Source organism: Mesorhizobium sp. CNPSo 4670 (genome assembly GCF_057784235.1).
Genome location: NZ_JBWJFQ010000014.1, coordinates 55,518 through 162,610 on the forward strand (window position 1 = coordinate 55,518; position 107,093 = coordinate 162,610).

At 61.7% G+C, this 107,093-nt stretch carries 124 protein-coding genes and 2 tRNA genes (1 of these 126 only partly in view); 76 read left to right on the forward strand and 50 right to left on the reverse strand.

What is annotated here, in order from left to right; genetic code table 11:
* The 3 genes in view from AC0ZT5_RS22130 to lptF are tightly spaced (each overlapping or abutting the next) and all read right to left on the reverse strand, a layout consistent with a single transcriptional unit that may run on beyond the window.
* Nucleotides 1-1,052, reverse strand: the 5' end (the start) of a protein-coding gene (locus tag AC0ZT5_RS22130; RefSeq protein ID WP_488498164.1) for an LPS-assembly protein LptD. Its footprint begins 1,384 nt before the window's first position; 1,052 of the gene's 2,436 nt are visible here — the first part of the coding sequence; it begins with the start codon at nucleotides 1,050-1,052; its stop codon lies off the left edge, out of view.
* Nucleotides 1,052-2,137 (reverse strand): LPS export ABC transporter permease LptG, encoded by a 1,086-nt coding sequence (gene lptG / locus AC0ZT5_RS22135; RefSeq protein WP_477287417.1) that lies wholly within the window; start codon nucleotides 2,135-2,137, stop codon nucleotides 1,052-1,054. Before lptG ends, AC0ZT5_RS22130 begins: the two co-directional genes overlap by 1 nt.
* Nucleotides 2,134-3,336, reverse strand: coding sequence for an LPS export ABC transporter permease LptF (gene lptF, locus AC0ZT5_RS22140; protein ID WP_488498165.1), 1,203 nt, complete (start codon nucleotides 3,334-3,336; stop codon nucleotides 2,134-2,136). The genes lptG and lptF overlap by 4 nt, the downstream gene beginning before the upstream one ends.
* Between lptF and AC0ZT5_RS22145 the strand changes: the two genes are divergently transcribed.
* Genes AC0ZT5_RS22145 through AC0ZT5_RS22155 form a run of 3 tightly spaced genes read left to right on the forward strand, consistent with a single transcriptional unit; the run spans nucleotide 3,326 to nucleotide 5,656 of the window.
* Nucleotides 3,326-3,688 carry a hypothetical protein gene (locus tag AC0ZT5_RS22145; protein ID WP_477287261.1) on the forward strand — a complete coding sequence of 121 codons (363 nt, stop codon included), beginning with the start codon at nucleotides 3,326-3,328 and terminating at the stop codon, nucleotides 3,686-3,688. The genes lptF and AC0ZT5_RS22145 overlap by 11 nt on opposite strands.
* Nucleotides 3,688-5,178 carry a leucyl aminopeptidase gene (locus AC0ZT5_RS22150; protein WP_488498166.1) on the forward strand — a complete coding sequence of 497 codons (1,491 nt, stop codon included), beginning with the start codon at nucleotides 3,688-3,690 and terminating at the stop codon, nucleotides 5,176-5,178. The genes AC0ZT5_RS22145 and AC0ZT5_RS22150 overlap by 1 nt, the downstream gene beginning before the upstream one ends.
* A gap of 28 nt (nucleotides 5,179-5,206) precedes the next feature.
* A complete protein-coding gene (locus AC0ZT5_RS22155; RefSeq protein ID WP_488498167.1) occupies nucleotides 5,207-5,656 on the forward strand; it encodes a DNA polymerase III subunit chi in 450 nt (149 codons plus the stop codon).
* A gap of 28 nt (nucleotides 5,657-5,684) precedes the next feature.
* Here AC0ZT5_RS22155 and AC0ZT5_RS22160 read toward each other — a convergent pair whose 3' ends face one another.
* Both AC0ZT5_RS22160 and AC0ZT5_RS22165 read right to left on the reverse strand, forming a co-directional pair.
* On the reverse strand, nucleotides 5,685-6,203 hold the full coding sequence (locus tag AC0ZT5_RS22160) for a DUF995 domain-containing protein (RefSeq protein WP_488498168.1): 519 nt from the start codon (nucleotides 6,201-6,203) through the stop codon (nucleotides 5,685-5,687).
* A 60-nt stretch (nucleotides 6,204-6,263) separates the two neighbouring features.
* Nucleotides 6,264-7,187: a glycoside hydrolase family 26 protein gene (locus AC0ZT5_RS22165; RefSeq protein WP_488498169.1), complete on the reverse strand. Its 924-nt coding sequence runs from the start codon at nucleotides 7,185-7,187 to the stop codon at nucleotides 6,264-6,266.
* A gap of 621 nt (nucleotides 7,188-7,808) precedes the next feature.
* On the opposite strand from AC0ZT5_RS22165, the gene AC0ZT5_RS22170 reads away from it, so the two are divergent.
* The 3 genes from AC0ZT5_RS22170 (at nucleotide 7,809) to AC0ZT5_RS22180 (ending at nucleotide 11,118) form a co-directional block, all read left to right on the forward strand.
* Nucleotides 7,809-9,686: a glycosyltransferase family 2 protein gene (locus AC0ZT5_RS22170; protein WP_488498170.1), complete on the forward strand. Its 1,878-nt coding sequence runs from the start codon at nucleotides 7,809-7,811 to the stop codon at nucleotides 9,684-9,686.
* Between the two features lie 16 nt (nucleotides 9,687-9,702).
* Entirely contained in the window at nucleotides 9,703-10,314 is a 612-nt protein-coding gene (locus AC0ZT5_RS22175; RefSeq protein ID WP_488498171.1) for a DUF995 domain-containing protein, read from the forward strand.
* Nucleotides 10,315-10,707: 393 nt separating this feature from the next.
* The gene (locus AC0ZT5_RS22180) at nucleotides 10,708-11,118 is read left to right on the forward strand and encodes a hypothetical protein (protein ID WP_488498172.1); all 411 of its coding nucleotides are present in this window, start codon (nucleotides 10,708-10,710) and stop codon (nucleotides 11,116-11,118) included.
* Here AC0ZT5_RS22180 and galE read toward each other — a convergent pair.
* From galE to AC0ZT5_RS22195, 3 genes are all read right to left on the reverse strand, one after another.
* The gene (gene galE / locus AC0ZT5_RS22185; protein ID WP_488498173.1) at nucleotides 11,072-12,151 is read right to left on the reverse strand and encodes a UDP-glucose 4-epimerase GalE; all 1,080 of its coding nucleotides are present in this window, start codon (nucleotides 12,149-12,151) and stop codon (nucleotides 11,072-11,074) included. The two genes, AC0ZT5_RS22180 and galE, sit on opposite strands and share 47 nt — an antisense overlap.
* Entirely contained in the window at nucleotides 12,148-13,188 is a 1,041-nt protein-coding gene (locus AC0ZT5_RS22190) for a UDP-glucuronic acid decarboxylase family protein (protein WP_488498174.1), read from the reverse strand. The genes galE and AC0ZT5_RS22190 overlap by 4 nt, the downstream gene beginning before the upstream one ends.
* A 1,093-nt stretch (nucleotides 13,189-14,281) precedes the next feature.
* Nucleotides 14,282-14,752 carry a carboxymuconolactone decarboxylase family protein gene (locus AC0ZT5_RS22195; RefSeq protein WP_488498175.1) on the reverse strand — a complete coding sequence of 157 codons (471 nt, stop codon included), beginning with the start codon at nucleotides 14,750-14,752 and terminating at the stop codon, nucleotides 14,282-14,284.
* An 85-nt stretch (nucleotides 14,753-14,837) separates the two neighbouring features.
* Here AC0ZT5_RS22195 and AC0ZT5_RS22200 point away from each other — a divergent pair, with 85 nt between their 5' ends.
* The 7 genes from AC0ZT5_RS22200 to AC0ZT5_RS22230 all read left to right on the forward strand — a co-directional run bounded on the left by AC0ZT5_RS22200 (nucleotide 14,838) and on the right by AC0ZT5_RS22230 (nucleotide 19,997).
* A complete protein-coding gene (locus AC0ZT5_RS22200) occupies nucleotides 14,838-15,497 on the forward strand; it encodes a TetR/AcrR family transcriptional regulator (RefSeq protein WP_488498176.1) in 660 nt (219 codons plus the stop codon).
* 37 nt (nucleotides 15,498-15,534) lie between these two features.
* Nucleotides 15,535-16,146 carry a hypothetical protein gene (locus tag AC0ZT5_RS22205; protein WP_488498177.1) on the forward strand — a complete coding sequence of 204 codons (612 nt, stop codon included), beginning with the start codon at nucleotides 15,535-15,537 and terminating at the stop codon, nucleotides 16,144-16,146.
* The gene (locus AC0ZT5_RS22210; protein WP_488498178.1) at nucleotides 16,143-16,991 is read left to right on the forward strand and encodes a 23S rRNA (adenine(2030)-N(6))-methyltransferase RlmJ; all 849 of its coding nucleotides are present in this window, start codon (nucleotides 16,143-16,145) and stop codon (nucleotides 16,989-16,991) included. The genes AC0ZT5_RS22205 and AC0ZT5_RS22210 overlap by 4 nt, the downstream gene beginning before the upstream one ends.
* Before the next feature lie 186 nt (nucleotides 16,992-17,177).
* Nucleotides 17,178-17,630 (forward strand): hypothetical protein, encoded by a 453-nt coding sequence (locus tag AC0ZT5_RS22215; RefSeq protein WP_488498179.1) that lies wholly within the window; start codon nucleotides 17,178-17,180, stop codon nucleotides 17,628-17,630.
* Nucleotides 17,631-17,867: 237 nt separating this feature from the next.
* Nucleotides 17,868-18,449, forward strand: a complete 582-nt coding sequence (locus AC0ZT5_RS22220) for a TetR/AcrR family transcriptional regulator (RefSeq protein WP_488498180.1) — start codon at nucleotides 17,868-17,870, stop codon at nucleotides 18,447-18,449.
* Complete coding sequence (locus AC0ZT5_RS22225) at nucleotides 18,446-19,279, forward strand: EamA family transporter (RefSeq protein WP_488498181.1); 834 nt, start codon at nucleotides 18,446-18,448, stop codon at nucleotides 19,277-19,279. The genes AC0ZT5_RS22220 and AC0ZT5_RS22225 overlap by 4 nt, the downstream gene beginning before the upstream one ends.
* Before the next feature lie 103 nt (nucleotides 19,280-19,382).
* The gene (locus tag AC0ZT5_RS22230) at nucleotides 19,383-19,997 is read left to right on the forward strand and encodes a LysE family translocator (RefSeq protein WP_488498182.1); all 615 of its coding nucleotides are present in this window, start codon (nucleotides 19,383-19,385) and stop codon (nucleotides 19,995-19,997) included.
* 85 nt (nucleotides 19,998-20,082) lie between these two features.
* Here the strand turns inward: AC0ZT5_RS22230 and AC0ZT5_RS22235 are convergent, their stop codons facing one another.
* On the reverse strand, nucleotides 20,083-20,394 hold the full coding sequence (locus AC0ZT5_RS22235) for a transcriptional regulator (protein ID WP_488498183.1): 312 nt from the start codon (nucleotides 20,392-20,394) through the stop codon (nucleotides 20,083-20,085).
* A gap of 141 nt (nucleotides 20,395-20,535) precedes the next feature.
* Nucleotides 20,536-20,850: a hypothetical protein gene (locus AC0ZT5_RS22240; RefSeq protein ID WP_488498184.1), complete on the reverse strand. Its 315-nt coding sequence runs from the start codon at nucleotides 20,848-20,850 to the stop codon at nucleotides 20,536-20,538.
* 180 nt (nucleotides 20,851-21,030) lie between these two features.
* Between AC0ZT5_RS22240 and AC0ZT5_RS22245 the strand changes: the two genes are divergently transcribed.
* Complete coding sequence (locus AC0ZT5_RS22245) at nucleotides 21,031-21,426, forward strand: hypothetical protein (RefSeq protein ID WP_379106335.1); 396 nt, start codon at nucleotides 21,031-21,033, stop codon at nucleotides 21,424-21,426.
* Between the two features lie 446 nt (nucleotides 21,427-21,872).
* On the forward strand, nucleotides 21,873-22,469 hold the full coding sequence (locus tag AC0ZT5_RS22250; protein ID WP_488498185.1) for a glutathione S-transferase family protein: 597 nt from the start codon (nucleotides 21,873-21,875) through the stop codon (nucleotides 22,467-22,469).
* A gap of 94 nt (nucleotides 22,470-22,563) precedes the next feature.
* Here the strand turns inward: AC0ZT5_RS22250 and AC0ZT5_RS22255 are convergent, their stop codons facing one another.
* The gene (locus AC0ZT5_RS22255) at nucleotides 22,564-23,220 is read right to left on the reverse strand and encodes an outer membrane protein (protein ID WP_477287221.1); all 657 of its coding nucleotides are present in this window, start codon (nucleotides 23,218-23,220) and stop codon (nucleotides 22,564-22,566) included.
* A gap of 413 nt (nucleotides 23,221-23,633) precedes the next feature.
* Here AC0ZT5_RS22255 and AC0ZT5_RS22260 point away from each other — a divergent pair, with 413 nt between their 5' ends.
* The 6 genes from AC0ZT5_RS22260 to AC0ZT5_RS22285 all read left to right on the forward strand — a co-directional run bounded on the left by AC0ZT5_RS22260 (nucleotide 23,634) and on the right by AC0ZT5_RS22285 (nucleotide 28,766).
* A complete protein-coding gene (locus tag AC0ZT5_RS22260; protein WP_488498186.1) occupies nucleotides 23,634-24,398 on the forward strand; it encodes an SDR family oxidoreductase in 765 nt (254 codons plus the stop codon).
* On the forward strand, nucleotides 24,395-26,470 hold the full coding sequence (gene uvrC, locus AC0ZT5_RS22265) for an excinuclease ABC subunit UvrC (RefSeq protein ID WP_488498187.1): 2,076 nt from the start codon (nucleotides 24,395-24,397) through the stop codon (nucleotides 26,468-26,470). Before AC0ZT5_RS22260 ends, uvrC begins: the two co-directional genes overlap by 4 nt.
* A gap of 100 nt (nucleotides 26,471-26,570) precedes the next feature.
* Nucleotides 26,571-27,167: a CDP-diacylglycerol--glycerol-3-phosphate 3-phosphatidyltransferase gene (pgsA, locus tag AC0ZT5_RS22270; protein WP_354459578.1), complete on the forward strand. Its 597-nt coding sequence runs from the start codon at nucleotides 26,571-26,573 to the stop codon at nucleotides 27,165-27,167.
* 1 nt (nucleotide 27,168) lies between these two features.
* Entirely contained in the window at nucleotides 27,169-27,426 is a 258-nt protein-coding gene (gene moaD / locus AC0ZT5_RS22275) for a molybdopterin converting factor subunit 1 (protein ID WP_488498188.1), read from the forward strand.
* A gap of 3 nt (nucleotides 27,427-27,429) precedes the next feature.
* The gene (locus AC0ZT5_RS22280; protein WP_488498189.1) at nucleotides 27,430-27,906 is read left to right on the forward strand and encodes a molybdenum cofactor biosynthesis protein MoaE; all 477 of its coding nucleotides are present in this window, start codon (nucleotides 27,430-27,432) and stop codon (nucleotides 27,904-27,906) included.
* 95 nt (nucleotides 27,907-28,001) lie between these two features.
* Nucleotides 28,002-28,766 carry a YbaY family lipoprotein gene (locus AC0ZT5_RS22285; protein WP_488498190.1) on the forward strand — a complete coding sequence of 255 codons (765 nt, stop codon included), beginning with the start codon at nucleotides 28,002-28,004 and terminating at the stop codon, nucleotides 28,764-28,766.
* A 110-nt stretch (nucleotides 28,767-28,876) separates the two neighbouring features.
* Here AC0ZT5_RS22285 and ndk read toward each other — a convergent pair whose 3' ends face one another.
* Nucleotides 28,877-29,299 carry a nucleoside-diphosphate kinase gene (ndk, locus tag AC0ZT5_RS22290; RefSeq protein ID WP_027048827.1) on the reverse strand — a complete coding sequence of 141 codons (423 nt, stop codon included), beginning with the start codon at nucleotides 29,297-29,299 and terminating at the stop codon, nucleotides 28,877-28,879.
* Nucleotides 29,300-29,606: 307 nt separating this feature from the next.
* Between ndk and AC0ZT5_RS22295 the strand changes: the two genes are divergently transcribed.
* Nucleotides 29,607-29,891, forward strand: coding sequence for a DUF2934 domain-containing protein (locus AC0ZT5_RS22295; protein WP_488498191.1), 285 nt, complete (start codon nucleotides 29,607-29,609; stop codon nucleotides 29,889-29,891).
* An 83-nt stretch (nucleotides 29,892-29,974) separates the two neighbouring features.
* On the opposite strand, the gene AC0ZT5_RS22300 is transcribed toward AC0ZT5_RS22295, so the two are convergent.
* Entirely contained in the window at nucleotides 29,975-30,664 is a 690-nt protein-coding gene (locus tag AC0ZT5_RS22300) for a glutathione S-transferase family protein (RefSeq protein ID WP_488498192.1), read from the reverse strand.
* Nucleotides 30,665-30,723: 59 nt separating this feature from the next.
* Between AC0ZT5_RS22300 and AC0ZT5_RS22305 the strand changes: the two genes are divergently transcribed.
* Nucleotides 30,724-31,236: a DinB family protein gene (locus AC0ZT5_RS22305; protein ID WP_488498193.1), complete on the forward strand. Its 513-nt coding sequence runs from the start codon at nucleotides 30,724-30,726 to the stop codon at nucleotides 31,234-31,236.
* A 24-nt stretch (nucleotides 31,237-31,260) separates the two neighbouring features.
* Here AC0ZT5_RS22305 and AC0ZT5_RS22310 read toward each other — a convergent pair whose 3' ends face one another.
* A complete protein-coding gene (locus AC0ZT5_RS22310; protein ID WP_488498194.1) occupies nucleotides 31,261-32,202 on the reverse strand; it encodes a LysR substrate-binding domain-containing protein in 942 nt (313 codons plus the stop codon).
* A 110-nt stretch (nucleotides 32,203-32,312) separates the two neighbouring features.
* Between AC0ZT5_RS22310 and AC0ZT5_RS22315 the strand changes: the two genes are divergently transcribed.
* The 6 genes from AC0ZT5_RS22315 to AC0ZT5_RS22340 all read left to right on the forward strand — a co-directional run bounded on the left by AC0ZT5_RS22315 (nucleotide 32,313) and on the right by AC0ZT5_RS22340 (nucleotide 39,289).
* Nucleotides 32,313-33,146 (forward strand): hypothetical protein, encoded by an 834-nt coding sequence (locus AC0ZT5_RS22315; protein WP_457151393.1) that lies wholly within the window; start codon nucleotides 32,313-32,315, stop codon nucleotides 33,144-33,146.
* Between the two features lie 45 nt (nucleotides 33,147-33,191).
* Nucleotides 33,192-34,118: a DMT family transporter gene (locus AC0ZT5_RS22320; protein WP_488498195.1), complete on the forward strand. Its 927-nt coding sequence runs from the start codon at nucleotides 33,192-33,194 to the stop codon at nucleotides 34,116-34,118.
* Nucleotides 34,111-34,314: a hypothetical protein gene (locus AC0ZT5_RS22325; protein WP_095086282.1), complete on the forward strand. Its 204-nt coding sequence runs from the start codon at nucleotides 34,111-34,113 to the stop codon at nucleotides 34,312-34,314. The genes AC0ZT5_RS22320 and AC0ZT5_RS22325 overlap by 8 nt, the downstream gene beginning before the upstream one ends.
* A gap of 161 nt (nucleotides 34,315-34,475) precedes the next feature.
* Nucleotides 34,476-34,925: a Ros/MucR family transcriptional regulator gene (locus AC0ZT5_RS22330; RefSeq protein WP_488498196.1), complete on the forward strand. Its 450-nt coding sequence runs from the start codon at nucleotides 34,476-34,478 to the stop codon at nucleotides 34,923-34,925.
* A 134-nt stretch (nucleotides 34,926-35,059) separates the two neighbouring features.
* On the forward strand, nucleotides 35,060-36,937 hold the full coding sequence (locus AC0ZT5_RS22335; protein WP_488498197.1) for an ABC-F family ATP-binding cassette domain-containing protein: 1,878 nt from the start codon (nucleotides 35,060-35,062) through the stop codon (nucleotides 36,935-36,937).
* A 243-nt stretch (nucleotides 36,938-37,180) separates the two neighbouring features.
* Nucleotides 37,181-39,289: a molybdopterin-containing oxidoreductase family protein gene (locus tag AC0ZT5_RS22340; RefSeq protein WP_488498198.1), complete on the forward strand. Its 2,109-nt coding sequence runs from the start codon at nucleotides 37,181-37,183 to the stop codon at nucleotides 39,287-39,289.
* 31 nt (nucleotides 39,290-39,320) lie between these two features.
* On the opposite strand, the gene AC0ZT5_RS22345 is transcribed toward AC0ZT5_RS22340, so the two are convergent.
* Both AC0ZT5_RS22345 and AC0ZT5_RS22350 read right to left on the reverse strand, forming a co-directional pair.
* Nucleotides 39,321-40,463 (reverse strand): flavin-containing monooxygenase, encoded by a 1,143-nt coding sequence (locus tag AC0ZT5_RS22345; protein WP_488498199.1) that lies wholly within the window; start codon nucleotides 40,461-40,463, stop codon nucleotides 39,321-39,323.
* Nucleotides 40,464-40,538: 75 nt separating this feature from the next.
* Nucleotides 40,539-41,018: an Lrp/AsnC family transcriptional regulator gene (locus tag AC0ZT5_RS22350; RefSeq protein WP_488498200.1), complete on the reverse strand. Its 480-nt coding sequence runs from the start codon at nucleotides 41,016-41,018 to the stop codon at nucleotides 40,539-40,541.
* A gap of 103 nt (nucleotides 41,019-41,121) precedes the next feature.
* Between AC0ZT5_RS22350 and AC0ZT5_RS22355 the strand changes: the two genes are divergently transcribed.
* The 10 genes from AC0ZT5_RS22355 to AC0ZT5_RS22400 all read left to right on the forward strand — a co-directional run bounded on the left by AC0ZT5_RS22355 (nucleotide 41,122) and on the right by AC0ZT5_RS22400 (nucleotide 52,146).
* Nucleotides 41,122-42,330, forward strand: a complete 1,209-nt coding sequence (locus AC0ZT5_RS22355; RefSeq protein ID WP_488498201.1) for a diaminopropionate ammonia-lyase — start codon at nucleotides 41,122-41,124, stop codon at nucleotides 42,328-42,330.
* Nucleotides 42,327-43,553, forward strand: a complete 1,227-nt coding sequence (locus AC0ZT5_RS22360) for an allantoate amidohydrolase (protein ID WP_488498202.1) — start codon at nucleotides 42,327-42,329, stop codon at nucleotides 43,551-43,553. Before AC0ZT5_RS22355 ends, AC0ZT5_RS22360 begins: the two co-directional genes overlap by 4 nt.
* An 18-nt stretch (nucleotides 43,554-43,571) precedes the next feature.
* Nucleotides 43,572-44,744 (forward strand): M20 aminoacylase family protein, encoded by a 1,173-nt coding sequence (locus AC0ZT5_RS22365; protein ID WP_488498203.1) that lies wholly within the window; start codon nucleotides 43,572-43,574, stop codon nucleotides 44,742-44,744.
* A gap of 107 nt (nucleotides 44,745-44,851) precedes the next feature.
* Nucleotides 44,852-45,649 carry an agmatinase family protein gene (locus AC0ZT5_RS22370; protein WP_488498204.1) on the forward strand — a complete coding sequence of 266 codons (798 nt, stop codon included), beginning with the start codon at nucleotides 44,852-44,854 and terminating at the stop codon, nucleotides 45,647-45,649.
* A 273-nt stretch (nucleotides 45,650-45,922) separates the two neighbouring features.
* A complete protein-coding gene (locus AC0ZT5_RS22375; protein ID WP_477397155.1) occupies nucleotides 45,923-46,096 on the forward strand; it encodes a hypothetical protein in 174 nt (57 codons plus the stop codon).
* An 85-nt stretch (nucleotides 46,097-46,181) separates the two neighbouring features.
* Entirely contained in the window at nucleotides 46,182-48,275 is a 2,094-nt protein-coding gene (locus AC0ZT5_RS22380) for an ATP-dependent helicase (protein ID WP_488498205.1), read from the forward strand.
* Nucleotides 48,276-48,290: 15 nt separating this feature from the next.
* Nucleotides 48,291-49,100: a 4-hydroxy-tetrahydrodipicolinate reductase gene (gene dapB / locus AC0ZT5_RS22385; protein WP_488498206.1), complete on the forward strand. Its 810-nt coding sequence runs from the start codon at nucleotides 48,291-48,293 to the stop codon at nucleotides 49,098-49,100.
* Between the two features lie 283 nt (nucleotides 49,101-49,383).
* Complete coding sequence (locus AC0ZT5_RS22390) at nucleotides 49,384-50,340, forward strand: ABC transporter substrate-binding protein (protein WP_425492188.1); 957 nt, start codon at nucleotides 49,384-49,386, stop codon at nucleotides 50,338-50,340.
* Between the two features lie 106 nt (nucleotides 50,341-50,446).
* Nucleotides 50,447-51,256, forward strand: coding sequence for an ABC transporter ATP-binding protein (locus AC0ZT5_RS22395; RefSeq protein ID WP_184872219.1), 810 nt, complete (start codon nucleotides 50,447-50,449; stop codon nucleotides 51,254-51,256).
* Nucleotides 51,257-51,267: 11 nt separating this feature from the next.
* Nucleotides 51,268-52,146, forward strand: a complete 879-nt coding sequence (locus AC0ZT5_RS22400; protein ID WP_488498207.1) for an ABC transporter permease — start codon at nucleotides 51,268-51,270, stop codon at nucleotides 52,144-52,146.
* Between the two features lie 13 nt (nucleotides 52,147-52,159).
* Here the strand turns inward: AC0ZT5_RS22400 and AC0ZT5_RS22405 are convergent, their stop codons facing one another.
* Nucleotides 52,160-53,518, reverse strand: coding sequence for a sensor histidine kinase (locus AC0ZT5_RS22405; protein ID WP_477287170.1), 1,359 nt, complete (start codon nucleotides 53,516-53,518; stop codon nucleotides 52,160-52,162).
* On the reverse strand, nucleotides 53,508-54,176 hold the full coding sequence (locus tag AC0ZT5_RS22410; RefSeq protein WP_184871099.1) for a response regulator: 669 nt from the start codon (nucleotides 54,174-54,176) through the stop codon (nucleotides 53,508-53,510). Before AC0ZT5_RS22410 ends, AC0ZT5_RS22405 begins: the two co-directional genes overlap by 11 nt.
* 537 nt (nucleotides 54,177-54,713) lie before the next feature.
* On the opposite strand from AC0ZT5_RS22410, the gene AC0ZT5_RS22415 reads away from it, so the two are divergent.
* From AC0ZT5_RS22415 to AC0ZT5_RS22425, 3 genes are all read left to right on the forward strand, one after another.
* Entirely contained in the window at nucleotides 54,714-54,947 is a 234-nt protein-coding gene (locus AC0ZT5_RS22415) for a DUF680 domain-containing protein (protein WP_488498208.1), read from the forward strand.
* Nucleotides 54,948-55,001: 54 nt separating this feature from the next.
* The gene (locus tag AC0ZT5_RS22420; RefSeq protein ID WP_488498209.1) at nucleotides 55,002-55,229 is read left to right on the forward strand and encodes a DUF680 domain-containing protein; all 228 of its coding nucleotides are present in this window, start codon (nucleotides 55,002-55,004) and stop codon (nucleotides 55,227-55,229) included.
* A gap of 325 nt (nucleotides 55,230-55,554) precedes the next feature.
* Entirely contained in the window at nucleotides 55,555-55,794 is a 240-nt protein-coding gene (locus AC0ZT5_RS22425) for a DUF680 domain-containing protein (protein WP_488498210.1), read from the forward strand.
* A 49-nt stretch (nucleotides 55,795-55,843) separates the two neighbouring features.
* On the opposite strand, the gene AC0ZT5_RS22430 is transcribed toward AC0ZT5_RS22425, so the two are convergent.
* The 5 genes from AC0ZT5_RS22430 to purM all read right to left on the reverse strand — a co-directional run bounded on the left by AC0ZT5_RS22430 (nucleotide 55,844) and on the right by purM (nucleotide 59,108).
* A complete protein-coding gene (locus tag AC0ZT5_RS22430; RefSeq protein WP_488498211.1) occupies nucleotides 55,844-56,353 on the reverse strand; it encodes a SixA phosphatase family protein in 510 nt (169 codons plus the stop codon).
* A gap of 353 nt (nucleotides 56,354-56,706) precedes the next feature.
* Nucleotides 56,707-57,000 carry a type II toxin-antitoxin system RelE/ParE family toxin gene (locus AC0ZT5_RS22435; RefSeq protein ID WP_488498212.1) on the reverse strand — a complete coding sequence of 98 codons (294 nt, stop codon included), beginning with the start codon at nucleotides 56,998-57,000 and terminating at the stop codon, nucleotides 56,707-56,709.
* A 4-nt stretch (nucleotides 57,001-57,004) separates the two neighbouring features.
* Complete coding sequence (locus AC0ZT5_RS22440) at nucleotides 57,005-57,280, reverse strand: type II toxin-antitoxin system ParD family antitoxin (RefSeq protein ID WP_488498213.1); 276 nt, start codon at nucleotides 57,278-57,280, stop codon at nucleotides 57,005-57,007.
* A 53-nt stretch (nucleotides 57,281-57,333) separates the two neighbouring features.
* Nucleotides 57,334-58,047 carry a phosphoribosylglycinamide formyltransferase gene (gene purN / locus AC0ZT5_RS22445; protein WP_477287153.1) on the reverse strand — a complete coding sequence of 238 codons (714 nt, stop codon included), beginning with the start codon at nucleotides 58,045-58,047 and terminating at the stop codon, nucleotides 57,334-57,336.
* Entirely contained in the window at nucleotides 58,044-59,108 is a 1,065-nt protein-coding gene (purM, locus tag AC0ZT5_RS22450) for a phosphoribosylformylglycinamidine cyclo-ligase (RefSeq protein ID WP_488498214.1), read from the reverse strand. Before purM ends, purN begins: the two co-directional genes overlap by 4 nt.
* Nucleotides 59,109-59,388: 280 nt before the next feature.
* On the opposite strand from purM, the gene AC0ZT5_RS22455 reads away from it, so the two are divergent.
* The 4 genes from AC0ZT5_RS22455 to hdaA all read left to right on the forward strand — a co-directional run bounded on the left by AC0ZT5_RS22455 (nucleotide 59,389) and on the right by hdaA (nucleotide 62,999).
* Complete coding sequence (locus tag AC0ZT5_RS22455) at nucleotides 59,389-60,378, forward strand: methyltransferase (RefSeq protein WP_488498215.1); 990 nt, start codon at nucleotides 59,389-59,391, stop codon at nucleotides 60,376-60,378.
* Nucleotides 60,379-60,512: 134 nt separating this feature from the next.
* Nucleotides 60,513-61,070 carry a CDP-alcohol phosphatidyltransferase family protein gene (locus AC0ZT5_RS22460; RefSeq protein ID WP_488498290.1) on the forward strand — a complete coding sequence of 186 codons (558 nt, stop codon included), beginning with the start codon at nucleotides 60,513-60,515 and terminating at the stop codon, nucleotides 61,068-61,070.
* The gene (locus AC0ZT5_RS22465; protein WP_488498216.1) at nucleotides 61,042-62,247 is read left to right on the forward strand and encodes an AI-2E family transporter; all 1,206 of its coding nucleotides are present in this window, start codon (nucleotides 61,042-61,044) and stop codon (nucleotides 62,245-62,247) included. Before AC0ZT5_RS22460 ends, AC0ZT5_RS22465 begins: the two co-directional genes overlap by 29 nt.
* Before the next feature lie 47 nt (nucleotides 62,248-62,294).
* Nucleotides 62,295-62,999, forward strand: a complete 705-nt coding sequence (hdaA, locus tag AC0ZT5_RS22470) for a DnaA regulatory inactivator HdaA (protein ID WP_488498217.1) — start codon at nucleotides 62,295-62,297, stop codon at nucleotides 62,997-62,999.
* Between the two features lie 91 nt (nucleotides 63,000-63,090).
* On the opposite strand, the gene AC0ZT5_RS22475 is transcribed toward hdaA, so the two are convergent.
* From AC0ZT5_RS22475 to AC0ZT5_RS22525, 11 genes are all read right to left on the reverse strand, one after another.
* A tRNA-Pro gene (locus tag AC0ZT5_RS22475) sits at nucleotides 63,091-63,167 on the reverse strand.
* Nucleotides 63,168-63,289: 122 nt separating this feature from the next.
* Complete coding sequence (locus AC0ZT5_RS22480; protein ID WP_488498218.1) at nucleotides 63,290-64,084, reverse strand: tyrosine-type recombinase/integrase; 795 nt, start codon at nucleotides 64,082-64,084, stop codon at nucleotides 63,290-63,292.
* Nucleotides 64,085-64,230: 146 nt separating this feature from the next.
* Nucleotides 64,231-64,545 carry a helix-turn-helix domain-containing protein gene (locus AC0ZT5_RS22485; protein WP_488498219.1) on the reverse strand — a complete coding sequence of 105 codons (315 nt, stop codon included), beginning with the start codon at nucleotides 64,543-64,545 and terminating at the stop codon, nucleotides 64,231-64,233.
* Between the two features lies 1 nt (nucleotide 64,546).
* Nucleotides 64,547-64,831, reverse strand: a complete 285-nt coding sequence (locus AC0ZT5_RS22490; protein ID WP_488498220.1) for a hypothetical protein — start codon at nucleotides 64,829-64,831, stop codon at nucleotides 64,547-64,549.
* Complete coding sequence (locus tag AC0ZT5_RS22495) at nucleotides 64,828-65,238, reverse strand: hypothetical protein (protein WP_488498221.1); 411 nt, start codon at nucleotides 65,236-65,238, stop codon at nucleotides 64,828-64,830. The genes AC0ZT5_RS22490 and AC0ZT5_RS22495 overlap by 4 nt, the downstream gene beginning before the upstream one ends.
* Nucleotides 65,235-66,146, reverse strand: a complete 912-nt coding sequence (locus tag AC0ZT5_RS22500; protein WP_488498222.1) for a Lar family restriction alleviation protein — start codon at nucleotides 66,144-66,146, stop codon at nucleotides 65,235-65,237. The genes AC0ZT5_RS22495 and AC0ZT5_RS22500 overlap by 4 nt, the downstream gene beginning before the upstream one ends.
* Nucleotides 66,143-66,508, reverse strand: coding sequence for a nuclease domain-containing protein (locus tag AC0ZT5_RS22505; protein WP_488498223.1), 366 nt, complete (start codon nucleotides 66,506-66,508; stop codon nucleotides 66,143-66,145). The genes AC0ZT5_RS22500 and AC0ZT5_RS22505 overlap by 4 nt, the downstream gene beginning before the upstream one ends.
* Nucleotides 66,508-66,696, reverse strand: a complete 189-nt coding sequence (locus tag AC0ZT5_RS22510; protein ID WP_488498224.1) for a hypothetical protein — start codon at nucleotides 66,694-66,696, stop codon at nucleotides 66,508-66,510. Before AC0ZT5_RS22510 ends, AC0ZT5_RS22505 begins: the two co-directional genes overlap by 1 nt.
* The gene (locus AC0ZT5_RS22515) at nucleotides 66,693-67,121 is read right to left on the reverse strand and encodes a hypothetical protein (protein ID WP_488498291.1); all 429 of its coding nucleotides are present in this window, start codon (nucleotides 67,119-67,121) and stop codon (nucleotides 66,693-66,695) included. Before AC0ZT5_RS22515 ends, AC0ZT5_RS22510 begins: the two co-directional genes overlap by 4 nt.
* An 87-nt stretch (nucleotides 67,122-67,208) precedes the next feature.
* The gene (locus tag AC0ZT5_RS22520) at nucleotides 67,209-67,505 is read right to left on the reverse strand and encodes a hypothetical protein (protein WP_488498225.1); all 297 of its coding nucleotides are present in this window, start codon (nucleotides 67,503-67,505) and stop codon (nucleotides 67,209-67,211) included.
* Between the two features lies 1 nt (nucleotide 67,506).
* Complete coding sequence (locus AC0ZT5_RS22525; RefSeq protein ID WP_488498226.1) at nucleotides 67,507-68,343, reverse strand: hypothetical protein; 837 nt, start codon at nucleotides 68,341-68,343, stop codon at nucleotides 67,507-67,509.
* Between the two features lie 149 nt (nucleotides 68,344-68,492).
* On the opposite strand from AC0ZT5_RS22525, the gene AC0ZT5_RS22530 reads away from it, so the two are divergent.
* On the forward strand, nucleotides 68,493-69,299 hold the full coding sequence (locus tag AC0ZT5_RS22530; RefSeq protein ID WP_488498227.1) for a hypothetical protein: 807 nt from the start codon (nucleotides 68,493-68,495) through the stop codon (nucleotides 69,297-69,299).
* Nucleotides 69,296-70,468 carry a sialate O-acetylesterase gene (locus tag AC0ZT5_RS22535; protein ID WP_488498228.1) on the forward strand — a complete coding sequence of 391 codons (1,173 nt, stop codon included), beginning with the start codon at nucleotides 69,296-69,298 and terminating at the stop codon, nucleotides 70,466-70,468. Before AC0ZT5_RS22530 ends, AC0ZT5_RS22535 begins: the two co-directional genes overlap by 4 nt.
* 213 nt (nucleotides 70,469-70,681) lie before the next feature.
* Here the strand turns inward: AC0ZT5_RS22535 and AC0ZT5_RS22540 are convergent, their stop codons facing one another.
* Nucleotides 70,682-71,407: a hypothetical protein gene (locus tag AC0ZT5_RS22540; RefSeq protein ID WP_488498229.1), complete on the reverse strand. Its 726-nt coding sequence runs from the start codon at nucleotides 71,405-71,407 to the stop codon at nucleotides 70,682-70,684.
* A gap of 14 nt (nucleotides 71,408-71,421) precedes the next feature.
* Here AC0ZT5_RS22540 and AC0ZT5_RS22545 point away from each other — a divergent pair, with 14 nt between their 5' ends.
* From AC0ZT5_RS22545 to AC0ZT5_RS22575, 7 genes are all read left to right on the forward strand, one after another.
* The gene (locus AC0ZT5_RS22545) at nucleotides 71,422-72,135 is read left to right on the forward strand and encodes a glycoside hydrolase family 108 protein (protein WP_488498230.1); all 714 of its coding nucleotides are present in this window, start codon (nucleotides 71,422-71,424) and stop codon (nucleotides 72,133-72,135) included.
* 2 nt (nucleotides 72,136-72,137) lie between these two features.
* Complete coding sequence (locus AC0ZT5_RS22550; protein WP_488498231.1) at nucleotides 72,138-72,353, forward strand: hypothetical protein; 216 nt, start codon at nucleotides 72,138-72,140, stop codon at nucleotides 72,351-72,353.
* Nucleotides 72,353-72,571, forward strand: a complete 219-nt coding sequence (locus AC0ZT5_RS22555; protein ID WP_488498232.1) for a hypothetical protein — start codon at nucleotides 72,353-72,355, stop codon at nucleotides 72,569-72,571. Before AC0ZT5_RS22550 ends, AC0ZT5_RS22555 begins: the two co-directional genes overlap by 1 nt.
* A 172-nt stretch (nucleotides 72,572-72,743) precedes the next feature.
* Nucleotides 72,744-73,106 carry a hypothetical protein gene (locus AC0ZT5_RS22560; RefSeq protein ID WP_488498233.1) on the forward strand — a complete coding sequence of 121 codons (363 nt, stop codon included), beginning with the start codon at nucleotides 72,744-72,746 and terminating at the stop codon, nucleotides 73,104-73,106.
* Between the two features lie 244 nt (nucleotides 73,107-73,350).
* Nucleotides 73,351-73,869: a hypothetical protein gene (locus AC0ZT5_RS22565; RefSeq protein WP_488498234.1), complete on the forward strand. Its 519-nt coding sequence runs from the start codon at nucleotides 73,351-73,353 to the stop codon at nucleotides 73,867-73,869.
* The gene (locus AC0ZT5_RS22570; RefSeq protein ID WP_488498235.1) at nucleotides 73,866-74,267 is read left to right on the forward strand and encodes a hypothetical protein; all 402 of its coding nucleotides are present in this window, start codon (nucleotides 73,866-73,868) and stop codon (nucleotides 74,265-74,267) included. The genes AC0ZT5_RS22565 and AC0ZT5_RS22570 overlap by 4 nt, the downstream gene beginning before the upstream one ends.
* A 6-nt stretch (nucleotides 74,268-74,273) precedes the next feature.
* Complete coding sequence (locus AC0ZT5_RS22575) at nucleotides 74,274-74,828, forward strand: hypothetical protein (RefSeq protein WP_488498236.1); 555 nt, start codon at nucleotides 74,274-74,276, stop codon at nucleotides 74,826-74,828.
* Between the two features lie 293 nt (nucleotides 74,829-75,121).
* Here AC0ZT5_RS22575 and AC0ZT5_RS22580 read toward each other — a convergent pair whose 3' ends face one another.
* On the reverse strand, nucleotides 75,122-75,340 hold the full coding sequence (locus tag AC0ZT5_RS22580) for a Thoeris anti-defense Tad2 family protein (RefSeq protein WP_488498237.1): 219 nt from the start codon (nucleotides 75,338-75,340) through the stop codon (nucleotides 75,122-75,124).
* A 220-nt stretch (nucleotides 75,341-75,560) separates the two neighbouring features.
* Complete coding sequence (locus AC0ZT5_RS22585) at nucleotides 75,561-75,821, reverse strand: hypothetical protein (protein WP_488498238.1); 261 nt, start codon at nucleotides 75,819-75,821, stop codon at nucleotides 75,561-75,563.
* Between the two features lie 108 nt (nucleotides 75,822-75,929).
* Here AC0ZT5_RS22585 and AC0ZT5_RS22590 point away from each other — a divergent pair, with 108 nt between their 5' ends.
* From AC0ZT5_RS22590 to AC0ZT5_RS22630, 9 genes are all read left to right on the forward strand, one after another.
* Entirely contained in the window at nucleotides 75,930-76,361 is a 432-nt protein-coding gene (locus tag AC0ZT5_RS22590) for a hypothetical protein (RefSeq protein ID WP_488498239.1), read from the forward strand.
* 49 nt (nucleotides 76,362-76,410) lie between these two features.
* Nucleotides 76,411-77,310 carry a hypothetical protein gene (locus tag AC0ZT5_RS22595; RefSeq protein ID WP_488498240.1) on the forward strand — a complete coding sequence of 300 codons (900 nt, stop codon included), beginning with the start codon at nucleotides 76,411-76,413 and terminating at the stop codon, nucleotides 77,308-77,310.
* Nucleotides 77,307-77,471 carry a hypothetical protein gene (locus AC0ZT5_RS22600; protein ID WP_488498241.1) on the forward strand — a complete coding sequence of 55 codons (165 nt, stop codon included), beginning with the start codon at nucleotides 77,307-77,309 and terminating at the stop codon, nucleotides 77,469-77,471. Before AC0ZT5_RS22595 ends, AC0ZT5_RS22600 begins: the two co-directional genes overlap by 4 nt.
* A 422-nt stretch (nucleotides 77,472-77,893) precedes the next feature.
* The gene (locus AC0ZT5_RS22605; RefSeq protein ID WP_488498242.1) at nucleotides 77,894-78,199 is read left to right on the forward strand and encodes an ETC complex I subunit; all 306 of its coding nucleotides are present in this window, start codon (nucleotides 77,894-77,896) and stop codon (nucleotides 78,197-78,199) included.
* Between the two features lie 46 nt (nucleotides 78,200-78,245).
* Nucleotides 78,246-78,322, forward strand: a tRNA-Arg gene (locus AC0ZT5_RS22610).
* A 272-nt stretch (nucleotides 78,323-78,594) separates the two neighbouring features.
* Nucleotides 78,595-78,819: a hypothetical protein gene (locus AC0ZT5_RS22615; RefSeq protein WP_488498243.1), complete on the forward strand. Its 225-nt coding sequence runs from the start codon at nucleotides 78,595-78,597 to the stop codon at nucleotides 78,817-78,819.
* A 180-nt stretch (nucleotides 78,820-78,999) separates the two neighbouring features.
* Nucleotides 79,000-79,782, forward strand: a complete 783-nt coding sequence (locus AC0ZT5_RS22620) for a GGDEF domain-containing protein (RefSeq protein WP_488498244.1) — start codon at nucleotides 79,000-79,002, stop codon at nucleotides 79,780-79,782.
* A 200-nt stretch (nucleotides 79,783-79,982) separates the two neighbouring features.
* Nucleotides 79,983-80,996 (forward strand): glycosyltransferase family 4 protein, encoded by a 1,014-nt coding sequence (locus AC0ZT5_RS22625; protein WP_488498245.1) that lies wholly within the window; start codon nucleotides 79,983-79,985, stop codon nucleotides 80,994-80,996.
* A 119-nt stretch (nucleotides 80,997-81,115) separates the two neighbouring features.
* On the forward strand, nucleotides 81,116-82,342 hold the full coding sequence (locus AC0ZT5_RS22630; RefSeq protein WP_488498246.1) for an anion transporter: 1,227 nt from the start codon (nucleotides 81,116-81,118) through the stop codon (nucleotides 82,340-82,342).
* A gap of 95 nt (nucleotides 82,343-82,437) precedes the next feature.
* Here AC0ZT5_RS22630 and AC0ZT5_RS22635 read toward each other — a convergent pair whose 3' ends face one another.
* The gene (locus AC0ZT5_RS22635; RefSeq protein ID WP_488498292.1) at nucleotides 82,438-83,025 is read right to left on the reverse strand and encodes a TetR/AcrR family transcriptional regulator; all 588 of its coding nucleotides are present in this window, start codon (nucleotides 83,023-83,025) and stop codon (nucleotides 82,438-82,440) included.
* A gap of 87 nt (nucleotides 83,026-83,112) precedes the next feature.
* On the opposite strand from AC0ZT5_RS22635, the gene AC0ZT5_RS22640 reads away from it, so the two are divergent.
* Entirely contained in the window at nucleotides 83,113-84,009 is an 897-nt protein-coding gene (locus AC0ZT5_RS22640) for a crotonase/enoyl-CoA hydratase family protein (RefSeq protein ID WP_488498247.1), read from the forward strand.
* Here AC0ZT5_RS22640 and AC0ZT5_RS22645 read toward each other — a convergent pair.
* The 5 genes from AC0ZT5_RS22645 to AC0ZT5_RS22665 form a co-directional block, all read right to left on the reverse strand.
* Entirely contained in the window at nucleotides 83,955-84,263 is a 309-nt protein-coding gene (locus AC0ZT5_RS22645) for a cupredoxin domain-containing protein (protein ID WP_488498248.1), read from the reverse strand. The genes AC0ZT5_RS22640 and AC0ZT5_RS22645 overlap by 55 nt on opposite strands.
* Nucleotides 84,264-84,274: 11 nt before the next feature.
* Nucleotides 84,275-84,799, reverse strand: a complete 525-nt coding sequence (locus AC0ZT5_RS22650) for a DUF4142 domain-containing protein (protein WP_488498249.1) — start codon at nucleotides 84,797-84,799, stop codon at nucleotides 84,275-84,277.
* Between the two features lie 103 nt (nucleotides 84,800-84,902).
* Nucleotides 84,903-85,577, reverse strand: a complete 675-nt coding sequence (locus tag AC0ZT5_RS22655) for an RNA polymerase sigma factor (protein WP_488498250.1) — start codon at nucleotides 85,575-85,577, stop codon at nucleotides 84,903-84,905.
* Nucleotides 85,578-85,677: 100 nt separating this feature from the next.
* Nucleotides 85,678-86,763: an HPP family protein gene (locus tag AC0ZT5_RS22660; protein ID WP_488498251.1), complete on the reverse strand. Its 1,086-nt coding sequence runs from the start codon at nucleotides 86,761-86,763 to the stop codon at nucleotides 85,678-85,680.
* A gap of 170 nt (nucleotides 86,764-86,933) precedes the next feature.
* On the reverse strand, nucleotides 86,934-88,103 hold the full coding sequence (locus AC0ZT5_RS22665; RefSeq protein ID WP_488498252.1) for a cystathionine beta-lyase: 1,170 nt from the start codon (nucleotides 88,101-88,103) through the stop codon (nucleotides 86,934-86,936).
* A 329-nt stretch (nucleotides 88,104-88,432) separates the two neighbouring features.
* Between AC0ZT5_RS22665 and AC0ZT5_RS22670 the strand changes: the two genes are divergently transcribed.
* The 7 genes from AC0ZT5_RS22670 (at nucleotide 88,433) to AC0ZT5_RS22700 (ending at nucleotide 95,464) form a co-directional block, all read left to right on the forward strand.
* Nucleotides 88,433-89,068 carry a DUF1326 domain-containing protein gene (locus tag AC0ZT5_RS22670; RefSeq protein ID WP_477287123.1) on the forward strand — a complete coding sequence of 212 codons (636 nt, stop codon included), beginning with the start codon at nucleotides 88,433-88,435 and terminating at the stop codon, nucleotides 89,066-89,068.
* Nucleotides 89,069-89,077: 9 nt separating this feature from the next.
* Nucleotides 89,078-89,983, forward strand: coding sequence for a DUF2182 domain-containing protein (locus AC0ZT5_RS22675; protein WP_488498253.1), 906 nt, complete (start codon nucleotides 89,078-89,080; stop codon nucleotides 89,981-89,983).
* A 428-nt stretch (nucleotides 89,984-90,411) separates the two neighbouring features.
* Nucleotides 90,412-91,440: an amino acid ABC transporter substrate-binding protein gene (locus AC0ZT5_RS22680; protein ID WP_095086162.1), complete on the forward strand. Its 1,029-nt coding sequence runs from the start codon at nucleotides 90,412-90,414 to the stop codon at nucleotides 91,438-91,440.
* A gap of 62 nt (nucleotides 91,441-91,502) precedes the next feature.
* The gene (locus AC0ZT5_RS22685; protein WP_488498254.1) at nucleotides 91,503-92,690 is read left to right on the forward strand and encodes an amino acid ABC transporter permease; all 1,188 of its coding nucleotides are present in this window, start codon (nucleotides 91,503-91,505) and stop codon (nucleotides 92,688-92,690) included.
* A gap of 4 nt (nucleotides 92,691-92,694) precedes the next feature.
* Nucleotides 92,695-93,852 carry an amino acid ABC transporter permease gene (locus AC0ZT5_RS22690; RefSeq protein ID WP_477287117.1) on the forward strand — a complete coding sequence of 386 codons (1,158 nt, stop codon included), beginning with the start codon at nucleotides 92,695-92,697 and terminating at the stop codon, nucleotides 93,850-93,852.
* 78 nt (nucleotides 93,853-93,930) lie between these two features.
* Entirely contained in the window at nucleotides 93,931-94,680 is a 750-nt protein-coding gene (locus tag AC0ZT5_RS22695; RefSeq protein WP_184872215.1) for an amino acid ABC transporter ATP-binding protein, read from the forward strand.
* Nucleotides 94,681-94,795: 115 nt separating this feature from the next.
* Nucleotides 94,796-95,464 (forward strand): TIGR02117 family protein, encoded by a 669-nt coding sequence (locus AC0ZT5_RS22700; protein ID WP_488498255.1) that lies wholly within the window; start codon nucleotides 94,796-94,798, stop codon nucleotides 95,462-95,464.
* A 38-nt stretch (nucleotides 95,465-95,502) separates the two neighbouring features.
* Here the strand turns inward: AC0ZT5_RS22700 and AC0ZT5_RS22705 are convergent, their stop codons facing one another.
* Entirely contained in the window at nucleotides 95,503-96,741 is a 1,239-nt protein-coding gene (locus AC0ZT5_RS22705) for an FAD-dependent monooxygenase (protein WP_488498256.1), read from the reverse strand.
* A gap of 19 nt (nucleotides 96,742-96,760) precedes the next feature.
* The gene (locus AC0ZT5_RS22710; protein WP_488498257.1) at nucleotides 96,761-97,006 is read right to left on the reverse strand and encodes a zinc-finger domain-containing protein; all 246 of its coding nucleotides are present in this window, start codon (nucleotides 97,004-97,006) and stop codon (nucleotides 96,761-96,763) included.
* A gap of 236 nt (nucleotides 97,007-97,242) precedes the next feature.
* On the opposite strand from AC0ZT5_RS22710, the gene AC0ZT5_RS22715 reads away from it, so the two are divergent.
* Both AC0ZT5_RS22715 and ppx read left to right on the forward strand, forming a co-directional pair.
* On the forward strand, nucleotides 97,243-99,444 hold the full coding sequence (locus AC0ZT5_RS22715; protein WP_488498258.1) for an RNA degradosome polyphosphate kinase: 2,202 nt from the start codon (nucleotides 97,243-97,245) through the stop codon (nucleotides 99,442-99,444).
* Nucleotides 99,444-100,979, forward strand: coding sequence for an exopolyphosphatase (gene ppx, locus AC0ZT5_RS22720; protein ID WP_184871073.1), 1,536 nt, complete (start codon nucleotides 99,444-99,446; stop codon nucleotides 100,977-100,979). The genes AC0ZT5_RS22715 and ppx overlap by 1 nt, the downstream gene beginning before the upstream one ends.
* A 21-nt stretch (nucleotides 100,980-101,000) precedes the next feature.
* Here ppx and AC0ZT5_RS22725 read toward each other — a convergent pair whose 3' ends face one another.
* The 5 genes from AC0ZT5_RS22725 to betI all read right to left on the reverse strand — a co-directional run bounded on the left by AC0ZT5_RS22725 (nucleotide 101,001) and on the right by betI (nucleotide 105,191).
* Nucleotides 101,001-101,405: a DoxX family protein gene (locus AC0ZT5_RS22725; protein ID WP_488498259.1), complete on the reverse strand. Its 405-nt coding sequence runs from the start codon at nucleotides 101,403-101,405 to the stop codon at nucleotides 101,001-101,003.
* Between the two features lie 176 nt (nucleotides 101,406-101,581).
* Nucleotides 101,582-102,001 carry a DoxX family protein gene (locus AC0ZT5_RS22730; RefSeq protein ID WP_488498260.1) on the reverse strand — a complete coding sequence of 140 codons (420 nt, stop codon included), beginning with the start codon at nucleotides 101,999-102,001 and terminating at the stop codon, nucleotides 101,582-101,584.
* Nucleotides 102,002-102,181: 180 nt separating this feature from the next.
* Nucleotides 102,182-103,579 carry a class II fumarate hydratase gene (gene fumC / locus AC0ZT5_RS22735; protein WP_488498261.1) on the reverse strand — a complete coding sequence of 466 codons (1,398 nt, stop codon included), beginning with the start codon at nucleotides 103,577-103,579 and terminating at the stop codon, nucleotides 102,182-102,184.
* A 126-nt stretch (nucleotides 103,580-103,705) separates the two neighbouring features.
* Nucleotides 103,706-104,464: an SDR family NAD(P)-dependent oxidoreductase gene (locus AC0ZT5_RS22740; RefSeq protein WP_488498262.1), complete on the reverse strand. Its 759-nt coding sequence runs from the start codon at nucleotides 104,462-104,464 to the stop codon at nucleotides 103,706-103,708.
* 67 nt (nucleotides 104,465-104,531) lie between these two features.
* Nucleotides 104,532-105,191 (reverse strand): choline-binding transcriptional repressor BetI, encoded by a 660-nt coding sequence (gene betI, locus AC0ZT5_RS22745; protein ID WP_488498263.1) that lies wholly within the window; start codon nucleotides 105,189-105,191, stop codon nucleotides 104,532-104,534.
* Between the two features lie 82 nt (nucleotides 105,192-105,273).
* Between betI and choX the strand changes: the two genes are divergently transcribed.
* Both choX and AC0ZT5_RS22755 read left to right on the forward strand, forming a co-directional pair.
* Nucleotides 105,274-106,212: a choline ABC transporter substrate-binding protein gene (choX, locus tag AC0ZT5_RS22750; protein WP_488498264.1), complete on the forward strand. Its 939-nt coding sequence runs from the start codon at nucleotides 105,274-105,276 to the stop codon at nucleotides 106,210-106,212.
* Complete coding sequence (locus AC0ZT5_RS22755; protein WP_488498265.1) at nucleotides 106,209-107,048, forward strand: alpha/beta fold hydrolase; 840 nt, start codon at nucleotides 106,209-106,211, stop codon at nucleotides 107,046-107,048. The genes choX and AC0ZT5_RS22755 overlap by 4 nt, the downstream gene beginning before the upstream one ends.
* Nucleotides 107,049-107,093: the final 45 nt, after the last annotated feature.

Here is a 107,093-nt window from a genome sequence, read left to right on the forward strand (position 1 = left end):
TCGGTCTGCAGCAGCACATCCCAGCCGAAATTCCAGCGCGGATTGATGGCGAACTGCCCCTGGGTGCCCATCATGCCGCGGAATTTGTTCGGATCGCCAACTTCACCCGAATTGATGTTGTGGCCAGCAGTGGCTGGGAATGCATCCGTGTCCAGGAAGGCATCAGGATCCCGCTGCTGAATCCCGGCAATCTTCAAACTGTACTGACCATTGTTGAAGCGCTGGCGCCACTCGGCCTCACCGAGGAAGCCTTGCTTGGTGTAGCCGGTGCCGGTGACGGTCAGGTCGTAGGTCGGTGACAAGGCGAAATAATAGGGAACCTTTACGCCGACGCCGAGATCGCTCTTGTAGACGATGCTGGGGATCAGGAAGCCGCTCTTGCGCTTCACTGTCGGGTCGGCAATCTCAAACGCGGGCAGGTAGGCAAGCGGGAAGCCGAAGAACTCGAAATTCGCATTCTCGAAGCGAACCGTCTTCTTCTCGCCGTTCCAGATGATTTTCCTGGCCTTGACGCGCCATGTCGGCGCCTTGTTGGGCTTGTCCTCGCACGGTTCGCAGGCGGTGTAGACGCCATTGTGGAACGTGGTCAGCACGCCGCCCATGCGCTCGGCGCTTTCGGCGGCAAAATAGGCCTTGTCGATGGTTTCGACGCGCAAAGCGTTGACGAAGCCGTCGGCGAAATCATCGGTGATGTCGATATGTTCCGAATTGATCTTGGTGCCGTCGCTGTTGACGACCTCGACATTGCCGCTCGCGACCATCCGCTTGGTGTTGCGGTTGTATTCGACCCGCTGGGCGACAAGGCGATTGCCGCCGTAGTCGATCTGCACGCCGCCGACGGCGGTCACCGTCTGGTTGTCGTTGTTGTAGACCAGCGTATCGGCCGCCAGCAGCATCTGCGAGCCGGACGGAACCGTGGCCGCCATGTCGCTGACGTCCTGCGCAAGCGCGGGCATCGGCACGGCGCAGGCAAGCAGGCACGCCAAGGCGCTAGCCGCATAGAGGCGCGCCAAACCGGCCTGCCTGTTGCTGGGCAAAAACGCCTCCCTCACTAGCCGTCTTCCTTGTATAGCAGGAAAGTTACCCCGAAGAACATAGCCACCACGACCGGGACCCAGGCGGCTACGACAGTCGGCACAAATCCCGCCACGCCGAATGCCTTCACCAGAACCGAAACGACATAAAGCAGAAAGCCGGCGACGATGCCACCCAGAATCATCGTCGCTGACTGTCCCATCCTAGCAAATCGCATTGAAACCGTTGCCGCAATCAGCGTCATGGCGACGAGAAGGAACGGCAACGCCACCAACGAATCAAACTGCATGGCAAAGGCATTTGCCTTGAGGCCGAAGGAGCGGGCAACCTCGATCTTTCCGGGCAGATCATAAAAAGGAATGGTTTCGGGGCGCGCCAGCCGCTCCTGCACGAATTCGGGCTTCAGATTGGTCGGCACGCGATCGTTTGTCGCTGCCTGGATCGTGCCGTTCTGGAACGTCCTGACGTCCTGCAATTCCCAATAGCCGTCGCGCAGGAAGGCGCGCGCGGCGTCCTTGCGCTCGACGATATTGCCTTGCGGGTCGAGAATGAAGAAGACGACATCGGCCATCTCGAGGCCTTGGTTGAGGATCGCTCGCGCGCCGATGATGGTGTCCCCGGAGCTGGTTTTCTGCCGGATCCAGGGTGCGGCATCGGCCGAAACCGTGTTCGATTTGCCGGAGCGGAGCTCGGTCTCGATCTGCTCGGACCAGGAAAAGGCGTGCGCGGCGAGGGGATTGATGACGCCGACTGACAGGACGCCGAACAGCAACGCTCCGATGCAGCACGGCAACAGGAATTGCCAGGCCGAAACGCCGGCGGAACGCGCGATGACCAGTTCGTAGCGCCGGTTGAGCGACACCAGTGTCGCCATCGCCGAGAAGAGGCCGACAAACGGGACCGTCTGCAGCATGATCATCGGCATCCGCAGCCCGGAAATGGCCACCGCCGTCCCGTAGGTGAAGCCGGGCAGGCCGGTGGTGCGGCCGGAAAGCTCGGTGAAATCGATCAGGAACACCAGCGCCAGGAGGCCGATGAAGAACCAGACGGTGATCGTCACGTAGCGGAAGAAGAAATATCGGCCCAGCGTCCAGCCCATCAGCTGACCCCTTGCCCTGAAGTGCCGCGTCCGGACATGCGCAGTTTCAGCGCGTTCCAGCTGTCACCGATGCGGGTGGCGAAATTGGTCATCCAGTCCGCCCAGGCTATCGGCAGTTCCAAGGTCCGATTTGAGACGATGAACCAGATCGCCACCGCCGAAGCCACGATGGGCACGCCGTAGACCATGTAGGCATATTGCGGGACCTCATCGGCCTTGCTGGCGGCAAAGAAGCCCAGCCAGCGCACGAACAGCGATACCGAAATCGCCGTGATCAGCGGATTGACGCGTGCCTCGCGGTGCGAGCGCGCGTCCCCGGCGACCGCGAGCGCGATCAGTGCGAAGACGATGGAATAGGTCCATTCCGAAAACCGCTGGTTGAGCTCGGCCCGGTATTCAAGCGGGATTTGCTGGTAGTTCTTGTCGTTGGGGTTTGGATTGAGCAGGTACTGCGTCGTCTGGTCCTTCGGCAGCAGCGTCACCTCCGAGGCGGCCGCCATGAAGGCCGACATGTCGAAGGCGTAGGATGTGAAGCGGATGACCGAAAGGTCGCCGGTCAGTGTTTTGCGATGGATGACGCCATCATTCATCATCAGCACCTTTTCGCCGCCGCGTTCGATGATGCTGCCGGTCTTGGCGTAGTAGACGAGGTTGACCCCTTCTTCGCGCGAATCCGCGACGAAGATGCCGCCCAGACGATTGTCGGGAAGCCGCTCGCCGATCTGCAGGAACAGCCCATCCTCGATCTTGCGGAAGGTGCCTTCCTGGATGATCAGCGACAACAGATCCGCGTGCGATGCCGCCACCAGCGCCCGGTTCTTCTGCCGTGCATAAGGGTCGATGCCATTGTCGACGGCAAAGGAAAAGACGCTGGCCGCGAGTGCCAGAAGCATGATCGGCCGCACGATCGTCCAGCGCGAGGCGCCCGCGGCGTTGACGACGGCGAGCTCGGAATCCGAATTCATGACACTAAGTGTCTGTGCCACCGCCACCACCACGGCAAAGGGGACGACGATCGGGATGATGGAGGGAAGGATGAGAGCGGCCACCTCGAAGAAGGTCAGCGACGACTGGCCGCTGTCGGTGACCAGGTCGATCTTGGCCAGCACCTGCGTGGTCCAGACGATGGCCAGTGTCCACACCAGCGCAGCCAAGAAGACCACGAAGGCGCGGCGCATGATGTAGCGTTCAATGACCTTCATGAAGGCTTTTCTCGATTTTCTCGAACGGCATCATGCCACCGCACAAGGTAGCTGTCCGGCGGCGCCTGCACAACTGGCTCCATGGATGGTCGATCCGGTTCCGTCCCACATTGCGCGCGCCCCGGCGGTCGGAGTGTCGGCGGCAATGGATAAGAAAGGGAAAACATCGATGGTTAACAACAAGTTGCGGCAAAAAGCGGGGCCGTGCCGCGAAGAATCACCATCGATTCCGTTGGTCATATGGGGTGCGAATTTGGCAAAGTCTTGCCAAATGCGGGAAAACGACCAAATGTCGCGCATCGCTTCGAACCACTTCCCCAAAAGCTACGCATTTTTCGAAAGCAGGACATGATGAGCCAAAGACCGTCGATCGCCTTCGCCAAATTTTCCGCGCCCAAGAATGGCACGGTCTTCGTGCTGTCGGCGGATGAGGGCGGCCTGAGCGATGCCGCCAAGGCTTGCGATCCGGGCAAGACATTGGAGCGGGCCTTTCCGGTCGCCGAATTCACCGGCAAGTTCGCCAGCACCGTCGAAGTTCTGGCGCCCGAAGGAGCGTCGCTCGACAGGCTGGTGGCGATCGGCGCCGGCAAGGTGTCGGGGCTCGACGAATATGCGTGGCTGAAGCTTGGCGGCACCATTGCCGGGTCGCTGCGCAAGGCGACCGACGTGGCCGTGGTGCTTGAAATGGTCGGCGCCTCGCCGAGCGGCAAGGAGGCGGCAAGCCTCGCTGCAGGCATTCTTCTGCGCAGCTATGCCTTCGACAAGTACAAGACCAGGAAGGACAAGGACGAGGCCGAGCCGAAAAGGCCGGTCAAGGTCACCATCCACACCGCCGCTCCGGCCGCTGCGAAGAAGGCCTTCGCGGACGCCGAAGCAGTGATGGACGGCGTGCTTCTGGCGCGTGACCTAGTCAACGAACCGGCAAACGTGCTTGGGCCCGTCGAGTTCGCCGCCCGCGCCAAGGAACTCGAGGCGCTCGGCGTCAAGGTGGAGATCCTGGCCGAGAAGGAGATGAAGAAGCTCGGCATGGGCTCGCTGCTCGGTGTCGCGCAGGGCTCGCCGCGCGGCGCCCGCATGGCGATCATGCAGTGGAACGGCGGTAAGCCAAAGGACAGCCCGGTTGCGTTCGTCGGCAAGGGCGTCACGTTCGACACCGGCGGCAATTCGATGAAGCCGGCCTCCGGCATGGAGGACATGAAGGGCGACATGGGTGGTGCCGCCGCCGTCACCGGCCTCATGCATGCGCTGGCCGCGCGCAAGGCGAAGGCCAATGTCGTCGGCGTCATCGGCCTTGTCGAGAACGCCGTCGACGGCCATGCCCAGCGCCCCGGCGACATCGTCACTTCGATGTCAGGGCAAACCATCGAGGTGCTCAACACCGACGCCGAAGGCCGCCTCGTGCTGGCCGACGCGCTGTGGTACTGCAACGACCGGTTCCAGCCGAAATTCATGGTCAATCTGGCGACGCTGACCGGTGCCATCATGGTGGCGCTCGGCCAGCACTATGCCGGGCTGTTTTCCAACAATGACGAATTGGCGCAAAGGCTGACGGCAGCGGGGCAGGCGACGCAGGAGCGGCTGTGGCGCATGCCGCTCGGCGCCGAATACGACAAGCTGATCGATTCCAAGAACGCTGATATGAAGAACATTGGCGGCCGCTATGGCGGCGCCATCATCGCGGCGCAGTTCCTGCAGCGCTTCGTCAAGGAGACCCCGTGGGCGCATCTCGACATTGCCGGCACGGCGATGGGCTCGCTGTCGAACGAGATCAACCAGTCCTGGGGTTCCGGTTTCGGCGTCAGGCTGCTCGATCGGCTGGTGCGAGACAATTATGAGCAGTGAGCGGGTTGATCCGGTATAGGCTGAGGCGATGGCCGACGTCCTGTTCTACCACCTGACCGAATCGACGCTGGAGGACGCGCTACCCGGCCTCCTGGAGCGCAGCATCGACCGTGGCTGGCGCGCCGTGGTGCAGGCCGGCACCGAGGAACGCCGCGATGCGCTCGACCAGCATCTTTGGACTTTTCGCGACGATTCGTTTCTCGCCCATGCAACCGATCGTGAGGCCTATCCCGGTGAACAGCCGATCCTGTTGACCACCGGCGACGGCAATCCCAACGAGGCAAAGATCCGCTTCCTGGTCGATGGCGCCATGCCGCCCGAGCTTGGCGGCTACGAGCGTGCGGTGTTCCTGTTCGACGGCCACGATGCCGCCCAGGTCGAGGCGGCCCGGGGGCACTGGAAGACGATGAAGGACGCCGGCCACGCCGTCACCTACTGGCAGCAGACGCCGGACCGGCGCTGGGAGCGCAAGGCGTAGGCCAGCGGCTTGTCGCGGATGACGCTGTCTACGGCTTTGCCTTGATCCGGTTTTGTTTCCAGGTGGCGTAGTCGCCATATTTTACTTTCATGAACTCGTCCGCCATGTTGCGATCCGAGTTCCTGAAAACGTACCAGTCGCCATCCGGAATCTTGCGCTGGTAAACCACCCTGCCGGCCTGGCGATGCTCGAAACAGGTGAGGGCATCGGAGTCACCGCCTGCTCCATGCCATTTTGCGCGGAAGCAGAGCTTGCCTCCTCCAGGGAGGAACCAGATGCCGTCGCCGTAGCCCAGTTTGCCTTTGTCCGAGGTCCAGGCGCTGAATTGGCGGCGTTGCACGGCAAAAAATCCGGCGCCGTTTTGACCCCAGAGCCACGAACGGTTCTGGTACATCCGGTAGATACCCGCATCGGGCACCGCCTCCGCTTGGCTGGCCAGTTCGGCGACTTGCGCTGCTGTCGCCGCTGCCGCGGGAAGCTGGAAGGCAAAAACACCAATGGAACAGGCAAGCGCCGTTCCGATACAATTCCCCAACACTCGTTTCACGACCCTACCCCACTATTTTACGCCACGCCCAGTTTTGCACCACACCCGGTACAGCACCCCCTAGGGCAAGATATGCTGGGTAACCCTCCAATCGGGCAGTCCATAGTCACCCAGCCACGGCCACACTTCCTTCTGGTTGAAGTAGACGACCGAGGTCAGAGCTGGAAATTCCGAATAGGACTTGCGGGAATCGATTTCCCATTGCGAGACATATTCCTGCTTCCCGACATAGCCGAGTTCCGCCACCACGACCGGCTTGTTGAAGCCCGCTACGCGGTCATAGCCGGGCTTCAGCGCCTCGGCGAACGTCCGGTCGTGACCGGTCTCGTTGTTGTCCTTCTTCTGCAGGCCGAACACCGATAGGCCGATGACGTCGACATAGTCGTCGCCGGGGTAATATTTTTCCAGACCTTCTTCGCCCTTGGGTGACCACATATATTTGGCGGCGGGGGCAGCCTTGCGGCAGATATCGACCTCGCGCTTGTAAGCGGCGATCCAGTCCTTGGGAGCCCAGTTGGCCCAGGTGAAACGGCCGTTCTTGTCCTCCATTTCCTGCGCCCAGCGAATGGTTACCGGGCTCTTCATGGCCCCCACCAGATTGCAGATTGCCTGCATGTTGGCGTCATACTTTCCGCTCAATATGCCGTTGCGCAGTTCGGGCGGGGTGATGCGCCAGTCCTTCGACCAGGTCCACGGCTCGATGGTGATCAACAGCGACCGGTTTCGCTGAAGGGCATAGGCGTCGGCCAGGGGAAGGCTCGCCAGGTCGACGTCTTCCCAGGGCAGGAACAACTCTTCGATGCTGGCGCTCTTGTCGGCACTGAAGTCACCGTAGGGATCATAGGATCCGAACGCCGACGCGGCGCTGCTCGTCTGAACGGGGTCGGTCGTGGCCACTGAGCCGGCGCCTCCCGCAGTGGGGAACGCGGCGCTTGCGCCCAACACAAGCGCGATCGCGAGTGCATTTGCTGTGGTGTGTTTCATGTTTGATACTCCCATAGCTTCAACATCCTGCGGAAGTTGAAGCCTCGCCCGTGCGCGCCGATGCTTGATCGACACGACTACCCAACCGATCGGCAATACTGGTGGAATCCGCGGGATTTCTGAGCGACCATAGGCGGGTGTGCGAACCTTCGCAGAGAGCCCACCAGACGATTATCTATCTCTCAAGGCGCCGACATCGACGAGTTACTGAGAGAAGGTTCGCCGCGATACTCACAAATTCGCGCCAATATCCCGATATATCATCCCTGGCTAAATTAAGAGCCGCTCGCGACCGAGAGTCAAGCGCAATTAACGGTTGCTTAACCCTGTCTTTCACAACATGGTTAACGCTGCTCTCGAGCCTGATCGCGACCGAAAAGCCTCGACCTCGTCAGCTTCCGACACAAGAAAACTTTGCCGGCTCGACATCTCGGGGGCTGCGTCGGTTGCGGTTATTCCCCTCCCGATTCAAGGTGTTAGGTTAACCAGATCGCAAGAATCATGGTTAACGAACGCTTAATTTAGTTGACTCTAACTAAGCGCGGACTGATTCTGTCGCCGGGATTTGAGAGCTTTCAGCCATCTGTCGGCGGAGAGCCCAAAGTGGCGGCGGGTAAGTGTATGAGTGCTTCCGTTCAGGCAGGCATTGTCGACCATGCAAGCAGGCGGGCACGGCGACCTAAGACGGCTCTCGCCACTGCGCGGAAGGGCCCTTTTCTGGTGCCCGTGCTGTCGGCCATCCAGCAATGGATCTTGAGACTGGCCCTGGCCTTCTGGTTTGTCACGCTCGGATTCTTCTGGTTCTGGTGGCTGAAGCCCGAGCACGTCGAGCATGTCGGGCCATACGCATTCGCGACGCTCATTCTGGTATGGCTCACGCTCATGCCGTTGTACTTCCTCCTGAATGTGCATGCGTCGAAAAAGCCGTCGAAGCTTCACGCAATCCCTGAGCATTCGCGGGTCGCGATGGTGGTTACCAAGGCGCCGTCCGAGCCTTTTGCCGTGGTCGCACGCACGCTCGAAGCGATGCTGGTGCAGGATTATCCGCACGATACCTGGCTGGCAGACGAGGATCCATCCGAGGAGACGATCGCCTGGTGCGTTGCCCACAACGTCATGATTTCGACCCGGCGCGGCCGGGAAGATTATCATCGCAAGGTGTGGCCGCGCCGGACGCGCTGCAAAGAGGGGAACCTGGCATTTTTCTACGATCATTATGGCTACGAGCGCTATGATTTCGTCGCTCAGTTGGATGCCGACCACGTGCCGACGCCAACCTATCTGAGGGAAATCCTGTTTCCCTTCGCCGACCCCGCGGTTGGCTATGTCTCGGCGCCGAGCATTTGCGACAACAATGCCGCCGAGAGCTGGTCGGCGCGCGGCAGGCTGTTTCCGGAAGGGATGTTTCACGGTCCCTTGCAGTCCGGCCATACGGGCGGCGGGGCTCCGCTCTGCATCGGCTCGCACTATGCCGTGCGAACTGTCGCGCTGAGGCAAGCGGGTGGTCTCGGCCCGGAACTGGCCGAGGACCATTCGACGTCGATGCTGATCAATGCGGCCGGATGGCGCGGCGTGCATGCCATCGACGCGATCGCGCATGGCGATGGCCCGCAGACCTTTGCCGATCTTGTCACGCAGGAATTCCAGTGGTCGCGGAGCCTGATGACGATCTTGCTCGAATACTCGCCCAGCTACCTTCCCAAGCTGCCGCCGCGCTTGAAATTTCAGTTCCTGTTTTGCCAGCTGTGGTATCCATTGTTCGCCACATTTGCGCTTCTGATGTACGTCATGCCCATATACGCGCTCTGTTCGGGCCAGAACTTCGCCAACGTGATGTATGTCGACTTCCTGTTCTACTATGCGCCGAACTCGATTGCCCTCATCGTCCTCGTGATGATGTTGAAGGCGTTCGGGCTTTCGCGCCCGATCACCGCCAAGACGCTCAGCTGGGAAGGGACGCTGTTCCTGTTCTTCGCTCGTTGGCCATGGGTGCTCGCCGGAACGCTGTCGTCGATCCGCGACTATCTGACCAAATCCTTCGTCGATTTCCGCGTTACTCCCAAGGGCAGCGGCCCCAAGGACCTTCTGCCGGCGCGCGTCATCGTTCCTTATGTGGTGCTTGCGATTGGTGCGTCGTTGCCGGTTCTTCTGGTGGATCATCCTTCGAATTCCACCGGCTTCTACTGGTTCGCCGCATTCAATGCGCTGATCTACGGGCTACTTGTGGTTGTGATCGTCACCAGGCACCTCGTCGAGAACAGGATTTCGCTGCGCGCCAATGGTGTGAAACTCGCCTGGCAGGCATCGCTCGCCTGTGTTGCGCTCTCGGTTCCGGCGGCGGGATTTTACGACCGCGGACTGGAAGGCATCTATGGGCTGCAGCAAGGCGCCGGCAGCGTTCGCATCGTCAGGATCGCCTACGTGGTTTCAGGCGCTGGCCGCGGCGAGACCGGCGACCGCAACTTCTACTTCGATCCTGGCTGGAACGAGAAGCGGTGACAGACAGAAGCGACAGATGGTACGCTGGCGCGCCCTGTCTCACCCTCAGCCGGTTGTCATTTGGAGGATCACTTCTGTGGTTGGTATCCTGTCGATCCGCTGCTTCCTGTTGGCGATGATCGTTGCGCCGCCGCTGTTGGTCAGTGGCCTAAACGCCGCGTCGGCCGAAGAGGTTGATTTGTCGGCGGTCGCTGCGGCTGAGCCGCTCACCCCGGCGGAACTGTTTCCCCTCTATGCCGACCGCACATGGGTCTGGGAAAGCGGTGCTGCCTATTTTGCCAAGGATGGGCGCCAACTTCGCGCCTGGACCGGCGGCGCGAATGCGACGATCGGCCAGGGCAGGTGGTTGATCACCAAGAATGGCAAATTATGCATGGATGCAAAATGGAAGACGCTTGCTGGTAGCTCGCAGGGGCGAACCTGCTTCAGCCATCACCGATTGGGCGGCACGATATACCAGATGAAGGATCCCAGCGGTTCCTGGTATGTTTTCCAGGCGTCGCCGGCGCAGCCCGGGCAGGAGTACGACAAGTTCAAATCCGGCGACACGACCGCTGCGACTTTCGACAAGATGCGTCAGATGATCAGCCCTGATCAGAAGCCAGCGCCGGTCAAAAGCGGCGGTTGAGCGGAACTGCCACCTGGCACGAGCCATGACACACCCAGTGATTTTCGCAACCCGCGCCGGGCACTCATCCTGACCGGTCGAGAAAACAATCCAGATCCGTCTCTGTGTCGAGAGCACGATGCTCCTGTCGGTGCCTGTCAAGGCGTTGCCGAATCGCTTATCGTGGAGCTTCAGGCAGTACGGCCAGTGCCGTTGGCGGGCCGACTGCCGATTGATCGCATTATAATAAAATCCGACGCAACGACCAGACGGTAAGCTCACCATTCGGTTTTCATGAATTTTAATAAGTGAAGTCTAATGTTCCTGCGTATGTGGTAGCGAGCAGTCGCTTAAGCGGCGTGAAAGCGACGAAAGCAAAGTATGTCGCAACGCGCCTTTGGCAGGGGACACCTAATGAAAAATTCCGCAATGGGCGCGTTTCGCTCGGGCAAGAACAGTGCATTTATGATTGTGGCTGCGGTGGCGATCGCGATGGTTTCGGGTTGCCAGAGCGTCGATGCAACCAAGACCAATTCGGTCCTCGTCAAGCCTATGGTCCACTCGCTTAGCAGTAAACCCGCGGTCCAGCCGTTCATCGCTCATTCGTCCAGAAGCGAGCCTCTTGTCTATATGACGAGCGCGGTGCGGACCATTGAAAGAGCCTACGCTTTTGCATCGCCGCCGCGGATCAAGGTCCGCACGCCGGCCCCGGTGAAGGCCTCTTACAATCCGGGCAACGGTGGCACGTTCCTGGGGAATTCGCCGTATATCTGCAGCCCTAGCGGATTTGGCCAGCGCGCGAGCTGCCGCCCCCGCTATTCCTGAGCCAGCGAGCGGCGACAGGCGCTGCCGTCTTGGTTGGCGGCAGTCTCGTCCGTTTCGCCTTCAGGCCAAAGAATGGGGCGGCCGTCCTGACGATCGTGTCGATGTCGGAAAGCTCCGGCACAAAGCCAAGATGTTCGCGTGCGCTTCCCGGATCGGCGTAGAGCTCCGCCGGGTCTCCCGGGCGCCGGGTCCTGAAGACGGCCGGAACCGATCTTGCCGTCACTCGGCTGACCGCCTGGACAATCTCCTTGATGGACACGCCCCGGCCAGTGCCGAGGTTGACCGCCAGGCTTTGTCCGCCGCCCTCGAGATGTATGAGAGCTTTCAGATGGGCCCGGGCCAGATCGCTGACGTGGATATAATCCCTTACGCACGTGCCGTCCGACGTGTCGTAGTCCGTGCCGAAAACCTCGATCTCGTCGATGATGCCTGATGCGGCCATGAGCACTCTGGGAATCAGGTGCGTCTCGGGCGAATGCCACTCACCAAGCTCGCCGTCGGGGTCGGCGCCGCAAGCGTTGAAATAGCGCAGGATGGCAAATTTCATTCCGTATGCGGACGCATAGTCGCCAATGATCTGTTCGCCCATCAGCTTGGTGCGCCCGTAAGGGCTGATCGGATTTTGCGAGGACGTTTCGCGAACAGGCAACGCTTCCGGCACGCCGTAGGTTGCGCAGCTGCTGGAGAAGATGATGTTGTCGATGGCGTTTGCGCGCGCCGCATCGAGCACGGCGATGGTGCCCGTCACATTGGTCGAATAGTAATCAGCCGGCTCGTGAACGGACTCGCCGACATAGGCCAGCGCCGCAAAGTGGATGACCGCTGTCGGCCGGTACGTCGTCATCGCCCGCTGCAACGCATCCCGGTCCCGGATATCGCCGACGACAAGCGGGCCCCAGGCGACGGATTTCTCGTTGCCGCGGCTCAGATTGTCGAAAACCACCGGCAAATAGCCGGCGCCGGCCAACTGTTTGCAGGTGTGGCTGCCGATGAACCCGGCACCACCCGTCACCAGGATTGCCCGGCGAGTCATGACGCCGCGGCTCCTTTGACCAGTTTGCTTCCGTAGAGCAGGGTGTCAAAATAGTCGACGGTCTGCGCGAGCCCCTGGCTCAGGCTGATTTTCGGCTCCCAACCGAGATTGGCCCTGGCAAAGGAAATGTCCGGCTTGCGCTGTCTGGGATCGTCGACCGGCAGAGGCCGATGCACGATCTTCGATCGAGAGTTGGTATAGCTGATGACCAGCGTCGCCAGTTCCATGATGGTGAATTCGCCGGGATTGCCGAGGTTGACTGGATGCGCGGGCGCAATCGGCGCATTCATCAGCCGGACAAAGCCCTCGATCAGGTCGTCGGCATAGCAGAAGGAACGCGTCTGCATGCCGCTGCCATAGACGGTCAGGTCTTGGCCGCGCAGCGCCTGGACGATGAAATTCGAAACCACGCGCCCGTCATCGGGCTGCATGCGGCGGCCATAGGTGTTGAAAATGCGGGCGACGCGGATATCGAGGCCGTATGTTCTCGAATAGTCGAAGAACAGGGTTTCGGCCGAGCGCTTGCCCTCGTCATAGCAGGACCGCGGTCCGTGTGTATTGACGTTGCCGAAGTAGCTCTCGGGCTGTGGGTGGACGAAAGGGTCGCCATAGACTTCGGACGTCGAGGCCTGGAATATCTTGGCGTTGTTCTGTCGCGCCAGTTCCAGAAGGTTCAGTGAACCAAGCACGCTCGTCTTGAAGGTATGGATCGGGTCTTCCTGGTAATGCGGCGGAGAGGCTGGGCAGGCGAGATTGTAGATCTCATCGAACTGAAGACCCAAAGGCAGCGCATTGACGATGTCGTGCTCGATGCAGGTGAATCTCGGATTACGCAGAAGGGCATTGAGATTGTATCTCTTGCCGGTGTGGAAATTGTCCAGCGCGACAACGTCATATCCGTCCCGCAAAAGACGTTCACACAGATGCGATCCCAAAAATCCCGCACCTCCGGCGACCAGGGCGCGGCTTCGGTTTTGGTTGGCGCCCCTTTGACCGCTCCCGGACTCCAGTTTCAGAACCTTGATGAGCTTACTCATGCTTTCCTCTCACGCACCGCGTACGCTACCGCCCGGGCCGGGACAAAAGCATTGCCCGGCCACGTCCTTCAGAACGTGGCAAACCTCCGCGTCTGCGGAACCGCCATCATTGATGTGCGCTAATGTTCTTGGGCTCGCGGAGCTTGTGCTGCTACACGATCTGTATGCTGCCGTTCAGCATTTCTCTGCGCCCCGAAATCGCGATCACACGCCCAGTGTCATCATCGTCGATTGCTCGCCCAAATTGCACATCCCAACGCATTGAAAATATACCTGTGGAAATCCTAGTCAACTAAATTAGAGAATCCTTAACCATCTCTGTTCGCGAATGGTTAATCATGAGCCGGTCGGACCCGCACTATTCCGGAAGCGGATCCTCGTTGTGAATCAATGTATTGGTTCGCTGCCGAAAAACCCGTCGACAGGCCTGGCAAGCCGTTTTCAGGTGATGTCGAAGCCCTGACGGCGAGGAAATGCCGGGATCGGCACCCATGGTCCAATTCAGAATATAGTCCAGGAAACATTCAACTGAAAATGGACTTAAGCGATCTGGACGAATCGTCAAACCTTCAGCGTGCAATGGGATTGTTGTCAAAAACCGCTCGGGCTACAAATATAAAGATTTTGACGCGCATGTTTCATCAATGAATCTTGATAAAAAGCTGACGCGTCACAGCCTGATATTACAGAAAGAAAACAAAAAGCCAAAAAGCGATAAAAAAATTGCTGAGCGGAGGTGAAGTTGGCTCTCGCGCTTTTTCCAGGTTTTGCTTGTAATCCTCGTGCATCAGGCCACCTCTTCGCCAAGGCCGTGTCAATGGTCTCATTTTGTGGCGATGCGCGCATAGGTATACATTTCGCAGGGGAGTATCGGTCATTTTAGTATGGCTTTTGAGCGCATAGGTAGAGTGTCGTCTCCACGGTTTGCTTGACCGGGCATGTGAGCGTACGGGCGCGACTGGCTAGGCAATGCCAGATGCGGTGATGGCCGGCATTCGCGGGCCATCACAATCAGGAATAAGCGACGAACAAAGGCGACCACACTGTCTCGGATTGGTCCGGAATCGCTGGCCGTTTCGAGGGTCGGGATATGCTACTCTCCGCCCATTTCCTTCTTGAACGTGTCGAAATCGACCTGCATTCCGTTGAAGATGGTGCTCCAGTGGCGGGTCAGCGCAGCCATTGTCACGGCTTCCTGGATCTCTTCGTCGGTGGCGCCGGCGCGCTTGGCGTCCTGGGTGTCCGACCAGATGCAGTAGTTGCAAGGTATCTGCGCCGCCACCGCCAGCGAAATCAGCGACTTGATCTTTGGTGGCAGCGCTGTCTTGTCGCTGAGTTGGATGGCCTTGACCTCGGCCCAGGCCCCAGGCAGGCCGGCTTTGGGGAACTGCTTCACAAAGCTGGGAACACCGCCCATGGTCGACTGGATGTCCTTGATGGTTGCATCGTATTCATCGGCATGGGCCGAAGCCGCGCCGAGCGACAGGACGCAGGCTGCGGCGGCGAGCAGGAACGCACGGCGGATGGACGACTGCACGGATTTGGAAATGCGACGGTTCGACATGGTTTTCTCCTCTGGTCTTTGCTAGCCTTACTGTGTAAGGTAGTGTCGAAAATGTACCTTACAGTGTAAGTTGTCAAGCGACGCCATGGACTCATCGATCAAGAAAAAGAGAGTGCGCGGTCGGTTGTCTCGCGAGATGATCGAAGACGCGGCCTTCCAGGTGATCGAGCGTGAGGGGCTTGCCGGCTTTTCGATGCGCAAGCTGGCGGCCGCGCTCGGCTGCGAGGCGATGAGCATCTATCATCACTTCCCCTCGCAGGCGCATCTCTACGAGGCGCTGGTCGATCGGCAGATCAGCGCGATAGTTATCCCCGACGCCGGCGTGCCCTGGCGCGAAAGGATCCGCATCGGCATGCAGGAATACCGTCGCGTTGCGACCGAGTATCCGGCCTTCGCGCCGTTTGTTGTCGTCTACCGCATGAATTCGCCGCCATGTCTTGCCAAGCTGGATAGTGTCATCGGCCTGTTCGAAGCAGGCGGCTTCGGTCCGGAACTGAGCGCACGGCTGTTCCGCGCCGCGAGCTACTACCTTATGGGTGCGATCCTTGACGAGACCGCGGGTTACGCCAAGGGTCCTTCGGCGGTGACCACGGTCAGCGACGAGCAGCTAGCGCGGGATTTTCCCAGCGTGATGACAGCCGGGGCCTATTTTGGTAGGGCCGGTTTCGACAAGACGTTCGAACTCGGCCTTGAGATGCTGCTGGATGAAATGGAACGCCTTCGCGACCGCACCAATGCGAGCTAGTTGTCCGGCAAGGTACGATTACAAGGTGGCTGTCTGAATGCGCTTTCTGTTTGTCCTGATCTTGCTCGCCGGCATCGGCAGCGGTTTCATCTATCCCTGGGCGATGAGCAATTTCTCCGGCCACGAGATCGGCACCTGGCGCGTCTACGAGCAGGGCCGCTTCAAGCCGCTGACGGTGCCGCTCAGCAGCCGCGACGCACCGGTGCGGGTGCTGGTGGACCTGACCGCGAGGGCCGAGCGCATCGTCTCGCGGCAGCGCACGGTGCTGACGCTGACATCAGCCACCAATGGCCGAACGGTGCTTGCCTCGACGCTGCAGTTCAACCATTCGGACAACCCACGCCAGGCCAGCCCGCAACTGCCCGACAAGATTTTTCGTGATGAGGCCGGTGTGATCGCGAGCGTCAGCCCCGGTCCGTACATCTTCACCGTCGGTCCCGGTGATGCCGATGACATTCCGATGCGCGCGGTCGATCTGATCCTTCGCTCCGGTGCCGGCGAGATCGACAGCCGCGCCCGGCCGATCGGCTACGCGCTGATGGCGGTCGGCCTGATCGGGTTTTTGCTCTCCCTGCGTAGTCGTGGCGGCCGGCCGGAAAATCCGAATTCGCAGCCGCCACCGCCACGCTGGGGCAGGGGCGCCAAGTGAACTACCGCCACGCCTACCACGCCGGAAATTTCGCCGATGTCGTCAAGCATGTCGTGATGACGCGGTTGCTCGACTATCTGAAGCAGAAGGACAAGGCGTTTCGTGTCATCGACACCCATGCCGGCATCGGCCGCTACGATCTGTCCTCGGTCGAAGCGCAAAAGACCGGCGAGTGGCAAGGCGGCATCGGCCGGCTGATCGATGCCTCGTTCGCCACGCCGGTGACGGCACTGCTCGCGCCCTATCTGGAGACCGTGCGGTCGCTCAATCCCGAGGGCGGCATCCAGAAATATCCGGGCTCACCGCTGATCGCGCGCCATCTCCTGCGCAAGCAGGATCGGCTCTCGGCGATCGAGCTGCATCCCAAGGATGTCGCGAAGTTGAGAACCCTCTTTGCCGGCGATTTCCAGACCCGTGTCATCGAGCTCGATGGCTGGCTGGCGCTCGGCGCGCATCTGCCGCCGAAGGAAAAGCGCGGCCTGGTGCTCATCGATCCGCCGTTCGAGGAAGCGGGTGAGTTCGAGCGCCTAGTCGACGGGCTCATAAGGGCGCACAAGCGCTGGCCGGGCGGCATCTACGCGCTGTGGTATCCGATCAAGGACCGCAAGGCGATCATCGCTTTCCGCAAGGCGCTGAAGCAATCCGGCATTCCGAAGCTGCTTGACATAGAATTCGAGATCAGGCCCGCCTCTTCGCAACCCAATCTCGACGGCAGCGGCCTGCTGGTGGTCAACCCGCCTTTCACGCTGGAGGGCGAACTGCGGACATTGCTGCCGGCTTTGCACAGGGTGCTCGCCGTGGAAAAGCCGGCGCACTGGTCGCTGGAATGGCTGGCCGGCGAGTAGAGAGGCGCGGGGGGCTTGCGCTCCCTTTTGCGTCCGGGTCTCTCCGTGCCGGAGCCATTCCGGTTTCCATGCAAGGTCCGGCTTTGGCCAACGCCGTTCCGAACTGGGAAACCATTGTTTCCGCAACCGCTTGACCGCCGCCAAGCGAATCCGCAGAGTGCGCGCAATCGACCTTGAGAGGCTGCCATGACTCGCTTCGCCAAATCCGCACTTGCTGCCCTGATTTCGCTCTGCACTCCGCTTGCCGTGCCTCTCGGCGCTACCCAGGCCGTGCAGGCGGCCGACCTTGGCGTCTATTCAGACGACGATGGTGGCGTCTGTGGTGAAGCCTGGGTGTTGAACAAGATCACCAGCCGCTTTTCCCATCAGGTGCATCACGTGCCGCATCTGCCCAACGTGCAGATCACCGATTTCCGGCGCATCCACCAGCATCGTTATCTGGCGGCCAGCGAGACCTGGCCGATCGGCCGCCGCTATTGCGGCGCCACCGTCAGCCTATCCGACGGCCGCGATCGCACCATCTGGTACCTGATCGAGGAAGGCCAGGGCTTCGCCTCGATCGGCGACAATGTCGAATTCTGCGTCTCGGGCTTCGACCGTTGGATGGTCTACAACGGCCGCTGCCGCATCCTGCGCTAGAGCAATTCCAGGAAAAGTGTGAAACGGTTTTCCGTCCGGAATTGCGTCAAAACAAAGAGGTAGGGAGGTTCGGCGTTTCCGTGAAACGGTGAACCTCTAGAGCGCGGGTTTTCCGTTCCGATTCTTTTCGCGCCTGCGGCTCTACCCGCTGCAGGCGCTTTTTTTGTGCTGTGTTGACAGAGGTGGCGATCCGTCGCATAAATATGAGACAGACCTGTCTCATCACTGGTAAGCGCCATGACATCGTCGCCTGCTTCCGACAAACGCCAGCACGTCGTTGAAACGGCCTACGGGCTGTTCAAGCGCGCCGGTTTCCATGCCACCGGCATCGACCGGATCATCGCCGAGGCCGATGTGGCCAAGATGACGATGTACCGTCACTTTCCCAGCAAGGACGAACTGATCGTCGAGGTGCTCGACTATCGCGCCCTGCGTTTTGGCCGCCAGTTGGACCGCCTGGCCGAGGAGGTAGCGACGCCCGGGCAGAAAATTGCAAAGATCTTCGACTGGCACGAGCGCTGGTTCCGCAGCACGGATTTCCATGGCTGCCTGTTCGCGCATGCGCTGGCCGAGTTCGGCGATCCGGAACATCCGGTGTTCAAGGCTGTCGCCAGGCAGAAGAACGGCCTCAAGAAGCGCATGCAGTTGATCCTCGAAGAGGAAATGCCGCGTGGCCGCGCCGAAAGCGTGGCTGCGGTCCTGCTGATGCTGATCGAAGGTGCGACCCTGCTGGCGCAGATGGGGCAGGCGGACACCGCCATTCGCGACGCCCGCAAGGCGGCCCTGAGCATCATCGCCGCTTCGCGCAGGCCGCGATGAGCCCGCTGGTTATCGGGCTCGCGCTGTTTGCCGCGATCCTGCACGCCACCTGGAACGCCTTCCTGCGTACCGGGGCCGACAGGTTGTGGACCGTCACCGTCATGAGTTTTTCCAGTACGGCGTTCGCCATCCCCTTCGCCATCTTCCTCACCCTTCCGGCCGCACCGGCCTGGCCCTATGTCATGCTCTCGGCCTGCCTTCAGGTCGGCTACAGCGTGTTCCTTGTGGCCGCCTACAGATATGGCGAACTGGGACAGGTCTATCCGATCGTTCGCGGCAGCGTGCCGCTGCTTGTCGCGCTCGGCGGCTTCTTCCTGGCCAACCAGCAGCTCACCCAACCGCAGACCGTCGGAGTCGCACTGGTCGCCGGCGGCATCATGGGCCTTTCGCTCGGGAGAGGCAGGGCCGCCACGACATCGATACTCTATGCCTTGGCAACGGGAGCGATCATCGCCGCCTATGCGACGGTCGACGCGATCGGTGTTCGCGCGGCGGGAAATGCCGGCGCCTACACCGCGTGGGTTCTCGTGATCTACGGCGCATTGCTGCCGGCGACCTTCCTTGCCTGTCGTGGCCGGCTCATCGTCGACCTGCGGGCGCCGGAAACCTGGAAGGCGCTGGGCGGCGGCCTGTTCGCGCTTTTGGCCTATGGTGTCGTGGTCGCGGCCTTCGCGCTCGGACCGGCCGCTCCCATCACCGCGATCCGCGAAACCAGCGTCGTCTTCGCCGCTTTCATCGGACGGCTGTTTCTCGGCGAGATGCTGACGCCGAGGCGGATCGGCGCTTGCGCCATCGTCGCCCTCGGCGCCATCTGCCTCGGCTATCAATGACCAAAATGCGCGTCGCGCAGAGCCCGATAATTCCTGATGTTGCCGACAGGCAAATCGGCTAGTCTGAACGCCCGAGAGCAACAGATCACTTTCGGGAGTCCACATGGACCTTGCCACCATCCTTGCCTTCACGGCTGCCTTCTTCGTGTTCGCGGCCAGTCCCGGTCCGGACAACATGACGATTGTCGCCCGCACGATCTCCAGCGGTGCCGCGTCGGGCATTGCCTATGGCGCAGGCACGGTGGTCGGCATTCTCATCTTCCTGGTCCTCGCCGTCGTCGGTCTGTCTTTCATCGCCGTCAAGATGGCGATCGCCATGACGGTGCTTCGTTATGGCGGAGCGATCTATCTGATTTGGATGGGCATCAGGTTGTGGACCGCCGTGCCCGTAGTGCCGGAACTGCAATACATCTCCGGACGGCGCGGGCTGCTGGCGATCTTCGCCACGGGTGTCGCGCTCAACCTCGGCAATCCGAAAATGCCGCTGTTCTACGTGGCACTGCTGCCGAACGTGGTTGGCGCGTCTCTCGACGCTGGTCATCTTGGTGTGTTGACGATGGTGATCCTGGTTGCCGAGGTCGTGGTGATCGGTGGCCATGTCATACTGGCCGGCCGCGCCCGCAGCCTGTTGCGCACGCCGAAGATCGTGCGCCGGGTCAACCGCGCGGCGGGCGGTGCGATGATCGGCGCCGGCTTCGCCGTGGTCGCCACGCGTTAGAGCAATTCCAGGAAAAGTGTGAAACGGTTCTCCGTCCGGAATTGCGTCAAAACAAGAGATACAGAGACGTCGCGCAATCGCGGCGCTATTTTCTGCGCTGCGCCGCCTCGGCCCGATCGAACATTTTGCGCAGGTAGGCGACGTGACCGCGGAACGCGCGCCGCCCGCTCGTCGTTGCCTTGACGCGTGTCTGCGGCCGGCGGCCGACGAACAGCTTTTCGATATCGACATAACCGGCCCTGGCCAGCGTATCGAGATGCGCGCCGAGATTGCCGTCGGTGGCGCCAACGATGGCCTTCAGCCGGGTGAACTCCAGCATTTTCCGCCTTTCCAACGTGTTCAGGGTGGCCATGATCCTGAGCCGCGTGCTCTGGTGGATGATTTCGTCGGCGCTCATCGATCTGCTCCGGTGCGGTCAAGCCAGACACTGCGATCGATGCGGCCAATGCCATCGCGCGCCGTCTCGACGATTCCGGAAAGCGCCACCTGCTCTTGTGCGATCGACATCGAAGCAATCCTGCATCTCATGTAGAATACTCTACGGTCCAGAGTTATCTGTCAAATCACTTTCAAGCGCGGCGCGATCATGCTTGACAAGGTGATGCAGCTGTCGGTCGTCGCATTGCTCGCGTGATCCGTGTAGATCGCACGCGTGCACGAGATGATCGCACCGATCAAGCAGCAGGTGATGATGTTCGCAGCCGAAGATCAATGCACAGAACAGCTCGCTGACCTTCGGAGCTTCGCGGCGCGATCGGTCTAGCAGGGTGCGGAGAATGTCGGCGGTGAACTGCTGGCAATGATTGAAGATCAGCAGCGGATTTTTGTGATGATCCGCATGGTCGTGTGCCATCGGTAACCAAAATTTAAGCTGCGAAATTCAGTCTATTGCTTCGCTGGCTAGAGAGCCGCGAGTCAGATATGCATTGCCCGTCGAGGTCATTCACGGCCGTCGGCGTAACGCAAGGGGCATGACATGGCGAAGCAGTCGTCTAAGGCGCCGGCATCCAAGACACCGGCAAAGAAAGCACCTGTGAAAGCAGCAACGGCCAAGGTCGCGGCAGCAGTGAAGAAAGCAGCACCCGCGGCCAAGCCGAAGGCAGCACCGGCAAAGGCAAAAGCAGCACCGGCCAAGAAGCCGGCAGCGGCCAAGGCCGTGGCAAAACCGGCAGTGAAGAAGGCAGCGCCGGCGAAGGCCGCGGCAAAGCCGGCCGCCAAGGCAGCACCGGCCAAGAAGCCGGCAGCCAAGGCGGCGGCGAAACCCGCAGCCAAGAAGGCAGCGCCCGCGAAGGCCGCGGCCAAGCCCGCCGCCAAGGCAGCACCGGCCAAGAAAGCGGCAGCGGCAGCGACAAAGCCCGCCGTGAAGAAAGCCGCGGCTCCCAAGGCCAAGGCAGCGCCGGCAAAGGCGAAGGCGCCGGCCAAGAAGTAGACCAGGTCTGGTTGGAGCACTGCGTGTCCTGCTGGATGCGCGGAGAACGCTCTGACACTTGCGATCGGCGCATGATCATTCCGGAAACCGCAACTGGTTTTCGGGCCGTGCGCAAGACCGTCGGCGAAGGGGGCCAGGGCAGCAAAGCGAAGCGCCGGACAGGCTGCTTCGCTTGCTCGCGTGGTATGGTCTTCTTTCACACCTGGCCATGAAACGAATGCCCCGCCGCGAAGCCGGGGTTGCGGAGGATTGAAAAGCAGATCGGATCTTCCGCTCTGCTGTGGTCTTCTTGCTCGATGTGGATCGCGTATCCGTCTGTAGCCATGTCACGGTGGTCATGGCAGGAAACCATCACTGGTTTTCTGGCAGTTGGTTTTTTGTTGCCTGGCCATTGCCGGGCAGCCACTCCCGGTCAAAAGTGCCGGTCGGCAAACAGGAACCCGATCATGCCCAGACTGCTCTACGCTTCCACTTCTCCCTACAGTTCCAAGGTGCGTATGGCCGCGGCCTATGCAGGCATCGCCATCGATGCGGTGCCGGTCAAGACTGAGGACAAACCGGCGGTGCTGATCGAGGCCAACCCGCTCGGCAAGATCCCGGTGTTGGTGCTCGACGACGGCCGCTCGATCCATGACAGTCGCGCCATTACCCAGCACCTCAACCGTGTTTCGAAGAACGCACTGTTTCCGCGAAACCCCGACAAGCGTCTCGAGGCCGAGGTGCTGGAGGCGTTGGCAGACGGCATTTGCGACTGCGCGCTGTCAATGGTCTATGAACGACGCACGCGACCTGAAGAGATGGTCTATCAGCCCTGGCTCGACCGGCAGTGGGCGAAGATCACGGCAGCGCTCGATCTGCTCAACGCCAACCCGCCAAAGCTGCCGAAGAAGATCACCGCCGGGCAGATCGCGTTGCGCGCCTGCCTTGGCTATCTCTCACTGCGCTTTGCCGGAAAATGGGAAAAGGGCCGCGCCCGGCTGACACGCTGGGCAGCACGCTTCGACGAGAAGTTTCCGGAGCTGAAAGGCTGCATTCCCGGGTGATCATGATCACCCCGGGTGATCACCAAAGTGACCCATTGGACACAAAAAAAGCCGGGCGCGAGGCCCGGCTTTTTCGTGTCGTGGCTTGAACGACTTAGAACTTCATACCGACGCCGAAGGTGACGCGGTTGTCGGTGGCCTTGACCTTCCCGATACCATCGAAGTCCTTGCTGCCGAAGTCGGTGTAGCGGTACTCGACGCGGCCGAAGACATTGTCGGTCAGCTTGATGTCGGTGCCGAGACCGGCGGTCCAGCCGATCATGGTGGCGGTATCGCTTGCGCCCAGGACACTGTCTTCCACCTTCAGGCTTCTGCCGGCGAGACCGCCGGTGCCATAGAGCAGGATTTCCGGGGTCACGGCGTAACCAAGACGGGCACGCAGCGAGCCTTCGAAGCCGGCCTTGGAGTCGATGCCGTTATCGTCACCCTTGACGCCGTTGTAGCCGAGCTCGGCTTCACCGCCGTACACAAAGTTCTCCTGCTGCCACTGATAGCCGCCGAAGACGCTGCCGATGAAACCCTTGGTATCGGTTTCAACGTCGAAGTCCTTTTCCTTGGTACGGCCGCTGAAGCCATAGCCGAGATTGATACCGGCATAGGGGCCGGCCCAGGACGCGACAGGCAATTCAGCAACCGGGGCGGGTGCCGGCGGCTCTTCCTGAACGACGTCTGCGGCATAGGCAGTTCCGCTGAGGGCGAAGAGCCCGAGCGCCACGGCCAGCGGCCGTGCGAATTTGAGATTGGCTTGCATTGTTCTTTACTCCTTAAGCCACAGGACACAGGCTTGTTTCTCACGATCGCCATCGACCCGTCCGGGGGGTGAAACGGGTCTGGCGTTCGTCGGTTCCAAATGTCGTGTCAAAATGCGGCTGAAGCGAACCTGAACTTGGGTCATTCCCCGGCGCGAATGAGGCAGAAACTTGACGTTGCATCTTCGCAACAGCGAAATGGCAGGAGCAGTTACATGCTGCACTGCACGCCGCTTGGTGCAAGGAGTCCAGCGTCCTATATTGCGATCGGGCGGCTCCTGGTCCAGGACGAGTCGGAAGGCCCAATCGGTGGGTTCGCCACAATGCTGCCCAAGGTGCGAACGCCATTTAACGCATGCCAGGCCATATTTCGCCGGCATCGTGTTTTCGGGCCGAAATTGAGGATTGACACCATATGAGCAAAGCCACTGCCACGGCGCTGGTGACGGGCGGGGCGAAACGGATCGGCAGGGCGATCGTCGAGGATCTCGCCGCCCATGGTTTTGCCGTAGCCATCCACTGCAATCGTTCGCGCGACGAAGCCGATGCAATGGCCGGGCTGATCAATCGGACCGGTGGCCGCGCCGCCGTCGTCGCCGCCGACTTGACCGAAATGGGCGCCGTCGGCGACCTCGTAGGCAAGGCGGAAGCTGCGGTCGGACCACTCTCGCTGCTAGTCAACAATGCATCGCTGTTCGAGGACGATTCGGTTCTGGACTTCGACTGGCGGGCTTGGGATCGGCACTTTGCCGTGCATGTGAAGGCGCCGGCGCTGCTGGCGCAGAACTTCGCCCGCGCGTTGCCGCAGGGACAGGAGGGCCTGATCGTCAACATCATCGATGAGCGCGTCTGGCGGCCGACGCCGCGCTATTTCTCCTATGCGTTGTCCAAGTCGACGCTGTGGACGGCCACGCAGATGATGGCGCAAGCGCTCGGTCCCCGCATCCGCGTCAATGCCATTGGCCCGGGGCCGACCCTGAAGAATGCTCGCCAGGACGACAGCGATTTTGCCGCGCAGGTCGAAGGCTTGATCCTCAAGCGCGGCCCGGAATTGCCGGAATTCGGGGCCACCATCCGCTATCTATGGCAAGCGCGCTCGGTCACTGGCCAGATGATCGCGCTCGATGGCGGCCAGCATCTTGCATGGCAGACGCCCGATGTGACAGGCATGGCGGAATGAGTCCTGTAGACCACAAAAGCAAGCCGCGCGGCGGCGCCGACGATCTGCCTCCCGAAGTCGATCTCGACCTTGAGGACGAGGCGGTGGAGGAGATCGTCGAACCGGTCGGTCCCGATGTCGCCTTCACCGCCATCGACTGGACGCCGCATGCCGGCGACGCCGAAGGCATGGTCGGCGCCGAGGTGATCCAGACGCTGGTCAAGCGGCTGCCCAACGCGCCTGGCGTCTACCGCATGATGAACGCCGCCGGCGATGTGCTTTATGTCGGCAAGGCGCGCAGCCTCAAGAAGCGCGTCACCAACTACGCTCAAGGCAGGTTCCACACCAGCCGCATCGGCCGCATGGTGCGCGAGACGTCGACGATGGAGTTCGTCGTCACCCGCACCGAGATCGAAGCACTGCTGCTCGAAGCCAATCTTATCAAGCGCTTGCGGCCGCGATTCAATGTCCTGATGCGCGACGACAAGTCGTTTCCCTATATCCTCTTGACCGGCGACCATGTCTCGCCCGGCATCTACAAACATCGCGGCGCGCGATCGCGCAAAGGCGATTATTTCGGCCCCTTCGCCTCGGCTGGCGCGGTCGGCCGCACCATCAATTCGCTGCAGCGCGCCTTCCTGCTGCGCAGTTGCACCAACTCCTTCTACGAGAACCGGACGCGGCCGTGCCTGCTCTACCAGATCAAGCGCTGCGCCGGCCCCTGTACCGGAGAGGTTTCGCACGAGGACTATGCCGAGCTGGTCGGCGAGGCGAAGGACTTCTTGTCGGGCCGCAGCCAGAAGGTGAAGACGGAAATCTCGGCCGCCATGCAGCAGGCCTCGGAAGACCTCGATTTCGAGCGCGCCGCCATCTATCGCGACCGGCTGGCGGCCCTGTCGCATGTGCAGAGCCACCAGGGTATCAACCCGGCGACCGTCGATGAGGCCGATGTCTTCGCCGTCCATCAGGAAGGCGGCCAGGTCTGCATCCAGGTGTTCTTTTTCCGCACCGGCCAGAACTGGGGCAACCGCGCCTATTTCCCCAAGGCCGATCCGGCGCTGGAGGGATCGGAAGTGCTGGGCTCGTTCCTGGCGCAATTCTATGACGACAAGCCGACGCCGCGCACCATTCTTCTGTCGCGCCCCGTCGAGGACCAGGAGCTGCTGGCCGAAGCGCTCTCCACCCGCGCCGGCCGCAAGGTCGCGATCTCGGTGCCGCAGCGCGGCGAGAAGAAGGACCTGACCGACAACGCCCTGCAGAACGCCCGCGAGGCGCTCGGCCGCCGGCTGGCCGAAACCTCGACGCAAGGCCGGTTGCTCGCCGGTTTTGCCGAGACCTTCGGCTTGCCCAAGCCGCCGGTGCGCATCGAGGTCTACGACAACTCGCACATCATGGGCACCAATGCCGTCGGCGCCATGGTCGTTGCCGGGCCGGAAGGCTTCGTCAAGAACCAGTATCGAAAGTTCAACATCCGCTCGACCGAGATCACGCCGGGCGACGATTTCGGCATGATGCGCGAGGTGATGGAGCGGCGTTTTTCGCGGCTGCTCAAGGAGCATGGCGATGTCGTCATGGCCGACGATGCGGCAGCAGGCGAGGCGGCCGATGATATCGAGGGCGACATCTCCGGCAGCTTCCCGGCGTGGCCCGACGTCATCCTGATCGACGGCGGCCAGGGCCAGATGACGGCGGTGCGCAAGATCCTCTCGGATCTCGGCATCGAGGACCGCGTCGTGGCCATCGGCATCGCCAAGGGCCAGGACCGAGATGCCGGCCGCGAGCGCTTCTTCGTCAGGGGCAGGGACTCGTTTTCGCTGCCGGTTCGCGATCCCGTCCTCTACTTTGTCCAGCGGCTGCGCGACGAGGTCCACCGTTTCGCCATCGGCTCGCACCGTGCGCGCCGCAAGAAGGAGATGGTCAAGAGCCCGCTCGATGAGATCAGCGGCATCGGCCCCGGCCGCAAGCGCGCCCTGCTCATGCATTTCGGCACCGCCAAGGCTGTCAGCCGTGCCGCCATCGAGGATTTGAGGAAAGTCGATGGCATTTCCGAACAGGTGGCGAAACTGGTCTACAATCATTTTCATGAGAGCTAGGGGATTTGGTACTTTTCGGCTGGCTAATCGATTTTGGCCTGTTGACCCCCTACAACAGCTTCTGATTTGAGTAGGCAGGCAGAAAGAGTTCCCCAAAGATATGGCCAAGCGCGCGTTCAACCTGCCCAACATGCTCACCTACGCCCGCATCATCGCGGTGCCGCTGGTGGTGCTGTGCTTTTTTCTCGAGGGACATCTGAAGTCGAGCGACTTCGCCCGCTGGTCGGCGCTGGTCATCTTCCTACTCGCAAGCGTCACCGATTACCTGGACGGCTATCTGGCGCGCGCCTGGCAGCAGACCTCCAACATCGGCAAGATGCTCGACCCGATCGCCGACAAACTGCTGGTCGCCACCTGCCTGCTGCTGCTGGCGGCTGATACCGATCGCCATGCCGGCATCGCCGGCTGGTCGTTGTGGGCGGCGATCATCATCTTGTGCCGCGAAATCCTCGTTTCGGGCCTGCGCGAATATCTGGCGGCGCTCAAGGTCTCGGTGCCGGTGACGCAGCTGGCGAAATGGAAGACCGCGATCCAGATGGTCGCCATCGCCTTCCTGCTGGCTGGGCCTGCAGGCGACAAGATCTTCCCGCTGACCACCCAGACCGGGCTGGTGCTGCTGTGGATCGCAGCGCTGGTCACGCTCTACACCGGCTACGACTATTTCCGCGCCGGCCTCAAGCACATCATGGACGAATGAGATGACGACCCGGCTCATCTATTTTGCCTGGGTGCGCGAGCGGATCGGCCTGCCTGAGGAAGACGTCGACTTGCCTGCCGGCATCGAGACGGTCGCCGACCTCCTGCGCTGGCTGAAATCGCGTGGCGAGGGCTACGAGCACGCGCTGCAATATCCCGACGTGATCCGCGTCGCCATCAATCAGGAACATGTCGAGCACCACGAGAAGATATCGGGCGCCCGGGAGATTGCGCTGTTCCCGCCGATGACCGGGGGCTGATCCATGTCGGCCGCCGTGGTGCCGACGGTGCGGATCCAGCGCGAAGATTTCGACGTCGCTGCAGAGATCGCCAGACTGACGCAAGGGCGCGCCGACATCGGCGCCGTGGTGACCTTCTCCGGCCTCTGCCGCGATGAGCAGGGCGCGCTCTTGGCACTCGAACTCGAGCATTATCCCGGCATGGCGGAGGCCGAGATCAGCCGCATCGCCGTTGAAGCGATTCAGCGCTGGCCGCTGCAAGGCCTTACCGCCATCCACCGCCACGGCAAGATCGCGCCCGGCGACAACATCGTGCTGGTGGTGGCGGCATCGGCGCATCGCCAGGCAGCGTTCGAGGCAGCGAACTTTCTTATGGACTACCTGAAATCGCGCGCGCCGTTCTGGAAGAAGGAGCATCGCGCTGACGGCTCCGAGGGCGGCTGGGTCGAGGCCAAGGAAGCCGACGCCAAGGCCGCACAGCGCTGGAAACCGTCCGAATAAATCCTGTCGCAGCCATGCATTGACCGCAATCCTTTGGCCAATTGGTCGCGGTTGGTCAGCCTGGGCATTGGCAGCCCGGGGCGAGGGAGATGGTCATGCTGGACAGGATCGCGGAGTTCTTCGTCTTCGGTTTCGTGCCTCTGGTCGTCGGCATATTGGCCGTGCCGGAACTGTCTGTTGCCGCCGAAAATACAATGCGAGGCGAGGTGATCTATCGCGAGCGCATCGCCTTGCCGCCAAGTGCCGTGCTCTCCGTCCAGCTTGCCGATGTCTCGCTCGCCGACGCGCCGGCCACGATCATCGGCGAGCAGAACGTGAAGCCGGCCGGCCAGGTGCCGATCAGCTTCGAGATCAAATTCGATCCCTCCGTCATCCGGTCGCAGATGAACTACGCCTTGCAAGCCCGCATTACCGTCGACGGCAAGCTCCTGTTCATCTCCGATATGCGCCATCAGGTCGATCCGCTGACCGACGTGCCGCAGACCATCATGCTGAAGATGGTCACGCCGAGCGCCGAGCAGACGGCTTCTGTCATTGGTCAGATCTGGCTGGTGGACTATGTCGACGGCATTGGCGCCATCGCCGCGCCGCAAGCCACGTTCAGGATCAGCGAGGCCGGCAGGGCGGGCGGCAGCGGTCCCTGCAACACCTATTTCGCCACCGCCAAGGTCGAAGGCCAGGCGATCGCGATCAGCGACATCGGCTCGACCTACAAGGCCTGCGCACCCGAGGTGATGGCCGAGGAAAAGGCGCTGTTCGATGCCTTGACCAAGGCGGCGTCATATAGTGTCGGCGACGGCAAGCTCGTCATATCAGACAAGGATGGCCGCGAGATCCTGCGCTTCAGTGCCGCAAGCTGATGCCCGGTCCGGCGTCACCCCGGCGCGGCGAGAGCGGATCGTTGCACCAATGAAAAAGGCCGGCGAGACGCCGGCCTTTTTTACAGGAGTCCAAGGTCTGGACTGTCGTGTCAGCCGACGATTTCGGTGTCCGAGAACCAGTACTTGATCTCTTCCGCTGCCGTCTCCGGCGCATCGGAGCCGTGCACCGAGTTTTCGCCGATCGACAGCGCATGCACCTTGCGGATGGTGCCTTCGGCGGCATTGGCCGGGTTGGTGGCGCCCATCACTTCACGGTTCCTGGCAATGGCGTTCTCGCCTTCCAGCACCTGCACGATGGTCGGTGCCGACGACATGAACTCGACCAGCTCGCCGAAGAACGGACGGTCCTTGTGGACGGCATAGAAGCCTTCCGCCTCACGACGGCTCATCCAGACCCGGCGCGAGGCGATGACGCGCAAGCCGGCCTCTTCCAGCATCCTGGTGATGGCGCCGGTGAGGTTGCGCCGGGTCGCGTCCGGCTTGATCATGGAAAAGGTGCGTTCGAGCGCCATGGGTTGTCCTTGTGATGAGATGGAATTGAGAGTGGCGGGCTCTATACAAGCCGCCCGTGCCATTGCCAAGGGGTGAGATCAAAGGGGCGAGGGACGGTCCGCGAAGCGGACGGAAAGCCAATTGACTGGCTTTCCGAGTAACCGACGCCCGCAGCGATGCGAAGGGCCGGAGCAGCTGTGCGTTTCTGTGTCAGGCCGGCGCCGATGAGGCCGACCAGCAGGCGAGATCGGATGGCTGTCATGCGATGCTTTGCTTGCTATAGTTGCGTGTCGGCGCCGCGCTGAAGTCGGCCCGAATGGAGACCACATGATCATGGCAGACGATCGTCAGGAACGCATTCGCAACCGTGCGCATCAGATCTGGCTGGAAGAGGGACAACCGGCTGGCCATCATGATCGCCATTGGCATCAGGCGGTAGCCGACATCGACCAGGAGGATGCCGGGGGCAAGTCGGCAGCCAAAAAGGCAACTGGTGCCGGCAAGGCAAAAGCCGCTCCCAAGGCCAAAGCCGCTCCCAAGGCCAAAGCCGCCCCTAGGGAGGCGAAGGCTGCCACAAAGACCAGCAAGCCAAAAAAGGCGGCAGCCAAGTAGGCTTGGCTATATCGCTGCTGGCCTTTCTCGCAGGGATTGACGGCCATCGTGCCTGCTCAGCACCAAGGTGAGGCGCTGCGGCGTCACGCCGCCGCCACCTTTCGCGCCAGCCCGCCGTGCAGGTCGAGGCAGCGGGCGAACCATTGCGCCACCACGTCGCTGTCTTCGAGCAGCTGGTAGGGCGAGGCTATGCGCGCCCATTGCAGGGCGCCGAAGACGACGTAGTCGGCGAACAGCGGCGACGTGCCGCCAATGTAGGGCTGGTAGCCGAGCATTGAGCGCAGCGGCTCCAATGCAGTGCGGAATGTTGCCAGTCCGGCGTCGCGCGCGGTGACTATATCCTCCAGCTTCCTGCCAAGGCGTTGCTCGCGGCTCTGGCGGAAATAAGCGGCGTTCTCCTCGTCCTGCATGGCGTGGAGGTCGATGATCGCCGCGGTGGTGACATAGGGATGGATCGTCAGTTGCGACCAGCGTTCGATGAAGCGTGCCATCGCCTTGCCGCCTTCGCCGCCAAACAGCGTCGGCCGATCCGGATAGGCTTCGTCAAGATAGAGCGCGATGGCGAAGGAATCGGCGACGACCGTCTCGCCGTCGCGGATCACCGGAACGGTTTTCGAAACGCCGCCCTCGACAGCGGGCACTTCGAGAAAGCGCGTCGGTGCGGTCGAAATGTCGAGCCCCTTGTGCGCAAGCGCCATCGCCACCTTCCAGCAATGCGGGCTGAACGGACGGCCAGCGTCGCGTCCGACGAGGTCATAGAGCAGAATGGTCATTGGCGTTGGGCCTCTAGCGGGTTAGGTAGGCCCCGCATCGATGCGAGCCGAGGGAAGCCATGAGACAGCATTTCATGATGTTTGCGGCCTATAATCAATGGGCCAACAACCGCATCTACGATGCCGCGGCCGAACTCGACGAAGAGGAATTCAACCGCAATGTCGGCGCCTTCTTCGGCTCGATGATGGGCACTCTCAACCACTTGCTGACAGCTGACCGTATCTGGATGAAGCGCTTCACCGGCGAGGGCGACGCGCCGACGACGCTGGATGCCGTCCTCCACCGGGGCTTGCCCGGCCTGCGGATGGTGCGTGAAGCCGAGGACAGGAGGATCATCGATTGGGTTGGCGGCCTCAGCGACAAGGCGTTGACGGGCCGCTTCACCTATATGACGGTCTCGGACATGCGCACGGTCTCGCAAAGGCTTGCCCCGGCACTGGATCATGTCTTCAACCACCAGACACATCACCGCGGCCAGGCGCACACGATTCTGACCATCCTGGGGCAGCCAAGCCTGGGTCTGGACCTGATGCTCTTCCAGCGCACCGAGGAGGGCAGGGCTTTCGCCTGATCCTGGCTGGGGGCAGATCGAAGTTCAGCCGGCGGTCTCGCTGTCCAACTGGTTCTGCGTCAGTGCGGCTTCCGCCACGATCCACTGTTTGAACAGCGATACCTTGCGAGCGTGCAGCGTCTTGTCGGGGCAGACGAAATACCACCCCGCGGTATTCGGGTGGTGCACCTTGAATGGAGCCACCAGCCTTTCGGCCCGGATATCGCTGGCCATATAGGCACGATTGGCCACGGCAAATCCCAATCCTGCGTTAGCCGCCTCGTAGGACATCATGCAGGAATCGAAATAGATGCTTTTGGTCTCGCGGAGCACGAAGCCGGCGCCGGCGAAGTCGAGCCATGATTGCCAGTTCTGGGTGCAGGTGTCGGAATGCAGCAGCGTGAAGTGGCGCAGATCTTCGGGCCTCACCTTCGACAGTGGCTTGTCGCCCAGGATTTCGTGGAAGAGTTTCCTGCTGCACACCGGCGTCAGGTCTTCCCGGAACAGCAGATCGGATTGGAGCCCATGAAAGTGGCCGTCGCCATAACGGATTTCGAGATCGAACTCGGAAGTCGTCAATTCATGCGTCGCGTAGGATGTCGAGACCCGCATCACAATATCGGGATGTTGCCGTTGGAACAGCGGCAGGCGCGGAAACAGCCAGCGTGCCGCAAAGGTCGGCAGCACCGATATCTTCAACACATGTTCCTGCGATTGCCCGGTCGCCTCCATGCTGGCGGCGACGATCCTCTCCAGCGCCTCGCGAACGCGCGAGACATAAGTCTCGCCCTCCGGCGTCAGCGACACTGCATTGCCGCCGCGCTGGAAAATCTTGAAACGCAGTTGATCCTCAAGGCTTTTGACGCGCTGGCTGACCGCTGACGCGGTGATAAACTGTTCTTCGCCGGCGCGCGTGAAATTCCCGTGCCTCGCAGCACTCTCCACGATTTTCAGCGAATTGAGGTTGACCTGACTGAGCAGACGCACGGTTTCGACCTTAAGCTGGGCTTACACTAGCACCAGCATTCCTAATTTTACAGGGGTGGGTGATCTAATCGACTGTTTCCCAAGTGTTGCCCCCGCCCCGGAGAAGTACAATGAACGCCCATACCATCCCCGAACTGCGTTATGCGATGAGCCGCGAAGCCATCATCGGTCACGAAACCGCCTGGAAGGTGTCGAGTTTCGGCGTCGCGCAATATCTGCACGGCTATGACCCGGCCCTGCTTGCAGCAATTGAGGAAGCTGCTCTGAAGCTCAAGGCCAGCCATGCCGTGCACAAGCACCTTGACTTGACCTTCATCACCGGCGCCGACCGTTTCATCCCCGAGATCAAGGAGTTGCTGCATGACAAGCTGCGCCTGGAGCGGCTGTCCGACATGATGGGCACCAAGCTGGAGCCCTATCCGCTGTCGATCGTCGGCTCGACGGTGACCTTCATGAATCCCAAGGACGGCGCCGTTGAATGGCATTGCGATGGCGTTCCGGTCACCGAGCTCATTCCGCTGTCGATCAGCAATCCGCTGGTCGGCGGCCACCTCGAAATCTACTGCGACGACTCCGAAACCGGCCGCGCCATCCTCGAATCCGGCCGCGAGATTCCGCGCAACCGTGTCATGCGCATCGATCACAAGATGAACTACGCCACGCTTGGGCAGTTTCTCGGTGTCCTGCATCGCACCGCGCCGATCCGGTTCGGCGAACGCGTCACGCTGGTGCTCAACCAACGCTCGGTGGCCAAGCCCTATGTCGACGACAACCGCATGTTCTATCTCGCCGCCGACAACGACCATGACCGCGAATGGGTCAACGAGCTGGCCGAAGACGTCTGGACCAACCAGTTGCCGGCCTATCGCCGGTTCGAGCAAGAGCATCCTGTTCCGGCGTCGTCCGAGGCGCCGATTCCGGGCGGAGCCAGGGAATCATGGTAATCAGCCATGATCCCGGAAAGTGGGAACCGGTTTTCGGACAGGATCATGGTCGAACACAGAGATAGAGGCCCACGCCAGTTCTTTCGGCATGGATCCGGCCCGGTAACCGCGCTGGTCTTTGCTGCCGGGGCGGTGGCGTTGTGGTCGACCAATGCGCTGGTCGGCAAATCCCTGCTGGCCAGCCATCCGGTGTCGCAGGTGCAACTCCTGCAGTTTACAGGAGCTGCACTCCTCTTCGCCGCCATCCGGTTGATGAGCCGGGAAAGGGCCGTGCCAGTTTCGGCAGGGCCGGCGCTCGTCTCTCTCGCGGTCGGCTTCATCGGTCTGGTCGGCACCATGGTGCTGCAATACATCGCTTTCGCTTCGATGCCGGTGATCGAGGCCAATCTGGTGGCCTACACCTGGCCGTTGATGGTCGCTGCGGCGGTCATCGCTCTGCAGAATCCGCGGCGCCCGGCACTGCTGGGCCTCGCCGCGGTTGTGGGCTTCATCGGCGTTGCACTGGTGATTTCGGGAGGGCGTAACCAATCCTGGCTCCAGGGCGATCTCGTCGGCTATGTCGCCGCATTCGGGTCCGCACTGTGCATGGCCTTCTATTCGATCATGGTGGGACGCGTTGCCACCTCGCCGGATCGCCTGTTGCTGCCCTCGTCGCTGATCGGTGTCGCCTTGACGTTCTTGTGGTGCGCTCGCGACGGTTTCGCCTGGCCCGTCGGCACGGACCTGGCTCTCGGGCTCTATCTCGGCGCCGGTCCTATGGGGTTGGGTTACTACTTCTGGTCACGCGCCTTGAAGCTCGAAGGCAGCGGCAAGGTCGCGGTCGTCGCCTATCTCACGCCGATCGCCTCGACGCTGCTGCTGACGCTATCGGGCGAAAGGCTGACGATGACGGCCATTGTCGGAGCCGTCCTCGTCATCGGCAGTTGCGTCGCGGTCGGCGTGGAACGTTCGGAGGCCCAGAACCATGTTTGACGAAAACGAACGTCTGGCCAGGCAGGAAGCGCATTGGCTGATCAAGGAATTTGGCGCCGAGGCACCGCTATATGCCGCCATGAAGGCCGAAAAGGCTATAGAGCAAAAGGACTTCAGCCGTTGCGCCCGTTGGAAGCGTATTCTAGAGATATTGGCCGACGGTCATGCTGCTAAGTCTGCTAGTCCCAAGTATTAGATTTTCTAATTTGCGCGACGTCGATTTCCCATGAAAAGTATTTTTGCGAGTCTTGATTCCTTGTTGAGACTTGGCGGTCCGTTGGGGGGCGCGGCTAAAGAGATACAAAGACACAAGTCTTCACTGGGGTGGATGACTTTGTCGGAAATAGGGTGATAGAATTGTCAAATATCGATGATAAGACCGTTATCGAACTGACGGCCGATATTGTCTCGGCCTATATAGGCAACAATCCGCTTCCGGCTTCCGGTCTACCTGAATTGATTGCCAGCGTCAGCGCTTCGGTGCGCAAGCTGGCTGGTGCACCTGTCGCGGAAAGCCCAAGCCTGGTTCCGGCCGTGAACCCGAAGAAGTCGGTGTTTCCCGACTACATCATCTGTCTTGAGGACGGAAAGAAGTTCAAGTCGCTCAAGCGACACCTCAGGACCGATTATGGCTTGAGCCCGGACGACTACCGGGCCAAATGGAGCTTGCCGCCGGACTATCCGATGGTTGCGCCAAACTATTCGGCGACACGGTCGGCGCTGGCAAAGTCGACGGGGCTTGGCCGCAAGCCGGCAGCAGCGCCGGCCGTCGCAGCCAAGGCGACGAAGCGCAAGGGGACTGCCTGAGCGCTGCCTGGCCGGGTAGGTAGGCAGATCGGCTGCCTTGACGACGCCTTTGCGGGCGTCGTTTTCAGGCCTTGTGCGGCCAACTGGCCCGCAAGGTCTTGCGAAGCGTTGATGTCCGGTGCAAAAGCGCGGCCATGCTGATCATCAACGACCTTTCGCTCCGCATGGCCGGACGCCTGCTTCTCGACCACGCCTCGCTGACCTTGCCGGCCGGCACCAAGGCCGGTCTTGTCGGTCGCAACGGCACCGGTAAGACGACGCTGTTCAAGGCCATCACCGGCGACCTCGCCTCCGAGACGGGCTCGATCAGCCTGCCCAAGAACACGCGCATCGGCCAGGTGGCGCAGGAAGCGCCCGGCACCGAGGACCCGCTGATCGAGATCGTGCTCAAGGCCGATCTCGAGCGAACGGCACTCCTTGAAGAGGAAAAGACCGCCACCGATCCGCACCGCATCGCCGACATCCACATGCGGCTGGCCGATATCGACGCGCACTCAGCCGAGTCGCGCGCGGCCACCATTCTTGCCGGTCTCGGCTTCGATGATGTTGCGCAGCGCCGCCCGGCCTCGTCCTTCTCCGGCGGCTGGCGCATGCGCGTGGCGCTTGCGGCGGTGCTGTTTGCCGAGCCTGACCTTCTGCTGCTCGACGAGCCGACCAACTATCTCGACCTCGAAGGCACGCTGTGGTTGGAAAACTATGTGTCGAAGTATCCGCACACCGTTCTTCTGATCTCGCATGATCGCGACCTGCTCAACCGCGCCGTCAATTCGATCGTTCATCTTGACCAGAAGAAGCTGACCTTCTGGCGTGGCGGCTACGATCAGTTCGAGCGTCAGTATACCGAGCAGAAGGAACTGCAGGAGAAGGGCAGGGTCAAGCAGGAAGCCGCCCGCAAGCATATGGAATCCTTCGTCGAGCGCTTCCGCGCCAAGGCCTCGAAGGCGAGACAGGCGCAGTCGCGCATCAAGGCGCTGGAGAGGATGAAGCCGATCGCCGCGATCGTCAACGATACGGTGCGGCCGTTCTCCTTCCCCGAGCCGGTGAAGACGGTGGCCTCGCCGATCGTGGCGCTGAACAACGTCAATGTCGGCTACACCGAGGGGCAGCCGATCCTCAAGAAGATGACCCTGCGCATCGATGCCGACGACCGCATCGCGCTGCTCGGCGCCAACGGCAACGGCAAGTCGACCTTCGCCAAATTGCTGTCCGGCCGGCTGAAGCAGGAGGCCGGCACCATGACGGTGGCGCCCGGGCTGAAGGTGGCGATCTTCGCCCAGCACCAGCTCGACGATCTCCGGCCTGAGGAAAACGCCTACGAGCATGTTCGCCGGCTGATGCCGGAGGCGCCGGAATCGAAGGTGCGCGGACGCGTCGCCCAGTTCGGCCTCACCACCGAGAAGATGAACACCGCCGCCAAGGATCTGTCCGGCGGCGAGAAGGCGCGGCTGTTGATGGGTCTGTCGGCCTTCGAGGGACCGAACCTGTTCATCCTCGACGAGCCGACCAACCATCTCGACATCGACAGCCGTGAATCGCTGATCCATGCGCTGAACGAATTTCCTGGCGCGGTGATCCTGATCTCGCACGATCGCCATCTGCTGGAGGCGACCGCCGACCGGCTGTGGCTGGTCAAGGACGGCGCAGTCAATCCGTATGACGGCGACCTCGAAGACTACAAGACGCTGGTCACCGGTGTGTCGGGCGACCGCCGTGGCAAGCGCGAGGCGGACAAGGCATCAAAGGCCGACCGCCGCCGCGATGCGGCTGCGCGCCGCGCCGCCTTCGAGCCGCTGGCCAAGGAAATCCGCGCCACCGAAGCGCTGATGGACCGCATCCGCAAGCGCATCGACGGCATCGAGGACGAGCTGTCCAATCCGGCCGTCTACGAGAAGGACCCCTCGACGGCGACCCGGCTGGCCAAGGAGCGCTCGCAACTGGCCCAGACACTGGCCGGCCACGAGGAAAAATGGCTGACCATGTCGGCCGAGTACGAGGAAGGCACGGCGGAATAGGGCATGTCGAAGGAATCTTGGATCGGGGCTGCGAAGGTTTTGGCGATCAATCCAGGGGCTGTCGTAAAATGCCCTGAATGCGGAGAAGGCAATCTGGTTGTCGTCGACGCCGGGGCAGGGGCCACGCATGTCGAGCGCCATATGCATTGCCCAAAATGCGGCGCCTACAATGCGCTCTTTAAGCGAACCGACGGCGTGTAACTGGCCCTACACGCCGCGCCCGAAAGCCGTTAGACAAGTGCCATGAACCAGCACGCCAAGCTCAGAATCGGCCATTCGGCCTGTCCGCATGATTGCCCGTCGACCTGCGCGCTCGAGGTCGAGTTGCTTGATGGCAACCGCATCGGCCGCGTCCATGGCGCCAAGGCCAACAGCTATACGGCCGGCGTCATCTGCGCCAAGGTCGCGCGCTATGCCGACCGCGTCCATCATCCCGACCGTCTGCTGAAACCGCTGGTGCGGGCCGGCGCCAAGGGCGACGGCGTGTGGAAGGAGGCGAGCTGGGAGGCCGCACTCGACCTCGTCGCCGAAAAATTCATCGCGGCCGAGGAGAAATACGGCTCGGAGACGGTCTGGCCCTATTACTATGCCGGCACGATGGGACTGGTGCAGCGCGACGGTATCGACCGGCTGCGCCACGCCAAGAAGTACTCCGGCTTTTTCGGTTCGATCTGCACCAACCTGGCCTGGACGGGCTGGATGATGGGGGCCGGCGCCTTGCGCGGGCCCGATCCGCGCGAGATGGCGAAATCCGACTGCGTGGTGATCTGGGGCACCAATGCGGTGGTCACGCAGGTCAACGTGATGACCCACGCCATCAAGGCGCGCAAGGAACGCGGCGCCAGGATCGTCGTCATCGACGTCTATGAGAACGCGACGATGAAGCAGGCCGACCTCGGCCTGGTGCTGAAGCCCGGCACCGATGGCGCGCTAGCCTGCGCGGTCATGCATGTGCTGTTCAGGGAAGGCATGGCCGACCGCGCCTATCTCGAAAAATACACCGACGACCCAAAGGGACTGGAAGAGCATCTGCGGACGCGCACACCGGAGTGGGCAGCGGGCATTACCGGTCTGACGGTCGCCGAGATCGAGGCTTTCGCTCGGCTCGTCGGCACGACGAAGAAAACCTATTTCCGTCTCGGCTATGGTTTTGCGCGCCAGCGCAACGGCTCGGTCAACATGCACGCGGCGGCCTCCATCGCCGCTGTCACCGGCTGCTGGCAATATGAGGGCGGTGGCGCCTTCCATTCCAATTCCGGCATCTTCAAGCTCAACCAGGATGTGCTGGAAGGCACGAAGATGCGCGATCCCTCGATCCGCTATCTCGACCATTCGCGCATCGGCCCGGTGCTGACCGGGGCGAAGGATGCGCTCTATGGCGGCCCGCCGGTGACGGCGATGCTGATCCAGAACACCAACCCGGCCAATGTCGCGCCTGAACAGCGACTGGTGAAGCAGGGTTTTCTGCGCGACGACCTCTTCACCTGCGTCCACGAGCAGTTCATGACCGACACGGCCAAGCTCGCCGATGTCGTGCTGCCGGCGACGATGTTCCTCGAGCACGACGACGTCTACAAGGGCGGCGGCAACCAGCACATCACCCTCGGCCCCAAGCTGATCGACCCGCCGGAAGGGTCACGCACCAACCATTTCGTCATCGAGGAACTGGCTGAACGCCTCGGCGTCGCTGATCGTCCAGGCTTCGGCCTGACCGAACAGCAGCATATCGATATCATCTTGGGCAAGCGCGGGCTGGGCAGCTTCGACAGCTTGAAGGAAGACAAGTGGGTCGACCTGCAGCCGGATTTCGACACCGCGCATTTCATCAAGGGTTTCGGCCACGCGGATGGGAAATTCCGCTTCCGCGCCGACTGGACCGGGCAGGCGGCGCCCAACCGGCCGCCGAAGGGCATGGGTCTGTTCGGACCGGTGGAGCGGCTGCCGGAATTCCCCGACCATGTCGACCTGATCGAGGTCGCCGATGAGGCGCATCCGTTCCGGCTGGCGACATCGCCGGCACGCAATTTCCTCAACTCGACATTTTCGGAAACACCGGTGTCGAAGGCCAAGGAAGTGCGGCCGGAACTGCTTCTGCATCCCGACGATGCGGCGGCCCATGGGCTTGCTGACGGCGACCGCGTCGAGGTCGGCAACGAGCGCGGCGAAGTGGTGCTGCACGCAAAACTGTTCAACGGCATCAAGCGCGGCATCGTCATCGCCGAAGGCATCTGGCCAAACAGCGCGCATGAGCGCGGCGAGGGCATCAACGTGCTGACCGGCGCCGATGCGCCGGCACCTTATGGCGGCGCTGCCTTCCACGACAACAAGGTGTGGCTGCGCGCGGCAGACTGAGGCCGAAGGGAGCTCCGCTCCCCGCGCCAAGTCATACCGGCAGGATTTCGGCCGCCTTCCTTCGGTCTCGTCGTAGCCGGATGTCGTCGGCGATCTGCCCTGCCTCGATCGAGATTTCGCGCAGCAGTCCGGTGACCGTATTGTGAAAGCCGATGAGATAGAGGCCGAGCTCCGAAGCGCGTGCGTTGACGCCGCTGCGGCCCGGCTGGATGCCAGGCTGCAGCAACCTGGCGTAGCCCGGCCGGAAGCCGGTGGCGAAGATGATCGCATCGAACTCGCCATGCTCGCCGTCGGCAAAATGGGCGCCTTGCTCGGTGATTTCGGCAATGTCGGTTGCGACCTTGATCGCGCCTTCGCGGATCTTGCCGACCGTGCCGACATCGATCACTGGAATGCGCGACGCCACGGCGATCTGCTGCAACATCCCTTGGCTCGGTCGCTTGAGCCCGTATTTCTCCAGCCTGCCCAGTGCCAGATCGAGGATGACAGGGAACAAGGCATCATTGATGCGTTGCGGCATCAGGCGAGCCGCCATGCCGACCATCTGGATGGGTACACCAAGCAACTCGCGTGGCACGATATGAACGCCGCCGCGCACCGAAATCGTCGGCCACGCACCGCCTTCCACCAGATCGAGCGCGATCTCGGCGCCGGTGTTGCCCATGCCGACGATCAGCACCGATTGGCCGGCAAAGGGCGCGGCGTTGCGATAGTCGGCGCTATGCAGCCTTTCACCCCTGAAGGCTTCGGCGCCGGCAAATCCGGGCATCAGCGGCTCGGCGTTGTAGCCCGACGCGATCACCACGTGGGAGGCATGCAGGGCGCCGGATGTCGCTTCGACATGCCAGCCTCTGCCTTGCCGGGTGATCATCCGCACTGTCTGTCCAAAGCGGGGCCGCAGGTCGAAGCGTTGCGCGTAGGCATCGAGATAGTCGGCGAAGAGATCGCGCGGCACATAGCGCGGATAATCCTTGGGAAAGGGCACGAAAGGCAGCGAGGAATAGCGTTTGGTTGTGTGCAGGTGGACGCGCTCATAGTGGCGTCGCCACGCGGGTGCGGCCTGCTCCTCTTTTTCGAGAAGAATGAAGTCGACCCCGGCCTGCCGCAGGCATGCGGCAACGGCCAGACCCCCTGGCCCGGCACCGATGATTGCAACTGGGGTGGTGTCGTCCAAGCGCGCCTCCGCCAATAAATTCGCGTTCGGAGAATGTCAAAAGCATGGCAGCCGGGTCTGGCTGCCAGCAAATTCTCAACGGGGCAAGGGCACCGTCAGCCCGACCTTGACGCGGTCCATGGCGACGAAGGTGCGGAACTTCCGCACATTGTTGCTGTCGAAGAACAGTTTTCGCGTCAGCGCCTCGTAGGCGCCCATGTCGGCCACGGTGATGATCAGGATGAAATCGGCCTCGCCGGTGACGTAGTAGCATTGCTGCACTTCCGGCGCGGCCGAGAACTGCCGCTTGGCCGCGTCTATGAGTTCGGTGCGTTCGCTCTCGAGTTCCACCTCGACGAAGATGGTGATGGGCTGGCCAACCGCCGCCGGCTCGACCAGCGCAACATTGCCGGCAATGACGCCGGTCTGTTCCATGCGCTTGATGCGGCGTTGCACCGCCGGCGCCGAAAGGTTGACGGCTTCGCCGATCAGCCGCTGCGGCGTCGTGTTGTCGCGCTGCAGGATCGCAAGGATGGCGAGATCGAAACTGTCGAGTGGAGGTGGCAATGCAGGCAATGGCGATCCTGACGAAACAAACTTGCATTTCGAGGGTCGTATTACAGCGCTCTTTGCGCCGGTCCTGCAATATGTTCTCGCTGAACTGCCAAGGAGGCCGCCAGTGTTCCTGCCCAACCGCAATGTCTTGCACCGCCAGCCGCTCGACCCGGCCGATGCCGAAACACTTGGGGTCGCCGGGGCCGACACGGTCGAGCGTTTCCTTGCCCATCGCGACAATCACCTGATGACACCGCTGCATGCGCTGCCGGTGCTGTCGACTGAACTCGGCCTCGGTGCCTTGCATATCAAGGATGAAGGCTTTCGCCTCGGCCTTGGCAGCTTCAAGGCGCTGGGCGGCGCCTATGCTGTCTTCCGCCTGGTGCTGGAAGAGGCAGGTCGGTCGCTTGGTCGACCCGTCGATGTGGCCGATCTTAGTCAGCCGGATGTTCGGGCGGTTGCCGCGACGATGACGGTTGCCTGCGCCACCGATGGCAATCACGGCCGGTCGGTCGCGCAAGGTGCGCAACTCGTCGGGGCGCGTGCGGCGATCTTCGTCCACGCCGGTGTCAGCGAAGAGCGTATCGCCGCCATCGCGCGCTATGACGCAGAGATGATCCGCGTCGACGGCAATTATGACGACTCGGTCAGCCAAGCTGCCCAAGTTTCGGCCGAAAAGGGCTGGACCGTTGTCTCCGACACCTCGTGGCCGGGTTATGAGCGCATTCCCGGCCTCGTCATGCAGGGCTATACGGCGATCGTGCGCGAAGCCTTGCGCCAACTCCGGGAGCCCCCGACCCATGTCTTTGTGCAGGCGGGTGTCGGCGGCATCGCCGCCTCGGTCGCCGGCCATCTTGCCATCGGGCTCGGCGACGCCAGGCCGACCTTCATCGTGGTCGAGCCCGCGCGTGCCGCGTGCGTTGTCGCCGCCGCCCAGGCAGGGCGCCCTGTCAAGGTCGCGCATAGCCAACCAACCGTGATGGCGATGCTGGAATGCTACGAGGCCTCTCCGGTCGCCTGGCGTGTGTTGGCGCGCGCCGCCGACGCCTTCATGACGGTGGATGAGGACGAGGCCATCGCGGTGATGCGGCGGTTGGCGCGGCCAAGTGCCGGCGATCCGGTGATCGTCGCCGGCGAAAGCGGCGGCGTCGGCCTCGCAGGGCTGATCCGGGCAGTGGCTGACCACCAGGCCGACCTTGGGCTCGACGGCAAATCCCGGGTGCTGGTGATCAACACCGAAGGGGCCACCGACCCGCATCGCTATGCCGAACTGGTCGGCATGGGCCCGGCCGATGTGCTGGCCGGCAAGATGCTTGCGGAAGCAACGCCGTGATCGCGGTCTACGCGCAGCGCCTGCTTGGCCGTATCCGTGAACTCGGTGTCGTCGGCCGTGACAGCGAGGGCAGGCTGATCCGATTGGCTGCCTCCGACACGGACAGGCTGGGCCGCGACCTCTTCGTTGGCTGGCTGCGGCAGGCCGGGCTCGATGTCGCCATAGACCGGGTCGGCAACATTTTCGGCATCTGGCAAAGCCCTGACAATGCCGGGCAGGCGCCACTGCTCATCGGCTCGCATATCGACACGGTCATCGATGCCGGCATCTATGACGGCTGCTACGGTGTGCTTGCCGGGCTGGAGGTGATCGAGACCCTCAAGGCATCGGGCTTTTCGCCGTCGCGCCCGATCGCGGTCGCCGCCTTCACCAACGAGGAGGGCGTGCGCTATACCCCGGATATGATGGGCTCGCTGGTGCATGCCGGCGGCATCGGCTTCGAGACGGTGCTGGCGGCTGTCGGCACCGACGGCAGCGTGCTCGGGCAGGAGCTTGCCCGCATCGGCTATGCCGGTGACGAGGTGCCCGGCTTCCTCAAGCCGCACGCCTATCTGGAACTGCATATCGAGCAGGGGCCAGTGCTGGAGCGCGAAGGCGTGCCGATCGGCGCAGTGGAGAATCTGCAAGGCATCTCCTGGCAACGCATCACCATCGACGGCGTCGCCAACCATGCCGGCACCACGCCGATGTCGATGCGCAGCGACGCCGGCCACGCCGCCGCGCGGGTCATCACCTTCCTGTACGAAAGGGCCAAGGCCTCGAACACGCCGACGGTCGCCACCGTCGGCACGATGCGCTTCGAGCCGAATGCCATCAACGTCATTCCCTCCCAGGCCGTCTTCACCGTCGATCTGCGCGACCCCGATGAGCAGCGCCTACAGGCGGAGGAGGCCGCACTTGCTGCCTGTCTCGAACAGCTTGCCGACACCGAAGGCGTGACGATCTCGGTCGAGCGGCTGGCCCGCTTCGAGCCGGTGATCTTCGACATTCGCATTGTCGAACTGATCGAGGCTGCCGCGAAGAACCGCGGCCTCGGCGTCAAACGCATGACATCAGGCGCCGGCCACGATGCACAGATGATGGCGCGCATCGCGCCCACAGCGATGATTTTCGTGCCGAGCGCCGGCGGCATCAGCCACAATCCGCGCGAGCACACTGAGGATGCCGAGCTTGTTGCCGGCGCCAACATCCTGCTTGATGTGGTCACAGAACTTGCGAAGTAGGTCAGGGGGACAGAAGAAATGTCCGAATTCGATCGTGACGCGCTGAGGCAGGAGATGATTGTCTGGCGGCGCGATTTGCACGCGCATCCCGAGTTCGGCTTCGAGGAAAGGCGCACCGCGGCCTTCGTTGCCGCCAAGCTGCGTGAATTTGGCCTCGACGATGTCACCGAGGGTGTCGGCGGCACCGGCGTCGTCGGCACGCTGAAGCGCGGCAGCGGCAACCGGGCGATTGCGCTCAGGGCCGACATGGATGCGCTGCGCATCACCGAGCAGTCCGCTGCGCCCTACCGTTCCGGCAATCCCGGCATCATGCATGCCTGCGGCCATGACGGCCACACCACCATGTTGCTCGGTGCGGCAAAGCTGCTGGCCGAAGAGGGTGGTTTCGACGGTACCGTGCGTTTCGTCTTCCAGCCGGCCGAGGAATGGGGCAAAGGCGCGCTGGCCATGCTCGATGACGGCCTGATGCAGCGCTTTCCCTTCGACGAGATTTTTGGCCTGCACAACATGCCCGGCCTGCCCATCGGACATTTCGAGACCCGCGCCGGCCCGATCATGTCGGCCGAGGACAATTTCGAGATCGTGCTGAAAGGGCTCGGCGGCCATGCCGCGCGGCCGCATTCGGGGAACGAAACGCTGGTCGCCGCCTGCGCGCTGGTCACCAACCTGCAGACCATCGTCTCGCGCCGGCTGAGCCCGGCCGACATATCGGTGGTTTCGGTGACCGAACTGATCACCGACGGCACCCGCAACGCACTGCCCGGTCTTGCTCGCATTCTCGGCGATGCGCGCAGCTTCCGCCCCGAGGTCAGCGCCGAGATCGAGCGGCAGATGCGTATCATCGCCGAGGGCACCGCCGCCGCCTACAATGTCACCGCCGAGGTCAATTACAGCCGCGAATTCGTGCCGCTACGCAACGATGCCGAACTGGTCGATGCGGCATTTGCTGCCGCAAGAAGTGTCTTCGAGCCCGGCAACATTTCCGTCGCCCGCGAGCCGATGACCGCCTCCGAGGATTTCGCCCGCTTCCTCGACCATGTGCCGGGCTGTTTCGTCTTCCTCGGCAATGGCAAGGCGTCGGCGCCGCTGCACAATTCGAGCTACGACTTCAGCGATGACGGGCTGCTGTTCGGCACGAATTTCCATGTCGCCATGGTCAGGCAAAGACTGGGCGGCGAAGCCGGGAGTTGATTGCGGCTTGATTGCCAGGGCGCGCCCGCCGCTGGCCCAACACCATCCCTATCGCCAGCCAGGTCCCGCGTTTACTGAAATTCCCTGTTGACAGAGATCGGACGCTGATGACCAGGATTTCACTTCTGGGAATTCCCCACGACGACAATTCGTCCTGCTTCAAGGGGCCGGCGCAAGCACCTGCCCATATCCGTCCTGAATTGTTCTCCGACGCCTACAGCATGTGGAGCGAAACCGGTTTCGATCTGACCGACAGGCTTCTCGATCATGGCGACATCCGCTTCGACGCAGGCGTCGATCCATGGGACCTGATCGAAAGCGAGGTCGGGCGGGTGATGGAGCCGGGCGATCCGCTGATCTGCCTCGGCGGCGACCATGCCATCTCCTGGCCGATACTGCGCGCGGTGCGTCGCCGACACCCCAGCCTGACCATTCTGCACATCGATGCGCATCCCGATATGTACGATGCCTATCAGGGCAATCCGCGCTCCCACACCTCGCCCTTTGCCCGCATCATGGAAGAGCGGCTTGCCGACCGCCTCATCCAGGTCGGCCTGCGGACCGTCAACGACCATCATCGCGACCAGTTCAAGCGGTTCGGTGTCGAGGTGATCGAGGCGGGGCGGTTTGGCGACGATCTGGAGCTCGATCTCAAGACGCCGGTCTACATCTCGATGGACCTCGACGGGCTCGACCCGGCCTTTGCGCCAGGCGTCTCGCACCGCGAACCCGGCGGTCTGACTAGTCGTCAGGTCATCAACCTGATTCAATCGGTCAACCAGCCGATAGTGGCGGCTGATATCGTTGAACTAAACCCGCTTCGCGACATCGCCAACCTGACCGCCATCGTGGCGGCGAAACTCCTCAAGCAAATTGCCGGGATGATGGTCAAGACGCGCGTGTGATGCTGCGACGTGCAGGTTGTGCGGGTGGTACGCATTTGACGAAAACAATCATCCGGTGACGCCGGGGAAAGACTCAGCTAGCTTGTTGTTCGCGGCGGACCTGATTTATCCGCTTGGCCGGCGCTCCCTTCTTCCTCCCAAGCGGCGCCGGCCTTCTTCTCCAAGAAGCTCTATTCGCCGCGCCTCGATCGTCTACTATGCGGTCAAGACGGTCGGCAGGGGAACCAAATGCCGTTTCCCCGGTTGGTCCTGCTCCAATGGAGTGTTGCAACCATGTTCCGTCTGCTTGTCACCGGCGCTTTGGCCTATGTCACCTACCGTATCGCCAGGAAGATGGTGGAGGACGTGCCCGATACGGTCGACCCGCTGCTGCTGCCGCCATCGCAACATGATCGTGAGGCTTTACGCCGCCAGTCGGCTGCGATGGGGATCGATCCCCAACGCTAGGCAGGCTGTCACGCTTCGGCTGCAGGGCAGGCTGACATTCTCGCATCGGCGTTGCGAACAAAGCAGAAACGATGCTTGATGGGCGATGAACCTCGCCACCTCTGATTCGATTTTTCGGGAACCGACCGTCCAGCCTGCCTATCTCGCCCGGCTGAACGACGCCCAGCGGCAGGCTGTCGAGCATGGCGACGGCCAGATTGCCGGGCCACTACTGGTCATTGCCGGTGCCGGCTCTGGCAAGACCAACACGCTGGCGCATCGCGTCGCCCATCTGATCGTCAAGGGGGCCGACCCGCGCCGCATCCTGCTGATGACCTTTTCGCGCCGCGCCGCGTCCGAAATGGCCAGGCGCGTCGAGCGCATCGCCGGCGAGGTGCTCGGCCGCGACGCCGCGGTGATCACCGACGCTCTGACCTGGGCCGGCACCTTTCACGGCATCGGCGCCCGGCTGCTGCGCGACTATGCGCTGGAGATTGGCCTCGATCCGGCCTTTACCATCCACGACCGCGAGGATTCAGCCGACCTGATGAACCTGATCCGGCATGAGCTGGGGTTCTCGAAGACGGAAGCGCGCTTTCCGACCAAGGGCACCTGCCTTGCCATCTATTCGCGTGCCGTCAACGCGCAGGCGCCGCTGGGCGAAGTGCTGGGGTCCGCCTTTCCCTGGTGCGCCGGTTGGGCGGAGCAGCTGAAGCAATTGTTCGCCGGATATGTCGAGGCCAAGCAGGCGCAGAACGTGCTCGATTACGACGACCTGCTGCTCTACTGGGCGCAGATGGCGGCTGAGCCTGAAATAGCCGCGCATCTGGGTGGGCGTTTCGACCATGTGCTGGTCGACGAATACCAGGATACCAACCGGCTGCAGGCTTCTATCCTGATGGCGCTTAAACCCGACGGCGCCGGGCTGACGGTGGTCGGCGACGATGCGCAGTCGATCTATTCGTTCCGTGCCGCCGAGGTGCGCAACATCCTCGATTTTCCCCAGCAGTTCGCGCAGGCCGCCGACGTGGTGATGCTGGAGCGCAATTACCGCTCGACCGAGACCATCCTGGCCGCCGCCAATGCGGTGATCGGCGAGGCCTCGGAGCGCTTCACCAAGAACCTGTGGTCGGAGCGCAAATCAACAGACAAGCCAAGGCTGGTGAGCGTGCGCGACGAGGTCGAGCAGGCCAATTTCGTCTGCGATACCATTCTGGCCGAGCGAGAAGCTGGCACGGCGCTGAAATCGCAGGCGGTGCTGTTTCGCGCCTCCCACCATAGCGGCCCGCTGGAGATCGAGTTGACCCGGCGCAACATTCCCTTCGTCAAGTTCGGCGGCCTGAAATTCCTTGATGCCGCTCACGTCAAGGACGTGCTGGCGGTGCTGCGCTTTGCCGAAAACCCGCGCGACCGCGTTGCCGGCTTCCGGGTGCTGCAACTGATGCCGGGCATCGGTCCTTCGGCCGCCGCGCAGATCGTCGAGACCATGACCACCGCTCTGGATGAGGCCATGGGCCTCGCCGGCTGGCGCCCGCCGCAGCGCGCGGCCGATGATTGGCCGGGCTTCGTCGCGCTCTATTCCGGCCTGCGGGCCGGCGCCAAATGGCCGGCCGATCTCGAACAGGTCAGGCTCTGGTACGAGCCGCATCTGGAGCGCATCCACGAGGATGCGATCACGCGCCGGGCCGACCTTTTGCAGCTCGAACAGATCGGCTCGGGCTATGCCTCGCGCGAACGCTTCCTCACGGAGCTGACGCTCGACCCGCCGGACGCCACCAGCGACCAGGCCGGACCGCCGCACCGTGACGAGGACTATCTGATCCTGTCGACCATCCATTCGGCCAAGGGCCAGGAATGGAAGAATGTCTTCGTGCTCAACACGGTCGACGGCTGCATCCCGGCCGATCTCGGCGTCGGCACCAAGGAGGATATCGAGGAGGAGCGCCGGCTGCTCTACGTGGCGATGACCAGGGCCAAGGACAATCTCAGCTTGGTCATGCCGCAGCGCTTCTTTCCGCACGGCCAGGCGGCGCGCGGCGACCGCCATCTCTATGCCTCGCGCACCCGTTTCATCCCGGCCTCGATCCTTGCAGACTTCCAGCAGGTCTCGTGGCCGAGCGCGCAAGCGGCACAGGGCAGGGCGCCCCGGCCGGAGGTGCGCGTCGACATTGGGGCGCGCATGCGCGGCATGTGGAAATAGCCGCGAGATAGCGCCATGCCCCAACCACCGGTCAGGATCGCCATCGCGGGTGCACTGGGTCGCATGGGCCGCCAGATGGCGAACGCCGTCCAGGCCGATGCGCGGCTGGCGCTCGCCGCCCGCTTTCACCGACCGGGCGTTGTCGGCGAGGGGCTGGTGAGCCGCGACGAGGCGCTTGCCATGGCCGATGTGGTGATCGATTTCACCACGCCGGCGGCCTCGGCTGATCTGGCCAGGTTTTGCGCCGAACGCGGCGGGCCAGCCCTGGTCATTGGCTCGACAGGCTTCGATGCCGCCGAGTTGGCGACCATCACCGATGCCGCGAAAACCATCGCCATCGTCCGCTCCGGCAGCTTTTCGCTTGGGCTGAACATGCTGGTCGGACTGGTCGAGCAGGCGGCGCGAGCGCTTGATCCCAACGACTGGGATGTCGAGATTGTCGAGGCGCATCATCGCCACAAGATCGATGCGCCGTCCGGGACGGCGCTGATGCTGGGACAGGCCGCCGCCAGCGGACGCGGCATCGAACTGGACACGGTCGCAAGGCGCGTTCGCGATGGCGTCACCGGCCCGCGGCCGCCCAGTGAAATCGGCTTTGCTGTGATGCGCGGCGGCAGCATCGTCGGCGAGCACAGCGTCAGCTTCTGCGCCGAGGGCGAGACCGTGACCCTCTCGCATTCGGCCGGCGACCGCATCATGTTCGCCCGTGGCGCCATCGCCGCCGCACTCTGGGTGGCGGGGCGCCCGCCCGGCGAATATGACATGCGCGACGTGCTGGGATTGAGCGATCGAGCGAGGCGAACTGTCCGCGACGGGATCTCGTGATTAGCCAAACGAACTGGTTCTGATCCCCGTTTTGGCAACTGGCTCTATCCAGATCATGATCGGGTCAGCATCGGCTTACCGATCCGTAAGGTTTGCGGTGACTTTCGGCACGGCCTTGAAAGGTGAATGAAAGGTTGGTGCCGTAAGTGTTGGGCGCGCGCCCCGTATTTGTCGCGGAAAGCGATGGGAGAGAGAGGGCGCGGGAAACGAACAAAGGGAAGAGGCCATGTCGCTCGCGCGAATACTGCTTGATTCAGCCGCCACAACCGCACTCGTCGCCACCATGGCCTTGTCCGCGCCGTCCGCGCGCGCCGACGAAAAGGTTTCCATCATGGTCGGCGGTTATGAGAAACAGATCTATCTGCCCGCCAAGCTGACCGAGGCGCTCGGTTACTTCAAGGACGAGGGTCTCGATGTCGAGTTGCTGAATGAGCCGGCCGGCGTCGATGCCGAAAACGAGATGCTCGCCGGTGCCGTGCAAGGGGTTGTCGGCTTCTACGATCATTGCATCGATCTGCAGGCAAAGGGCAAATTCGTCGAATCCATCGTCCAGTTCAGCCAGGCGCCGGGCGAGGTCGAGCTTGTTTCGGCGAAACACCCCGAGATCAAATCGCCTGCCGACTTCAAGGGAATGAGCTTGGGCGTGACCGGTCTTGGCTCATCGACGAATTTTCTTACGGAGTATCTCGCCGTCAAGAACGGTTTGAAGCTGGGTGACTTCACCTCGGTTCCGGTCGGCGCCGGCACCACCTTTATCGCTGCTATGCAGCAGGACAAGATCCAGGCAGGCATGACGACCGAGCCGACGATCACGCGACTGCTGAAGACCGGCGAAGCATCCGTCCTCATCGACATGCGCACGATGGAAGGCACCAAGGCTGCTCTCGGCGGCACCTACCCGGCCGCCTCCCTCTATATGCAGACCGATTGGGTCGAAGCGCATAAGGACACCGTGCAGAAGCTGGCCAATGCCTTCGTCAAGACGCAGAAATTCATCAACACCCATACGGGCGCCGAAATCGCCGACAAGATGCCGAAGGACTATTATGTCGGCGACAAGGAGGGCTATGTGAAGGCCCTCGATGCAGGCAAGGCAATGTTCACCCCCGACGGGATCATGCCCGAAGGTGGCCCGGAGACGGTGCTGACGGTTCTTTCAGCCTTCAAGAAGGAACTGCAGGGCAAGCAGATCGACCTCTCCAAGACCTACACCTCGGAATTCGTCAAGAACGCCAAGTAGCAGATAGTGCCGGCGCGATGAACGACATCGCGCCGGTACCATCAGTTTTGACGTCCGGCGGCCTTGGGCCGACGGCGGGCGTTTGCTCGTACCCAGGAGTTCCACCATGGCCATTGAAAAAAATGCACCAGCGATCGAGCTGATCAACGTCAGCCGGCGTTTCCTTTCACCCACCGGCAAATCGCTGACAGCGTTACGCGATTTCACCATGACCGTTGAACGCGGCGAATTTGTCGCCGTTGTCGGCCCGACCGGTTGCGGAAAATCCACCACCCTCAACCTTGTCACGGGGTTGGCAAGCCCAAGTGCCGGCGAGGTTCGCGTCATGGGCGCGCCGGTCACGGGAATAGACCCGCGCATTGGTTTTGTTTTCCAAAGTGACGCCTTGTTTCCTTGGCGAACGGTGATCGAAAACGTGATGGCTGGTCCACTCTTTCGCGGTAGAGCGAAGCCGGACGCTGCGGCCGCAGCGCGCGACTGGCTGGCGCGTGTCGGCTTGTCGCGTTTCGAACAGCACTATCCGCATCAGCTTTCCGGCGGCATGCGCAAACGTGTGGCGTTGGCCCAGACTTTCATAAACGGACCCGAGATTCTTCTCATGGACGAGCCGTTTTCGGCGCTCGACGTGCAGACACGCGTGCTGATGCACGAGGAACTGCTGCGCCTGTGGTCTGAGGCGAAGGCTTCGGTGGTCTTCGTCACGCATGATCTCGAAGAGGCGATTGCGCTCGCCGACAAGGTCTATGTCCTGACCGCCGGACCGGCCACGGTCAAGTCGGTCTACACCATCGATCTGCCGCGCCCGCGCGTGGTCGCCGATATCCGCTACGAGCAGAGCTTCATCAATTACTCGCGCACGATCTGGGCGGACCTCAAGGAAGAGGTCGAAACCAGCTATGCGCGCGCCGCAGCCTGAGGAGGAAAGCCATGACCGATGCCGCCATTGACATCAACGCAGGAGCTTTCAGGCCCGGCACTTCGGATGCGGAAATCGAGGCAGCCGCCGCGAAGGCGGCACTGCACCGCCGCCGCACCGTGATATTCTGGCGGGTCGCCATTCTGATCGCCTTTCTCGGCCTGTGGGAAATCGCGGCGCGCAAAGCCTGGATCGATCCGTTCTTCTATGCAATGCCGAGCGCGATCGCGCAGCGGCTGTACGAATGGACGACGGAAGGAACGTCGGAGGGGCCTCTGTGGTACCACCTCTATGTCACAATGGAGGAATCGGTCATCGGCTTTGTGACCGGCTCGGTTGCCGGGATCATCATCGGCGTCGCGCTCGGCCGTAACCGGATGGCCGCCGATATCTTCTCCATCTACATCAAGGTGATCAACTCCATTCCGCGCGTGGTCCTGGCGCCGATCTTCATCATGATCCTCGGCCTCGGCCTCGCTTCGAAAGTGGCACTTGCCTTCGTGATGGTTTTCTTCGTCGTGTTCCACAATGCCTTCCAGGGCGTCCGGGAAGCCGACAGGGCGATGATCGCCAATGCGCGTATCCTGGGTGCATCCAACTGGCAGTTGACCCGCTCGGTGATCGTCCCTTCGGCGATGAGTTGGATTTTCGCTAGCCTGCATGTCAGCTTCGGCTTTGCCATCATCGGCGCTATCGTTGGCGAGTTCGTTGGCTCGCGTTACGGCATCGGCCTGCTGATCAACATCGCCAAGGGATCCTTCGACGCCGCCGGCATGTATGCCGCGATCGTCATCGTCATGGTGGTGGCGCTCGGTGCCGAATATCTGATGACCATGGTCGAGAATCGCCTGGCGAAATGGCGTCCTCAGCCACTGCATGAGACGCAGTGAGCGGCGACATAACCTAGCTGCTCGCCAGTGGCAGCCTGACCTCAACCACCAGGCCGCCGGTCGCGCCATCCCCGAGGGTGACGCGGCCGCTGGCATTTTCGACGACCTCGCGCACGATCGCGAGGCCAAGCCCGCTGCCTTCCTCGGTCGATCCGGCAACGCGGTAGAAGCGCTCGAAAACATGGTCTCGCTCGTCCACTGGGATGCCGGGCCCGTCGTCGGTGACCGTCAGCACGGCTTCGTCGTCGACGGCCGCCAGCTTAACCGTGACGCTGCCGCCGGCCGGCGAGTAGCGCAGCGCGTTGTCGACAAGGTTGACGATCATCTCGCGCAACATGGTGCCGTCGCCGATGACCGGCACGGGTCCAGCCTCCTCGAGGCCGAGATCGATGTGGCGACCGATTGCCGTCGGCGCCTGCGTTTCCAGCACGTGGCGGGCGGCTTCGGTCAGGTCGACGCGGTCGGCGCGTGGCCGCCGGCTGCCCGGCTCGGCACGCGACAGGGTCAGAAGCTGTTCGGCCAGCCGCGCCAGTCTGCCGGAGCTAGCCTGCAGCGCCACCAGCGCTTCCTGGCGTGCCTCGGCGGCGCTTTCGCGAAGCGCGTAGCTCGCCTGCGTCGACAGCAACGCCAACGGCGTGCGCAGCTGGTGCGCCGCATTGGCGATGAAGCGGCGCTGCGCCGCCATCTGCGCCCGCACCCGCTCCATATAGGCGTTCAGCGCATCGATCAGCGGGCGGATCTCGCTTTGCGCGCCTGGTACTTCCACGGGATCGAGATCGCTGCGGCTTGGCGACCGCACGGCGTCGCGCAGCCTGATCAGCGGTGCCAGGCCGCGACGCAGGCCGAGCAGCACGAAGATGCCGGCAATAGCCACCAGCGCCAGTTGCTGGGCGAAAGCGTTGAACCACAAATGCCGCACCATCGCATCGTGCCCGGCAAGCGTGACGCCAACGGTGACGGATATCGGCGAGTCGTCTCCGGCGCCGACCACGGTGTGGCTGAAAGTAAGCAGCCGCAGCCGGTGATCGCGATAGGTTTCTTCGACGCTGGGTTGCTTCGGCGCCTCCGGCAGGTCGGGATAGCCGGTCAGCAGCCGCCCCCTGGCAGTCTTGACATGGTAGTAGACACTGTCTCGATCGCCGGTATCGAACATCTCGATCGCCGCCGGTGGAATCGAGGTATCGAGCACGCCGTCGGCCATGGCGACCTGTTCAGCGATGGTTCGTGCCGAAGCCAGCAGCATCCGGTCGGTGACCAGATCGGCGGTGGCCAGGGCGTTGCCATGGCTGGTCCACAGATTGATGGTGGCGAGCCCGGCGAGCGGCAGCACCACCCAGGCCAGCAACTGCAGGCGGAGGCTGCTACTCCTCATGACGCAAGAGATAGCCGAGGCCACGCAAGGTGGCGATCTGGACGCGCGACCCTTCAAGCTTCTTGCGCACACGGTGCACATAGATTTCGATGGCACTGGGATCGGCATCGGTCTCGAAATCGTAGATCGCCGCCGACAGTGCCGCCTTGCTCACCGTGCGTCCGGCCTTGACCATCAGTTGTTCGAGCACCGCATGCTCGCGCGGTGTCAGCGCCAGCGTTTCGCCGGCCAGCGAAAACAGCCGCGTGTTGGTGTCGAAAACGAGATCGCCGCAGGCAACCACAGGCGCGGTGCGGTCGTTGGCGCGGCGCAGTTGCGCGCGGATGCGCGCCTCCAGTTCCTCGATCTGGAACGGCTTGGCCAGATAGTCGTCGGCGCCTTCATTGAGGCCCTTGACCCGGCCGTCGAGACTGGCGTTGGCGGTCAGCACGATCACCGGCACCCGGTTGCCGCGCGCTCGCAGCATGCGCAGCACTTCCAGGCCGCCCATGCGCGGCAATGCCAGGTCGAGGATGACAAGTGCGTGGCCGCCGGCGGCCAGCGCGTGCTCGACATCCTCGCCGTCATGGACGACGTCGACGACATAGTTCGCCTGGCGCAGGGTCTTGCCCAGCCAGTCGGCCAGTTCGAGATTGTCTTCGACAAGCAGCAGTCGCATTTCTATCGCTGTCTCACTATGCGCCGCCCTCAGTCTTTCACCGCCTCGGGCCTGATCAGCCGCGGCGTCCGACATTGCCGATTGAAATGAGCGACAGTATCGATTTTAACGCAAGGTAAATGCGGTCTTGCGGCCGATGACAACGGGTTTTTTGCAGGCTGGGCCGCGTGCTAGCCACCGGATCTCTTGTACCTACGGCGCATATCCGGCTTGTGGCCGCAAGTGCCGACTGTCGATCGAACCAGTCGGTTCAATTTATGTTGACGGACCGTGATGAGATGGTGAACGCCGGCTCGGCGGGCGACCATACGGTTCGCCAACTACGACTGATAACCATCTGATATTGATAAAGAAAATCTTGACCACTTCAACTCCCGGCCCCGTTTCAAGGTCTGGATTCGGAGCGCGGAGGAACATCTTCGTGATTGGAAGTCGGCGAACGGAAAACCCATTTCGGTGTGGTCCGAGCGACGCGAAATTCCTCCCAAGGGCACGCCACTAGACGGACTGAACTGAGAACTACTGGAAGTTAAGAAAATGACTAAGATCGCTCTTACCGCCGCCGCCATGCTCGTTGCCACGGGCACCGCTTTTGCCAGCAGCGACCACTATGGTTCCGACAATGTCAACCAGCCGGCCGTGACCGCCCCCGTTGGTAGAATCGACCACAGCTTCACGGCTTCGATCCGTAGACCGGTCGAGCATCAGGGCTTCAGGCTGACCCCCGATTCGAACCAGCCGGAATCCGGCCAGGGCATCTGGGGCCGGTAAGCGGGGCGTTTGTCCCAAACAAGAACCACCAATCCTCGATCAGGAGTATTTGAAATGACCAAGATAGCGCTCACCGCCGCCGCCATCCTCGTTGCCACGGGCACCGCCTTCGCCAGCAGCGACAATTATGGCTCCAGCAACGTCAACCAGCCGGTTGCCAGCCATTCGGTTTCCAACATCGACACCATGCGCACCGGCTCGATCCTGAAGTCTGAAAAGGCACAGGCTGACGCCAATGCCAACGTACCGCCTCAGTCTGGCCAGGGCATTTGGGGCCGCTGATCCACGACGCAGACCTTGACTACAAAGAGCGGTGGGCTCGGCCCGCCGCTCTTGTTTTTTGCGCACAGGGATAGCCGTCAGCTAGTGCATGTCGCCCAAAAGTGGCCCGGTTTTGGGGCAGCGACATGCATAAAAACAAAGACTTAAGCGCGCCGCCTGAATCCGTTTCAACGCGACGCGCTTTAGGCCCGCGCTGGGCCAACCGATCTTCGCAGTCGGTAAAAAGTTCAGTCTCAAGGAATAAAACCGCACTGCCTGGGGTCTTGTCCTTAGCGGAACCGTCCTCCCAAGACGCCGCCCAACCCAAGAACCAGGAGACTTGAAAATGAACAGGATTGCCCTCGTCGCCACCGCCATCCTCGTTGCCACAGGCAGCGCTTTCGCCGCCAGCGATCACTATGGCTCCAACGATGCCAACCAGACGGTTGCCCCGGTCGCCGGCGTCGATCATGCCATCACAGGCGCGGTCAACAACGCGGATATGGCCGGGTACAAGGCTGCCGATACCAAGATGAAGACCACCACGGACTGGCCGGAATCCGGCCAGGGCATCTGGGGCAACTGATGTCTCGAGCAGGGTGGACGGCAGGTTGCCTGTCACACCTGTCTTGCACCTAGCCTAAATCCCTCGGCCGCAGATTATGCGTCAGCCGGGCCGAGGACAGGCCGGACCAATCTCCCTCGAAGACGAAGCGCGCAAGGGATGCAGTCGGGAACTTTTCCTCGAGCCTCTTGCGCGCCTTGGCCTCCGACCCCGGCGCGGCAAGCTGGTTCGCCAGATATTCCAGGCCCGGATTGTGGCCAACCACCAGCAAGCTGTCGCTTGAAGGGTCGGTCTGACGTATCTGGCCCAAAATATCCGCTGCCGACGCAGCATAGAGCGCATCGGCGAATGTGACCCGCGTGTGCGCAGGCAACTCCGCCGCAACCAGCCGCCACGTGTCGCGGGTTCGCAGCGCCGTCGACACCAGTGCCAGGTCCGGCAGCCAGTCGCGCGCCGCAAGTTCGCGCCCCATCAGCATGGCGGCCTTCAACCCGCGCCCGGCGAGCGGCCGATCGAAATCAACGAGCTTGGGGTCTTCCCAGCTCGATTTGGCGTGGCGCAGGAGAAGCAGTTGTCGCATCGGCATCGTTCAGGACCAGGGAATCTCGGCATTAAAATCCTTGCCATCTCGGCTACCATGCTTTGTGCCTCTCGCGACATCAAAAGCCGCCGCCAGCCTGCCGAAGACGAACAGGCCTACACGCTGCTCGTCCCGATCCCATTTGACTGCCACATCGGCCTTGGTGATCGCCCAGCCCCCTGATCGAATGTGGATTGCCTCGACGACCGGCCCGACTGTTCGCCGCTCATTTCGTACAGGTAAAAATACGCCGTGGCATTTTGTGGCCCGTCAGTCTCCTCATACTCGAAGACACCGGCCAGATCGCCTTTTGTTCGGGCCGCGCTATCGAAAACATTCATGGCTCTCGGACCCTAGAACAACGTTGAGACATCACGTGCGCCATGCACGATACGTACGATTTCGATCCGTCCTTCGGCGAGACGATAAAGAACTAGATAGTCGCCGATGGTCAGCGCTCGCGTATCGGCGCCGACGTCGGGTCTTCGCGGTCCGGATTCGGGGAAGGCGGCAAGCTGCAGGATGCGCTCGGCGATGGCATTCAGAAAATGATCGGCGGCACGCGGGCTGTGCTCGCCGATGGCGAGCCAGATATCGATAAGATCATTTTCCGCCGCCGGGCTGCGAATGATCTGCACGCCTGCCATCGGCCTATTTCTTGATGGCGTCGACAAACCGGCTTCGGGCTTTGGACTTGATGTCCTCGATGTCGAAAGCAGCGAACGGGCCGCTCTCCAGTCCCTCTGTCCAAGCCTTGCGCAATCGCTCCACCTCGGCCTCGCGAAGCGGCTGGCGTAAACGCCACTCGCGTAGCGCCTCACGTATCACTTCGCTTGCAGACCCATAGCGACCGCTGTTGACGGCGTCCTTGACCAACTCCAGGAGCTCCGGGGAAAGCGCCACGCTGACTTTTTCGACTGTCGCCATTGAACTGTCTCCTTGGTCAGAAGGTAGCAATATTTGCTACCACCCTCAAGAATTCAAGGCGTGATGCGCGCCAATTGCTCGAGGTCGGCTTCCTCGCGCAGTGGGTCGGGCGCCATCACCACCGAGGTGGCATTGTCGGCATCGTCGGCAAAGTGGGCAAGCACGGTACGGCCGGCTGCCATGCGCGCCTTGCCCTCTGCGACCAGCCCAAGCGCCAGCGGATAGAGCTGGTGCTCGGCCTTTAGCACACGGGCGGCCAGTGCATCCGCATTGTCACCGACCATCACTGGCACGGCCGCCTGCGCGATGATCGGGCCGTCATCCATCTCGGACGTGACGAAATGCACCGTGCAGCCATGGATGCGCATGCCGGCGGCCAGCGCGCGCGCATGGGTGTCGAGCCCCTTGAACGCCGGCAGCAGGGCAGGGTGGATGTTGATCATGCGGCCCTGCCATTTCTGGACGAAACCGGGCGTGAGGATGCGCATGTAGCCGGCCAGCGCGACGATCTCGGCATTGAATGCTGCAAGTGCCGCATCGATCGCCGCGTCATGCGCCTGCTTGCTGCCATGGTTGGCGCGGGGAATGATCTGTGTGGCGATACCGCGCGCCTTGGCGACACCAAGGCCGGCGGCGTCGGCCTTGTCGGAAATCACGCCGACGATCTCGGCAGGAAAAGCCGGGTCGCTGGCCGCCGCGATCAGCGCGGTCATGTTGGAGCCGCGCCCCGAGATCAGGACAACGGTGCGTTTCCTCTGCGCGCTCATAGGCCGATCGAGCCCCGGTAGATGACGCCGGCATCGCGGCGCGGCACGATGCGGCCGATCGGCGTCACCGTCTCACCGGCTTCCTGCAAGACGGCGGCAACCTGCGCCGCCTGGCCGGAAGCGACCGCCAAAATCATGCCGATGCCGCAATTGAAGGTGCGCATCATCTCTTCCGGCGCAACACCGCCGGTCTTGGCCAGCCACGAGAACACCGCGGGGACGTCGATCGCCTCGAGGTCGAGCTCGGCCGAAAAATCTTTGGGCAGCACGCGCGGAATGTTTTCGGGGAAGCCGCCGCCGGTGATGTGGGCCAGCGCTTTGATGCCATGCGTGCCGCGTATGGCCTTGAGAATCGACTTGACGTAGATGCGGGTCGGCTCGAGCAGCGCCTCGGCCAACGTCGCCTCATAGTTGAACGGCGCCGGATCGCTCCAGGCGAGCCCGCTGACGGCGACGATGCGGCGCACCAGCGAAAATCCGTTCGAATGCAGGCCCGAGGAGGCGAGCCCAAGCAGCACATCGCCTTCGACGATGTCGTCGGTCGGCAAGAGTTGGCCGCGTTCGGCCGCGCCCACCGCAAAGCCGGCGAGGTCGTAGTCGTTGCCGTGATACATGCCGGGCATTTCCGCCGTCTCGCCGCCGATCAGCGCGCAGCCCGCCTGACGGCAGCCCGCGGCAATGCCGCCGACGATCGCGGCACCCTGGTCGGGATCGAGCTTGCCGGTGGCGAAATAGTCGAGGAAGAACAGAGGTTCGGCACCTTGCACGACGAGGTCGTTGACGCACATGGCGACGAGATCGATGCCGATCGTGTCGTGCTTGCCGGCATCGATGGCGATCTTGAGCTTGGTGCCGACGCCGTCATTGGCGGCGACCAGCACCGGATCGGTGAAGCCGGCCGCCTTGAGGTCGAACAGGCCACCAAAGCCGCCAATCTCGCCGTCGGCGCCCGGCCTGCGTGTGGCGCGCACCAGCGGCTTGATCTTCTCGACCATCAGATTGCCGGCATCGATATCGACGCCAGCCTCGGCATAGGTGAGCCCGTTCTTGCGCTTGCTCATTTCTGGCGCTTGCTCATCGTTGTTTCGTTCGCGGGCTCTTCGCATGAACGGCTTCGCCCCGCAAGGATGACGGTGGGATGCCGAAGTTTTGCCCCGATAAAAAACGTGGAGAGCGGGTTTTTCGGCGGCGGTAGCGCCCCCTTGTGTGAAATCCCCGCTGTCCTTGCTTTTTATCGGAGGCAAAACCCCGTACCTCCGTCTGCGCCTTCACCCCTTGCATCCTTGTGTCGGGCTGTTGTTGGTGCTCTGTTGCTTCGCATCAGGCATCCGGTGACAGGCCATGCTCAATCCGTCGCAACAGATCATGAGGCTGGGCTTTGGATTCGCCGTGTCACAGGCGCTGCGCGTAATTATCGAACTCGGCATCCCCGATCTCCTGGCTGTCAGCGAGCAGTCGGTGGATAAACTAGCGGCTGCCACTCAGTCGGATGCTGACGCGCTCTATCGTGTAATGCGACTTCTCGCGCCGGAAGGCGTCTTTAGGGAAGTACTGCCCCGTCATTTCGAATTGACGGAGGTTGGCGCCGCGTTGCGCTCCGATAAGCCGGGTCCCCGTGACTTCGTCCGCATGATCAACAGTGAGGCCTATCTTGCCTTCGAGCAGCTCCTGCATTCTGTCCGCACCGGAAAGCCAGCCTTCGATAAGGTGTTCGGGAGCCCAAGGTTTGACTGGCTGTCGGAACACCCGGAGCAGGCTGCCTTGTTTCAGCGTGCAATGGTCGCCTTGAGCCAAGGCAGTAACGAGGCCGTTGCCGAAGCTTGTGACTTCAGGCCGTTCACACGGATCGTCGACGTTGGCGGCGGACATGGTCAGCTTCTCTCGGCGATCCTGGCCCGCAACCCCCATTTGAGCGGCGTGCTTTTCGATCTGCCTTCGGGCGTCGCAGCAGCCCGCCAGGGTGCCGGAGGCGACCTGCCGCGCACCGAATTTATCGCAGGTGATTTCTTTGAAAGCGTTCCCACCGGTGACGTCTACGTCATCAAGAAGGTCGTTCACGATTGGGACGATGGGCGTGCCGCGGAGATCCTGCGAAATTGCCGAAAGGCAATGTTGCCGAACGGAAAGGTGCTTGTGGCCGAGACCCTCGTGCCGCCAGGTGACGAACCGAACCAGATCAAGGGTATCGACGTGGTCATGCTCGCCGTCACTGGCGGCCTGGAGAGGACGCAGGTCCAATATGCAGGCTTGTTCGACGCCGCTGGGCTACGCCTTGAGCGAGTGATTCAGACCCGAGGACCCATTTCCATCCTTGAGGCGTCTGCAGCCTAACCAGAGAATATCTCAATGTGAGCCTAGGTCGCGGTGCCTCGCCGTCCAGCTACCTCTGCTATGTTTGCCGCTTCTCCCTTGCGATCCCCTCCGTCTCCATCATCTATCAGCATGCAAATCCGACAGGCGCGCATTTGACCATCCCCAACCTGATCACCATCCTGCGCCTGGTTCTGGTGCCAGCGGTGGTGTTGGCGATGCTGCAGGCGCTCTGGGACTGGGCCTTTGCCGGGTTCCTCGTGGCTGGCATCTCCGACGGCGTCGACGGCTTCGTCGCCCGTCGTTTCAACCAGCAGTCCAGGCTCGGCGCCTATCTCGATCCGATGGCCGACAAGCTGCTGCTGGTTTCGGTCTTCGTCGTCCTGGGCTTCATCGGGCAATTGCCGCTGTGGCTGGTCGTCACCATGGTGTCGCGCGACGCGCTGATCGTCTGCGCCGTTGTGTTGTCGTCCGTCATGGCCCATCCAGTCGAGATGAAGCCGCTTTTCGTGTCGAAGGCCAACACCGCCATCCAGATCGTGTTGGCGGCGGTTGTGCTGGGCGAACTTGCCCTTGCCGTTCACCTCGACCCTCTGCGGCCAGCCCTCATATTGCTGTCCGGGGTCTTGACCGTGGCTTCGGCCGCGGCCTATCTCGTGGCTTGGCTGAGGCATATAAGAGGCTATGGCGAAGGCTCCAATCCGGACATCTGAGAGAGAAGCGGCGGTTGAGAGAGAAGCGGCGGTGATCGAGGCTGCGGCAGCCGATCTTGCCGCGGCCTCCGCTTTCCGCCGACAGATCTTCTTCTGGCTGGCCGGCGCGGCCGTGCTCGCGCTTTTTCTCTATGTCTTCAGTGCCATCCTGTTGCCCTTCGTTGCCGGCATGGTGCTTGCCTATTTCCTCGATCCGGTCGCCGACCGTCTGCAGCGGCTTGGCCTATCCCGCTTCATGGCGACGGTGGTCATCCTCATCACCTTCCTCATCGTGCTGGTGCTGGCCTTCGTCATCCTCATCCCGGTGCTGGCAACGCAGATGGCCGATTTCGCCGGCAAATTGCCGGAATATCTGACCCGGCTGCAAAGCCTGATCACGTCTTTTGATCCGAAATGGCTGGAACAAAAATTCGGCGTCAACGCCAATGGCTTGCGCGACGGGCTGAATTCGCTGCTGACCTCCGGCTTCGGCCTGATCACCACGGTCTTCACCTCGATCTGGAGTTCAGGCGTGGCGCTGGTCTCGGTGGTCAGCCTGTTCGTGGTGACGCCGGTGGTTGCCTTCTACATGCTGCTCGACTGGGACCGCATGGTTGCGGTCATCGACAGCTGGGTGCCGCGCGACAATGTCGCGACGGTGCGCGCCATCGCCAAGGACATCAACACCGCAACGGCCGGCTTCGTGCGCGGCCAGGGCACGCTGTGCCTGGTGCTGGGCGCGATTTATGCGACCGGGCTGACGCTGACCGGGTTGAATTTCGGCATCCTTATCGGCCTGTTCGCCGGCCTCATCTCCTTCATCCCCTATGTCGGCTCGCTCACCGGACTGGTGCTGGCCGTCGGTGTCGCCTTCGTCCAGTTCTGGCCGGACTGGACGATGATCGTCGCCGTCGCTGTGGTGTTTTTCATCGGCCAGTTCATCGAAGGCAACATCCTGCAGCCACGGCTGGTCGGCAAGAGCGTCGGCCTGCACCCGGTATGGCTGATGTTCTCGCTGTTTGCCTTCGGCGCGCTGTTCGGCTTCGTCGGCCTGCTGATTGCCGTGCCGGCTTCGGCGGCAGTTGCCGTGCTGGTGCGGTTTGCCATAGCTCGTTATCTCGAATCGCCGCTCTACAAAGGTCACGGCAACACCGCGCCGGAGCTGCCGGCCGATCGGCGCAAGGCCATCAAGCCATGATCGGGCCGATGACCAGGTGGCTTGCCGGCCCGCATGGCTGAGTCCGAATGAGCGACCAGAAAGCCGATCCGCCGCGCCAGTTGCCGCTCGATCTCGGCCATGGCACCGGCTATTCGCGCGACGAGCTCGTCGTCTCCGGCACCAACAACCAGGCAGTGGCCTTGGTCGATCGCTGGCCGGACTGGCCCTCACCGGTGGTGGTGCTGGCAGGTCCCGCCGGCTCCGGCAAGACGCATCTGGCCTCGATCTGGCGCGCCCGCGCCAATGCGGTGGCGGTCGACGCTCGGCGTGTTGGTGACAGCATCGCCAATCTCGGCGCCCGGCCGGCACTGATCGACGATGTCGATACCGGGGCGGTCGACGAGCAAGGCCTGTTCCATCTGATCAATGCGGTGCGTGGTGCAGGCTCGACGCTGCTCCTGACCGCACGCCGCTTTCCATCGGCCTGGGGTGTTGTGCTGCCCGATCTCGCCTCGCGGCTGAAGGCGGCGGCGACGGTCGAGATCCATGAGCCCGACGACGTCCTGCTCGCCGGCGTCATCACCAAGCTGTTCGCCGACCGCCAGGTCGAGGTCGAACCGCATGTCGTGCAGTATCTGGTCCGCCGCATCGAGCGCTCGCTGGCGACCGCGATGCGTGTGGTGGAACGGCTGGACCGCACAGCGCTCGAGCGCAAGACGCCGATCACGCGGGCATTGGCGGCCGAAACCGTCAGCGCCATGGACGAGGGGCAGGGCGAGTTCGAGATTTAGGATTTCTCAGCAGGACAAGGCCCGAAACAGGAATCGGCGCAACGTGCCATCCGCCGCACCGGTGGCGCCGACATTGCATTCCGGGAGAGGATGGTCGGAGTGGAGAGATTCGAACTCCCGACCCTCTGGTCCCAAACCAGATGCGCTACCAGGCTGCGCTACACTCCGAACGTTGCGGGCTATAGGGTTCCGGGCTTTTAAAGGCAACCCCCTTTCGAACAAGAACGGAACGAACGGCCTGGAAGTGCCACGAGTGGCGCCAAAAGTCTCACCAAAAGTCCCACGGATGTTCATTGGCTGTTCTCCCCGGTCTTTGCCGCCGGCTTCGTCTCGACGGTCTGCGCGGCGTCGCTGGCTTCCATAGCCGCCCGCAGATCGTCTTTGGTCAGGTGGGAATAGCGGGAGGTCGTCGCCAGCTCGGAGTGGCCCAAGAGCTTCTGTGCGGCCTTCAGGTTACCCGTGGCGCGCACCAGGCGCGTTGCCGCTGTATGCCGGTTGTCATGGAAGCGATAGTCATCGACGCCAGCGCGGCCCTTGGTGCGGCGCCATTCTGTCTTGAAGCCTTCCATGCTGATAGGCTCGCGCTGCCCCTTGGTGACGCCTTCGCGTGGCCTCTTCACCACGTAGCTGAACACCGCCGTCTTGTGGTGGTCCTTCAGTTCCCAGAGCAGGGCATAGATTGCGGCGGTCATCGGGATCGTGCGCGTCTTGTCGCCCTTGCCGGTGACCCGGAATTCCCGGTTGAAGAAATCAACGTCCTTCCATTCCAGCCCGACAATCTCGGCGCGTCGGCATCCTGACAGGAGCGCGAAGCGTAGGGCCGGCGCATAGTCGCCCCGGATCGCGGCCATGAACTTGGCTTCCTCGTCGGCCGTCGCTTCCCTGACCCGCTCCTGCGGTTCCTTCAGGAAGTGGTCCTTCCACTCGATATCCTCGACCGATTGCTTCCATGTGCGCCGTGCGCGCCGCAGGAGAGCCCGCAGGATCTCGTTGACGCTGCGGTTGACGGTCGCTGCCGAAACCCCTTCGCCGCGCCTCTTGGCTACCGCCTTGGCGACTGTGGCGTCGTTGATGGTGGATATCATGGTCCCGGCGCCTATGAAGTCCTGGAGCCATTCCAGGGACCGCAGGGTATCGACGTGGTTGCGGTGAAACTTGCCAACCTCATTCCAGTATTGTGCGGCTGCGGCTTTGAACGCCAGCGGCTTTGATGAGTCGAACTGTAGGGATTTCAGCCGGTCCTTTTCGGCTTGCTCGAACTTTTCAGCTTCGCGCTTTGACGAGCATCCAGTCGGGCCTGAAAATCGCTGGCGTCGATAACGGAAGTCGTACGAGTATTCCGATTGGCCGGTGCGCTTGAAGACAGACATTTGCGAGCCTCTCGGAATTCTTCGATGTCGGCAGGGTCGTACCGACGCGTTTCTCGCTTTTCACCAAGCCCGACATTGACGTAACGTATCCGGCCGGCGCAAGTGAGCGAGCGCAACTGCTTCTCGGATATGCACAGTTCCCGTGCTGCGGCTTCGGGGGAGAGGAGGGGCGTCATGTCACTCCCCCTGTGGAATGGGGTTGGTGGACGGGCCTTCCGGGATAAGCCGCCAATGCGTTGGCCGATAGCCATGCTCCAGCAGATCGACGCGGCTTTCGTCGCCGGGAAACGGCGAGCCCCAGATGATCCGGTCATCGACGCGGATACAGCCGGGAAGCCTGACGATCATGAACATGTCGAGACCGGCGTCGTAATACTTCGCGATCACATCAAAGCAATCGTTCGGGATGCCCGCAAAATCCTCGCCGGCTTCGTACCAGCCATTTTCATCGGGAGCGCTCAACGGTCATTCTCCCCTTCAAGGAGGGGGCCGAGAGCGCGGGCGGCGACACGATCCTTGATGAATGATTGTGCTCTGCACTTAATGATGTGGAACGCATAGCCGAGGCTGTAGGAACTCATGCCGTCAGGGCTTACCCACTTCTCCGGCTGATCTGCAATCTGCTGGATTACGCGATGTGCCTCCTCCAGCGCCTTCCTCATCTCGGCTAGGGCTGCCTCTGCGGTACGACGGCGCGCGGTTTCCTTCTTTAGCTCTGGAACAAGCGCATCGATTGCAGCCTCCTTGGCGGCGAGGGTGTCGGCGGCTTCGCGGACGTCGCCGCAGATGACGTGCAAATCGCCGCGCTTGGACAGTTTCAGCCGTTCGGCATCAATTGTCAGCCGCTGGATCAGATCGGCGGCGTTCATTCCGATACCCCACTGTTTTGAGAGAGGGCGAGCCGACCGGCTTCGGTGAGCCTGACGCGGCTATAATGGGGATGTTTTCCGTCTGGCGGCGCCCCAATCTCGACAAGGCCGATATTGACCAGGACTGTGAGTGCTGGCCCCTCGCACTCACCTAAAGCGCTAGCATCTTCCTTGCCCAGCCATGCGAGCAGCATATGTTCTTGTGTGGTTAGGCCGCCTTTCGGCATCCGTTTGCCTACCCCATCCCCTGCCGGTGCGGCAGAGAGAGCGGCAAGCGCTTGATCGGCAAAGGTGCAGATTGCGTCCAGATCGGCATTTTCGTCCCATCGAGCGGCAGCGATCCATTGCAGCCTCTTGATCGCCTCGGTAACTCCCGCATTCGTGGGGGTGGGGACGCTGCGGACGGCTTTGACGGTCCCATCCGAGCGAGCGGCATAAGCTGCCGACATCGATGGGGCGTCGAACCATCCGCCGTCATGATGCTGAACTTGCCAGAGGTGCGCCCCCTCCGGCTTGGGTGTTGCTGTTCCTCCAGAGAGAGTGGCGAGAACATGCTTCAAAGCACGACGCTGATGGCCATGCGACTTGCCGATTTCATCAGTTGGCAATCCGAAGATGCTGAAAAGTGCGAGACGCTGCTCATCGACCATATCGCGGAAGAACCAAAGCTGGATCTTTTCTAGCGCTCGCCCATCCCCTGCGGGCTTGGCGGCCGGGATGAGGGAGCGACGGTTCCATGCTGCGGGGGCTTCAACCTCATATCCTGGCTCTGTCGAGAAAGAAATGTCACAGTTGTAGCACCCGACACTGGTGTAAGTGACGATATCGTGTGACCACAGACTTTCAGTCTCATAGGTACTTACGGTCGGTTCGCCGCCGCAAAACGGGCATGGAAGGAGGTCGGTCATATCGTTTCCCCAGTTGCGATGTGGCGGCGTGCGACAGTCTTAGAAAGGGGCTTTGGACGGGGTGTATCGACCGGGATGACGACGAGGCCGCGCGTCACCCAATTCCTCATGGTTCGCTGCAATGCGCGAAGGCTGTAGAATAGCTCATCTTGCTTGGAAAGTCTATGCAAATCAATGGCTTGATGGCACGAATGGCAGCCAAAAGCGGCGTGGAAATCGTCCGACTTGTTGCCCATTCCCTTGATGTCGCTCGGCAGATGGCACAGGCAAACCGTCTCGTTGTTCGGCTCGCACCATGGCGTCTGGAACATGCAGGGTTGCCCCTTGGCGCTCTTGCGCAGTTTGCTCGACACGATCCCCATCAGGTAAGATCCACGCTGTATTCGCGGTCAAGCTCACGATCGATTTCCCTTGCAAGCCAATCTTCAAACTGGCGCTCGGAATAGCGGCGGATGTCTCGTTCGAAGGCTGGAAGCATTTCCTGATGCGGCTTGGTGTTGATGAGATCGGGAAGCCGTCGAGCGTGGGCTTTCACCATGGTCTGTCTCACGCTGCTTTCCTCGCTGGCTGGCCGATCAGCGACGGATCGTCAGGAATGGTCAGGATCACGCCCTGCTCTGAGAAGTGCCGGAATATCTCATCGAGATAGGCAGTCTTCTGCTTGCTCGACATGAGGCGCGTAACCGGCATGTCCAGCGGTTCGGACATGATGGAAATCTTCTGCTCGTAGGTCAGAGGCTTGACGATCGCGTCGTATTTCGCGCGGAACTCGTCGTTCTCAGCCCGCAGCATCGGAACGCCAAACCTCAGCTTGCAATAGCCGCGCCAGTATTCGGCTTTCTCGCCTGTCATCTGCTCGGCGATCTCCGTCATCCACTTGCGCTGGAGGCGGTTCTGCGCGGTCGTGCGGTGCTTGCCGGCTTCGATGCTGGCAGTGAATGGCAACTTCTGCGCCTGGATGAACAAGATCAGCATCTGGCGGGCTTGCTCGTTGTCTACAAATCGGTCGGCCATGTCCCTTAGCCTTTCTCCCGGCATTCGCGCCGGGATATCTGGTTGCAATCAGAACGGGATTTCGTCGTTTAGTTCGCCAGTGTCGGGATCGGCTTGGCCGCGCCTATACTCGCCAGCATCGCCATAGCGGGGCTTTGCGGCCTGCTTGATCTCTGCTGCGCGTTCCTGCTTTGGCTTTGCCGCCAGCGAGAAGAACAAGCCCTTGGAACCGCTCTTTTCCCAGCCGTTCAGCCAGTATTCGACGCCGTTGATGATGATGTAACCGGCCCAATCGGGGTGATTGGCTGTTTCCTTCCGCTCATTGCGGAAGAGCGTGCCGGACATGTCTTTTTTCTCGTAAGCCAATTCAGCCTCCGTTGAGTGGGTGTTGAGCGAGGGATTTGCGGAGCGCGTCACCAAGCGGGATTTCCGCAAGCTGTTCCGCCTCCATGTTCGATAGAAGTGCGTTTTCGTGTGCGCCGAACGCATTGGTCAGGGACTCCAGAAAGTCCTTGTTCCAGTGCTGCTCCTTCGCCATGGCGCGATAGATCGCCTTGATGCTGTCCAGAGATACGAGCGACTTGCAGTCGAGCAAATCCTCGTCCAGCATGGCCTTTAGGGCGTCCCAGGAGCCGTTTGTCTTGAGCCAGTAGGACGTGCGGTCACCGTTTGCGCGCCAGCCCTTGGCGGGCTTGCCGTTGGCCTTCAGGTGGCTTTGCTGCGGGGCTTCGATCGGTTGCTGATCGTCGGCGAACTCGTCGCGCATGGTGTTGACGTATTTGCTGTCGTCAAACATGCCCATGTGGACATCTGCTCCGACACCGATTAGCTTCAGAGCGTTCGTCACCGCATCGGTGAAGGCTTTCTTGAACGCCTCGTCATCGCTCTTGAGACCGCTCGAAAACTTGTTGACGATCTTGTCGCCGCCGACACCGTAGACGCGGCATTCGCGATCCTCCTGCCGATACCAGACGGAGGCGGTGCAATAGACAAGCACCTCGCCTTCACTGCCGGGAACGACTTGGAAAACAGGCTCACCAACGCCCCAGCCAAAGCCGCAGGGGCCGAACTCTTCCGTCATGCGCCGATAGGACCACATTGGCTTGATAGCGGTGCCCTTGAAGCCACCAGAGCGGGAGAAAGCCTTCGTGTGCTTCGGGTCGGTTCTGCCGAGCAGATCCCACAGTTTTGTGTTCTCGCTCACGAGCGTTTCCTCTCGAACTCGGAATTGATGATCTCTGCCATTTCCTGGCGCGCAGCTTTTAGTTAGCGGCGTGTACTGGGTCTAGCCATCTTCCAATCCCCTGAATTCCAACCCTGCTTTGGCGGGGCTTTTTTGCATGGAGCCCACACATGGCCGCTAGCATATTTGACTGGAGTCTCGTCGCAGCGAACAACGCCACGGCGGATGCGGACCTCACATGGGCTGAAGGGCAAGCTCCGTCCACGGTGAACAATTCCGCACGCGTCATGATGCAGCGGGGCAAACAGTTTCTTCTCGATACCGGAGGCATACTGATCTCCGGCGGGACGGCAAACGCGCTCACTTTGACGGCAAACAGCCCATTCACGACCTATGCCGATGGGATGATGCTGTCTTTCAGGGCCTCAGCCGGCAACACCGGTCCCACCACGCTGAACGTCAACGGTATCGGCGTGAAAAGTATTCGGAAGGTGCAAGACCCGGGGGAGCTTCCTCTTGATGGGGGCGAGATTCGACCGGGCGGGGCGTACATTCTGCAATATTCGACGGCGCTCAACGCTTCTGCCGGCGGTTGGATGTTGCTCAACCCCACTCTCATCAGCCGGGGAACCTACACGCCGACCATTACCGCCGGTTCCGGCACGTTCACCACCACTTCGGCCACAGGCGCATGGACCAAAGTTGACAGGATGGTAATGCTGAAACTTGCCATCACCATCACGACCGTTGGAACTGCTAGTGGCAGTATCGTCGCCACTCTCCCCTCCGGGTTCACGGGAGCCGCCTCACCAGTTGGCCTGTGGACGCTTGCGGGCCGTGAAAACGTTTTAACCGGCAAGATGCTTCAGGGCATAATCGGCCAATCCAGCACAACCGTGGTCATCCTCAGCTATGACGGTTCCTCCGCTATCGCGGCTGGCGCCAGCATCCAGCTTAGTGGATGGTACTGGATATGACGCCTATCGTCATCCTTGCGACAGGCCAGTCAAATGTTGCGATGGTTCGCTCCTACAGTTGGACGCCCGAACCGAACGTTTTTCTGTGGCCCTGGTATGGTCAGGTAAACACAGATACCGATGTTGCAACCGCATGGGTGCCGCTGCCCAACAACCAGATGGCCGGGGCCTTTTCCTTCGCCAATGAAGTGGCTCGTGCGAACCCTGACAGAACCGTCTACCTCTTCAACATGGGATGGGGTGCGATGGCAATTTCACACTGGATGACTGGTGCGACCACCCCGGACATGTATTCCGCAACGAAACTCAATGTCGAGGCGGGTTTGGCGCTGATCGGCGTTGAGCAGATCGACATGGTTTACTGGTGGCAGGGCGAGAGTGACGCCAGCGCCTTAAGCGAAACCTACCATTTCGATTTTGAAACTGTCATGGCCCGTTTTGAAGCGGAAACGTGGTGCCCGGCGGAAGTGCCCAAGGTCATCATGGCCGTTTCGCAGTGGACTAGCTCTGTCCCCACGGCGCTGTTCAATGACACCCTGAGACAGATTGCACTTTTCCGTGCCGAAACGCGTCACTTCGTAGACACCTCGCATCTTTCGCAATCCTATTGGGAAAGCACCGAGATTTACATTCACATGACCGCCGAAGGCTATAAGCTAGCCGGGGAACTGGCCCACCATGCCTATTCCAGCGGGGCAGGGCAGGGGAAAGTTGCATCCCCATGGATGGCTGTGATCAAGCGCAAGACCGAAACGCGTGCCAGCATGACGACCCTTGCAAACGATGCCGAGTTGAAATTCCCCATCCGCACGGGGCACACCTATCAGGTGCGGGGCCGGATCGACGGGCAGAAGCCGGCAACCGGCGACATCAAATATCTATGGACCGGCCCAAGCTGCGGGATACTTCGCGTCGAGACAGAAACGGCAATCCCCTCCGTCCCCACAAGCCGCGCGATCACGATAGAGCAAAGCGGAGTTTGGCCGGCACAGAAGACAATTCTTTCAACGTCGGCAGAGAACTTCTCAATCAAGTTTGAGTTCTACCTCTACGGTCCAGCCGCTAACGGAATGGTCCATTTCCAGTGGGCACAGAACACATCAGACGCCGCGCTGACCTACGTTTTCCCCGGCAGTTACATCGAGATATTGGAACTGTCCCCGCAGTGAAGGTTACCAGGCAACCTCTCGCAGATGTTGCCGGTCTTCCTCTTCTGTCGATTGGCGATACTGCCATCCGCCATTGATCCAGCGGCGCATACGATCGCCGTGGTAGTGCCACTCGTGCAGCGGAACACCCGCACAGGCTCTTGCGTAGGCAAGGTACAGGCTCAAGAGCAAGTTTTTCATAGCGGCGTTGATACCACACCCCGCCATCTGAATTCAATCAGGAGAAAACTCCATGGATCGCAACTTCGCACGGGCGCTTATGCTCGTCTTGAAATCGGAAGGCGGCTGGTCGGACAAGGCGGCTTTCCGCTTTTTCTGCTTGGCCTCGGCAACGGCGGCTTGGATGGTCTTCATGTTTCGCACGACTTTCCGGAGGGTGTTGAAGGGGACGCCTTCAAGGTTTGCAATCCGGTGGGTCGTCATCCATTCGCCGCGCCACCTGTAGAGCTTGGTCGTGCCGCGCGTAAGGCTTTGTTCTTCGTGAGTGGCCCACCGGCAATTCCCCGGCTCGTAGCCCTTGCACTGGTCAAGCCGGTCAATCGTTGTCCCGTCTGGTCTGGCGCCCATGTCTTCGAAGAAAGCGTCAAACGAGTTCCGCCACCGGTCGCACATGACAATCCCAGCGCCGCCATAGGAGGCAAACTTGCCGTTGTTCGGGTTGTGGCATCGGTCCTTAGCGGCCTGCCAGGACATGTAGGTGGGGGTTCTTGTCATGCCGTGGCGGCGGTTTCTGTCTCCGGTACTTTCGCGCTGGTAGCAGCCGCAACTTGTCGTGTCGCCGCTCGCCAGCTCATGGCCGGTCGCAACTTTTGCAGTGCCGCATTCGCAGATGCAATTCCACTTCGTTCTCTGGCCCTTTGACGCTGGCCCACAATCAAAACGATTGACCACCTTAAGGCGGCCATAGACATGGCCGGTACGATCAATAAACCGAGACATTCGGAGGTCCTTCCATGGACAGAAACTTCAATAAATCCCTACAGTTAGTTCTAAAGAGTGAAGGTGGGTTTGTCAACTTAAAGTCTGACCCAGGCGGCGCAACCAACCGTGGAATCACCATCGCCACCTTCCGCGCCTACATCAAACCGACCGGCACAATCGAGGATCTAAAAAATCTCACGATTGAGCAGGCTGGGATTTGCTATCGCCGGCAGTACTGGGATGCCGTGGCGGGTGCGGAATTGCCCGATGGCGTGGATTTCGCCACCTTTGATTTCGCGGTCAACTCTGGACCGTCTCGTGCGGCGAAGTACCTTCAGAGCGTCGTCGGCGCGGTACAGGACGGGCGCATAGGCCCAGCCACCATCAAGGCGGTAAAGGCCAAGCCCGATGTCATCAACGCGCTCTGCGATGCCCGTCTGGCCTTCCTGAAGCGTCTCGGGACATGGGACACATTCGGCAAAGGCTGGTCAAGCCGCGTGGCCTCAGTGCGCGCACAGGCGCTCGCCATGGCAGCGCAGCCCGCGCCGATCGTCATCCACCCATCGGTCGCTGACAAGCCCGTTGTCGTCACCCAGACCGGCAGTGAACCTCCTGTGGTCACCTCGGCCCCGGTCCCATCCTCCGCACAGCCGACAATTCCCACCAGCAAGACCGGGATCGCCGCAATCGGAGCGATTGTGGTCTCGCTCATCACCGGCTTTCTCAAACTGCATTTCGGAGGTTGAACATGGATAAGGTCGTCCAACCAAGCGCCAATCCGACCGTAAAGCTAACTGCCGCGACCATCGCTGCGGCGCTGATTTCCGTCTCGGGGCTCCTCATCAAGAACCTCGCTCCGCAGTGGTATTCCGATGAAGTGTGGTCGTCCATGACGCCTATCGTCATCTTCGCTTGCGGCTATCTGGTCCGCGACAATCCCAATGTCGTGGTTGTGCAGAAATGATGCCGCTTCTCCTCCAGTTCTGGCCCTACATCGCAGGCGCCGTCGCGGGGCTTCTCGGCCTCTGGAAGGTCTATGCCATGGGCCAAGCCAGCCAGAAGGCAAAGCAGGCTGCCGCCGAAGCGAAGGCCACCACGGAGGCCCAGAAGATCGATGATGCCGTGGCAGGACGCGCGCCAGACGCAAACAGGGAAAGGCTTGGCGAATGGTCCGGGTCCTGATGCTCGCGGCTCTCATGGCGCTTGCCGGGTGCACGACAACTGGCGGGTCATTCTGCGCGGTTGAACACCCAATCCGCCCGACGAAAGCTGAAATTGCCAAGCTCTCGGATGCGACTGTGGCAGCGATCCTGGCTCACAATGAAAAGGGCCGCGCGCTTTGTGGGTGGCGTCCGTGAGCCCGCCCTCGCCTAGCGACTTCAGCGCCAACGTCATCTTCCTGATTACGGTCATTGCCGCCGTTGCCGGCATCTGGTGGCGCATTGAAGGGGCGATTTCCAAGGCCAAGGTTGAAGCTCTGACCCAGGCACAGGCTGCGGCCGCACTTGCGACACTGGCCCAGAGCCAGTTGTCAGAACACAAGCTGCACGTCGCCGAAACTTATATCACAAAAGCCGGTCTCCGCGAAACAACAGAACAGGTGATTGCGGCAGTTCATGCTGTCAAAGCTGACGTTCATGGCTTGAACGAACGGATTGACCGGATCATCGAGAACCATCAAGCAACTGCAACCCCACGGCCACGGAGAACGACCTGAAATCACAAACATTTCTGTGGGAAGATTTGACATTCCGTTGCTTTTTCTCAGCAACAGGCGGACTATTTACTCAAGGTAATGGCGTCGTAACTTAGCATCTTTTTCAACAAAGGTGAACTGAGATGAAAGAGCATTTGCCTGCAATCTTGTGCCTTGGCGTTATGATTATCGCGTCTGCTCTAATTTTGGTTGGCGTTGTTTGCCACACAATCGCACTTCACCCCGATGCCTTGGGTTTTCTCTCATGAGCGCGCTCCGCAATCCCGTCTACTGGATTTACGCGCTTGTCGGCCTCGCCTGTCTGTTCATCCTGACAAGCCCTGCCCGTTCTGAGGCACCCCCCATCGTCAACATCACGAATGACGGCGGCGGGTCCGTTGCCGAGTACTACCGCAAATACAAAGCCTATTCGGAAGCAGGCACCGAGATCCACTTCCATGGCGGCTGCTACAGTGCCTGCACGTTTGTGCTCTTTACGGAATTCACTGGCATCAGGGCATGCTCTGATAATGCCATCTTCGGCTTCCATCAGCCCTTCCAGATGAAGGCGGACGGCAAGACCGTCCTGCGCACCAAGACTGCCAAGAAAGAGGCCCGCATGGCGTGGCGTCTTTGGCTCAACAGCCTGCCGATCGGGTTGCGGAACTATCTAGAGCGCGTTCGAGTCCCATCTGCGACCGATGGCGATGAAGAGAACACAATGCTCATCCTTCCCGGCGAAATTCTGCTCCCGAAGTGCGTCGAGAGGATGGCATCCCAATGACCCTCCGCTTGTACATAATCAATTTTGCCGGTCTCTGCTTCGTCATCTGGGCCGCATGGCTAGGTTACGTCCAGTTCGTCTTCACCCATGACGTGTCCCACATCAGCTACCTCATCACGGCGGTTTTTATCGGGTCCGTTGCCAGGGTGTTCTGGGGCAAGACAGACCATCTAGAGGAGGCCGAGAAGCAACTCACTGGCCTCGGCTTCATCGGTACGCTTGTCGGCTTCATTTTAGCCTTGGTGCCTATCTCTGACGGCTCAATGAGCACGCCGGATGGCATCATGCGTATCGGAACCGGTTTGCTGTCTGGCGTTGGGGTAGCGTTTTGCGCGTCGCTCGTTGGTGTCATCTGCGCCCAATGGCTCGGCCTGCTTGGCTGGCTGACCCGGGAGTAAAACCCAATGTGGCGGCTCTTTAACAGCATGCGTGACATGTACTCGAATGTCACGCTCATTCTGACCGCAGTCATTGTGATCGTGCTGACCCAGGTCAACCCCAAGGCCAAGCCTTCCGAGGCAAGCACAAAGCCTCCCGGCGACATCATGGTCTGCATCTCATGGCAGGGCGGCAGCGATGTCGATCTGTGGGGCACCGCACCGGGGCAGAGGATTGCCACAGGCTACGCGAACAAGAACGGCGAGACGCTCGACCTTGTGCGCGACGATCTGGGCAAGGATGCCAATACACGCCCGCGAACGGAATGCCAGTTTGCGCGCGGACTTCCCGATGGGCGCTGGGCCTTCGATCTGCACGGCTACCACATCATAGAGCCGGAAGTGACAGTTCATGCCGAAATCCGCCTTGGTGGCGAAGGCGGGTTTAGCCTCCTCCTCGAACGCGACATGACCATCAAGCAGGCACAGGAGCGCACCATAGCGCAGTTCCAGCTTCAGGGCGGGAAAGTTGTGCCCGGCTCTGTGAACGAAGTCTATGTGCCCCTCAGGTCGGCGTCATGATGTGGGCCGCTCTCTGCTTCCTCGCAATCTTTGCCGCCGCCCTAATCGCCTGTGCGATCGGCATCTGGTGGATGGGTGACGAATGACCTACCAGCCGTGCGATGGTTCGCGATACGGCTCAAGCCGATGCAACAAGGCACGGCAGGCGAGGGCGGTTCTAAGGTCTGCGCCGTTTCTCTTGAGCTTGACGACAGAGTTTGCGGAGATCCCCAGCAACCGGGCGCATTCGGCGTCGGAACGAGCAAGGCCAGCCGTGCGCATCTCAACAAGCCATGAATTGAAGGCAGCGGCGGTCACTTCGCGATTACCCAGTCGCATCCGTATTGGTCACAGGCGCTTGGGGTATAGGGAGCTCTGCGACCGTCGTCCAAAACGATTTCAAGATACGGCAAAGAACCCTCTGCGCGCCGCTGCGCGATGTACTTATTGGGGCGCCATTCGAGCCGCCGCATCTTATCTCCGGCCTTCATCTTTCGGAGTGCATCACTGTAATCATGAGAGGCATCGGTCATGGCTTTGGCTCTTCTCGTGCAATTTCTTTGTACTCCAACCAGCGTCTGGTTTCATCGGTCGGCGGCGTTGTCGTGGTGAGCCATACAGTCCCTTCATATGGTCGCACCAGCCATTTTCTCTGTGCCTCGATGTCGGCCAGTTTCGGACCGTATGTCATGGCGTGGGCAACGGCCTTGTCGCTTAGATCGCGCCAATATGCGCAGTGAGGGCAATCAGCCATTACGCCGCCTCCCTATCCAGCGAGTAGTACGTGCTGACCGAAGTGCTATCGGCCATCTTCAGGAAGCGGGCGTTCTTCAATTCATAGAAGACTGCGAGGCCGAAACCCTTGATCGTCTCACCGGCCATCGTCAGGCGGTAAGCGAATTGGTCACGACCGGTGAAGCGATCGCGCTCCAACCGCTGAACGAACTGACCGCCATCAGCCAGGATGTCGAGAGCCTTGCGGGCGCGGGCGCTGATGTGGGTGAGGTTCGTCATGTCCGTCTCTCCTTGTTGATGTCCCGATCATACAATTTAGTTGGATGATGTCAACACCTAAATCGAAGAGGGTTGTATAAAAATGCAGAAAAGTGTACAACTATGATAATGCTCGCTTCCGATTGGCTCGGTCTCGCGGTAGTGCTTTGTGTGGCGGCGTGGTTCGCCAAACGGCAGTTTATTGGCATTCTTCTGCCATTTGCGGTGATCATCGCCGCATACGCGGTTTATCTCCCCACCGGCTCCCCGCGCTTCACCACGCCACCCAAAGGCGAATACACCGTTGTCGGTGCTGATATCCAGGTGAACGTGGCTATCTATGTCCTCTTGAAGGAGGGCAGCAACCCGCCCGTCTTTTTCCGGTTGCCATATTCGAACACCGCAGCCGACCAGCTCCAGAACGCGATGGACGGCTCTCAGAACGGTCAGGGTGTCAAGGCCCGCATCGATGGCGAAGGGGGTGTCGCGTATGACGGCGATCCGCCTGTGACTGGTGAGCCGCCCAAGACGCCAGAGGTTCCGGCGATCTCAATACCCTAATAGCCGCGCGGCACAATTCCCTATCAGCGCAACAGATCGGAGCCGCAGTATGGCATCTAAGCGAAAGTTTTCTGACGCGGATCTTGCAAAAACATGGGCCGACTGCGGCAACATACGGGAGACATCCCGCCGACTAGGGGTCCATTACTCAGGCGTTCATGAGCGCCTTGTTCGGGGTAACTTCATCCAAGCCCCGACATTCAACCCAGACCGTGGCGAGCATACCCCCAGGACGATCCCAGAGGGGGTAACGCTGGTCATCCCTGACATTCAGGCACCAGCACAGCATCCTGACGCTCTTGCCTTCCTGTGCGCCCTCAGGGACAAATACAGGCCGGTCAATGTGGTCTGCATCGGCGACGAGTTGGACCTCAACTGGCTTTCCGAGTTTGCCAAGCTTCCCGAGGTCGATCAGCCGCATAGCGAATTCGCGGCGGCTCAATCGTTTCTCAGGGCGCTTTTCTCCGAATTCCCCGAGGTGGTATCCTGCACTTCCAATCATGTGCACGGCCGCTTCGATAAGGCTAGGACGCGTGGGCGTATTCCTCCAAGCTTTCTCAGGCCGATCGAGGATCTGATTGACGCCCCGGTTGGCTGGTCCTGGCACTCGTCCATTCGAATGGGCGATATCCTGTTCCGCCACGGCCATAAGGATATCATGAACCTCAAGCGGCTGATCCTTGAGGAAATCCCGGCAGAGACAGGCCGGCACATGAGCATCATTCTCGGCCATTTCCACACCCGTTTCGGACAGGCCACGCCTGATTTGAAGGTCGGGCAAAAGCTCTATTGGGGAGCCTTCACCGGCTGCCTGATTGATCCCAAGCATCCGTTCTTTGGCTACAGTCGCGGCTATGAGCGGCTGGGAACGCTGGTTATCATGCACGGGCGCGCAATCCCCGTTCCGATGGCCTTGGACGAGCGCGGACGCTGGACGGGCACGTTATGACGCAAAAGCTTTACGTCAGGGTTGGCTTCGCGGAGGATGGAAAGACAGTCGTCCGCGAAATCTTCTATGAAGGCCGCAAGATCGGCGATGTCAGCTATGTTGAAGTGCTGGAGGCTGCGATGCAGTTCGTCTCATCGCTTAGATATGAGGTGAAGCGCTGAGTTATACAAAAACCGCGAAAGCTGTATAACGCCTCAAAAGCCCATCGCCTTCAACGCCCAATGCAAAATCTCCCACACCCCTACGATAACCCCGAAGATCGCCGCGAGACTTAAGATCAGGGATGCATCGCGTCTCATCTGCCGCCTCTAGGCTGGGGTTAGGCCGCACGCGCGGAGTCCCACGCGAAATGCCACGGCGGTAGGGTATTTAGTCGGGAAGCTGTTGAAATGTCGTGGGGAACGGCGACAAGCACCACTTTTCCCAAACCAGATGCGCTACCAGGCTGCGCTACACTCCGAACGGTCTGTTGCCTATTCATTTCGGTGTTGCATGGCAAGTGCAAAAACCTTGCCGTGTTGCGCATTGCGCAGTAATGACGACGCAGGGTGGCGATGCTGCCTTGCACAATAACGAGGTGGCCATGTCCGCGCGCATTTTCAGCCCAGCCAAAACCGCGATGCAGTCCGGCAAGGCCAAGACCGGCCATTGGGTGCTGGAATTCGACCCCGAGATGCGCAAGAAGATCGACCCCTTGATGGGCTACACCACGTCGGGAGACATGAGGAGCCAGATCAGGCTCACCTTCGATACGAGGGAAGAAGCGGTGGCGTACGCCGAAAAGGAAGGGTTCGCCTTCCGCGTCGATGAGCCGAAAGAGACCAAACGCCGCCAGATTTCCTATGCGGAGAATTTCCGCTATGACCGCAGGACGCCCTGGACGCATTGACCGGCGGCCAGCGTCGAGTATTCAGCCGGCCCGGCGGCCGGCCAGCGGTCCCGTAGCTCAGCTGGATAGAGCACCGGCCTTCTAAGCCGATGGTCACAGGTTCGAATCCTGTCGGGATCGCCAATAATTTCAAAGGTTTGTGCCAGTTAACCTGATCAGGGCCGCTAAATCTGCCATCTGGCGACTGCCAGCGCCACCACCTTGTGCAACAGGGAGTTGAGCCTGGGTTCGGCGCAGCGATCCGGAATTATTTCGTGATCCAGCGTGGTTGGAACCATAGCTCCCACCACGCGTTCGGGGCCTTGTATTCGTGGTGCCTCATAAAAAAGCAATGTGCGGGCCGACGAATGGGGTGGGGTAAAACAAGCGCGGGTTGGGGGAGGAGAAGCCAGGTTATGTCGAAACGTGAGATTGGAACGTCCCCTGCGTTGGGGCGGCGTATCGCTGAACTCAAGGCCAGAATGCAGGATGCCGAAATTTCCGACCATGAGATGAAAACGTTTCACAAGGTCGCCGCCATCATGGGGGCAGGCGACGGCTCCCTACGACTGGATGCCGACGACTTGATCGCAGCATCGTTCGTTGCCGAGGCGCTGGGGGGACCCGCGCCCCACCGCTGACATTTAGGCTGCATCGGCCCGAAGTCCAGCAAAGCGAGGGTCTCACCGCGGTAGCGAGCGCGGCTGCCGTCGGTGGCCGTTGTGTTGTCGTGTCTGCCGATATCGAATTGGAAGGAAAGTCTTATCAATTTGTTTGCGTTGCTGCGTCATTGTAGCGGCGGCTAACGGAGTGGAAACGCGATGAGGATCGATCTGTCGCCGACGAGCTGGGGCAGGGTGATCGCTGTCACGGCAGCCGGTACGGCATTCTTCATCGTCGTGGCGTTCTTCGTCGATTCCTTCAATTTCCCCTATCTTTCACCCGAGGCACTGTGGCGGGCGCAACTGACCGATCTGATGTTGCCTTTGGTGCTGGGTGGCTCGTTTCTGTTTTTCCTGATGTGGAAGATCCGCCAGCTGGCCATCGCCCAGCGTGATCTCAGCATCGTTGCCGCGACCGACAGCCTGACGGCGGTGCTGAACCGCGGCGCCTTCTCGATGCTGGTCGAAGCCTATCTCGAGCAGACCCGCAAGCAGGAGCAGGCCCATTCGGGGGCGCTGCTGATCATCGATGCCGACCATTTCAAGTCGATCAACGACCGGCACGGACATGACTGTGGAGACCAGGCGCTCAAGCTGATCGCGCAGGCGATCAAAGGGCAGCTGCGCGGCGGCGACATCGTTGGCCGCATCGGTGGCGAGGAGTTCGGCGTGTTTCTGCCTGGCGTCGATCCCTCGCATTCATGGGTGGTTGCCGAAAGCATTCGCAGGCGCATCCGTGAGATGGACTTCTCCCCGGGCGGGCGGCCCTGCCCATTATCCGTCAGCATTGGCGGCACAAGCTTTACCGGGCCGACCACCTTCGAAGAGATTTTCGTGGCGGCCGACAGGCGGCTTTACGCGGCCAAATCGAACGGGCGCGATCAAGTCAGCTTCGATCCCTCAGGGGCTTCTCTAGTGCCCAGCAACGCCATCGTGCATTGACAGCAAGCGTGGTCGTCGCAAACTAGAACCGTCGCGTCCTGTCACGGTTGGGCACGAAAACCTCCGGCACAGCACGCTGATTTGAGCAAGCTGTCGCGTTGACGATGTTTTCGCTTTTGCTGACATCGCGCTAAAAAACGTTACTGCTTTCCTGAGTTCTCCAAGCGTCCGGGCCGGGGGGCCAGTCACGGCCTTTCTCAATGCCGGCGAACGAATGGCGGGACGGTTCAGGCAAGATCAGCGCGGCAACTATGATTCATCTGTTCAATGGCTTTCTGAACCCCTTTGGCGGCAGTGATCTCGAAACCCTGGAACTGTACCGGCTGTTGATCGCTGACTCCGAGGTGCGTCTGTGGGCAACGTCCTCCAGGGTGTCCGGCGAGTTGATGCGGCAATTTCCGATTCGCCGCATCTCGCTGCCAAAGTGGAACGTGCCGGACGGCGGTACCTACGTCTTCGTCGGCGCGCATTGGAGCAACAAAATGTGGCCCTACCTGATTCCGCGGCCGCGCCGGCTGATCTATGTCTTCAATACCTTTCACCCGAAAGTCATCGCGCTGACGAAGCGCATGCCCCGTATGCTCAACTGGCCCGACGCCGAACTGGTGCTGATTTCCGATTTTCAAAAACGCATGCTGCGGGTCGATGGCGTCGTGCATCCGTCGCCGATCGATATCGAACGTTTTTTGCCACAGCCGGCCAAGCCGGGTCGCCCGTTCACGCTGGGACGATTGAGCCGCGACACCAGGGACAAACATCATGCGGACGATGTGCCGCTCTACGAAACGTTGTTGGCGGGTGGCGCAGCGCTGCGGATCCAGGGCGGGATGGTGCTCAAGGACAAGCTCAAATCGCATCCGCAACTCGAACTCCTTCCGCAAGGCCGGTTTGCGGCCGAAGAGTTCCTGCCGACGCTCGACGTGTTCTACTACCGTACCGGCTCGCACGTGGAGACGTTCGGCAGGGTGGTGTTCGAAGCGATGGCCTGTGGTTTGCCTGTGGTCTGCCATTCGCATGGCGGCTACGCCGACCATATCAGGCATGGCGAAAACGGCTTTCTGTTCGAGACGACGCAACAGGCGCGGCAGATCCTGGCCGACCTCAAAGCCGATCCGGAACTGCGGGCGACAGCGGGTCGTGAGGCGCGGCGGACCGTTGAGCAGCTGTTTTCTTCGCAGGCACTTCGACGGCGGCTGGATTTCTATCTGCATTAGCGGCACATCGTCCCCTGGGCTTTGCTGACACCCTCGGCATCGCGCTAAAGCTGGCATGCAAACGAACCATCGGGCGGATAGGCAGCGGCGCACCACAGACTGAGCAGGACTTCTTTTCGATGACATTGATAGGCGCGGCGGCACTGCTGATCCTGATCCTGACTTACGCCGGTGTCGCCATTGGGCGCATTCCAGGCCTGCGCCTCGACCGGGCAGGGATCGCGCTGCTCGGCGGGGCTGCGATGATCGCCGTCGGCGCGATCACCATGGAGGATGCCTACCGCGCGATCAATTTCGACACCATCACGCTGCTGCTCGGCATGATGATCGTGGTGGCGCACCTGAAGGTTTCCGGTGCCTTTCGGGGTCTTGGCGCCGTCGCCATCGAGCATGCGCACGCGCCCTTCATGCTCCTGGTCATGGTGACGCTGCTGACCGGCGTGCTGTCTGCCTTCCTGGTCAACGATGCTATCTGTCTCGTCATGGCACCGATCGTCGTCCACGTCACCCGCGTCATCAAGCGCAACCCCATCCCCTATCTGATCGCCACCGCCACCGCGTCAAATTGCGGCAGCGTCGCCACCATCACCGGCAATCCGCAAAACATGGTGATCGGCGCGCTGTCGGGCATTTCCTATCCTGCCTTCTCGGCAGCCCTTGCTCCGGTCGCTCTGTTTGGCCTGGTCGCGGTCATTGTCATCGTGCGCATCGTCTACCGGGCCGAATTCGCCCGCACGGCCCAATTGACCCCAGAAGTCTCGCGTGGGCGCATGCACAAGGGGCAGGTGCTGAAGGCGGTGGTGGTCTGCATCGGATTGGCCATCGCCTTCTTCGCCGGCGTGCCGGTCGCCAAGGCGGCACTCATCGGCGGTGCCATTCTCTTGCTCACCCGTGCCATCAAACCGGAACGCATCTACCGCGAGATCGACGGACCGCTGCTGTTCATGTTCGCTGGTCTGTTCGTGGTCGTTGCCGGCGCGGAAAAGACGCTGCTGACGCCAGACATGATCGCCTCGGCAAAGAACCTTGGGCTGGACGATGTCTGGCGCCTGTCCGGCTTCACCGCGGTGCTCTCCAACATCATGAGCAATGTGCCGGCCGTGCTGGCGCTGCGGCCCTTCATACCCGGCCTCGAAAACCCCGAACGTGCCTGGCTGGTGGTCGCGATGAGTTCGACGCTGGCCGGCAATTTCACGCTGCTCGGCTCGGTCGCCAACCTGATTGTCGCCGAGCAGGCAAGGACCGCCGGCACGCAACTGTCGTTCGGCGCCTTCTTCAAGGTCGGCTTGCCGCTGACATTGATAACGCTGCTGGTCGGCACGGCATGGCTGGCGTTTGGATTTTAATGCATGTCGCCCAAAAGTGGCCCCGGTTTTGGGAGAACGACATGCATGAAAAGACCTAAAGCGCGTTGCCTGAATCCGTTCAAACGCGACGCGCTTTAGACCTGGTCGCTTGAAATTCGGGCCCGGACAAGGGTCGCCGCGGCGCGGCCGGCTGCCTCGACGTAATCGGGGTTGCGGTGGATCAGCATGATCGAAAAGGAGCCGTCTATCAGCAGCACGATCTCGCGTGCCAGCGCTTGCGGTTCCTCGACGCCCCGGTCGGACAATTCGCCAGCCAGCCACGTTTCAAAATTTGACTTGTGTCGCGACCCGACCTTGATCGCCGGATGTCCTGGCATCGAGGCCAACTCCGCGGCCGTGCGCAGGAAGCCGCATCCTTTCCATTTCGGGTGGTGAGCGGCCTTTGCCAGATTGGTGAAGATCGCCTCGACCTTGCGATCCACTCCGCCTTCGGCGGCATCGAACCAGCCTGCCATCCGCTTCAGATTGGGTTGGTCGCGGCCGTCGAGATAGGCGGCGATCAGGTCGTCCTTGCTTTTGAAGTGGTAATAAAGCGTCCGCTTGGTGAGCCCGGCTTCCTCTGCAACGGCATCGACACTGACCCTGCCAATTCCTTCAGCGTAAAACAGCCTTGTCGCGGCATCGACAATACGTTTGCGGGTAGGACTTTGCGCTTCAGGCATCAGCCTATGTATACCGACTAGTGAATATACACAAGCTGCAAAGGGCGTAACCTTCCAGCCCATGAGCATACTGGGGAAGGAAGCCAAATGATCGATCTTGTGCATAACGAAACCCGGGATGGGATTGCCATCCTCACCCTCAACCGGCCGGAGAAACTCAACGCGTTGAACTATGCCTTGATCGATCGCCTGCTCGCGGTCCTCGGCGACATTGAAGTCGATGCCGGCGTTCGGGCGGTCATTCTTACCGGAGCAGGGGAGCGGGCGTTTTCGGCGGGTGGCGACATCCATGAATTCTCGGCCAGTGTGGCGCTTGGCGTCGATATCGCGATGCGTGACTTTGTCCTGCGCGGGCAGCGGCTGACCGCAAGGCTGGAAGCATTCCGCAAACCCGTCATCGCCGCCGTCAACGGCATTGCCTTTGGCGGCGGCTGCGAAATCACCGAGGCCGTGCCGCTGGCCATCGCCAGCGAACGCGCCCTGTTCGCCAAGCCGGAAATCAATCTTGCGATGCCGCCGACCTTTGGCGGAACGCAGCGCCTGCCCAGGCTCGCCGGGCGCAAGCGGGCGCTCGAACTGCTTTTGACCGGCGATTGGTTTCCGCCGCAGCGCGCCCTTGAACTTGGCCTCGTCAACCAGGTCGTGCCGCATGGCGATTTGATGCCGGCCGCAATTGGCCTCGCCAAGCGTATCCTGCGGCACTCCGATCTGGCGATCGCGGGCATCCTCACAGCGGTGGCGCGCGGCCTCGACCTGAGCATCGCGGAAGGCCTGCTGGTCGAAGCCGAGCAGTTTGCCCGCATGGCTCCGACCGCCGACCTGCGCGAAGGGCTGGATGCCTGGCTGACGCGCCGCGCTGCGCGCTATGACGGCTCATGGACGCACATCGCGCGGCCTGACGAGGCCAGGCGGGCCTCGTTGGCGCTGGATCAGGGCGCCACCACCAAACGGCCTTTCATGTTGGGGTGGAAACGGCAGAAATAATCGACCGTCTCTGCCTTCTGCAGGGTGAGGCTCGCGGACTTTTTCGGCGGGATCATCAGCTCCCAGCCGCCTTTGACGGTCGCCGTGTGGGCGAACGCGTCCTTGTTCACCCACTCAATCGTGTCACCGGCCTTGGCCTCGACAGTGGCTGGCGAGAACACAAGCTTGTCGATGGTGACCTGGATGGTTTCAGCCTGCGCCGGAACGATGCCGATAGCCAGCGTCAGCGCGATCCACAGATGGCGTTTCGACATGCTGCCTGTCCTTACTTCAGCATGCCGGCGACGTGTTCGGCATGCTGCTCGTGGCCCTGGAAGATTTTCAGGCCGGTCTCCAGCAGGCTCTTCAGTTCGGCATTGCTGGCCGACGGGATGAGCAGCGTTTCGAGAGCGCCGTTGACCTGCTTGTGGTAGGCGACCTCGTTGTCGACATAGGCCTTGTCGAAGGCAGCACCCTCGAGCTTGGCAAGCTTGGCCCTTTCATCGGCGGCTGCCTTGCTCAGCGCCTGGCTGGTGGCGTTGTCTTCCGGCGTCACCTTCAGCTTCTTGACTAGGTCGAGCGCCTGCACGTTCACGGCTTCGTGGTCGCGCACCATGTCGTTGGCGAAATCCACGACGTCCTTGTTCTTCGATTTCTCGATCGCCAGCTTGGCGGCTTCAACGTCGATGACCCCTGCTGTGTAGGCGACGTGGGCGATCTGTGGGTCGGTCGGCTTGTCGGCCGCTTGGGCGAACGGGGCAATGCCAAGCAGCAGCATGGCGGCCAGGGCAGCGGTGTGTCGGATAAGCATGGCATCTCCTTCGCCGGACGCAGGACACGCGCCGGACTGTGTTTCTTGGTTGACGGTCATTGGATGCCGGGCCGCGGCAAACGTTCCCACGAATCGGCGAAAGTCAGCTTTCCAGGCCGAGCCGCCGCATCACGGCGTTGGTCAGCCTTTCGCAACGTCGGCCGGCGAAGGGGAACGCATCGAGCAGCACGGGCCCGATCTGGTCGTCCAGCGCCTTGCGCACCAGGGTGCGGGCGCGGTGCAGCCTCGTCTTAACGGTTTGTGGCCGCACACCGAGAAGATCGGCGGTCTCTTCGATGCTCAGCCCCTCGATCACCCGCGCCACGAACACCGTCCGGTAGACATCGGGAAGGCTGTCGGTGGCCTGTTCGACCAGCTGGAGGATTTGCCGTTGCGCCATCGTCCGTTCCGGATCGTCGCTGGAGTTGAGCGGGAACCGGATGATCTCGGCTTGCGGATTTTCCGGCATTGCCACCGTTCTGCGCCTTTTGCGCAGGCGGCCGAGCGCCTCGTTGATGACGATACGCGACAGCCATGTGGCGAGCGAGGAATCGCCACGAAACGCATCGAGATGGGCGAAGGCCCTGACATAGGCCTCCTGCACGATGTCCTCGGCCTCGCTGTCGTTGCGCACCACGCCACGGGCGATGCGGTAGAGCCGCTGGTTGTGCATCTTGATGATGGTGCGGAAAGCGTCGCCCTCGCGCGCCAAGGCGCGGCGCACGAGTTGCATGTCGTCCGAAGCGACAGCAGGCATGGCCGTCAAGACAGCAGGCATGGCCAGTTCCTCAACCCAATCCCGGACAGCGACCCGATTGAGAGATTGGATGGCATTGCCGGCAAAAGGTTCCCGGCCATTTTTGCCGGGTCCGGCGCGGCTACCGTACCGCTTCCGGCGAGGACTTGTCAGCAGCCTGCAGACGCGCCGTGGCCGCCAGCAGATCGGTCTGTGTGATCAGCCCGAGAATGCGCTTGTCGTCATCGACGACGATGACCGCATGGCTGCGGCCGTCGGTGAGTACGGGCAGCAGACCCATGGCGGCGAAATCGGCGGCGGCTGTCGCTGCCGGCGATATCACGGATCCGACCATGCCCGAGGCCAACGCCAGTTCCCGCAATCCCACGGTGCCCGCCAGCCTTGCCTCTGCGTTGACGACCGGCAAGGTACGGATGTTGTGGTCAAGCAGCAATTGGCGCGCTACCTCGGTGGACGTGTGTTCGTCGACCGAGATCACATCGCGCGACATGATATCCTCACACAACAGGCCCTTGTGCGCGCGCACCATCGCCTGCAGTTCGACTTGACGCAGCAGCCGGTCGAGATCGTTGCGATCGATATCGAACGTCTCGTCGAGCGCGCCAAGCGCGGCATCGATGTCCTCGGGCTGGAAGCCGACACGCAACTGCGCCGGCGGATCGACGGTGCCATGGCTGTTCGTCGGAGGAATCGGCACGTGCGGGTAATTGCGCCGGGCCAGCTTGTGGAAGCCGTAGCCCAGCGCCACTAGCAGAACCGAGTTCAATGCCACCGGCACGAACGGAAACAGGAAGCCGGCGCTGATGACGGCCGGCCCTCCCAACACCGCGGTCAGGGCGGCCGCCCCGCCCGGCGGATGCAGGCAGCGCGTGAACGACATGGCGGCGATGGCCAGTGCCACTGCGATGCCGGTGGCAAGGGCGGTTTCGTGGATGAAATGCGCTACGATCACGCCGATCAGGGCCGATATCGTGTTGCCGCCGATGATCGACCATGGCTGCGCCAACGGGCTGGCCGGCACCGCGAACAGAAGCACGGCCGAGGCTCCCATCGGCGCCACCAGCAGCGGCACGTGCGGGCCGTTGCCGAGCACCAGGCCGCCGATCGCGCCGGTCAGTGCAATGCCGATCGTCGCCCCGATGCAGGCGATGATACGCTCGCGCAGCGTCGCGCCGGCAAGAATCGGAACAAAAAGGCGAAAGGCCATGGGAGTCGGAAAAACTCTGCCGGTGTTCCAGAGGAAAGTTGAAACTTAATGATCGCACCGCAATGACGCGGCATTGTCGAAGTTGAAAGCCAAATTGATCCGCGAAAGCGCGGTTTTGAGAAATAGAATTCCGTGATCTGCTGAATCGGTTTGGCTGGTGGCCTGAACGCTCAGGCAGAAGCCGCGGCGGTCAGGCCGCGTAGAATGTCGGCCTTCAGGTCTTCGACATCCTCGAGGCCGATCTGCAGGCGGATCAACGGGCCTTCATACGGGCCCTTTGCGACAACCCGGTCAGCGAGCCAGACCGGCACCGCAAGGCTCTCATAGCCGCCCCAGGAATAGCCGAGGCCGAAGATCTGCAGCGCGTCGAGGAAGGCGTGCTGCTGCTTCTGGCCGCCGCCGGCAAGCACGATGGAAAAGATGCCGCTCGAGCCGGAGAAATCACGCTTCCACAAGCCGTGGTCCGGATGGCTGGGAAGGGCAGGGTGGAGCACGCGCGCGACGCCCTTCTGGCCCTCGAGCCAGGAGGCGATGGCGAGCGCGCTGCGCTGATGGTGCTCGAGGCGCACGCCCATGGTGCGCAGGCCGCGCAGCACCTGGTAGACATCGTCGGGTCCGGCGCAGCAGCCAAGCGTGCAGAAGCTTTCGTAAAGATGCTTCCAGCAGCCTGCGTTGGCCGAGACCGTCCCAAGCAGCACGTCGGAATGGCCTGCCGGATATTTCGTCGCCGCGTGGATCGAGATGTCGACGCCGTGGTCGAGCGGGCGGAAATACAGCGGCGTCGCCCAGGTATTGTCCATCATGACGATGGCGCCTGCGGCGTGCGCCGCATTGACGATGGCCGGGATGTCTTGCAGCTCGAACGTGTTGGACGCCGGCGATTCCGTGAACACCACCTTGGTGTTGGGCTTAATCAACGCCGCGATGCCGGCGCCGACATGGGGGGCGTAGTATTCGACCTCGACGCCCAGCCGCTTCAGCATCGTGTCGGCGAAGTTGCGCGTCGGGTGATAGACGGAATCGACGATCAGCAGGTGGTCGCCCGCCGATACGAACGCGAGCAGCGGCACGGTCACCGCCGCAAGGCCCGAAGGCACCACGATCGTGCCGGCGGACCCTTCCAGTGCATCTATGGCGTGGGCAAGGGCATCGGTCGTCGGCGTGCCGCGCGTGCCGTAAGTGTATTTCTGGCTGCGTGCCGCCATCGACGCCGCGTCGGGATAAAGCACGGTCGAGGCATGCACCACCGGTGGATTGACGAAGCCGAAATAGTCATGCGGATTGTTGCCCGAATGGGCAAGCCGCGTGTTGATACCCAGTCCGTCGCCGTCTTTCGCCATTCTTCTTCGCCTTGTTCGACAAGGCGCTAGCCATAGTGCCGCGGCTTTGGCCGTGCAACCGGCCTGCACCCGCCAGGGAACCGACTTCGGATGTACCAAGTCGAGTCCTGATGAAGGGGCGCACAGTCTTGCCCAGTCCGAACGCATTGCGCCCCTGGCCGATCGTCTATTGAAGACGGCCGGGAAAGATATATGATTGATTTTTTGATATTTTCCCCGGATTGCCTCGATCAGACGCTGCCGGATGATCCTTCCCGGTTGACCTCCTGATCCCTGCGATCCGGGCATCTCGCTTGCAGAGCAATGAATGCAGCCAGGGGAGGTATGGCATGACCGACGTCAAGTGGATGATCAAGGCGCGCGAGTTCGTCAACTGCAACTGCGCCTATGGCTGCCCGTGCCAATTCAACGCCTTGCCGACGGGTGGATCCTGCCGGGCGGTGGTCGGCGTGGAAATCGAAAACGGCTATCATGGCGACACCAAGCTCGATGGCTTGCGCTTTGCCGGTGTCTTCCGCTGGCCTGGCGCAATTCACCAAGGCAGGGGCGAGGCGGCAGTGGTCATTGACGAGCGGGCGACCGAGGCGCAGCGCGGAGCGCTGCTTCGCATTCTCAGCGGCGAAGACACCGAACCCGGCGCGACCATATTCCAGGTCTTTTCGACGACGCTTGAGACGGTCCACGATCCGATCTTCGCGGCAATAGACTTCGAAGTCGACATCGACGCCCGAGCGGCTCGCCTGCACGTGCCAGGCGTAACCTCGGGCCACGGCGAGCCGATCAAGAATCCCGTCACCGGTGCGGAGCATCGGGCGCGCATCGACCTCACCCATGGTTTCGAATATTCGCTTGCCGAGGTCGGGCGTGGCTGGACCAAGGCAACCGGCCCGATCAAGTTCGAACTGGCGGACTCGCACAGCCATTTCGCCAATTTGCACCTCTCGCAAAGCGGCATCGTGCATTGAGCTGATCCAATGAGCGACACGGCTCTCGAGGCGGTGCTGCGGCGCGACCGCACAGTCGTGACGGCCGCGCTCGTCGTCATTGCCGTGCTCGCATGGGCCTATGTGCTGTGGCTCGCCGCCGACATGACCATACAGGATGCTGCCACGCCGAGCGCCGCAAGTGGCGACATGGCTGGCATGGACATGTCAGGTGCCGATACGGGCGGTATGGACATGCCGGGCATGGAGATGCCGGGTATGGACAGGGGTAGCATGGACATGGGCGCCACGATGGCGCCCGGTTTCCGCGCATGGGCGTCAGCCGACTTCGCTTTCATCTTCGCCATGTGGGCCGTCATGATGGTTGGCATGATGACGCCCTCGGTCGCGCCAATGGTGCTGCTCTATGCCGGGGTCGGTCGCAAGGCGCGGGCGGGTGGGCGGCCCATCGCATCGACTGCATGGTTTTTCGCCGGCTATCTGCTCGTCTGGGTTGGCTTCAGCGTGGCCGCGACCGGCGCGCAATGGCTGCTGGCCAGTCAGGCTTTGCTGAGCCCGATGATGGCAACCAACAGTACGGTTCTCGGCGGCCTCGTCCTGATCGCGGCCGGCCTCTATCAATGGACGCCGATGAAGGGCGTCTGCCTGCAGCAATGCCAGGCGCCGATCGCATTTCTGGCCAGTCACGGCGGGTTCCGTTCCGATCCGCTCGGTGCGCTTCGATTCGGGATCGTTCATGGCGCCTATTGCCTCGGCTGTTGCTGGGCGCTGATGGCGCTCCTGTTCGTCGGCGGCGTCATGAACGTGCTGTGGATCGCCGGCATCGCCATCCTCGTTCTCTTGGAAAAGACCGTTGCGACCGGGCAGCTGATCCCGCGCATCTCCGGCACGCTGATGGCGGCAGTCGGCGCCTGGCTGCTCGTCCAAGCGTCCTGAGCTTGCGCTCCTCCCGGTTCCGGGCGGCATGGCCATGCGACCCGGTTGCCCGCCATGTGACAGTCTTTGTATACGCGAATTCATCCCGGGATGTTCAGGAGCGCGCAGTAAATCCGTGGGATGGATTTCGCTGGCATAGTCCAGATCCGCGGCCGACCGGACTTTGCCGATTTTGTTTGCGCGGCTTGCTAATTTCATGACGCACTTGGCTGCAATTCAGGCATTTGCGGCCGTTGGTTTTCAAACTCTTTCGAATTCGGTCATTTCCCTTGACCTCACAGGAATTATCGCCTTCGATGCCATTCGTGAATGGGAGGCGGCGCGTCGGTTACGATGCGGGGTTCCGGGTATGGGCCGGAATGGGAGCTGCGTTCACACGGGAAAAGATCAGGGTTTGCCTGAAAAACAGAGAAAAGGGTCTGTGGGTCATGAAACATATTGCTATCAGCATTCTTGGCGCCGCCACGCTTGGGTTGATGGCGTCCGCCGCCTCGGCAACGACGCTCGACACCGTCAAGGCGAAAGGCTTCATCCAGTGCGGTGTCTCGACCGGTCTGGCTGGCTTCTCGGCGCCGGACGACAAGGGTGACTGGCAAGGCATCGACGCGGATTTCTGCCGCGCTGTCGCGGCCGCCGTCTTTGGTGACGGCACCAAGGTCAAGTTCACACCGCTCAGCGCCAAGGAGCGGTTCACCGCGCTGCAGTCCGGCGAGGTCGACATCCTCTCGCGCAACACCACTTGGACCATCAATCGCGACACGGCGCTTGGCCTGAACTTCGTCGGCACCACCTACTATGACGGCCAGGGCTTCATGATCAACGCCAAGAAGCTGCCCGGCGTCAATTCCGCGCTGCAGCTTTCCGGCGCCGCCGTCTGCGTGCAGAGCGGCACGACCACTGAGCTCAATCTCGCCGACTACTTCAAAGCCAACAAGATGGAGTACAACCCGGTCGTCTTCGAGAAGCTGGAAGAGGTCAACGCCGCCTATGATGCCGGCCGTTGCGACGTCTACACCACCGATCAGTCGGGTCTGTACGGCATTCGCCTGACGCTGGGCGCGCCGGCCGACCATGTCGTGCTGCCCGAGATCATCTCGAAAGAGCCGCTCGGACCGGCCGTGCGCCAAGGCGACGACCAGTGGTACCACATCGTCAAGTGGACCTATTTCGCGCTGCTCGACGCCGAGGAGCTCGGCATCACCAAGGCCAATGTCGACGAAATGAAGAACTCCGCCAGCCCGGAGATCAAGCGCGTGCTCGGCCAGGAGGCCGATACCAAGATCGGCACCGATCTCGGCGTCTCCAATGACTGGGTCGTCAACATCGTCAAGGCCACCGGCAACTACGGCGAGATGTTCGACCGCAATGTCGGCTCGGGGAGCCCGCTCAAGATCGCCCGCGGCATCAATGCGCTATGGACCAAGGGCGGCCTGCAATACGCTCCGCCGATCCGCTGATCGAAATGTGATCCGGAAGGCAGATCGTCTGCCTTCCGGTTTCTCTTTCAGGGGACGGTCGAATGGCATCGCAGGAAATTCTTCGCGAGGAGCCAAGTCGCGCTTCTCTCATAAATGATCCAAAAGTCCGCAGCATTTTCTATCAATGCCTGGTCGTCGCCTTGCTGGTGTCCGGTGTCTGGTGGATCGTTCACAACACGATCGTGAACCTGACGAACCTGCACATTGCATCCGGCTTCGCTTTTTTGAGAGGCCGCGCCGGCTTCGACATCTCCGACACGGCGATCGCCTATACGTCGGACTCCACCTATGGCCGGGCCATCATCGTCGGCTTGATCAACACATTGATCGTCGCGTTTGTCGGCATCATCACCGCCACCATCATCGGTTTCATTGTCGGCATTGGTCGGCTGTCGAAAAACTGGCTGATCCAGAAGATCTGCACCGTCTATGTCGAGGTGTTCCGCAACATTCCGCCGTTGCTGGTCATCTTCTTCTGGTATTCCGGCGTGCTGGCCGTGCTGCCGGCGCCGCGCGATAGCATCAACCTGCCGTTCGGATCCTTCCTCAACCAGCGCGGCTTCTATTTTCCGCGCGCCGTGTGGGGCGACGGCTCCTGGCTGATCCCGTTGGGGCTGGTTGTCGGCATCGGCATGGCGTGGTTCGTCGCCCGCAAGGCGCACCAGCGGCAGATGGCGACCGGCCAGCAATTCCCAGTGTTCTGGACGTCGCTGGCGCTGATTATCGGGCTTCCGCTGCTCGCTTATGTGCTGAGCGGCTTCCCAGTAACCTTTGATTTTCCGAAGCAATCGACTTTCAACCTGACTGGCGGCTTCGTCGTCAAGCCGGAATTCCTGTCACTCTATCTGGCGCTGTCGTTCTATACCGCCGCCTTCATCGCCGAGATCGTGCGCGCCGGCATTCGCGGTGTTGCCAAGGGCCAGAGCGAGGCCTCGTCAGCGCTTGGCCTTCGTGCCGGCCAGGCGTTGCGGCTGGTGGTTGTGCCGCAGGCCATGCGCATCGTCATTCCGCCCCTGGCCAGCCAATATCTCAACCTGACCAAGAACTCCTCACTCGCCATCGCCATCGGCTATCCCGACCTGACGGCAACGACCGGCACGGTGCTCAACCAGACCGGCCAGGCGGTCGAATGCGTGGTCATCATGATGGTGATCTATCTGGCCATCAGCCTTCTGACCTCGCTATTCATGAACTGGTTCAACGCCAAAATGTCGCTGGTGGAGAGGTAAGGACATGCAAGAACATGATATGTCCTGGGTTCGCACCGAAATGGCACTGGCGCAGCCGGCGCCGGCCGGCGTCACAGGCTTCAGCGCCTGGGTGCGCAAGAACCTGATTGCGTCGACGGGCGACACCATTTTGACCATCATCGGTTTCGCGCTGGTGGTGATGATCCTGCCGCAGATCATCAACTGGGCCTTCATCAACGCCGTGTGGACGGGACCTAACCGGACCGTATGCGCCACGGTGGCGCAGGGCGGTATCCAGCCGGATGGCTGGTCCGGCGCCTGCTGGGCCTTCGTCAACGCCAAGTTCGGCCAGATCATGTTCGGTACCTATCCGGTCGAGGAGCGCTGGCGGCCGATCCTGGTTGGCATATTGCTGGTCGTGCTCATGGTGCCGATGTTGATGCCGAGCGTGCCGCGCAAGGGTCTCAACGCCCTGCTGCTGATCGTCGGTCTCCCCTTTGTGTCGTTCTTCCTGCTGGTCGGTGGCGCGTTCGGTCTGGAACATGTCGAAACGGCGCGCTGGGGCGGCTTGCTGGTGACGCTTTCGCTGTCTTTCGTGGCCATCGTCGTGTCGTTGCCGCTTGGCATCATGCTGGCGCTTGGCCGTCGCTCCAGGATGCCGATCGTCAAGATGCTGTGCGTCATCTTCATCGAGGCCGTGCGCGGCATTCCGCTGATCACCGTTCTGTTCATGGCCAGCGTCATGCTGCCGCTGTTCCTGCCGCCGGGCGTCACCTTCGACAAGTACCTGCGCGCGCTGATTGGCGTGTCGCTGTTTGCCGCCGCCTATATGGCTGAAGTGGTGCGCGGCGGCCTGCAGGCGATCCCCAAGGGCCAGTATGAAGGTGCCGATTCGCTTGGCCTCGGCTATTGGCAGAAGATGTATTTCATCGTCATGCCGCAGGCACTGAAGCTGGTCATCCCAGGCATCGTCAACACCTTCATCGGCATGTTCAAGGACACCAGCCTGGTCACGATCATTTCGATGTTCGACCTGCTCGGCATCGTCAAGCAGAACTTCTCCGACGCCAACTGGGCGACGGCGCAGACCGCCAAGTCGGGTCTGATCTTCGCCGCCTTTGTCTTCTGGCTGTTCTGCTTCGGCATGTCGCGCTATTCAATGTACACGGAACGCCGACTCGACACCGGCCACAAACGCTAAACAAAAGAACAAGGGGACCCTGTCATGGCCACCGAAAATGCTGTCAGCGCGGAAGAGATCAAGGTCAACGCCGCCAAGATGCACATCTCCGACACCGATGTCGCCATCGACATCGTTGCCATGCACAAATGGTATGGTGAGTTCCATGTGCTGAAGGACATCAACCTGAGAGTTATGCGCGGCGAGCGCATCGTCATCTGCGGGCCGTCGGGCTCCGGCAAGTCGACGATGATCCGCTGCATCAACCGTCTGGAAGAGCACCAGAAGGGCAAGATCATCGTCGACGGCAAGGAACTGACCAACGATCTGAAGAAGATCGACGAGGTGCGCCGCGAGGTCGGGATGGTGTTCCAGCACTTCAACCTGTTCCCGCATCTGACCATCCTGGAGAACTGCACGCTGGCGCCGATCTGGGTGCGCAAGACGCCCAAGAAGCAGGCCGAGGAAATCGCCATGCATTTCCTCAAGCGCGTGAAGATCCCGGAACAGGCCAACAAATATCCCGGCCAGCTGTCCGGTGGCCAGCAGCAGCGCGTGGCGATCGCCCGCTCGCTGTGCATGAACCCGCGCATCATGCTGTTCGACGAGCCGACCTCGGCGCTCGACCCGGAGATGATCAAGGAAGTGCTGGAGACGATGGTCGGCCTTGCCGAGGAAGGCATGACCATGCTGTGCGTCACCCACGAGATGGGCTTTGCCCGCAAGGTCGCCAACCGGGTGATCTTCATGGACCAGGGCCAGATCGTCGAGCAGAACACGCCGGCCGAGTTCTTCGACCATCCGCGCCATGAGCGCACAAAACTGTTCCTGTCGCAGATCCTGCACTAGGTCTTCGATAACCAGGAAGAGCCCGGCTGAAACAGTGCCGGGCTTTTTTGCGTATGGATGAGCAGGAGGCGGGCGGTTCTTGTCGCGCCGGGGTGCGTTTGCAAGGCCGCCATTCATGAAAAAGCTGGGACGTTTTCTAGGCCTGCCGTTGATCGTCGTTGCGTTCGCTGTGACGCTGGGCACTCTCGTGCCGCGGCCGCTGTGGCCGCCAGCTGCCGCCAATCCCGCCACCACGCGCCATATCCTGGTGCTGAACAACCCGATCCACACCGACATCGCCATCCCGGTCGACGACAGGGTGCGCCAGCGGTTCCATTTCCTGGTCGACGCCGGCATCCCAGCCGATGGTCCGGAAGTTCGCTACATCGTCTTCGGCTGGGGTGGTCGCGCCTTCTATCTGGAGACGCCGACATGGTCCGAACTCAAGGCGGTTCCGGTGATGAAGGCACTGACCCTCGACGCGTCGGTCATGCATGTCGATGTCGCCGGCGTCATCGTCGAACCGCATCCGGATGTTGCAGGCTTCGACATCGGCGAGGATCGTTTTGCGGCGCTGCTCGATTTCATCGATGCGAGTTTCCAGCGGGGGCCGCAAGGCCCGCTTCTTGTTCCGGGCGCGGCCTATTCCAGCTTCGACCGCTTCTATGAAGCCAACGGCCATTTCAACGCGCTGGTCGGCTGCAACACCTGGACGGCGGCAGCCTTGCGCACCGCCGGCTTGCGAACCGGCTGGTGGAACCCGCTGCCGGCTTCGCTCGGTCTGTCGCTGCGGCTTTACAACTAACTCCGTCCTACGGGCTGGTATCCGGGCATGCCCAGATTTCAGCGCCGGATGATTTTCTGTGGCTGCCAGCCATAAAGCCAGTCCAGATCGGCGGCGAGCTTTTCGGACGAGCGCATTTTCAGGAACAGATTGCGCGCGATGGAGACTGGACCCGCGGCATGCCAGGCGAGGCGGTTGAGAGCGCCGCGACGGGCGACCCTGGCGACGCGCGGCCGTCGCAGGTTCTCCCAGATTTGAAGACCTCGTGCCGGATCGCCGGGCAAGTCGGCAACGACATCCGCAAGCATCGCCGCATCCTCGATCGCCATGGCGGCCCCTTGCGCCGCGAACGGCGTCATCGCATGCGCCGCATCGCCGATCAGCGCCATGCTGTCGCTTGTCCAGGGCTGTTTGCTGTCGACCGTATGGATCGGCCACGCCATCCATGGGCCGGCTTCCTCGATCAGACGGGCAAGTGCTGCTGCAGTTCCGCGCATGGCACCGGTCAAGATCCTGGTGTCGGCGTTCCCGGACCAGCCCTCAGCCATGCGTTCGCCTTTGGTGAAGGCGACAAGATTGAAGGCAGCACCTTTGCTGACGGGATAGGCGACCATGTGGAAGCCGGGATGCAGGAAGGTGGTGACGCAATTGGTGGCGCCTATCGCGGCAAAGGCTTGTCCGGCAGCGCTGTCGGAGGGAATGGTTGCACGCCAGGCCAGTTCGCCCGAAAAGTGACTTCTCGGCGAGGCCGCGCCCTTGGCTGTATCGACAAGCCCGCGCACCGACGACCAGACGCCATCAGCGCCGACCAGCAGCAAGCCCTCGGCCTCGACGGTCTCGCCGGCCATCTCGGCAGCCACGGTGACGCCATGGCTGCCTTTGGCAACGCCGCTGACATGTGCGCCGGGAGAAAGAACAATGCTCGGCATCTCGGCAACGCGCGCAGTCAATGTACTCTGCAGGTCAGCCCTGTGCGCAACGAGATAGGGTGCATGCCAGCGGGCTTCGGCGGCTTGTCCGAGCGGCACACGGGCCAGTTCGCGCAACGTCGCGGCGTCCTTCAGCACCACGGCATCGGGCCGCACCGCTGCCGGCAGCAGCCGGTCGAGCACGCCGAGCTGGCGAAGGATGCGTGTCGCGTTGGGAGAAAGCTGGATGCCGGCGCCAGCCGCTTCCAGGCGCTGCGCCTGTTCGAACACCTGCACGCGGTAGCCGCGTTCGGCGAACGCCAGCGCCGAGGTCAGCCCGGCGACGCCCGCCCCGGCGATGACGATTTGCCGGGACCGCGTGTTGTCCATCGGGCTTGCCGCGAAGGAATCAGGCGGCCTGGTCGATGTAGATACAGCCGGCAGGCACCGTTTCCGTCGCCTTCAGCTTCGACGAATAGCGGTAGAGCGTCGAGCAATAGGGGCAGACTTTTTCATTGTCGTCGCCCATGTCGAGAAACACATGCGGGTGGTCGAAAGGCGGGCTGGCGCCCGTGCACATGAATTCCTTGACGCCGATGTCGATCGCCGGGTGGCCCGCATCGTTCTGGAAATGGGGAATGGAACCGCCTGCCATCGTCGTCTCCTTAACGCAGTCTCTTCTGCATCTGGATCATAACCGGCCTCTTTGCAAGTTCGATGAAATCAAACTGTCGCAAAAGCCTGTCAGAGGATAAGTTAAGCCGGTTAAGGCAATGACCCCGAAAACGGAATCGGTTTACGGAGAGGGTCAGGCCTCGCTTCAGGGCACCTGCGGCGCATCCGGGAAGGTTGCGTCGCTCGGCGGCGGAGCGTGAGGGAAGAGCAGGAAAAATGAACGAACTGAAGCCGGTGCAGAGCGAATTCGTGAATGTCGAGGTGGCTCGCCCGGAGGGCGGCAACCCGGATCGCTTCGTCAACCGGGAGTTTTCCTGGCTGCAGTTCAACCGGCGCGTTCTCGAGGAGTCGCTGAACCTCAATCATCCGTTGCTGGAGCGCGTCCGTTTCTTGTCGATCTCGGCCGCCAACCTCGACGAGTTCTTCATGGTCCGCGTCGCCGGTCTTGCCGGCCAGGTGCGCGAGGGCATCACGCTGAAGAGCCCTGACGGCCGCACCCCCGAACAACAGCTCGAACAACTGCTGCGGGAGGTCGAACGGCTGCAGGAAGACCAGCAGAAGAGTCTTTCGGCACTCATCGTGCTGCTCAACAAGGAAGGCATCGAGAGCATCACCCGTGACGCACTGACCAAGGACGAAAAAATCTGGCTGGAAGACCATTTCCAGGAGCAGGTGTTTCCGGTGCTGACCCCGCTGTCGATCGACCCGGCGCATCCGTTCCCGTTCATCCCTAATCTCGGTTTCTCGATGGCGCTGCAATTGCGCCACCGCAAGAACGGCGAAGAGATGAGCGCGCTTCTGCGCCTGCCGGTGGCGCTGAAGCGCTTCATCCGTCTGCCGGACCGCAAGCACCATGTCCGCTTCATCCCTCTGGAAGAGGCGGTCGGCCTTTACATCGGCAAGCTGTTCCCGGGTTATGAGGTCAAGGGCTCCGGCACGTTCCGCATCATCCGCGACAGTGATATCGAGGTCGAGGAGGAATCCGAGGATCTGGTGCGCTTGTTCGAGACGGCGCTGAAGCGCCGCCGCCGCGGGTCGGTGATCCGCATCGAATTTGACGTCCTGATGCCGGCGGAACTGCGCGAATTCGTTGCCGGCGAGCTAGGCGTATCGTCGAGCCGCATCAGCGTTCTGACCGGTCCGCTGGCGCTCAGCCAGATTTCCGAGATCGTCGCGGTCCCGCGCGACGACCTCAAGTTCACGCCCTACAATCCGCGCTTTCCCGAGCGCATCCGCGAGCACGGCGGCGACTGCTTCGCCGCCATCCGCGAGAAGGACATCGTCGTCCATCACCCCTACGAATCCTTCGATGTGGTGGTGCAGTTCCTGCGCCAGGCGATGGCCGATCCGGAAGTGGTGGCGATCAAGCAGACGCTTTACCGCACTTCCAACGACAGCCCGATCGTGCGCGCGCTGGTTGATGCCGCCGAGGCCGGCAAGTCGGTGACCGCGCTGGTCGAGCTCAAGGCGCGTTTCGACGAGGAAGCCAACATCCGCTGGGCGCGCGACCTGGAGCGCGCCGGTGTGCAGGTCGTGTTCGGCTTCCTCGAGCTGAAAACCCATGCGAAAATGTCGCTGGTGGTGCGGCGCGAGGACGGCAAGCTGCGCAACTATGTGCATCTCGGCACCGGCAACTACCATCCGGTCACCGCGCGCATCTACACCGATCTGTCTTTCTTCACCACCGACCCGACGATTGCCCGCGATGTCGCCCAGCTCTTCAATTTCATCACCGGCTATGCCGAGCCGACGGATGAAATGCGGTTGGCAATCTCGCCGTTCACGCTGAGAAGCCGCATCTTGAAGCATATTGCCGACGAGGTTGCTCATGCGGTGGACGGGAGACCGGCGCGCATCTGGATGAAGATGAACGCGCTTGTCGATCCGATCATCATCGACGCGCTCTATGACGCCAGCCGTGCCGGCGTCGAGATCGACCTCGTTGTGCGCGGCATCTGCTGCCTGCGGCCGCAGGTGCCGGGCCTGTCGGAAAATATCAGGGTCAAGTCGATCGTCGGCCGCTTTCTGGAACACAGCCGCATCTATTGCTTCGGCAATGGCCATGGGCTGCCATCGGACGAGGCGATCGTCTACATCTCGTCGGCCGACCTCATGCCGCGCAATCTCGACCGCCGCGTCGAGACCATGGTGCCGATCACCAATGCAACTGTGCATGAACAGATCCTGGGCCAGATCATGCTGGGCAACATCATGGACAATCAGCAAAGTTTCGACGTATTGGCTGATGGAACCTCCCGGCGCGTCGTGCTGGAGGAGGGCGAGGAACCGTTCAACGCGCAGGAATATTTCATGACCAATCCGAGCCTGTCGGGACGGGGTGACGCGCTGAAGTCGCATGCGCCCAAGCGCATCGCGCAGTTCAAGCGCCGCAAGAAGAACGCCGCAGCGTCCACCTGATGCTGTCTGATTCCCAGGGCCGGTTGCAGGACCGCCGACCGCTATCCATCATCGACATCGGGTCGAATTCGATCCGTCTCGTCGTCTATGAGGGGCTGGCGCGCTCGCCGACCATGCTGTTCAACGAAAAGATGCTGGCCGGCCTCGGCCGCGGCATCGTTTCCACCGGCAAGCTCGACCCCGAGGCGGTAACGCGCTCGATGGAAGAGTTCCGCCGCTTTCGCGCGCTCTCCGACCAGGCCGGCGCCGAGCACATGTATGTTCTGGCCACCGCCGCGGCCCGCGAGGCGATCAACGGTCCCGATTTCATCCATCGCGCCGAGGACGTGCTCAAGACCGAGATACGTGTGATCAGTGGCCGCCAGGAAGCCTATTATTCGGCGCTCGGCGTCATTTCGGGCTTCCACCCGGCCAATGGCATCGCCGGCGATCTGGGCGGCGGCAGTCTGGAACTGGTCGACGTCAACGGCGAGGCGATCGGCGACGGCATAACGCTGCCGCTGGGCGGCCTGCGCCTGCAGGACATGGCGAAGAACTCGCTGACCCAGGCGGCCAAGATCACGCGTGACGAACTGTCGAGAGCCAAGCTGTTGAAAGGCGGGCAGGGCAGGCCTTTCTACGCGGTCGGCGGCACCTGGCGAAATCTCGCCCGGCTGCACATGGAAATGACCAATTACCCACTTGGCGTCATGCACCATTACGAGATCAGCGCCGAAAGTGCGACGAACTTCCTCAAGCAGGTGGCCAAGGCCGAGATCGAGAAGGTCAAGGGCATCGAAGGCGTTTCGAAGAACCGCCGTTCTCTGCTGCCTTATGGCGCCATCGTGCTGCAGGAGATCATGGCGGCGATGCAGCCGTCGAAGATCATCGTCTCGGCGCTCGGCGTGCGCGAGGGCTTTCTCTATTCGCTGCTCGACCAGGCCGAGCAGAAGGCCGATCCATTGATTTCGGCGTCGGAGGAACTCGCCCGGCTGCGCTCACGCTCCGTCACCCATGCGCATGAACTTGTCGACTGGACCGCCAGGACCTTTGCCGCCTTCGGCATCGACGAAACCGAGGACGAGGCGCGCTATCGCCACGCTGCCGCATTGCTGGCCGACATCGGCTGGCGCGCGCATCCCGAATATCGCGGCAAGCAGTCGCTCAACATCATCGCGCATGCGTCCTTCTTCGGCGTCGACCATCCCGGCCGTGCCTTCCTGGCACTGGCCAACGCCTATCGTCACGACGGCATCTTCAACGAAGCGATCGCACCCGAAATCAAGGCGCTGGCTTCGCCGCGTTACCTGGAGCGGGCACGCGTGCTGGCGGCGATGATGCGCGTCGTCTACCTGCTCACGGCATCGATGCCCGGCATCATGCCCCGGCTGAAATGGGAACAGCGCGGCAACGGCGTGCTGGCGCTGGTCCTGCCTGCATCGCTGGCCGACCTCTATGGCGAACGGCCGGCCGGCCGCCTGGCTCAACTGGCAAGGATAACCAACCGCCGGCTGGTGCTGGCCGTCGAGGGCGGCCCGAGCGTTTCGGTGAAATAGAGCGTATCGGTCAAGTAGGCCTTACGCCGGACCGCGCCCGTCGGCCGACCAGGCACCCGCGCCGGCCATCGCCAGCGCCAGGGAGCCGCCCGATATGGCGATGTCCTTCATCAGCATCTGCGAATGCAGGAAGGCGAGCATTGCGTCGTCGCCGCCCTGGCCGTAGTGGCCGATGAAACCAGCGACGATGCAGAAGGCGGCGAGCAGCAGCGCGGTGATCAGGGTCTGGAAACCGACCAGGATGAGCAGCCCGGCGATCAGTTCGAACAGACCGGTGCCCCAGGCTGCAAGTGTCGGCAGCGGCAGGCCGAGGCTGGCGAAATAGCCCGTCGTGCCGGCGATGTCGGAAAGCGCTTGGAAGCCGGAGGGTACGAACAGGGCGGCTAGCAGCAATCGGGAAAGCAGAAGCAGTGCGTTTCGTGGCATGCTTACCTCCGTTGTCGGTCGAGCCGGCTGGTCCTGTTGCGTATCCGACGGTCGATCTTACCAGCAATGCGCGCGCAAATCCGGCTGGCAAATGCGGACATGGACTTGTGCACCGATAACGAAAAAGCGGCGCGGAAAAGTCCGCGCCGCTTTTGCTTTCGAATTCTGGCTGTGGATCAGCCGCGCTTGGCGTCGATCGAATAGGCGCCGGCGCCCGAGGTGGCCAGCACGATGAAGCCGCCGGCAATCCCCAGATTCTTGAGGAAGTTGATCATCTGCATCTGATCGGCCCAACCGGTGTGGGCGACCAGCGCGGTGGCGACGGTGAAGATAGCGAGCACCCAGGCGGCAATCCGGGTCTGGAAGCCGACAAGGATGGCGGCGCCGCCGAGAAGCTCGATCAGGCCGACGATGATGGCCGTCGCGGTCGGCACGGGCAGGCCGAGGCTGCCGAAATAGGCGGCTGTGCCGGCAATCGTAGTGAGCTTGCCGAAACCTGAAAGCAGGAAGATGACGGCAAGCAAGATGCGGCCGAGGAGGATGGTGGCTGAGGCATTGGAAGCGCCGGAACCGGCGACTGAAGTGTTGATGGACATGGTGGCTCTCTCTGGGAAGGGTTCAATACAGCTCAAATAGAGCAAGCCGACTGTTCACCAAAGCCGCCAGACTGGCGACACATTGTTCACAGAACTTACGTTTCCGTGATCGGGCGACTTACGCAAAATTCGCGTCGAGTGAGGCCGCGACGCGAGTAATTTTTCCCGTCGCCAAATCTCTTACCCCGGATGCGTCATGTCCTCCGGCCGCACCAGCCGGTCGTAGTCGGCTTCGCTGACCAGCCCGGTGGCCAGCGCTTCCTCGCGCAAGGTGGTGCCCTTCTTGTGCGCGGTCTTGGCGATCTTGGCGGCATTGTCATAGCCGATGGTCGGCGCCAGCGCCGTCACCAGCATCAGCGAACGGTCGAGTGCCGCCTTGATGTTGTCTTCTCGCGCCTCGATGCCGACGACGCAATTGTCGGTGAAGGAGACCGAAGCGTCGGTGAGCAACTGCACCGACTGCAGGAAATTGTAGGCCATCAGCGGGTTGTAGACGTTGAGCTCGAAATGGCCCTGGCTGCCGGCGAAGGTGAGGGATGCATTGTTGCCGAACACCTGCACGCAGACCTGCGTCATTGCCTCGCACTGGGTCGGATTGACCTTGCCCGGCATGATTGACGAGCCCGGCTCGTTTTCCGGCAGTGACAGTTCGCCAAGGCCCGAACGCGGGCCGGAGCCGAGGAAGCGGATGTCGTTGGCGATCTTGAACAGCGCGGCGGCGCAGGCATTGATGGCGCCGTGCGAGAACACCAGGGAATCGTGGGCTGCCAGCGCCTCGAACTTGTTCGGCGCGGTGACGAAGGCGATGCCGGTGATGGCGGCGATGCGGTCCGCTACCCTTTCGGCGAAGCCGACCGGCGCGTTGAGGCCAGTGCCGACGGCGGTGCCGCCCTGCGCCAGTTCCTGCAGGCCGGGCAGCGTCAGCTCGATGCGCTTGATCGACGAGGCGACCTGTGCGGCATAGCCCGAGAATTCCTGGCCGAGGGTGAGGGGGGTGGCATCCTGCGTGTGCGTGCGGCCGATCTTGATGATGTGGGCGAATGCCCGGCTCTTGGCGTCGAGCGCCTTGTGCAGGTGCTTCAGCGCCGGCAGCAGGTCATGCACGATGCGCTCGGCGCAAGCGATGTGCATGGCGGTCGGATAGGTGTCGTTCGACGACTGGCTCATGTTGACGTGGTCGTTGGGATGCACGGGCTTCTTCGAGCCCATGACGCCGCCCAGCATCTCGATCGCCCGGTTGGAGATCACTTCGTTGGCGTTCATGTTGGACTGCGTGCCCGAACCGGTCTGCCAGACGACCAGCGGGAAATGATCGTTGAGCTTGCCGTCGATCACCTCTTGCGCCGCCTCGACGATGACCTTGCCGATCGCCGGGTCGAGCCGCTTCAGTTCCATGTTGGCTTCGGCCGCCGCCCGCTTGACGACGCCGAGCGCGCGCACGATCGATGCAGGCTGCTTTTCCCAGCCGATCTTGAAATTGCCAAGCGAACGCTGTGCCTGCGCGCCCCAATAGCGATCGGCGGCGACTTCGATGGGGCCGAACGTGTCGGTTTCGGTTCTGGTCTTTGCAGCAGTCACGGGTCTCTCCTTGTCGAAGTCGGCAACGGCGTATCGCGTTGCACAAATGGCTTCAAGCGGAGATTGCGGGCGGGACGGATGCAAATCGGTTGAAGCCTTCACCCCTCGACGGGAGAGCGGGGGCACTCACCCAGCCGTGTAGCCGCCGTCGATCGCAAAGATGCCGCCGCTGGTCCAGGAGGCCTCGTCGCTTGCCAGATACAGCGCGATTCCGGCCAGATCGTCGGGGCGGCCGATGCGGCCGAGCGGATAGCTCCGCTCGACATAGGCCGTCAGCTCCACCTTTGCCTCGGCCGGCAGGGTGTCGACCGTCCTGCGCCGCATGGCGGTGTCGACACTGCCGGGCGCGATGGCATTGACGCGGATGCCGCGCGGGCCGAGTTCGAAGGCCAGCGATTTGGTCAGCGAGTTCACCGCGCCCTTCGACAGGGAATAGAGGCTCGACGGCCGCTTCGGGATCATCTTGTTGGCGAAGTAGGACGAGATGTTGATCACCGACGCGCCGGCTGCCAGATGCGGCAGCAGAGCCTGGGTCAGGAAGAACACCGCCGTCACATTGAGCGCGAAGGATTGCTGGAACTGCTCCTCGCTGACGGTCTCGAACGGCACCAGGAAAGCCACCCCGGCATTGTTGACGAGGATATCGAGCGGCCGACCGGAGTTTTTCACGTGCCCGGCCACGGCTTCGATGCCGGCGCTGGTGGCAAGATCGGCCGACAGTGTCTCGACATTGCCGCCGAGCTGCCTGGCGGCAGCGTCGAGCTTTTTGGTGTCGCGGCCTACGATCAGGACGTCCGCACCTTCGCGGGAAAAGGCCTCGGCGATCGCAAGGCCGATGCCGTCCGATCCGCCGGTAACCAGCGCGCGCTTGTCGTGAAGTCTCATTCTACGCTCCGAGGCAGCTTGGCCATCGAGAGCACCGCATATAAGCGGCTGCGGTCAAGCCATCGACCTATCCGAGCGTATGAACTTCGACCGCCGGCTCTCGCACGGGCGCCCGAATGGCAAGCCGTCCTGCCACAAAATTCTTGACCTGGCGGACCGCCTGTTCGCGCGAGACGCTGCCCGGCTGCAGGCCGAGCCGCAGCCAAAGCCCGTCGATCAGCGCGGTGACGCCAAGCGCGATGTCGTCGGCATCCGCCGGCGAGGCAAGGCCGCGCAGGCCGGACAACAGGTTCGAGCGCATGCGCGCGTGGATCACTCTCTGGATACGCGCCATCTTCTCGTCGCGCGGCACCTCGGCGCAGAGCGAAAGCCAGGCATGGCAGAGAGGAGGCTGAAAAAGATGCGGTTCGAAATTACCCTCGATCACGGCATCCATGCGCTCCATCGGGGTGATCGCCCGGCGCAGGCGCGCGATCACCGCCTGGCACAGGACGGCGTTGGCTTCGCGCATCGCGTGCTCGAACAATTCCTGCTTGTTGCGGAAATAGTGCAGCACGATTCCCTTCGAGGCGCCGGCCTGGGCCGCCACCTTTTCCAGCGTCGCGCCGGCAATGCCCTCGCGCTCCAGCACCGCGAACGCCGCCTGCCGCAGTTCCTTGCGGCGTATCTCGCTGAGACGCTTGAGTTTCAAGGGATCGATCCATGCATTGCGATTCCACATTGACATTTTCGTCCGTCCAGATCAACAATTGACCAATGGGACAATAAAAAGACCAGATGGTCAATTTTTGAAAATGAGGAGAACCGAAATGTTCCGCATCCTTGCGAATGGCGTCTGTCTCGCTGCCCTGGCGTTGGCCTGTCATGCGGCTGAAGCGGCCGAGGCCGAACAGTGCAGGGCGGTCCGTATGGCCGAACCCGGCTGGAACGATCTGGCCTTCACCACCGGCGTTGCCAATGTTCTGCTGGGTGCACTCGGTTACCAGCCACAGAGCTCGGTGCTAGGCATCAACGTCATCTATGAAGGCATGAAGAACAACGATCTCGACCTGTTCCTCGGCTATTGGAATCCGGCCATGGTCACCTACTACGAGCCCTACAAGAAGGATGGCTCGGTCGAAGACGTGCGCGTCAATCTGGAAGGCGCCAAATACACCTTCGCCGTGCCGACCTACGTCTGGGACGCCGGCGTCAAGGATTTTGCCGACCTGCACGAGTTCGCCGACAAGTTCGGCAAGAAAATGTACGGCATCGAGCCCGGCTCGAACCAACTGATGATGGACGCCATTGCCGATCCCTCGCTTGGCCTAGACGGCTGGCAGGTCGTCGAGTCGAGCGAAGCCGGCATGCTGTCGGAGGTCGGCTATGAGATCAAGGAAAAGCAGTTCATCGTCTTTCAGGGCTGGGCGCCGCATCCGATGAACACGATGTACGATTTCAAATATCTCACCGGCGGCGACAAATTTTATGGCCCCAACCTCGGTGCTGCGACGGTGACCACGCAAGCGCGCAAGGGCTATCTGCAACAGTGCCCGAATGCCGGGCAATTGTTGAAAAACCTCACCTTTGACATCGATTTTGAAAATGTCGGCATGGGTTACCTGATCAATGACGGCATGAAGCCGGAAGAGGCGGGGCTGAAGGCGATCAAGCTGAACAAGGATCGTCTGGACACCTGGCTTGCCGGCGTCACCACATTCGACGGCAAGCCCGGCCTTGCGGCGGTCAAGGAAAAGCTTGGCCTGTGAGACCGGCAGCATTTGATGCCTTGCCGAATGCTTGGGCGGAACAGGACGGCTGGGCTGGCCGCAAGCAATTCGTCAATAGCGGCGATCTCGACATCGCCTATGTCGAGGTCGCCGGCGCCGAGCCGGCGCTGCTGTTGGTGCACGGCTTCACCGACACCAGCCGCAGCTTTTCGCTCCTGACGCCGCATCTGGCCGGCCGTCGGCTGATCATGCCGGATCTGCGCGGCCACGGCGGCTCGCAAACTGGCGAAGGTTGCCGCATCGCCGATTTCGCAAGTGACATTGCCGGACTGATCGCCCACTTGCGGCTTGACCGGCCGGTGCTCGTCGGCCATTCGTTGGGCGCCATGGTGGCTATCGCGTTGGCTGCGCGGCATAACGAGCTCATCGGCGGGCTGGTGCTATTGGCCGGTACATTGAAGCTCGATCTGGCGCAGAACCATCCATTGGTCATGGGCGTTCAGGCTCTGCGCGACCCGATATCGCCGGCCGACCCGTTCTATGCCTGGTGGCATGCCTGCCGGCCTGGCGTGCCCCGGGCCTTTCTCGCTGGCCTGGCGAAGGACGCCTCGGAGATGCCGGCATCACGCTGGCAAGCGACCCTGAAGGAAATTCTCCGCGCCGATCTGAGCGGGGCTGCGCGAGCCGTGCAGGCTCGAACGCTGATCATCGCCGGCGCGCACGACCCGCTGTTCGGCGACGCGCATCAGCAGGCGCTGTTGGATACCCTTGCTGGGGCAAGCCTCGTGCACGCCGAGGAGTGTGGCCACAATCCTCATTGGGAGGATCCGGCCTTTGTTGCCAACGCCATCGGTAAGAGTTTCGGGTTCGATTAGCGCCCGAACAACGCGCGTGCCGGTGGCACGTCCTGCCGGGCTTCG

Bases quoted from the DNA above. Each gene is read 5' to 3' on its own strand.
- AC0ZT5_RS22675 (WP_488498253.1), top strand. From the start codon at position 89,078: ATGAGCGACACGGCTCTCGAGGCGGTGCTGCGGCGCGACCGCACAGTC.
- AC0ZT5_RS22380 (WP_488498205.1), top strand. From the start codon at position 46,182: ATGAACCTCGCCACCTCTGATTCGATTTTTCGGGAACCGACCGTCCAG.
- uvrC (WP_488498187.1), top strand. From the start codon at position 24,395: ATGAGTCCTGTAGACCACAAAAGCAAGCCGCGCGGCGGCGCCGACGAT.
- purM (WP_488498214.1), bottom strand. From the start codon at position 59,108: ATGAGCAAGCGCAAGAACGGGCTCACCTATGCCGAGGCTGGCGTCGAT.
- AC0ZT5_RS22740 (WP_488498262.1), bottom strand. From the start codon at position 104,464: ATGAGACTTCACGACAAGCGCGCGCTGGTTACCGGCGGATCGGACGGC.
- AC0ZT5_RS22505 (WP_488498223.1), bottom strand. From the start codon at position 66,508: ATGGGGATCGTGTCGAGCAAACTGCGCAAGAGCGCCAAGGGGCAACCC.
- AC0ZT5_RS22625 (WP_488498245.1), top strand. From the start codon at position 79,983: ATGCCGGCGAACGAATGGCGGGACGGTTCAGGCAAGATCAGCGCGGCA.
- AC0ZT5_RS22410 (WP_184871099.1), bottom strand. From the start codon at position 54,176: ATGCGACTGCTGCTTGTCGAAGACAATCTCGAACTGGCCGACTGGCTG.
- AC0ZT5_RS22295 (WP_488498191.1), top strand. From the start codon at position 29,607: ATGATCATGGCAGACGATCGTCAGGAACGCATTCGCAACCGTGCGCAT.
- AC0ZT5_RS22430 (WP_488498211.1), bottom strand. From the start codon at position 56,353: ATGCGACAACTGCTTCTCCTGCGCCACGCCAAATCGAGCTGGGAAGAC.
- AC0ZT5_RS22635 (WP_488498292.1), bottom strand. From the start codon at position 83,025: ATGCCTGAAGCGCAAAGTCCTACCCGCAAACGTATTGTCGATGCCGCG.
- AC0ZT5_RS22395 (WP_184872219.1), top strand. From the start codon at position 50,447: ATGGCCATTGAAAAAAATGCACCAGCGATCGAGCTGATCAACGTCAGC.
- AC0ZT5_RS22165 (WP_488498169.1), bottom strand. From the start codon at position 7,187: ATGAAACACACCACAGCAAATGCACTCGCGATCGCGCTTGTGTTGGGC.
- AC0ZT5_RS22685 (WP_488498254.1), top strand. From the start codon at position 91,503: ATGGCATCGCAGGAAATTCTTCGCGAGGAGCCAAGTCGCGCTTCTCTC.
- AC0ZT5_RS22500 (WP_488498222.1), bottom strand. From the start codon at position 66,146: ATGACCGACCTCCTTCCATGCCCGTTTTGCGGCGGCGAACCGACCGTA.
- AC0ZT5_RS22515 (WP_488498291.1), bottom strand. From the start codon at position 67,121: ATGCTGATCTTGTTCATCCAGGCGCAGAAGTTGCCATTCACTGCCAGC.
- AC0ZT5_RS22440 (WP_488498213.1), bottom strand. From the start codon at position 57,280: ATGGCGACAGTCGAAAAAGTCAGCGTGGCGCTTTCCCCGGAGCTCCTG.
- AC0ZT5_RS22420 (WP_488498209.1), top strand. From the start codon at position 55,002: ATGACCAAGATAGCGCTCACCGCCGCCGCCATCCTCGTTGCCACGGGC.
- purN (WP_477287153.1), bottom strand. From the start codon at position 58,047: ATGAGCGCGCAGAGGAAACGCACCGTTGTCCTGATCTCGGGGCGCGGC.
- AC0ZT5_RS22580 (WP_488498237.1), bottom strand. From the start codon at position 75,340: ATGACCGATGCCTCTCATGATTACAGTGATGCACTCCGAAAGATGAAG.
- moaD (WP_488498188.1), top strand. From the start codon at position 27,169: ATGACGACCCGGCTCATCTATTTTGCCTGGGTGCGCGAGCGGATCGGC.
- AC0ZT5_RS22195 (WP_488498175.1), bottom strand. From the start codon at position 14,752: ATGTCGAACCGTCGCATTTCCAAATCCGTGCAGTCGTCCATCCGCCGT.
- AC0ZT5_RS22480 (WP_488498218.1), bottom strand. From the start codon at position 64,084: ATGATATCCACCATCAACGACGCCACAGTCGCCAAGGCGGTAGCCAAG.
- AC0ZT5_RS22405 (WP_477287170.1), bottom strand. From the start codon at position 53,518: ATGAGGAGTAGCAGCCTCCGCCTGCAGTTGCTGGCCTGGGTGGTGCTG.
- AC0ZT5_RS22605 (WP_488498242.1), top strand. From the start codon at position 77,894: ATGTCCGCGCGCATTTTCAGCCCAGCCAAAACCGCGATGCAGTCCGGC.
- AC0ZT5_RS22620 (WP_488498244.1), top strand. From the start codon at position 79,000: ATGAGGATCGATCTGTCGCCGACGAGCTGGGGCAGGGTGATCGCTGTC.
- AC0ZT5_RS22695 (WP_184872215.1), top strand. From the start codon at position 93,931: ATGCACATCTCCGACACCGATGTCGCCATCGACATCGTTGCCATGCAC.
- AC0ZT5_RS22335 (WP_488498197.1), top strand. From the start codon at position 35,060: ATGCTGATCATCAACGACCTTTCGCTCCGCATGGCCGGACGCCTGCTT.
- betI (WP_488498263.1), bottom strand. From the start codon at position 105,191: ATGTCAATGTGGAATCGCAATGCATGGATCGATCCCTTGAAACTCAAG.
- AC0ZT5_RS22250 (WP_488498185.1), top strand. From the start codon at position 21,873: ATGCCCAGACTGCTCTACGCTTCCACTTCTCCCTACAGTTCCAAGGTG.
- AC0ZT5_RS22230 (WP_488498182.1), top strand. From the start codon at position 19,383: ATGGACCTTGCCACCATCCTTGCCTTCACGGCTGCCTTCTTCGTGTTC.
- AC0ZT5_RS22650 (WP_488498249.1), bottom strand. From the start codon at position 84,799: ATGCTTATCCGACACACCGCTGCCCTGGCCGCCATGCTGCTGCTTGGC.
- AC0ZT5_RS22320 (WP_488498195.1), top strand. From the start codon at position 33,192: ATGGTCGAACACAGAGATAGAGGCCCACGCCAGTTCTTTCGGCATGGA.
- AC0ZT5_RS22155 (WP_488498167.1), top strand. From the start codon at position 5,207: ATGGCCGACGTCCTGTTCTACCACCTGACCGAATCGACGCTGGAGGAC.
- AC0ZT5_RS22555 (WP_488498232.1), top strand. From the start codon at position 72,353: ATGCCGCTTCTCCTCCAGTTCTGGCCCTACATCGCAGGCGCCGTCGCG.
- AC0ZT5_RS22215 (WP_488498179.1), top strand. From the start codon at position 17,178: ATGACTCGCTTCGCCAAATCCGCACTTGCTGCCCTGATTTCGCTCTGC.
- AC0ZT5_RS22670 (WP_477287123.1), top strand. From the start codon at position 88,433: ATGACCGACGTCAAGTGGATGATCAAGGCGCGCGAGTTCGTCAACTGC.
- AC0ZT5_RS22325 (WP_095086282.1), top strand. From the start codon at position 34,111: ATGTTTGACGAAAACGAACGTCTGGCCAGGCAGGAAGCGCATTGGCTG.
- ppx (WP_184871073.1), top strand. From the start codon at position 99,444: ATGCTGTCTGATTCCCAGGGCCGGTTGCAGGACCGCCGACCGCTATCC.
- AC0ZT5_RS22300 (WP_488498192.1), bottom strand. From the start codon at position 30,664: ATGACCATTCTGCTCTATGACCTCGTCGGACGCGACGCTGGCCGTCCG.
- AC0ZT5_RS22680 (WP_095086162.1), top strand. From the start codon at position 90,412: ATGAAACATATTGCTATCAGCATTCTTGGCGCCGCCACGCTTGGGTTG.
- lptF (WP_488498165.1), bottom strand. From the start codon at position 3,336: ATGAAGGTCATTGAACGCTACATCATGCGCCGCGCCTTCGTGGTCTTC.
- AC0ZT5_RS22485 (WP_488498219.1), bottom strand. From the start codon at position 64,545: ATGACGCCCCTCCTCTCCCCCGAAGCCGCAGCACGGGAACTGTGCATA.
- AC0ZT5_RS22705 (WP_488498256.1), bottom strand. From the start codon at position 96,741: ATGGACAACACGCGGTCCCGGCAAATCGTCATCGCCGGGGCGGGCGTC.
- AC0ZT5_RS22400 (WP_488498207.1), top strand. From the start codon at position 51,268: ATGACCGATGCCGCCATTGACATCAACGCAGGAGCTTTCAGGCCCGGC.
- AC0ZT5_RS22465 (WP_488498216.1), top strand. From the start codon at position 61,042: ATGGCGAAGGCTCCAATCCGGACATCTGAGAGAGAAGCGGCGGTTGAG.
- AC0ZT5_RS22730 (WP_488498260.1), bottom strand. From the start codon at position 102,001: ATGTCCATCAACACTTCAGTCGCCGGTTCCGGCGCTTCCAATGCCTCA.
- AC0ZT5_RS22305 (WP_488498193.1), top strand. From the start codon at position 30,724: ATGAGACAGCATTTCATGATGTTTGCGGCCTATAATCAATGGGCCAAC.
- AC0ZT5_RS22205 (WP_488498177.1), top strand. From the start codon at position 15,535: ATGCGCTTTCTGTTTGTCCTGATCTTGCTCGCCGGCATCGGCAGCGGT.
- AC0ZT5_RS22495 (WP_488498221.1), bottom strand. From the start codon at position 65,238: ATGAACGCCGCCGATCTGATCCAGCGGCTGACAATTGATGCCGAACGG.
- dapB (WP_488498206.1), top strand. From the start codon at position 48,291: ATGCCCCAACCACCGGTCAGGATCGCCATCGCGGGTGCACTGGGTCGC.
- choX (WP_488498264.1), top strand. From the start codon at position 105,274: ATGTTCCGCATCCTTGCGAATGGCGTCTGTCTCGCTGCCCTGGCGTTG.
- AC0ZT5_RS22200 (WP_488498176.1), top strand. From the start codon at position 14,838: ATGGACTCATCGATCAAGAAAAAGAGAGTGCGCGGTCGGTTGTCTCGC.
- AC0ZT5_RS22435 (WP_488498212.1), bottom strand. From the start codon at position 57,000: ATGGCAGGCGTGCAGATCATTCGCAGCCCGGCGGCGGAAAATGATCTT.
- AC0ZT5_RS22220 (WP_488498180.1), top strand. From the start codon at position 17,868: ATGACATCGTCGCCTGCTTCCGACAAACGCCAGCACGTCGTTGAAACG.
- AC0ZT5_RS22595 (WP_488498240.1), top strand. From the start codon at position 76,411: ATGGCATCTAAGCGAAAGTTTTCTGACGCGGATCTTGCAAAAACATGG.
- AC0ZT5_RS22455 (WP_488498215.1), top strand. From the start codon at position 59,389: ATGCTCAATCCGTCGCAACAGATCATGAGGCTGGGCTTTGGATTCGCC.
- AC0ZT5_RS22415 (WP_488498208.1), top strand. From the start codon at position 54,714: ATGACTAAGATCGCTCTTACCGCCGCCGCCATGCTCGTTGCCACGGGC.
- AC0ZT5_RS22340 (WP_488498198.1), top strand. From the start codon at position 37,181: ATGAACCAGCACGCCAAGCTCAGAATCGGCCATTCGGCCTGTCCGCAT.
- ndk (WP_027048827.1), bottom strand. From the start codon at position 29,299: ATGGCGCTCGAACGCACCTTTTCCATGATCAAGCCGGACGCGACCCGG.
- AC0ZT5_RS22530 (WP_488498227.1), top strand. From the start codon at position 68,493: ATGGCCGCTAGCATATTTGACTGGAGTCTCGTCGCAGCGAACAACGCC.
- AC0ZT5_RS22190 (WP_488498174.1), bottom strand. From the start codon at position 13,188: ATGAGTAAGCTCATCAAGGTTCTGAAACTGGAGTCCGGGAGCGGTCAA.
- AC0ZT5_RS22615 (WP_488498243.1), top strand. From the start codon at position 78,595: ATGTCGAAACGTGAGATTGGAACGTCCCCTGCGTTGGGGCGGCGTATC.
- AC0ZT5_RS22710 (WP_488498257.1), bottom strand. From the start codon at position 97,006: ATGGCAGGCGGTTCCATTCCCCATTTCCAGAACGATGCGGGCCACCCG.
- pgsA (WP_354459578.1), top strand. From the start codon at position 26,571: ATGGCCAAGCGCGCGTTCAACCTGCCCAACATGCTCACCTACGCCCGC.
- AC0ZT5_RS22600 (WP_488498241.1), top strand. From the start codon at position 77,307: ATGACGCAAAAGCTTTACGTCAGGGTTGGCTTCGCGGAGGATGGAAAG.
- AC0ZT5_RS22575 (WP_488498236.1), top strand. From the start codon at position 74,274: ATGTGGCGGCTCTTTAACAGCATGCGTGACATGTACTCGAATGTCACG.
- AC0ZT5_RS22280 (WP_488498189.1), top strand. From the start codon at position 27,430: ATGTCGGCCGCCGTGGTGCCGACGGTGCGGATCCAGCGCGAAGATTTC.
- AC0ZT5_RS22315 (WP_457151393.1), top strand. From the start codon at position 32,313: ATGAACGCCCATACCATCCCCGAACTGCGTTATGCGATGAGCCGCGAA.
- AC0ZT5_RS22175 (WP_488498171.1), top strand. From the start codon at position 9,703: ATGGTACGCTGGCGCGCCCTGTCTCACCCTCAGCCGGTTGTCATTTGG.
- AC0ZT5_RS22660 (WP_488498251.1), bottom strand. From the start codon at position 86,763: ATGGCCTTTCGCCTTTTTGTTCCGATTCTTGCCGGCGCGACGCTGCGC.
- AC0ZT5_RS22645 (WP_488498248.1), bottom strand. From the start codon at position 84,263: ATGTCGAAACGCCATCTGTGGATCGCGCTGACGCTGGCTATCGGCATC.
- AC0ZT5_RS22425 (WP_488498210.1), top strand. From the start codon at position 55,555: ATGAACAGGATTGCCCTCGTCGCCACCGCCATCCTCGTTGCCACAGGC.
- AC0ZT5_RS22655 (WP_488498250.1), bottom strand. From the start codon at position 85,577: ATGCCTGCTGTCTTGACGGCCATGCCTGCTGTCGCTTCGGACGACATG.
- AC0ZT5_RS22725 (WP_488498259.1), bottom strand. From the start codon at position 101,405: ATGCCACGAAACGCACTGCTTCTGCTTTCCCGATTGCTGCTAGCCGCC.
- AC0ZT5_RS22700 (WP_488498255.1), top strand. From the start codon at position 94,796: ATGAAAAAGCTGGGACGTTTTCTAGGCCTGCCGTTGATCGTCGTTGCG.
- AC0ZT5_RS22365 (WP_488498203.1), top strand. From the start codon at position 43,572: ATGTCCGAATTCGATCGTGACGCGCTGAGGCAGGAGATGATTGTCTGG.
- AC0ZT5_RS22565 (WP_488498234.1), top strand. From the start codon at position 73,351: ATGAGCGCGCTCCGCAATCCCGTCTACTGGATTTACGCGCTTGTCGGC.
- AC0ZT5_RS22240 (WP_488498184.1), bottom strand. From the start codon at position 20,850: ATGGCACACGACCATGCGGATCATCACAAAAATCCGCTGCTGATCTTC.
- AC0ZT5_RS22375 (WP_477397155.1), top strand. From the start codon at position 45,923: ATGTTCCGTCTGCTTGTCACCGGCGCTTTGGCCTATGTCACCTACCGT.
- AC0ZT5_RS22535 (WP_488498228.1), top strand. From the start codon at position 69,296: ATGACGCCTATCGTCATCCTTGCGACAGGCCAGTCAAATGTTGCGATG.
- AC0ZT5_RS22145 (WP_477287261.1), top strand. From the start codon at position 3,326: ATGACCTTCATGAAGGCTTTTCTCGATTTTCTCGAACGGCATCATGCC.
- AC0ZT5_RS22690 (WP_477287117.1), top strand. From the start codon at position 92,695: ATGCAAGAACATGATATGTCCTGGGTTCGCACCGAAATGGCACTGGCG.
- AC0ZT5_RS22585 (WP_488498238.1), bottom strand. From the start codon at position 75,821: ATGACGAACCTCACCCACATCAGCGCCCGCGCCCGCAAGGCTCTCGAC.
- AC0ZT5_RS22590 (WP_488498239.1), top strand. From the start codon at position 75,930: ATGCTCGCTTCCGATTGGCTCGGTCTCGCGGTAGTGCTTTGTGTGGCG.
- galE (WP_488498173.1), bottom strand. From the start codon at position 12,151: ATGACTCGCCGGGCAATCCTGGTGACGGGTGGTGCCGGGTTCATCGGC.
- AC0ZT5_RS22570 (WP_488498235.1), top strand. From the start codon at position 73,866: ATGACCCTCCGCTTGTACATAATCAATTTTGCCGGTCTCTGCTTCGTC.
- hdaA (WP_488498217.1), top strand. From the start codon at position 62,295: ATGAGCGACCAGAAAGCCGATCCGCCGCGCCAGTTGCCGCTCGATCTC.
- AC0ZT5_RS22150 (WP_488498166.1), top strand. From the start codon at position 3,688: ATGAGCCAAAGACCGTCGATCGCCTTCGCCAAATTTTCCGCGCCCAAG.
- AC0ZT5_RS22235 (WP_488498183.1), bottom strand. From the start codon at position 20,394: ATGAGCGCCGACGAAATCATCCACCAGAGCACGCGGCTCAGGATCATG.
- AC0ZT5_RS22285 (WP_488498190.1), top strand. From the start codon at position 28,002: ATGCTGGACAGGATCGCGGAGTTCTTCGTCTTCGGTTTCGTGCCTCTG.
- AC0ZT5_RS22390 (WP_425492188.1), top strand. From the start codon at position 49,384: ATGGCCTTGTCCGCGCCGTCCGCGCGCGCCGACGAAAAGGTTTCCATC.
- AC0ZT5_RS22540 (WP_488498229.1), bottom strand. From the start codon at position 71,407: ATGTCTCGGTTTATTGATCGTACCGGCCATGTCTATGGCCGCCTTAAG.
- AC0ZT5_RS22545 (WP_488498230.1), top strand. From the start codon at position 71,422: ATGGACAGAAACTTCAATAAATCCCTACAGTTAGTTCTAAAGAGTGAA.
- AC0ZT5_RS22180 (WP_488498172.1), top strand. From the start codon at position 10,708: ATGAAAAATTCCGCAATGGGCGCGTTTCGCTCGGGCAAGAACAGTGCA.
- AC0ZT5_RS22640 (WP_488498247.1), top strand. From the start codon at position 83,113: ATGATCGATCTTGTGCATAACGAAACCCGGGATGGGATTGCCATCCTC.
- AC0ZT5_RS22665 (WP_488498252.1), bottom strand. From the start codon at position 88,103: ATGGCGAAAGACGGCGACGGACTGGGTATCAACACGCGGCTTGCCCAT.
- AC0ZT5_RS22370 (WP_488498204.1), top strand. From the start codon at position 44,852: ATGACCAGGATTTCACTTCTGGGAATTCCCCACGACGACAATTCGTCC.
- AC0ZT5_RS22255 (WP_477287221.1), bottom strand. From the start codon at position 23,220: ATGCAAGCCAATCTCAAATTCGCACGGCCGCTGGCCGTGGCGCTCGGG.
- AC0ZT5_RS22170 (WP_488498170.1), top strand. From the start codon at position 7,809: ATGAGTGCTTCCGTTCAGGCAGGCATTGTCGACCATGCAAGCAGGCGG.
- AC0ZT5_RS22550 (WP_488498231.1), top strand. From the start codon at position 72,138: ATGGATAAGGTCGTCCAACCAAGCGCCAATCCGACCGTAAAGCTAACT.
- AC0ZT5_RS22260 (WP_488498186.1), top strand. From the start codon at position 23,634: ATGAGCAAAGCCACTGCCACGGCGCTGGTGACGGGCGGGGCGAAACGG.
- AC0ZT5_RS22715 (WP_488498258.1), top strand. From the start codon at position 97,243: ATGAACGAACTGAAGCCGGTGCAGAGCGAATTCGTGAATGTCGAGGTG.
- AC0ZT5_RS22630 (WP_488498246.1), top strand. From the start codon at position 81,116: ATGACATTGATAGGCGCGGCGGCACTGCTGATCCTGATCCTGACTTAC.
- AC0ZT5_RS22225 (WP_488498181.1), top strand. From the start codon at position 18,446: ATGAGCCCGCTGGTTATCGGGCTCGCGCTGTTTGCCGCGATCCTGCAC.